Raw genomic sequence first — 114,605 nt, forward strand, 5'->3', positions numbered from 1 at the left:
AACGGGACTGGTTCACCATAGCGACCGCGGCAGTCAGTATCTGTCCATCAAATACACCGAGCGCCTTGCCGAGGCCGGGATAGAACCCTCTGTGGGCAGCGTCGGTGACAGCTACGACAATGCCTTGGCCGAGACGATCAACGGGCTGTTCAAGGCCGAGGTCATCCATCGCCGCGGTCCGTGGCGCAGCTTCGAGGCCGTCGAATACGCGACCCTGGAATGGGTGGACTGGTTCAACAATCGACGCCTGCTCGAGCCCATCGGAAATGTCCCGCCCGCTGAAGCAGAGGCCAACTTCTACGCCGCTCTGGAAACTGAACCCATAGCCGCGTAACTAATCGCAATCAGCCTCCGGCAAACCCGGCGCGGTTCAGACCGTAGACCGTAGCCCGACCTAAGACTAGTTCCCTGGCGCTTGCAGTAGTACTCATGCCCGGAACCCTCAGTTCTCGAACCTTGGCATCGTTCGAAATCTTGGGGCGTCCCCTCTTACCGTTTGTTGGCCCGAGTCTTGGCGATACCTACTGCCTGGCGCTTTCGGATAATGTTCCGCCCAAAGTAACCGCGGGCCCCCATCATCTGAAGCCGCAGGTTGGCAGAGGCATTATCGGAGATTCGGTAGAGGCCAGTACACATCTGCCTTCCAGTCGAAATGTAAGGGCCACAAAGAGTAACGCGATCGCCCGTGCCAGCGTACGCGATCATGTTCCGTACGCTGGCGTCGGCTGGGCATCGTTGTATCAGACGGCCACGACCTCCACTCGAAAGGCCGCGCTACCAGGAGTTGTAGGCCAGGTACTTGCCGGACATCTCGACCTTCACGCGGTCGCCTTTTTCGTGCGGCACGCGGGTCACCGACATGTCGAAGTCGATGGCCGACATGATGCCGGTGCCGAACTTCTCTTCGACCAGCGCCTTGAGCGTCGGACCGTAGACGCCGACGATTTCGTAGAAGCGATAGATGCAGGGATCGGTCGGGACGGATTGTTCCCAGACCTTCGTGGGCGGCTCGTTCAGCACGCTGGCGGCTTCTTGCGGCAGGCCCATGGCGCTGACCAGAGCCTCGGCCTTGTCCTTCGGGAAGGCGTTCATGCCCATGCAGGCCGAGTGGGTCCAGACCGGCGACATGCCGATCGCCTCGGCGATGCCCTCCCAGGTCATGCCAGCCTGTTTCTTGGCCGACAGGATCATCAGGGTGACGTCTTCCTTGGTCATCATGGTGGGAACCTCATAACTGTCTTTCACGTGTTGTCCTCCTTGTCGTTTTGGGGGTGCGGGATGGGGTGGCAAAGCTAGAGGCCGAGCTCCGTCAGGCCCGGATGTCCCTCGGGCCGCGGGCCGTGCGGCCAGTGGAACAGGCGGTCCTGCGCGTCGATCGGGACGTCGTTGATGGATGCATGGCGCACGGCCATGTGGCCGCTGTCGCTGAATTCCCAGTTCTCGTTGCCATGGGCGCGGAACCACTGGCCCGCCGTGTCGTGCCATTCGTAGCAGAAGCGCACGGCGATGCGGCTGGCGTCGTGGGCCCAGATTTCCTTGATCAGCCGATAGCCGTTCTCCTTCTGCCACTTGTCGGTCAGGAACGCCTCGACCTCGGCACGGCCGTTCAGGAACGTGTCGCGGTTGCGCCAGCGCGTGTCGGGCGTGTAGGCCAACGCCACCTTTTGCGGATCACGGGTGTTCCAGGCATCTTCGGCCATGCGCACCTTGCGGACGGCGTCTTCGAAGCTGAAGGGCGGCAGCGGCGGGCGTTCGGGGGAGTTCGGAGTCATGGCAATGCACCGTCAGTCGTTCACCGCCCGTAAGGGCGGGGCGGTTTCGGGATCGGCCTCCGCCGCGGCGGTCTTGTCGATGCGCACGGGGGTGGGCCGCTGTTCGGCCCCGTCGCCCTGTTGCCCCGCCAGCTCTTTCGAGCGCAGGCCGAGGAAATGCACCAGGTGGTTGCGGATCGCATAGTAGTTGGGATGTTCGACGATCTCGGTCCGGTTGCGGGGCCGCGGGATCGTGATCTCGACCGATTCCGACACCCGCGCGAACGGTCCGTTGGTCATCAGCAGGATGCGGTCGGCCAGCAGGATCGCCTCGTCTATGTCGTGGGTGATCATGAACACGGTCTGCTCCGTGCCGCCCCAGATCTTCAGCAGCTCGTCCTGGATGGTGCCGCGGGTCAGCGCGTCCAGCGCGCCGAACGGCTCGTCCAGCAGCAAGAGCTTGGGGTGGTTGGCGAAGGCCCGCGCGATGGACACGCGCTGGCGCATCCCGCCCGACAGCTGCGACGGCTTGCGGTGCACCACGTCACCTTCGAGCCCCACCATGGCCAGGTACTTGCGGGCGTGGGCCTCGACCTCGGATTTCGTCCAGCCCGGCTCGCGCGCCTTGACGCCGAAGGTGACGTTCTTCAGCGTCGACAGCCACGGCAGCAGCGAATAGTTCTGGAAGACCACGCCGCGGTCCAGCGACGGGCCCGAGATCTCGGCCCCGTCCATCGTCACCGCGCCCGACGTGGGCTCGGCCAGGCCCGCGAGGATGTTCATGATCGTCGACTTGCCGCAGCCCGAATGGCCCAGGATGCAGACGAATTCGCCCTGTTCGATGCCGAAGCTGGCGTTTTCGAAGACGGTCAGGGTGCCGCCCTGCCCGTCCGGAAATTGCTGGGTCAGCCGGTCGATGCTGAGAAACGGTTTTGACATGGAGCCTCTTTCTATTCCGCGTAGGCGACGGCGCGCTGCAGGAAGCCGAAGGCGGCATCCAGCAGCATCCCGACGACGCCGATCATGAGGATCGAGAAGATGACCGAGGTCAGGTCGAGGTTGTTCCACTCGTTCCAGACGTAGTAGCCGATGCCGGTGCCCCCGACGAGCATCTCGGCGGCCACGATCACCAGCCACGCGATGCCGATGGAGATCCGCATGCCCGTGACGATGGTCGGCGCGGCGGCGGGCAGGATCACCGTGAACGCGGTGCGCAAGCTTCCCAGCTCGTGGGTGCGCGCGACGTTGACCCAGTCCTTGCGGACCCCCGCGACACCGAAGGCCGTGTTCAGCAGCATCGGCCAGATCGAGCAGATGAAGATGACGAAGATCGCTGACGCTTCGCTGTCCTGGATGATGAACAGCGCCAGCGGCATCCATGCCAGCGGCGAGATCGGGCGCAGCACCTGGATGAACGGGTTGAACGCCTTGTAGGCGACCTGGCTCATCCCGATCAGGAAGCCCAGCGGGATCGCGACGACAGCGGCCAGGACGTATCCCGTCAGCACGCGGTAGATCGAATAGCCGATCTGGATGCCGATGCCCTTGTCGTTGGGACCGGCGTCATAGAACGGGTCGGACAGCTGTTCCCACGCCTTGGACAGGACCTGGCTGGGCGGCGGCACGCCCGCCTTGGGTTGCCCGCCGCCGGTCAGCCGTTCGTATTCGGTCAGTTCCCCGACGGCCTTCTGGGCGGGGATCACGGATTCCCAGATCAGAAGACCGACGACCAGCATCACCACCGACAGGATCGCCGCGCGCTGGTTTACGGAAAGATTGTCCAGCATGGATCAGCCCTTTCCGATGGCGAAGCTCGACACGTATTCCGCGGCCATTTCCGGATCGAAGGTCTTGCCCATGATGGTGTGGGATTTGTAGGTGACGTCCGGCGCAGTGTAGCCCAGGTCCTCCATCACCTTCTTGGCGTCGGCGGCCAGATAGACCTGCTCGGCCACGCCCTTGTAGTCCACGTCGCCTTCGATATAGCCCCAGCGCTTCATCTGGGTCAGGATCCACACCCCCATCGAGTGCCAGGGGAAGGGATCGAAGTCGATGCGGTCGGGCACCTGCTGCACCTCGCCCAGGCCGTCGGCATAGGTGCCGGTCAGCACCTGTTCGATCACCGTCACGGGCTGGTTCAGGTAGTTGGTCGGCGCGATGGCTTCCGAGATTTCCTTGCGGTTTTCGGCCTGCGAGGCGTATTGCGTCGCGTCGATGATCGACTTCAGCAGCGCGCCATAGGTGTTGGGCAGCTCGGTCGCGAAGGACAGGGGCGCCGCGAAGGCGCAGCAGGGATGCCCTTCCCAGATTTCCTTGGTCAGGACGTGGATGAAGCCGATGCCTTCGTAGACCGCGCGCTGGTTGAACGGGTCCGGCGACAGGTAGCCGTCCAGGTTTCCGGCGCGCAGGTTGGCGACCATTTCGGGCGGCGGCACGACGCGGATCTGGATGTCCACGTCCGGGTCCAGCCCGAATTCGGCCACGTAATAGCGCAGCAAAAAATTGTGCATCGAGTATTCGAACGGCACCCCGAAGGTGAAGCCCTTCCACTGCGCCGGGTCGCGCTTGTCCATGTGTTCGTTGGACAGCACGATGGCCTGGCCGTTGATGTTCTCGACCGCGGGCATGATGTAGGGCTCGGCCACCGAGCCTGCGCCCAGCGTCATCGCCAGCGGCATGGGCGTCAGCATGTGCGACGCGTCGTATTCACCCGCCAGCGACTTGTCGCGGGCCACGGCCCAACCGGCCGTCTTGATGACTTGCGCGTTCAGGCCGTAGCGCTCGTAGAAGCCCAGCGGCTGGGCCATGATGATCGGCGTGGCGCAGGTGATCGGCACGAAGCCGATGTTCAGATCGGTTTTTTCGGGGGGGCCGAGATTGTCCAGAATGGCGGCCTTGGCCTGATCCATGGGGAAGACGGACGCCAAAGCCGCGGCGACCGTGCCGCCGCCCAGCATCCCCATGAACGACCGCCGTCCGATATCGCTGTGACCGAACACGGACCGGACCACGGCGCTTTCGACCGCGCGTTGCAGCATGTCTTCCGACGACATCTGCAGCGGCTCGCGATGGCGGGCGTCGTGGCCGTGGCCGGACGCGCAGCCGTCGCAGCCGCAATCGGCGCCATGCCGCAGATCGGTCTTGTCCGAGAACGGATTTCCAAGGCTCTTCGTCGTCATCGTTTTCCCCTTTGTGCCAAGCGTTAACCAAATGCTGACAGCGGAAAGCACCGGGCGGAAGTGGATGCGCAATATTTGTGCAGCGCATAAATCCCATTTAATTCAAATATTTACTGAGCCCTCGCCGCGGTGGGTTTTACGAAAAGTCGTAACTTACGATATTTCGTTCCCGCGTGCTGCGTCGCGGCACTAGGCTCGTGCCCATGACGATCGATCTGCTCCACACCGATTCCCTTTTGCAGGCTTTCCCGGACGCGGCGCTCGTCCTGGACTTGAGCCGGGACCGCGTCGTTCGATGGAACCGGCACGCGGCGGACCTGCTGGCGGGCAGTCCAGATGCGCCTGCCCTGCCCTTTTCCAGCTACCTGGGAAGCGCGCTGCCGCAATTCGTCGTCTTCATCGACGAGGTCGATTATCGCGGCGAAGGCTGGAGCCGGGATGTCGCCCTGCGCTCCGAAGACGGCCGCACGCTGAGATGCGAGATCAGGGCAGCGCCCGTTGCGGGCAAACAGGGCTGGATCATCCTGACGCTCACCGACCTGAGCGCGCTGGAACGCCGGGCCGAACTGGCGGCCCTGGCCGAAACCTTTCGCGCCGGTCTGCTGGAATGGAAGCGCACCGAAAGCTTCTTCGCCGAGCTCGAGCGGCAGAACCAACTGATCCTGAACGCCGCCGGGGAAGGGATCTACGGCGTCAACGCCGAGGGCAAGACCACCTTCGTCAACCGCGCCGCGCAAGAGATGCTGGGCTGGACCACCGAGGATCTGCTGGGCAACGATATCCATTCAATCATCCACCATCACCATCTCAACGGTGAGGTCTATCCATCCCAGCAATGCCCGATCTACCGCTCGTTCCGGTTCGAGCAGGTCAACCGCATCGAGGACGAGGTGTTCTGGCGAAAGGACGGCAAACCGATCCGCGTCGAATACGTCTCGACCCCGATCTACGACCAGCGGGTGCTCGCGGGCGCCGTGGTGATCTTCCGCGATATCACCGAGCGCAAGGAAAACGAGCGCAAGCTGCGCGATGCCCTGGCCCAGGTGGCCGCCCTGCGCGACCGGCTGGAGGAAGAAAATGCCTACCTGCAGGAAGCCATCACGTCAGAGCGCGCGCATCACGCCATCATCGGAACCTCGCCCGCCATCAAGCAGATCCTCATGCGCATCGATTTAGTGGCGGGCACCGATGCGACGGTCCTCATATCGGGCGAGACGGGCACCGGGAAGTCGCTGGTCGCGACCGAGATCCACAAGACCAGCCCCCGGGCGCGCAGGCCGCTGATCCACTTCAAGTGCAGCTCGGTCGCGCGCGAAGAGGTCGAGGCCGAGCTGTTCGGCCAGGTGCGCGGTGCGCCCGGCGGCGCGTCCCGCGACAAGGCGGGCAAGCTGGAACTGGCCCATGGCGGCACGTTGTTCCTGGACGATGTCGAGGAACTGCCGCTCGAGATCCAGGGCAAGCTGCTGGCCAGCCTGCAGAACAAGACGGTCAAACGGCTGGGCGACACGCGCGAGAAGCCCGTGGATATCCGCGTCATCGCCTCGACGTCGTTGACGGATGCGCAGGCGCGGCGCGGGCATCGCATCCGGGACGATCTGTACCTGTTCCTGAACGTCTTCCCGATCACCTGCGTGCCCCTGCGCGAGCGGCCGGAAGATATCCCGCTTCTGGCCGATCACCTGTTGAAGATCGTCTGCCGCAGGCTGAACAGGCCGGTCCGGGTTCTGACCGAGCGGGTCGTGCTGCAGCTTCAAGCCTACGACTGGCCCGGCAACCTGCGCGAGCTGCACAACGTCATGGAACGGGCGGCGATCGTGTCGCGGGACACGAAACTGGTGATCGAGCTGGGCGAAACCGCGTCGAGCCTTCAGGCGCACACGGCCTTCCTGACCGAAGCGCAGATGCAGGAGCTGTCGCGCAGGAACCTGGTGGCAGTCCTGCGGGAAACGGGTGGCCGGGTCTCGGGTGACGCGGGTGCCGCCGCGCTGCTCGGCGTCAAGCCGACCACGCTCTATTCCCGCGTCAAGGCGTTCGGGATCTCGGACACCGACTGGACCTGAGCGGTCGTCGGCATGGGGCGGACCGGCAAGACGGTCCGCCCGTGGGCCTTAGCCGTATACCAGTCTTGGCAACCAGGTGATGATCTGCGGATAGAGCATGCACAAGGTCAGACCGACCACCTGCAGGAACAGGAACGGCAGGGCGGACTTGAAGATGTCGCTCATGGGGATCTCGGGCGGGGCCACGCCGCGCAGGTAGAACAGCGCGTAGCCGAAGGGCGGCGACAGGAAGCTCATCTGCATGTTCACGAGGTAGAGCACCCCGAACCACAGCACCAGGTCCTCGCTGCTGTCCAGCCCGAAGGCCTGCGCGCCCAGCGCCTTGATGATCGGCACGAAGATCGGCACGCACAGCAGCAGGATGCCCACCCAGTCCAGGAACATGCCCAGGATCACCAGCAGGATCTGCATCAGGATCAGGATGCCCCAGGGACCAAGTCCCGTGGCCGCCAACGAGTCCTGCACGAATTGCTGCCCGCCTTCCAGCACGTAGAGCCCCACGAAGATCGTCGCGCCGAACATGATCCAGATCACCATGGCCGACGCTTTCAGCGTGGTCGTGCAGGCTTCCCGGATTGTGGGCCAGTCCAGCTTGCGGTGGATGGCGGCCACGATGAAGGCACCGAAGGTGCCGATGCCCGCGGCTTCCACAGGCGTGGCGACACCCGAGAAGATGATGCCCAGGACCACCACGACCAGCGTGATCGGGGCCGCCATCTTGCCGATCAGCCGCACCTTTTCGGCGTTGGACACGCGCTCGGCCACCGGGATCGCGGGTCCGAGGTCGGGATTGATGGTGCAGCGGATCACCACGTACAGGATGTACATCCCCGACAGCAGCAGCCCGGGGATGACCGCGCCGATGAACAGCTCGCCCACCGACTGCTCGGCCACGACGGCGTAGATGATCGCCAGGATCGACGGCGGGATCAGGATGCCAAGGGTGCCCCCGGCCATGATCGAGCCCATGGCGATCTTGGGGTCGTAGTGGCGCTTCAGCATCGCCGGCAGCGCGATGATGCCCATGGTGACCACCGCCGCGCCGATCACGCCGACCATGGCCGCAAGGATCGTCGACGCGATGACCGTGGCCGCGGCCAGGCCGCCCTTCACGCCGCCCAGCACCTTGTAGATCACGTCGAACATGTCGTTGATGATGCCCGCCCGTTCCAGCATTGCCGCCATGAAGATGAACAGCGGGATGGCCGATAGCTGGTAGTTCGTCATCAGCGGGAAGATGCGGCTTGGCACGATGTTCAGCGCCTGCGCGTCGCCCAGCACGAACAGGAAGACGCAAGCCAGCCCGCCCGTGACGAAGGCCAGCGGCAGGCCCGCCATCAGCAGCACGAGCAGGCTGCCGAACATGATGGCGGTTAGAAGCTCGATTCCGATATCGATACCCATGGATCAGTTACCCCGTGCGATTTCACGGATGTCCTTGGACACCTTCGAAATTCCTTGCAAAACCAGCAGCAGACCGCCGATCACCATTACCCATTTCATCGGCCAGAGCGGCACTTCCCATTCGTTGAAGCTGATCTCGCCCCAGCGGATGTTGCCGTCCGTCCATTGCTCAAGCGTCATGCCCGCGAACATCTCGCGCAGGCTGATCTGGCCGCGCGCGAAATCCGACACGATCGAATTGCCCGACGGCACGGCGATGGCGTCCATGGCGAAGATCCACGACGTGACCAGCAGCGTGCCCGCGAAGATGAAGAAGAAGATCGACGTCAGCAGGTCCACCCACGCCTTCCGCTTCTTCGGCAGCGGCGCATAGAAGATGTCCACGCGCACGTGGCTTTCGGTCAGCATCGCGTAGGCGCCCGCGATCAGGTATTGCATCCCGAACATCAGGTACATCGCCTCGTGCGCCCAGTTCGTGGGCGAGCCGAAGACGTACCGCGCCAAGACCTCGTAGTAGTAGACGAAGACCGCGATCACCGCCCAGTAGGCGACGAACTCGCCGCAGAACAGCGACAGGCGGTCGATCCAGTTCTCGGCGTATTCGCGGTCGTGTTTCGGTCCCTCTTCGGCCTCGGCGGCCATCAGCGCCTTCTCGGCCTCGGTCGGCTCCTCGTAGGCGGGCAGGCTGTCGTTGGCGCGCCGGACCATCCCGGGGATCAGGATCAGATCGATCAGCAGCAGCGCCAGGATCAGGTAGAATGCGTATCCGGCCGCGTCGTCCCAGAAGGCCCGGTTGCGGGCGGCCTCGTCGCGGCGGGGGCCGAATTCCTCGAGCGCGGTGCGGGCTTCGGTCAGCCGCGCTTCGCCCTTCGATATGGTGTCCCGGGCGCGGGTCAGCCGACGCTCGGCGCTGCGCTGGGTGAACGACCCCTCTTCGGCCTCGTCGAAGGCGGCTTGCAGCTCGGCGAGATCGGCGCGCGCTTCCTCGACGCGGCCCTCTTCACGCTCCAGCGTCCGTTCGGCCACGCGCAACTGGTTCTGGAACCCCGACAACGTGGTGCGGGCGTCCTGCGTCTGGCCGTTGGCATACAGCACGAACAGGAAGATCGGCAGGTAAACTAGGCCCAGCATGCTTTTCAGATAGAAGCGGTGCAGCCCCAAGATGCCGCCCGTGACGGCAATCATGTAGGCCAGCGGGATGGAGTACCGCTTTTCGGACGGTTGCGCGCGGCGCGACAGCACCATCGCGACCAGGGGAAAGACAATCAGTCCCACCCAGTAGAACCAGTGGGGCAGCGTGAAGCTGAGACCGGGCATCGTTCGGCCCTCTTTATATTGGACGGTGTCGTTGAAAACCGCCCGGCGCACGCGGTGGCGCGCCGGGCGGATCGAAAGCGCGGATCAGGCGATCAGAGCTTCAGCTCGAGACCTTCGGTCAGGGCCGGGTCCACGTAACCCAGCGAGCCCGACTGCATGTAATCGAGCTGGATCTTGAACACCCGCGCCGCGTTCGGATCGCGGTTGGCGTAATCGAACCAGATCGGCACGGCCACTTCGGTCATCAGTTCCACGTCGTCCTGGGTCAGGCGCGTCACTTCGGTGCCGTCGGCTTCGAACTTGCCCCAGGCTTCCTGGTCGGCGGCCTGGATCGCGGCGTGGTGCATGTCGGAATAGCTGTGCGTTTCCATCTCGACGAATTGCTGCATCTCGGGCGACAGCGCGTCCCAGGCGGGCTTGCCCACCGTGATGTCCATGATGTCGACCGGCTGGTACAGCGACATGAAGCCCGGGGGTCCCATGACGATATAGTCGGTGACCTGGCTGAACCCGAGCGCGTAGTTGACCGCGGGGCCCACGTAATCGGCCACGTCGATGGTGCCCTTTTCCAGAGCCGGGAAGATTTCCGAGCCGGGCAGAACGGTCGTCTCGGCGCCGATCTGGGTGAAGACCTCGGCCACCATGCCGCCGGGCAGGCGCATCTTGCGGCCCGCGAAATCGTCGATGGACCGGATCGGCACCTTCGAGTGGATGATGTTGGGGCCGTGATGGACGGGGCCGACGAAATGCAGGCCCTGCTCGGCGTAAAGCTCGCGCGCGATGTCGATGCCGCCGAGGCCGTAGTAGAAGACGTCGAATTCGTGCGGATTGCGCAGACCCAGCGGGATCGAGGTCAGGAACGTGGCCGCGGGAATGATGCCCTGGGCATAGATCGTGAACGGGTTCACCGCTTCGAGCACGCCGTTCTTCACCGCGTCATACAGCTGAAAATCGCCCACGACATCGTTCGCGCCGAAGGGCTGGAACGTCAGCTCGCCACCGGTCTTTTCGGCGATGCTGCCACACCACTCCCTGAAGATCTGCAATCCCGCGCCGCCCGGCCAGCTGGTCTGGATCTTCCAGGTGGTTCCGTGGGCCGCGGCCGTCGCCACGTGCGGAGCGGCCAGTCCGGCGGCTCCGGCGGTTGCAATACCGCGCAATGCGGACCGGCGCGTAAGAATTCTTGTCATCATATCCTCCCTTTATTCGGCCGTTTCCGCTGGTCGTAGCGTCTGGCCCTTTGCGGACCCTAACGAAAGATCAGGGAAATGGTAGGCAATTATTCGCTCATCCGAAGGTTGCAGTGCCGGAGCATGATGTCGTTGCATCAGGCGCGATCGCGGCTGCGAAGCGAGGCCCAGCGCCCGGTAAAAACCTGCAAATCACGTCAAGCATCGCCCCAGCCGACCCGCACTCCTGCGGTCACCGATTCTGACAAAGCTCGTTCAGCCACCCCCCGGGTCCCTTGCTCGGAAGCGATCAGCCCGATACGCCGCGCGATCCGCGAAAAGCGTCGAGAGTGGGCATCGGGGCCAGCACGTGCCCAATCCGGCGGCGTGTGTGATCCGTCCACCCCGCCGCCGTCGGTTCTGGCTGGTCAACCGGATCGGCTTCGGATCATCGAACGCCATGGTCGAGCCGCTTTCCGTCGTCGTTGTCGAACCCGATCCGGATCGGGCGCGCCTGATCGTCGACGCGCTCAGGGATGCCACCGACTACAGGATCCACGTCGTGGCCGAGCGCGCATCGCTGGCGCGCCAGATCGTGCAGGTCAAGCCGGATCTCGTCCTGGTCGACGTGGCCGATCCGTCGCGCGACATCATCGAAGAGCTGACGCTGGCCAGCGGTCCGCTGGACCGCCCCGTCGCCCTGTTCGTGGACCGCAGCGATACCGGCCTCTCGACCGCGGCCATCGAGGCGGGCCTGTCGGCCTACGTGGTCGATGGCCTGACGCCGTCGCGGGTGAAGCCCGTGCTGGACGCAGCCATCGCGCGGTTTCGCCTGATGCAGCGGATGCGGGCCGAGCTGGCCGAAACCAAGCGCGCGCTGGAAGACCGCAAGGTGATCGACCGGGCCAAGGGCCTTTTGATGCGCGCCCGCGGCATCACCGAGGACGAGGCCTATGCCCTGCTGCGCAAGACGGCCATGGACCAGGGACGCCGCGTGGCCGATGTCGCCGCGGCCCTCGTCACCGCCGCCGGTCTGCTGGGATGAGAGCCACGCCGCTGGATATCGGGTTCGTGCCGCTTGTCGACGCGGCGCCGCTGATCGTCGCCCAGGAAATGGGCTTCGCGGCCGAGGAAGGCATCGCCCTGGCGCTGCACCGCGCGCCGTCCTGGGCGAGCGCCCGCGATGCGCTGAGCTTCGGGCAGGTCAGTGCGGCGCACATGCTGGCGCCGGTCCCGGTGGCGATCGCGCTGGGGCTCGGCGGGGGCGGCACCGCGATCGACGCGGTGTCGGTCCTGTCGGTGAACGGGACGACCGTGGGCGTCAGCACCGATCTGGCCCTGCGGCTGCGCGACGCGGGCCATCCGTTCGATTTCGCCGACGCGACCGCCGCCGGGGGCGCGTTGATCGCGGCGACCCGGGGGCCGCTGCGCATCGGCGTGCCGTTCCCGTTCTCGATGCACGCCGAGCTGGTCTTCTACTGGCTGTCGGCCCTGGGCCATCCCAGCCCGCAAAGCCTGATCGTGCGCACCGTGCCCCCGTCGCTGATGGCCGACGCGATCCGGGCGGGTGAAATCGACGCCTTCTGCGTGGGCGAGCCCTGGGGATCCAAGGTGGTCGAAAGCGGCATGGGCCAGCTGCTGCTGCCCGGAGCCGCGATCTGGGCCTTCGCGCCCGAAAAGGTCCTGGCCGTGCGCCGCGACTGGGCCGAGGACCAGCCGGACCTGTCGGGCCGCCTGATCCGCGCCGTCTGGCGCGCGGGGCGGTGGCTTGACGAGGAAGGCGGCCGGTCGCTGGCCGCGGATCTGCTGGCGCGCCCGCAATACCTGGACGTCGCCCCGGACCTGATCGAACGCGCCATGTCGGGCCAGTTGACGATCGCCACATCGGGGGACGCGCGCAATGTCCACCGCTTCATCGGCTTTCACGACGGCGCGGTCAGCCTGCCGTGGCGCAGCCAGGCCGCGTGGATCGGCGGGCAGATCGCGGCGCGCACCGGGCTGGACCGCGACCGCGCCATGCGCGACGCCGCAGGCGTGTTCCGCAGCGACCTGCACCGCGCGGCCCTTGCATCCACAGGGGGCGATCTGCCGGCCGCGTCGATGCGAATCGAGGGCGCGCTGGACCGGGATACCCAAGTGCCGTCCGAGCGCGGCGGCGCGTTGAAATTGTGCAGGAACGCCTTTTTCGACGGCAGCAGGTTTGACCCGGGATTCGCGTGACGCCCACATAACGGGCAGAGCGCCGGGCATTTGCTGCAATGCGGCGCAGATGGCCCGAACGCCCGATAAATCACTTCCCTTGAGACACCGACGGGCGCATTTCTTAACCGTCGGCAGGCAACGGGGCCCGCCATGACGCAAACACCCGAAAGACCGGGATGATGAGCAAAGCCGCTCGACCCTTCGCCAGCCAGGCGAGGTGCGTCAGCGGCTTTTTCGCGTTTTGGCCGGCCCCGAAGCCGGCCCGTAAGGGGACGATACAATGAAACAGATTCTGATCGGCCTGGCGGCCACCACCTTTCTTTCCAGCCCCGTCGCGGCGCAGATGCTGGACCTGGAAAAAGAGGAACTGACCCTCGGCTTCATCAAGCTGACCGACATGGCACCGCTCGCCGTCGCCTACGAGCAGGGATATTTCCTGGACGAAGGCCTGTTCGTCACGCTCGAGGCGCAAGCGAACTGGAAGGTCCTTCTGGACGGCGTCATCGACGGCACGCTCGATGGCGCGCACATGCTGGCGGGCCAGCCCCTGGCCGCCACCATCGGCTACGGGACCGAAGCGCATATCATCACCCCCTTCTCGATGGACCTGAACGGCAACGGGATCACCGTGTCGAACGAGGTGTGGGAGATGATGAAGCCGAACATCCCCGAGAACGCCGACGGGCTGCCCCAGCACCCGATCAGCGCCGAAGCGCTGGCACCGGTCGTCGAAAGCTTCAACGCCAAGGGCGAAGCCTTCAAGATGGGCATGGTCTTTCCCGTCTCGACCCACAATTACGAACTGCGCTACTGGCTGGCCGCGGGCGGTCTGAACCCCGGCTTCTACAGCGACGGCGACGCCACGGGCCAGATCGACGCCGACGTGCTGCTGTCGGTCACCCCGCCGCCGCAGATGCCCTCGACCCTCGAGGCGGGCACCATCCACGGATATTGCGTGGGCGAGCCGTGGAACCAGCAGGCGGTCTTCAAGGGGATCGGGGTTCCGGTCATCACCGATTACGAGATCTGGAAGAACAATCCCGAAAAGGTCTTCGGCATCACCGCCGAATTCGCGGAAGAGAACCCGAACACCACCTTGGCGCTGACCAAGGCCCTGATCCGCGCGGCCATCTGGCTCGACGAAAACGACAACGCCAACCGCGAAGAAGCGGTCGAGATCCTGGCCCGTCCCGAATACGTGGGCGCGGATCCGGAAGTCATCGCCAACTCGATGACCGGCACCTTCGAATACGAAAAGGGCGACGTGCGCGACGTGCCCGACTTCAACGTCTTCTTCCGCTATAACGCGACCTATCCGTATTACTCGGACGCGATCTGGTACCTGACCCAGATGCGCCGCTGGGGCCAGATCCCCGAGGCCAAGGACGACCAGTGGTATTTCGACACCGCCGAGCGCGTCTATCGCCCCGACATCTACCTGCAGGCCGCGCGGATGCTGGTGGACGAGGGCATGGCCCCCGAAGACGGGTTCCCGTGGGACACCGACGGCTTCAAAGAGCCGACGCCCGCCGAGGATATCATCGACGGGCTGGCCTATGATGGGCGCGACCCCACCGGGTATCTCGAAAGCCTGGAGATCGGTTTGAAGGACGGCCAGACGGTCAACGGCGCGGGCGTCGAAGGCTAGGCCGCGCGGGTGCGCCGCGCAGGCGCACCCTCCCCCGCAGCACGCGATTTCAGGCGCACAGCGTTCAACCAGATCACCGATAGACCGGAGCATTCCATGACCGCCGTCGATCCGAACACCATCGAAGCCAACCACCGCGAAGCGCGCCGCGCCGTGTGGTTCACCCGCATCAACAAGGCCGACGCCTGGTTGAACGTGCTGGGCCTGTCCTTCGTTACGCCGCTTCTGCGCGCCGTCGCGGGCGACAACCCCCGAGCGCAGATCACCGAGATCTGGCGCCTTCTGGGTGTCCCGCTTCTGTCCATCGCCGCGTTCCTGACGCTCTGGGCTGTCTTGGCCCCGCAGGTGCAGACATCGCTGGGCGCGGTGCCCGGCCCCGCACAGGTCTGGTCGGAAGCACGCGGCCTGCATGCCGACGCAGTGCGCACCGGGGAAAGCCGCGCGCGGTTCCAGGAACAGGTCGCCACACTGAACGAGCGGCGCATCGCCAACGGACAGGAGCCCACGGAGCGCGCCTATACCGGTGCGCCGTCCTTCTATCAGCAGATCCGCACGTCGATCGGCACTGTCTTTTTCGGCTTCCTCGTCGCCACGGCGGTCGCCGTCCCGTTGGGCATCGCGGCGGGCCTGTCGCCCACCGCCAATGCCGCGTTGAACCCGATCATCCAGATCTTCAAGCCGGTCAGCCCGCTGGCCTGGCTGCCCATCGTCACCATGATCGTGTCGGCGGTTTACGCCACCAATGACGGCCTGTTTGCCAAGTCCTTCTTGGTGTCGGCCATCACGGTCACGCTGTGCTCGCTCTGGCCCACGCTCATCAACACGGCCCTTGGGGTCGCGTCCATCGACAAGGACCTGGTGAACGTGTCCAAGGTGCTGAAAATGAACACCTATACCAAGATCACCAAGCTGGTCCTGCCCTCGGCCCTGCCGCTGATCTTCACCGGGTTGCGCCTGTCGCTCGGCGTCGGCTGGATGGTCCTGATCGCCGCCGAAATGCTGGCGCAGAACCCTGGCCTCGGCAAGTTCGTCTGGGACGAGTTCCAGAACGGCAGCTCGTCCTCGCTGGCGCGCATCATGGTCGCGGTGTTCACCATCGGCATCATCGGCTTCCTGCTCGATCGGCTGATGTTCGCGATCCAGGCCGCCTTCACCTTCACGAACCAGCGGTGAGCGGCATGGGAATCCTGACATTCGAAGGCGTGTCGAAAAGCTATGGCGACACGCCCGTCCTGAAGGACATCGACCTGGACGTGGCCGAAGGCGAGTTCCTGGTCCTGCTTGGCTTTTCGGGCACCGGCAAGACGACCCTGATCAACCTGATGGCGGGGCTGGAAAGCCCCACCAGCGGCAAGATCGCCTTTCGCGGCAAGCCCGTCACCGGCCCCGGCCCCGAGCGTGGGGTCATCTTCCAAAGCTATTCGCTGATGCCGTGGCTGACCGTCTCGGGCAATGTCCGCCTGGCCGTCGACACCGTGTTTCCGAAGATGTCGGGCAAGGACAAGGACGCCAAGGTCGCCCATTACGTCAAGATGGTGGGCCTGTCGCACGCCGCGCAGCGCCGCCCGGCCGAGCTGTCGGGCGGCATGCGCCAGCGCGTCAACGTCGCCCGCGCGCTGGCCATGAACCCCGAATTGCTGCTGCTGGACGAGCCGCTGTCGGCGCTGGACGCGCTGACCCGCGCCAACCTGGCCGACGAGATCGAGGCGATCTGGACCCAGGAAAAGCAGACCTGCGTGCTCATCACCAACGACGTGGACGAGGCCATCGTGCTGGCCGACCGGATCATCGCCCTGCGGCCCGACGGCACGCTGGGTCGGGAATTCAAGGTCGCCATCCCCCGCCCACGCGAGCGCGGCGAGATGAACCACCACGACGGCTTCAAGCGCCTGCGCGCGGACGTGACCCGCTACCTGATGGATGCGGGGATCACGGCGGCCACGGCCGACACGCGCAGCCTGCCCAACGTCACGCCGATCCACGGTGTGCCGAAGGCGCAGAAGGACGCGTCTGAAGGCCTGATCGACGAGCGGTTCCTGGATTTCAGCCAGCTGCACAAGGTCTATCCGACCCCGAAGGGTCCGCTGACCGTGGTCGAGGATTTCGACCTCAAGGTGAACCGGGGCGAGTTCATTTCGCTCATCGGACATTCGGGCTGCGGCAAGTCCACGGTACTGACCATGGCGGCGGGCCTGAACGACATCTCCAAGGGTGCGATCAAGTTGGACGGTCGCCACGTCATGGGCGCGGATCCCGAACGCGCGGTCGTGTTCCAGTCGCCGTCGCTGTTTCCGTGGCTGACCGCCAAGGAAAACGTCGCCATCGGCGTCGACAAGGTCTATCCCGCGGCCAGCCGGGCCGAGCGGCAGGAAGTGGTCGAATACTACCTCGAGCGCGTGGGCCTGGGCAACGCGATGGACAAGTCCGCCAACGAGCTGTCGAACGGCATGAAGCAGCGCGTGGGCATCGCCCGCGCCTTCGCCCTCAGTCCCAAGCTGCTTCTGCTGGACGAGCCCTTCGGGATGCTGGATTCGCTCACCCGCTGGGAACTGCAGGAAGTGCTGATGGAGGTCTGGGACCGCACCAAGGTCACCGCCATCTGCGTCACCCACGACGTGGACGAGGCGATCCTGCTGGCCGACCGCGTGGTGATGATGACCAACGGCCCGCAGGCCACCATCGGCCGGATCGTCGACGTGGATCTGCCGCGCCCGCGCACCCGCAAGGCGCTGCTGGAACACCCCGACTACTACCTTTACCGCGAGCAGGTGCTCAATTTCCTCGAGGAATACGAGCACGGCGCGCGTCCGAAATCCCAGCCGGCCCGTCCGGCGGTCGCAGCGGAGTAGGCGCGATGGACACAGCGATGGACTTGGTCACCGAAAACCCGGCGAAGACATTCGTCGAGGTGACCGAAATCTGGATCCCCGAAGGCGACAGGCTGGTCCTGTCCGGCGGCGTCTACGGCCCGCATGACCGCTTCGCCGAAGCCTCGCGCGCCGAGACCTTCGCCCTGGGCGAAGGGTTGCCCGGCAAGGCCTGGGCCGAAGCGCGCCCAGTGGTCCTGAAGGCCTTCGACGGGTCGTATTTCAAACGGACCGAGGCCGCCAGGCAGGTCGGATTGACCAGCGCCGTGGCGATCCCGATCTTCGCGGGACGGACGCTGAAGGCGGTCGTGGTGGTTCTCTGCGCCGACGACGCCACCCGCACCGGCGCGATCGAGGTCTGGGCCGAGGCCGACGGCATCCTGACCCTCGCCGACGGCTATTACGGGGCGGCCACGCATTTCGAATGGGTCAGCCAGCATACCAGCTTCCCCAGGGGCCAGGGTCTGCCCGGCGGGGTCTGGTCCGCGCTGACGCCAATCCTGATGCGCGATCTGGGATCGGGCTACCGCTTCGTGCGGTCCGAATCCGCGGGACAGGCGGGGCTGACCACGGGCCTTGGCCTGCCGATCCCGGTGCCGGGCGGTGCCACCTTCGTGCTGACGCTGCTATCGGCCAAGGGCACGCCCATCGCGCGGCGGTTCGAGATCTGGGACGCCCGCGCCGCCAAGACCGGAACCCGCGATGCGGCGAAGCTGGTCGACGGCATCTGCGAACGCGACGGCCCGCTCTGGGACCCCGAAAACGCGGGGCGCGAGCGGGTGGCCACCGCGTGGGAAGGTCCCATCGGCCGGGTGCTGGCCACCGGCGTCCCGGTCGCGGAAACCGGCGCCGCGGCGCAGGGCTACGCGATGATGGTCGCGATGCCGATCCACCGGGGCGGGGAACTCGCCCATGTCGTTGCATGGTATTGCTGAGGAGCGCGTGATGGAAAGACTTGTCGTTATCGGCGCGGGCATGGCCTCGGGCCGCCTGCTGGAACATCTCGTCGAGGCCGATCCGAACGCCTATGCGGTCACCCTGTTCAACGCCGAGCCGCGCGGCAACTACAACCGCATCATGCTGTCGCCGGTTCTGTCGGGCGAAAAGAGCTACGCCGAGATCGTGACCCACGACGACGCCTGGTACGCCCGACACGGTGTCACCTGCCGGTTCGGCGAGCGGGTCGAGTCGATCGACCGGGACCGAAATGTCGTCGTCGGTGCCAAGGGCGAGGTGCCGTATGACCGGCTGGTGCTTGCCACCGGGTCGGACGCGTTCATCGTGCCCTGCCCCGGCCACGATCTGGACGGCGTGATCGCCTATCGCGATCTCGACGACACCAACCGGATGATCGACACCGCGCCGGGATCGCGCGCGGTCGTGATCGGCGGCGGTCTGCTGGGGCTGGAAGCCGCCGCGGGGCTCAGGATGCGCGGACTCGAGGTCACGGTCCTGCACCTAGCGGGTCACCTGATGGAGCGTCAGCTGGACCCCGCCGCAGGCTACCTGCTGCGGGCCGATCTGGAACGGCGCGGCATCACGGTGATGACGCAGGCCGCGACCAAGTGCATCCGCGGCGACGGCGCGGTCGAGGCGGTGGAGCTCGAAGACGGCACGATCCTGCCCGCCGACCTGGTCGTCATGGCCGTGGGCATCCGTCCCTCGGTCGCGCTGGCAAAGCAGTCCGGGTTGGCGGTGAACAAGGCGATCGAGGTGGACGCCCAGATGCGCACCTCGGACCCGTCGATCTTCGCCGTGGGCGAGTGCATCGAATTCGCGGGCCAGCTTTTCGGACTCGTCGCGCCGCTTTACGATCAGGCCAAGGTGCTGGCGGCGACCCTGCTCGGGCAGGATGCGGCGTTCACCCCCAAGCAGCTGTCGACCAAGCTGAAGGTCACGGGCTGCGATCTCTTCAGCGCGGGCGACTTCGCCGACGGGCCGGGACGCGAGGACATCGTCTATCGCGATCCCGCGCGCGGCATCTACAAGCGGCTGGTGGTCGAGGACGACACGCTTGTCGGCGCGGTGATGTATGGCGACACGGCCGACGGCAACTGGTTCTTCGGGCTCATCAAGGACGGCACCGACATCGCGGAGATGCGCGAGACGCTGATCTTCGGGCCCGCCTACCAGGGGGGCGCCACCGCGGACCCTTTGGCCGCCGTTGCAGCCTTGCCGGCTGACGCAGAGATCTGCGGCTGCAACGGCGTCTGCAAGGGCCAGATCGTCACCGCCATCGAAGGGGGTGCCACCGATCTGGGCGCCGTGCGCGCGACCACCAAGGCCAGCGCGTCCTGCGGGACCTGCACGGGGCTGGTGGAACAGGTGCTGGCCGCCACGCTGGGCGACGCGTTCCAGATGCCCACTGCGCAACCGGTCTGCGGCTGCACCGACCTCAGCCACGAGGACGTGCGCCGCCTCATCAAGGCGCGCGAGCTCAAATCCCAGCCCGCGGTCTGGCAAGAGCTGGGCTGGTCCACGCCCAACGGCTGCCATGTCTGCCGCCCGGCGGTGAATTTCTACCTGCTGGCCGACTGGCCGCTGGACTACCAGGACGACCCGCAAAGCCGATTTGTCAACGAGCGCAAGCACGCCAACATCCAGAAGGACGGCACGTTCTCGGTCGTGCCGCGCATGTGGGGCGGGATCACCACGGCGGCCGAGCTGCGCGCCATCGCCGACGCCGCCGACAAGTACGACGTGCCCACGGTCAAGGTCACGGGCGGTCAACGGATCGACCTTTTGGGCGTGAAGGGCGAGGATCTGCCCGCCATGTGGGCCGATCTGAACGCCGCCGGGCTGGTGTCGGGCCACGCCTATTCCAAGGGTCTGCGCACGGTGAAAACCTGCGTGGGCACCGATCACTGCCGCTTCGGCACGCAGGACAGCACCGGCCTGGGCATCCGGCTGGAAAAGCGGCTGTGGGGCTCGTGGACGCCGCACAAGGTGAAGCTGGCGGTGTCGGGCTGCCCGCGCAACTGCGCCGAGGCGACGTGCAAGGACGTGGGCATCGTCTGCGTCGACAGCGGCTACGAGATCGGGGTCGGCGGTGCCGCGGGAATGGACGTGAAAGAGGTCCAGCCGCTGGTGAAGGTCGCGACCGAGGACGCGGCGGTGGAATGGACCGTGGCTTTCGTCCAGCTTTACCGCGAACACGCCAAGTACCTGGACCGCCCCTACAAGTGGCTCGCCAAGGTCGGGCTCGACTGGGTGCAGCAGACCTTGGGCGACGCCGCCGAACGCACGGCCCTGGTCGAACGGTTCGACCTGAGCCAGACGATCTATCAGACCGATCCCTGGGCCGAGCTTGCCATGCGCGAGAAAGCCCGCGCCTTCGCCCCCATCGCAGACCTGACCCTGGAGGCCGCGGAATGAGCTGGATCGACATCGGCGCCCTGGACGATATCCCCGTGCGCGGCGCGCGCGTGGTCAAGGCCGAAGTCGGGTGCATCGCCCTGTTTCGCACCGACGAGGCCGAGGTTTACGCCACGACGAACACCTGCGCGCACAAGGGCGGGCCGCTCAGCGAAGGCATCGTCCACGGCCGCCGGGTGACGTGCCCGCTTCACAACTGGGTCTGGTCACTGGAAACCGGCGAAGCCCAGGGCGCGGACGAGGGGCGGATCGCCACCTATCCCGTCCGTATCGAGGCCGGGCGCATCCTGATCGACGGCGATGCCGTCGGCAAACGGTCCGCCGCGTGAGCACGGTGCGCTCCACCTGTCCCTATTGCGGGGTCGGATGCGGCGTTCTGCTGGCCCGGGACAGCGCAGGCGGTCTGACGGTGACAGGCGATCCGGACCACCCGGCAAACCGCGGGCGGCTGTGCTCCAAGGGCTCCGCCCTGGGCCAGACCGTGGGTCGGGAAGGCCGTCTTCTGGTCCCCCGCATGGGCGGTCGGGACACCGACTGGGACAGCGCCCTCGACCACGTGGCCGACCGGTTCGCGCGCACGGTCGAGCGGCACGGACCCGACAGCGTCGCCTTCTACGCGTCCGGCCAGATGCTGACCGAAGATTACTACGTCGCCAACAAGTTCATGAAGGGCTTCGTCGGCACCGCGAATATCGACACCAATTCAAGGCTTTGCATGGCCTCGACCGTGGCGGGCCACAAACGCGCCTTCGGCACCGATACCGTGCCCGGAACCTATGACGATCTCGACCAGGCCGACCTGGTGGTGCTGGTCGGCTCGAACCTGGCGTGGTGCCATCCGATCCTGCACCAGCGCGTGCTTGCCGCGAAAGCCGCGCGCGGCACGAAGATCGTGGTGATCGACCCGCGCCGCACCGCGACCTGCGACGGCGCGGACCTGCATCTTCCGCTGGCGCTCGGGTCGGACGTGGCGCTGTTCAACCGGCTTCTGGTGGCAATCCACCAGGGCGACGCGCTCGACCGCGGCTACATCGCCCACGTGGACGGCTTCGACGCGGCCCTCCTGGCGGCGCGTTCCGGCGGAACGGGCCCCACCGGCCTGGCCCCCGAGCTCATCACCGAATTCTGCCGTCTCTGGGTCAGGACCGAGCGGGTGGTCACCGTCTTCAGCCAGGGCGTCAACCAGTCCAGCGCGGGCACCGACAAGGTCAACGCCATCCTCAACTGCCACATCGCCACGGGCCGCATCGGCAAGCCCGGCATGGGACCCTTCAGCGTCACAGGCCAGCCCAACGCCATGGGCGGGCGCGAGGTCGGCGGGCTGGCCAACACGCTGGCCTGTCACCTGGATCTCGAAAACGCGGCCCACAGATCCGCCCTGCGCGAGTTCTGGGACGCGCCGCGCATCCCAGACGCGCCGGGCCTGAAGGCCGTCGATATGTTCCGCGCCGTCGCCAAGGGCCGGATCAAGGCGCTGTGGATCATGCATACCAATCCCGCCGTGACCCTGCCCGAGGCCGACGCGGTGCGCGACGCCATCGCGGCGTGCGACTTCACGGTCGTCTCGGACATCACCGCCGCCACCGACACCGCGCGGCTGGCCGATGTCCTGTTGCCCGCCAGCGCCTGGGCGGAAAAGGACGGCACCGTCACCAATTCGGACCGCACCATCTCGCGCCAGCGGGCGGTCCTGGCCGCGCCCGGCGACGCGCGGCCCGACTGGTGGCACATCGCCCAGGTGGCCCGGCGCATGGGGTTCGGGCGCGCGTTCGACTACGACACGCCCGCCGAGATCTTCCGCGAACACGCCGCCCTGTCGGGTATCGCCGGCAGCTTCGGACGCGACTTCGACATTTCCGCGCTGTCGGACCTGTCCGATACCGCTTACGCCGCGCTGCCGCCGACGCGCTGGCCCGTCGCCGCCCGGCGCGGCGGACGTTTCTTCGCGGACGGACTGTCCTTCCACGAAAACGGCCGGATGCGCATGGTGCCCGTCACCTGGCATGCGCCGGTCGCCGATACGGGACGGCGCTTTCCCTTGCGCCTGAACACCGGCCGGGTGCGCGACCATTGGCACACGATGACCCGCACCGGAACGTCGCCCCGCCTGTCGGCCCACATGGCCGAGCCTTTCGTCGAGATCCATCCCAAGGACGCCACCGCCTTCGGCATCGCGCCCGATACGCTGGTCGAACTGACCTCGCCGTCGGGCCGTTCGGTTCTACGCGCCACAATCACCGACGCCGGTCAGCCCGGCACGCTCTTTGCCCCGATCCACTGGACCGCCGAGACGGCCCCCACCGGGCGCATCGACGCGCTGGTCGCGGCGATGACCGACCCGGTTTCGGGCCAGCCCGAAAGCAAGGCATCGGTCTGCGCGGCCCGGCCCTTCGGCGCGGCGTGGTACGGGTTCGCGGTGTCGTCCCGTCCCGTCACCCCCGTCGCCGATTACTGGGCCCTGGCCCGCACCGATGCCGGGTGGCGGCTGGAACTGGCGGGCCGCGAGATCCCCGAAGACTGGGAATCGACCGCGCGTGCGCTGTTCGACCTGCCGCGGGCCGAGATCCAGATGCTGAGCGATCCGGGACGCGGCGTGGCGCGCCTAGCCTTCCGGGACGGCGCGCGACTGGTGGCGGCCCTGTTCGTGTCGCCGCAGCCCGTGGCGGTGATGCGCGACTACCTGTCGGAACTGCCCCAGGAAGACGTTCTGACGGGCCGCGCACCCGCCGACCGGCCCGATCCGGGCCCGATCCTGTGTTCGTGCTTCGGTGTCGGCGTGAACACGATCCTGTCGGCGATCGAGTCCGATGGCCTGATGAGCGTCGACGCGGTCGGTGCGGCCCTGTCCGCGGGCACGAATTGCGGCTCGTGCCGGTCCGAGATCGCGGCGCTGCTGGTCGGCGCGCGCGTGGCCGAGGCCGCGGAATGAGCCTTGCGCCCTACGTCCAGATCCTGGCGCGCGGACAGGGTCGCGCCCGCGGTTTCACCCGGGACGAGGCCGCCGCGGCGATGACGGCCATGCTGGCGGCGGACGCGGCCCCCGAAGCGGTAGGCGCGATCCTGATGCTTCTGCGCATGAAGGGCGAGACGGCCGACGAAATCGCCGGGTTCGCCGCCGCCGCCCGCAATGCCCTGCCAGACTGGACCGGACCCCGCCCCGCGCTGGATTGGCCCAGCTACGCCGCCGGGCGCACGCGCGGGCTGCCATGGTTCCTGCTGTCGGCGCGACTGGTGGCCGATGCGGGCGTGCCGGTGCTTTTGCACGGCTGGAATGCGCATCAGGGGCACGGGGCGGACCTGCGCGCCGCGCTGCCCGTGATCGGACTTCGTGCCGCGGACAGCATTCGTACCGCGGGCGCGGCGCTGGGATCCGACGGGATCGCCTATCTGCCGCTCGAGATCCTGTCGCCCCCGCTTCGGGCGCTGCTCGGTCTGCGCGACACGCTGGGGCTGCGGTCCTGCATCAACACCGTGTGCCGGATGCTGAACCCCGGCACGGCGCCCGCCGCCGTGCAGGGCGTCTTTCACCCGCCCTACCGCGAATTGCAGGCCGATGCCGGTCGGCTGCTGGGGCTGGACCGGTTGACCGTGCTGAAGGGCGGTGGCGGCGAGTTCGAGCATCATCCGGCCAAGAATATCGAGACGTTCGGCCTGCGCGACGGGCACCGCTGGAGCGGGCTGACGGGCCTGAGCATCGGCGGGCACCGGCGCCTGTCCGAAGGCCCCCGCGACCCCGCGCTGCTGGGCCAGGTCTGGCGCGGCGAGCGGCACGATCCGTTCGCCGAAGCCGTCGTCCTGTCGACCGCCGCGCTGGCGCTCGACACCGCGGGTCTGCCCGACGCCGACCTGCTTGCGCGCGATCTGTGGACCGCGCGCGCCCGCACCATCGCCGCCTGAAGGAGACGCCCGATGAAAAGCTTTCCGATGTTCATCCGCACGACCGGACGCCGCGTCCTGATCGTCGGCGGCGGCGAGCAGGCGGCGCAGAAGGCCCGCCTGATCCTGAAGACCGACGCGCACCTGGTCCTCGTCTCGCCCGAACTGGACGCCGAGCTGTCCACCCTGGTCGCCTCGGGTCGGGCCGAACAAATTGCCGGTCCGCTCACGTCGGCGCTTTTCGAAGGCGCCGCCATGACCTTCGTCGCCACCGGCTGTCCGGGCCTCGATGCGGCGGTGCACGCGCTGGTCACGGCGGCGCGGTGCCCGGTCAACGTGGTCGACCAACCCGATTTGTGCGACCTGACCACGCCGTCCATCGTCGACCGCGACCCCGTGGTCGTCGCCATCGGAACGGAAGGCACGGCCCCCGTCCTGGGCCGCCAGATCAAGACCGAGATCGAACAGATGCTGATCCCCAACCTCGGTGGCCTGGCCGCGCTGGCGGGCCGCCTGCGCAGCGCCGTCGCCGCGCGGGTCCCGCGCGAAGGGCGCCGCGAATTCTGGCGGTGGGTCTTCGCCGATGCGCCCCGCGACAGCTGGACCCGCGGGGCCGAGCGTGACGCCGCGCGCCTTATCAAGGATGCGGTGGCGGCTGGCGGCGCGCCCGCGACGACGACGATTGGCTCGATCGCCTATGTGGGTGCCGGGCCGGGCGCGCGCGATCTTCTGACCCTGCGCGCCGTGCAGCGCCTGCAGGAAGCGGACGTGGTTTTCTACGACCGCCTGGTGGAGCCCGAGGTGCTGGAACTCGCCCGCCGCGACGCCGATCGGGTTTTCGTCGGCAAGGTCGTCGGGGCGCATGCCTGGCCGCAAGAGCGCATCGACGCCGCCGTCGTGGCCGAGGCCCGCAAGGGCCGCCGCGTCGTGCGCCTGAAATCGGGCGATCCGGGCATCTTCGGGCGCCTGGACGAGGAACTTCGCGCCGCCGCCGTCGCTGGTATCGCCACGGAAATCGTGCCCGGCGTGACCGCGGCCTGCGCCGCTGCCGCGCGTCTCGACCGGCCGCTCACCAAACGCGGCGAGACCGACACGGTCGTCCTGGCGACGGCCAGGTCGCAAAAGGACGGATCGATCCCCGACCTGGAACGCCACGTCCAGCCGGGCACCACGCTGGCCATCTACATGGGCGCCTCGGCCGTGGGCGAAATCTCGGAACGCCTGCTGTCGGCCAATGTGCCGCCGGACACGCCCGTGGACATCGTGGCCGATGCCTCGAAAAGCGGCGAGGTCAGGGTCACGACAACCGTATCGGGCATGGCCCGGACGATGTCGGCATCGGGCATCGGCGGTTGCGCGGTGATCTTCGTCACGCTGCCCCGATCACTCCGCGGGCGCATGGGCCACCCGGAAACCCGCGTTCCCGGTCGAGCTGTCGGGCGTGTTGCGGGTTCGTGAGTGGACCTGGTAGCGGTCGCAATAGCTGTCGTGGCACAGGTATGAGCCGCCGCGCTGGATCCGGGCGTCGCCCGACGCGGGACCGGTCGGGTCGCGCGCCAGCCCGGGGGTCGGCGGTGCCGCGCGGTACCAATCCCACACCCATTCCCAGACATTGCCGCAGGTATTCCACAGCCCGTAGCCGTTGGGCGCGAAGGCCCGCACGGGCGCGGTGCCGATGAACCCGTCCGCGGCGGTATTCTCGACCGGGAAGCGGCCCTGCCAGACATTCATCGCGTGTCTTCCGTCCGGCTCGCGCGCATTGCCCCAGGGGAACTTCGCGTGGCGCAGCCCGCCGCGCGCCGCGAATTCCCACTCGGCCTCGGTGGCAAGGCGCAGGCCCGCCCAGGTGCAATAGGCCAGCGCGTCGAACCAGCTGACATGGACGACCGGATGATCGCCGCGCGCGGCGACATCGCTTCCCGGCCCTTCGGGCGCGGACCAGCACGCACCGTCGACGCGCCGCCACCACGGCAAACCGGGCGGATGATCGGTCCAGCGATCGGCATCGGGCAGCAGCATGTGGAAGACCGACGACCAGCCCTCGACCTCGGCCACGGTCGCGTAGCCCGTCGCCGCGGCGAAGCGCGCCCAGTCGGCGTTGGTCACGGCTACCGGCGCGATGGCAAAGGGCGACAGGCGCACCTTGCGCCGGGGTGCATCGAAATCGCCGGGAAAACGGGACCTGCGCGCGCCCATGTCGAAGAACCCGCCCGGCAAGGGGACCAGCGCCGCCCGCAACGCCGCCCGCGTCGCCGCGTCGGCCACGGGCACGGCCAGCGCCGCGTCCATCCAACGCGCATCCGCGGCACTGTCCCGGGTGGCGCCGCAGCAATTGGGGTGCATGGCAGGGTCTCCGAACGTGGCGGATGTTTTCCTAGCATCGCAGATCGCCTGCGTCACCGGGGACGGGCGCGTTTCGGACTGGTCAGCGCGCGCGACTTCTTTCACACTCGGGCGCAAGACGCCGCATCCCCTGCTCAGGCCGGGCCCCGATGGCAGTCACACCAGCGAGGCAACCCCATGAGCACCCAGAAGAAAAATGTCCTGCTGGTCAGCCTGGACGACGCGGTGTCGTGGCGGCACTACCGCACAATGTTCGGGGCCGAATTGCAGGTTCCGAACCTGGACCGCATCTGCGCCGAGGCTACGGTCTTCGACGCGGCCTATTGCCAGGCGCCCATCTGCGGGCCGTCGCGGGCCAGCTTCATGTCGGCAAAAGCGCCGCCGCAATTGGGCATCTACGACAACACCGCCGATGTCTTCGACGTGCTTCCCGCCACCGAGATGTGGTCGGTCCGGCTGAGGGATGCGGGCTATTACTGCTCGTCCGGCGGCAAGCTGCATCACCGCTACAAGCCGCTGCGCAGGCGGTTCCACAAGGATATCTACGACGACAACCAAAAGCGTTTCACCGACGACATGCACATGCCGCCGGGGCTTGAGAAAAAGAAGTTTGGCGGTCATCGCGGCGGCTGGGGCACGACCGATCCGAAGGATGACGACACCTATTACGATCATCAGGTGGCGGAGTCGGCGATCGAGTTCCTTCAGACCTACGACGGCGACGCGCCCTTCTACCGCGAGGTGGGGTTCTACAGCCCCCATGGGCCGCAATACACGCCCGCGCGCTTCAAGGAGATGTATGACGTCAACGCGTTCAAGCCGCCCGAATGCTGGAAGGACGGCTTCCCCGACGAGCCCTTCATCCGCGACCGCGTCCCGCCCAACGACCGGCTGGAGGCGGGCAAGCTCACCTGGTGGCGGCAATCGGTGCGCAACTATTTCTCGGCCCTGAGCCACGGGGATCATCACCTGGGCCGGGTGTGGGACGCGCTCATGGCCTCGCCCCACGCCGAAAACACGCTCGTGGTCCTGGTCGCCGATCACGGCTTTCACCTGGGCGACCGCAACCGCTTTTCCAAGTTCACCCTGTTCGAGCAGGTCGCGGGCGTCCCATTCGTGATCTGGGATCCCGCGCGCAGGCAGGCGCAAACGGTGGACGATCCGGTGTCGCTGCTGGATCTCGGCCCGACAGTACTGGACCATGTGGGGCTGGATCCGCGCGACGATTGGGTGGGACGTTCGCTGGTGCCGCTGCTCGACGGCGCGCGCGATCCCGACCGGGTGGTGCCCACGTTCTCGAACGATGGGGTCAGCATCCGCAAGGGGCGCTATCGCTTCATCCGGTACGAGAACGGCGAGACGCAGCTTTTCGACGTGGTGGACGATTTCTGGCAGCAGCGCGACCTGGGCCCGGATCACCCCGAACACGGCGCGCTGCTGAAGGCATTGGTGGAAAGCGCCCGCGCGCACGGTCTGGACATCGCCGCCTGAGCGCGGCCTTCGGGCGGGCCAATGCCGGGATCGACACGACCTTCGGCTTCCCGACCCTGATCGCCCACGGCGCCAACACCCGCGACCTTGCCGCTGGCACCCTCGTCGGATCGGGCACTATGTCGAAACGGGGGGCGGACGGCGAACCGGGTCGACACCGCGTCCCCCCGTCTGCCGCCAAGCGACCGGCTCAGGATCTGGATGGAAGACGCCCGCGCCCGCTCCATCTTCCAGGAAGCGACAACGCCATGAGGATTAGATATGCCACCGCGGGCGACACGGATCAGGCGTCGGCGAAGCTTATCTGCGTCTTGATCGCGCGGCTGCGGTCGCCCGCCGCTTGGAACGCCGGGATCGCGTCGTCCAGCGGGAAGGTCCGGGTGATGTAGGGGCGCACGTCGATCAGCCCCTTGCGCATCAGGCTGACGCCGGTGAAGAACTCGCCGTGAAAGCGGAAACTGCCCTTCAGCACCAGCTCCTTGGCGGTCATCGCCTGCACCGGCAACGTCATGTCGCCGCCGAGGCCCAGCTGAACGATGGTCGCCCCGGGCCGCATCGCCGGGACCGCCGCCGACAGGGCCGCGGCGGCGCCGGAGCATTCGAACAGGACATCGAACTTTCCTTTATCCGCCTCGAAGTCGGAAAGACTGCCTTCAGTGGCTGCCACGGTCAGATCGGCGCCCGCCTTGCGCGCCATCTCCAGCGGGAAGTCGCTCAGATCGGTGGCGACCACCAGGTCCGCCCCGGCCCGTCGCGCCGCCAGGATGCACAGGATCCCGATGGGACCGCAGCCGGTCACCAGCACCGACTTGCCCAACAACGGACCGGCCTGCCGGGCGGCGTGCAGCGTGACCCCCAGCGGCTCGGCCATCGCCGCTTCGCCCGCGCTCAGACCATCGGCGGGGGCGCATTGCCACGCCTCGGCGACAAGGACTTCGCGGAATGCGCCTTGAATGTGGGGAAAAGGCATGGCCGAGCCGTAGAATCGCATGTTCAGGCAGTGATTGAACATCGCGTTGTTGCAAAACTGACATTGCCCGCAGGGCCGCGAGGGCGAGACGGCGACAAGCTGCCCTTCACGCAGCCCCGTGACCCCGTCGCCCAGCGCACTGACATGGCCCGACACCTCGTGGCCCAGGATCATCGGCTCTTTCAGCCGCACCGTGCCGAAGCCGCCGTGGTTGTAGTAATGCAGGTCCGAGCCGCAGATGCCGCCCCGCGCCAACCGGATCTGAACCTGCCCGGGGCCCGGAGCGTCCTCGGCGCGATCCTCGATCCGCAGATCCTTCGCGTCGTGGATGACGATGGATTTCATGGGCGGACCTCCGGTTGCGACTGCGCCCAGCAGATACCGCGCCGGGACCGGTGTCCAGATGCGCGGTTGACTTCGGACGCGCGGCCAAGAACGCTCGGCCAGCCAAATGAGGGGAGCGCGCCATGTCCATCCAGCTGTTCGATCTGACCGGCAAACGCGCGCTGATCACCGGCTCGTCCCAGGGGATCGGCCACGCGCTGGCACACGGGCTGGCCGCCGCCGGGGCCGAGATCGTGGTCAACGGGCGCGATGCCGACAAGCTGGCGAAAGCCGCCGATACGTTGCGCAAAGCGGGCGCCACAATATACGAACTGGCCTTCGACGTGACCGACCACGATGCGGTGCGCGCGGCGATCGACGGGTTCGAGGACGCCACCGGCCCCATCGACATCCTGGTCAACAATGCCGGGATGCAGCAGCGCGCGCCGCTGGAAGACTTCCCCGCCGACGGGTTCGAGCGGCTGCTGCAGACCAACATCGCCAGCGTCTTCCACGTGGGCCAGGCCTGCGCGCGCCACATGATCGGGCGCGGGGCGGGCAAGATCGTGAACATCTGCTCGGTCCAGACGGCGCTGGCCCGGCCCGGCATCGCACCCTACACCGCCACAAAGGGCGCGGTGGCGAACCTGACCAAGGGAATGGCGACGGATTGGGCGAAGCACGGGTTGCAATGCAACGGGCTGGCGCCGGGCTATTTCGAGACGCCGCTGAACCAGGCGTTGGTGGACGATCCGGACTTCACCGCGTGGCTGGAAAAGCGCACGCCCGCGGGCCGCTGGGGCAAGGTGGACGAGCTGGTCGGCGCGGCGATCTTCCTGTCGTCCGAGGCGTCGAGCTTCGTCAATGGCACGACGCTGTTCGTGGATGGCGGGATCACGGCGTCGCTCTGAGCCGCCGGGACGCGCCGCGGGTCCGCATCTGCCGATAGGCGAAGGCCAGCAGGAAAAGCGCGCTCAGGACAAGCACGATGGTCGGCGCGGGCGCGCTGTCCAGAAAGAAGCTCAAATACGTGCCGGTCAGCATCGACGCCATGCAGACCGCGACCGCCACCCACAGCATGGTCGAAAAGCGCCGCACCAGCAGGAACGCGATGGCGCCCGGCGCGATCAGCAGGCCGATGGCCAGGATCAGGCCCGCCGCCGACAGCGTGGCCACGATGGTCAGCGAAAGGGCCGCCAGCAGCCCGTAATGCAGCCACCGCGTCGGCAGCCCGCTGGCCTGCGCCTGCGCCGGATCGAAACTGTGCAGCAGGAAGTCGCGCCATTTCAGCCCCAGCAGCAACGCGACCCCCGCCGAGATCAGCCCGGCGGTCCAAAGCTCGTGCGGCTCGACGCCCAGCATGTTGCCGAACAGGATGTGATCGAGATGGGCGTCCGTCTCGATCGACACGTAAAGCACGATCCCAAGTCCGAACATGCCCGAGAACACGACCCCCATGATCGTATCCTGCTTCACCCGGCTGTTGCCCGCCAGGTAGCCGGTGGCGGTGGCGCACAGCATCCCGGCGGCGAAGGCGCCGATAATCAGCGGGATGCCCAGGATATAGGCCAGCACGATGCCCGGCAGCACCGCGTGGCTGACCGCGTCGCCCATCAGCGCCCAGCCCTTCATCACCAGGAAACACGACAGCAGCGCCGTGGGCACCGACACCAGCATCGAGATCAGGAAGGCGTTCTGCATGAAGGCGAACTGGAACGGCAGCGTGAGCGTGTCCATCAGCGCGGCTCCAACGCGCGGCGGGCCTTGCGCTTGGCGGCCAGCAGGCCGTGCTTCGGCGCGAAGACGAAGGCCGCCAGGAAGATCAGCGTCTGCAGCATCACGATCACGCCGCCCGTGGCCCCGTTCAGGAAATAGCTGAGATACGCGCCGGTGAAGCTGGTCGTGGCGCCGATGGCCACCGACACGGCGATGAGCCGCGGGAACCGGTCGCAGAGCAGGTAGGCCGTAGCCCCCGGCGTCACGACCATGGCGATGACCAGGAACGCGCCCACCGTCTGCATCGCGGCGACAACCGACGCCGACAGCAGCACGAAAAACACCGCCTTCAGCAGGCCGGGGCGCAGGCCGATGGTGCGGGCGTGGTTTTCGTCGAAGAACGTCACCATCAGGTCGCGCCACTTGGCCAGCAGGATCGCCAGCGACACCACCCCGATCAGCACCAGTTGCAGCGTGTCCTCGGGGGTGATGGCCAGGATATTGCCCATGGTGATGGTCTGGATCGACACCGCCATGGGGTTCACCGACACCATGAACAGGCCCAGCCCGAAGAACGACGTGAAGATCAGGCCGATGATGACATCCACCTTCAGCCCCGAGCGTTCCGACAGGAACAGCATCGCGCCCGCCGCCAGCGCGCCCGCGATGAAGGCCCCCAGCGCGAAGGGCAAGCCCAGGATGTAGGCCCCCGCGACGCCCGGCACGACCGAATGGGACAGGGCGTCGCCGATCAGGCTCCAGCCCTTCAGCATGAGGTAGGCAGACAGGAACGCGCAGACCCCGCCCACCAGCGCCGACACCCACATGGCGTTGGTCATGTAGCCGTAGCTGAAGGGTTCCAGCAGGATCATTCGCGCTCGGTCACGGTGCGGGTGCGGTTGCCGTAGCGCACGAGGGGGCGTTCGTCGTCGGTGTAGATGCTGATCTGGCGGTCGTCGTCGTCGTGGTCGGCATGCAAGTCCGCGCCGCCGAGGGTGAAATGGCGCAGCACGCCGCCGAAGGCCTTTTCCAGGTTCTCGCGGGTGAAGGTCGTCTCGGTCGGCCCATGGGCCAGAACTGTGCCCTTGACCAGCACGGTGCGGTCGCAGAACTCGGGCACGGATCCAAGGTTATGGGTCGAGACCAGCATCACGCGGCCCTCGTCCCGCAACTCGCGCAGCAGCGCGACGATCTGGTCTTCCGTCTTCACGTCGACACCGGTGAAGGGCTCGTCCAGCAAAATCACCTGCCCGTCCTGGGCCAGCGCGCGGGCCAGGAAGACGCGCTTGCGCTGGCCGCCCGACAACTCGCCGATCTGGCGGTGGCGGAACTGGGTCATGCTGACGCGGTCCAGCGCGCGGTCGACCGCCGCGCGGTCTGCGGCACCGGCACGGCGCAGGAACCCCATGTGGCCGTAGCGGCCCATCATCACCACGTCCTCGACCAGGACCGGGAAGCTCCAATCGACCTCTTCGGATTGCGGCACGTAAGACACCAGGTTGGCGGCCAATGCCTCTTTCACCGATCGGCCCAGGATGCGGATGCCGCCCCGCGCCAGCGGCACGAAGCCCATGATCGCCTTGAACAGCGTGGATTTGCCCGCGCCGTTCACGCCCACCAGGCCGGTGATCGTGCCGCGCGGGATGTCGAAGCTGGCATCCCACAGCGCGGTGTGGCCGTTGCGGTAGGTCACCGTCACGTCGTTGGCGGCCAAGCCGATGGTGTCGCCGGTATCCTTCATCCTGCCGCTTCCGTCAGCCCGTCCGCGACGGTCTGCGACGTGACGCGCAAGAGGTCGAGATAGGTGGGCACCGGTCCGTCCGCTTCGCTGAGCGAGTCCACGTAAAGCTCGCCCCCGTAACGCGCGCCGGTCTCGCGGGCGACCTGCTGGGCAGGCGCGGTGTTGACGGTGCTTTCGCAGAACACCACCGGGATGTCGTTGTCGCGCACCCCGTCGATGACGCTGCGCACCTGCTGCGGTGTGCCCACCTGGTCGGCGTTCATGGGCCAGAGATACAGCTCCTTCAGCCCGAAATCGCGGGCCAGGTAGCTGAACGCGCCTTCGCAGGTGACCAGCCAGCGCCGGTCTTCGGGGATGGCGGCGATGGCATCGCGAAAGGGTTCGATCGTCGCGCGCAGCTCTTGCTTGTAGGCGGTGGCATTGGCCTCGTAGACCGGCCTGTTGCCGGGATCGTGCTCCGACAGGGCGGCGGCGATGTTGTCGATATAGATCAGCGCGTTATCGAGGCCCATCCAGGCGTGCGGGTTGGCCTTGCCCTGGTAGCTGCCGGAGGTGATCGAGATCGGCTCGATCCCGTCGCTGAGAGTCACCGACGGCACGTCGCTTAGGTTGGACAGGAACTGCTCGAACCACAATTCCAGGTTCAGGCCGTTCCACAGGATCAGGTCGGCATCGTAAGCGCGCACGATGTCCTGGGGTGTGGGCTCGTAACCGTGGATCTCGGCGCCGGGCTTGGTGATCGACACGACCTCGGCCGCATCGCCCGCGACATTGGCTGCCATGTCGGCCAGCACGGTGAAGGTGGTGACGACCTTCAGCTTGTCCTGGGCCAGGGCGGCGCCGGGCAGAAGAAGAAGGGCAAGAAGCAGCGATCGGAAAGTCATGGGGGCACACCTGGGGCGCGGAACGCGCTCCCTTCTAGATGCAAGTCATTCGCAAAAAGTCAAGGTGCGGGCGCATCAGGCAGGCGTGATGGCCACCCTTTCGCGTGTCGCCGCCGCCCGCTGAATCGCCTCGATCACCTGCAAGGTCCGCAGCCCCTCGCGGCCCGACACCAACGGCGCCGCGCGGCCCGCGATCACGTCGGCAAAATGGGCGATCTGGTTGACCAGCGGATCGGACGCGCCCCGGATCAGAGACGTGGCGCGGATCGGCGTCCACCAGTCTGGCGCGCCCTCGTGGGTCCAGAGCCGCAAATCGGGGATCGACAGCGCGCCTTCGGTGCCCGCGATCTGGTAGCAGCTTTCCTGCGTGACCGGATAGACGGGGTATTCGGCCGATGTGAGCTCCCAGCTCCAGGGCGACACCGCGCCGTCGCTGACCGAGATCGTGCCGATGGCGCCGGACGCGAATTCCAGCAGCGCGGCCGCCACGTCCTCGTTCTGCGCGCCGCGGATGGACGGGGTGGCGGAGGCGGTGACGCAAGCGATCTCGCCGCAGAGGTGGCGCAGCAGGTCGATGTCATGGGCCAGGTTGACCGAGATCGGGCCCGCGCCTTTCTGCGTCCGCCAGGGGGCTTCGGCGAAATAAGCATCGGGCTTGTAGAACCAGCAGGTCGCCTGCACCGCGCGGATCCGGCCCAGCTTGCCTTGCGCAATGACATCGCGGGCGGCGTGGATCAGCGGGTTGTGCCGCCGGTGGTGGCCGGTCAGGATCGGCACGCCCGCCGCCTCGGCCCGGGCCACCAGCGGCGCGGTTTCGGCCACCGACACGCCGATCGGCTTCTCGATCAGCACGGGCACGCCCCGCTCGATGCACAGCGCGGCCTGTTCGACATGCAGGGTCGTGGGACTGGCGATGATGACGCCGTCGGGCGCCTCGGCGTCCAGCAGCGCGTCCAGCGCCGGGTACCACGCGCGGCCCATGGCGCCGGCGTCGACCCGGGCGCGATCGGACGGATCAGCGACGCCCGCCAGCGTCACACCCGGCATGGCGGCGATGCGGTCGGCGTGGCGGCGGCCCACAAGGCCCAGCCCGGCCACGGCGATGCGGCAATGTGACGGCATGGCTCCCCCCCCTTTCCGCAAGCACATGCCAGATTTCACCCGCCCGCGCGACCCCGCTTGAGCGACCGCGCGCTTCCGCCTAGGCATGGGAAAACGCGAAGGAACCCCCATGGCCGACCGCCAGATCACCCACGCCTCGGAAGAGGATATCCGCAACGAGACCCTGATGATCTGGGTGAACGGGCGCGTGGTGCCGAAGGCCGAGGCGACCGTCAGCGTCTATGACAGCGGCTTCATGCTGGGCGACGGCGTGTGGGAGGGCTTGCGCCTTTACGACGGCCGCTGGTCCTTCCTGGACGAGCACATGGACCGCCTGTTCGAAGCCGCCAAGGCCATCGACCTGGATATCGGGCTGGACCGCGCGGGCGTCGTCGCGGCGCTGGAGCAGACGCGCGCGGCCAACGACATGACCACCGACGCCCACGCGCGGCTGATGGTGACGCGCGGGGTCAAGACGCGGCCGTTCCAGCACCCGGCACTCAGTCGGCAGGGACCGACGATTGTCATCATCATGGAGCACTCGACGCCGAAGATCGCGCGCCCCGTCCGGCTGGCCACGGTGCCGCATCTGCGCGGGCTGCCGATGACGCAGGACCCGAAGCTCAATTCCCATTCCAAGCTGAACTGCATCCTCGCCTGCATCGCCGCCGAGAAGGCGGGCGCGGACGAGGCGCTGATGCTGGACATCCACGGCTTCGTGAACACCACCAATGCCTGCAACTTCTTCATCGTGCGCAAGGGCGCGGTTTGGACCTCGACCGGCGACTACTGCATGAACGGGATCACCCGGCAAAAGGTGATCGACCTCTGCCGCGCGAACGATATCCCGGTCTTCGAGCGCAATTTCAGCCTAGTCGACACCTACGGCGCGGACGAGGCGTTCCTGACCGGCACCTTCGGCGCGCAGACCCCGGTCAGCGAGATCGACGGCCGGCAGATCGGCGACGGGCGGATGGGGCCGGTGACCCAGCGGCTGCGCGCGCTCTACAAGGCCTTGGTCACGCCATGAGGATCATCGGCTGGTCCGGGCCGCGCAACCTGTCGACGGCGATGATGTATGCCTTCGGCGCGCGGCCCGATTGCCGCGTCAGCGACGAGCCGTTCTACGCCGCCTTCCTTGCCGCCACCGGCGACGACCACCCGATGCGCGACGCAGTGCTGGCGTCCCAGCCCACCGATCCGGCGGCCGTCGCGCGCGCCTGCGCGGCCGATAGCGACCGGCCGCTCTGGTACCAAAAGCACATGTGCCACCACATGCTGCCCGGTTTCCCGCTGGACTGGGCGGCGGGCGCGCGGCACCTGTTCCTGATCCGCCATCCGGCGCGCGTCATCGCCAGCTACGCGGCCAAGCGCGCGCTGCCTTGTCTCGATGACCTGGGCTACGGGCGGCAGGCCGAGCTTCACGCGCGCTTCGGCGGGCCGGTGCTGGACAGCGTCACGATCCGGGCCGACCCGCGCGCCGCGCTGACGGCGGCCTGCGAGGCGTTGGGGATCGGCTTCGATCCGGCGATGCTGCGCTGGCCACCGGGCGGACGCGCGGAAGACGGCGTCTGGGCCGCCCATTGGTACGACGCAGTCCATGCCAGCACCGGTTTTGCCGCGCCCGAGGGCGACTTGCCGATGCTCGACGGACCCCACGCCGATCTCGCCGCGCGGGCGATGCCGTTCTACGACGCGATGCTGGCCCGGGCGCTACCCGTCGGCTGAAACCCGCGCGAGGGGCTTCAAAGCGGCGTAGAGCGCGCGGTAGCGATCGAGCCTTGCGCGAAGCCGCGGGTCGGGCGTCGGCGCGGGCTCGAACCAATCCGCCACGTCGGGCTGCTGGGCCAGGTCCGACAGCGACAGCGCGCCCGCCCCGACCCCGGCCAGCCGCGCCGCACCCATGGCGGGACCGGCGGCGGCGTCGAGCGCGCGGCCCAGCGTCACGCCCGTGGCGTCGGCGATGGTCTGCAGCAGCATGTCGCTGCGCGCGCCGCCGCCCAGCGCCAGCAGGTGCGGCACGTCGTCGAGCCCGGCGCCGAAGCTGGCAGCGCCGTCGGCGAAGCTGAACGCCACCGCCTCGACCACCGCGCGGGCCAGCTCGCCCTGCGTGGTCGCGTCGTCCATGCCGTAGAAGGCCGCGCGGATATGCGGGTCGCCATGGGGGCTGCGCTCGCCGGTCAGGTAGGGCAGGAAGGTGGGGATCCGGTCCAGGTCGGCCCGCGCGGCAAGCTCCAGCATCGCGCCGACCTGAAGGCCCATCTTGGCGGCCATCCACGCCAGCGGCCGCGCGCCGTTCAGCATGGCCGCCATCTGGAACCACCGCGCGGGCAGCGCGTGGGCGAAGGCGTGCAGGAAGGCGTCGGGATTGGGGCGGTAGCGGTCGGTGGCCACGAAGATCTGGCCCGACGTGCCCATCGAGATCGCGCCACGGCCCGGCTCGGTCACGCCCACCGCCACCGCGCCCACCGCCGTGTCGCCGCCGCCCATGACCACGGGGCAGCCCTTCGGCAGGCCCGTCGCATCGGCGCAGGATGCGGTGACGTGGCCGATCACCTCGGTCGCCTCGTGCAAGGGCGGCAGCCAGGCGGGATCGACCTGCACGGCCGCGGCGATCTCGGTCGACCATGCGCGCGCGGCCTGGTCCAGCAGCAGCGTTCCTGCCGCGTCGGACATGTCGGTGCCGATCTCGCCCGTCAGTTGCAGGGCGATGAAGTCCTTGGCCAGCAGCACATGCGCGATCCGCGCGTGGTCTTCGGGCGCGTGGGCGGCCAGCCAAGCCAGCTTCGGCGCCGTCAATCCCGGCAGCGGCGGCACACCCGCGATCTGGCCGATATCGGGAACCGCGCGCGCCAGCGCCACGCTTTCGGCGGTGGCGCGGTTGTCGTTCCACAACATCGCCGGGCGGATCGGCTCGCGGTCGCTGTCCAGCACCAGCGCGGCGTGCATCTGTCCCGACAGCCCGATGCCGCGCACATCGCCCAGCGGCGTCTGCAGCTTGCCCAGCGCCGCGCGCACGCCGTCCCACCACTGGTCGGCGCGTTGCTCGGACCAGCCGGGCCGCGGCGACAAGACCGTCAGCTCCGCGCTTGCCGTTTCGATCAGCACTCCGTCGCGCACAAGCGCGGCCTTCACCGCCGATGTGCCAATATCCAGTCCCAGCAGCACCTGCACCCGTCCCCCGTTTTGGTCGCGGCTTTCGGCTTATGTAGCGGATCGGTGCGGCACCCCCAAGTCGATCCTGCACCGGCAATGGCCGCGATGCCCAATCGGCAGGCCGTGCGCAGATCCCGTCCCGCCACAAGCACATTTGGCCCAACTGTGAGTTGCACTCGACCCCGTTCGGTGCTTGCCTGAGCCGAGCGGCGCTCCGAAGCGCGCCCGGACATATCCCGACAGCCCCCGGAGGTTCCCCCATGAAATTCCGTCTTAAGATGGCCGTCTCGGCCCTCGCCCTTGGCCTCGCCACGACCGCTTTCGCCGCCGACGTGCCCGACGGCACGACCCTGGCCGAGGATCAAAGCTACACGTTCTGGTTGCTCGACGCGATCAAGTCCATAGACCCGCAGATCAACACCGACGTGGAAGGCAGCGACATCCTGCGCAACCTCTTCGAAGGCCTCTACAACGAAGACGGCGACGGCCAGCTCGTGCCCGGCGTGGCGCTGGACCATAGCGTCAGCGAAGACGGCAAGACCTACACCTTCACCCTGCGCGACGACGCGCAATGGTCGAACGGCGAGCCGGTGACGGCGGGCGACTTCGTCTATGCCTGGCGGCGGCTGGCCGACCCGGCGACCGCGTCGGAATACGCGTGGTACATGGAGCTGATGCAGGTCGAGAACGCGGCCGCCATCATCGCGGGCGACATGGATCCGTCCGAGCTGGGCGTGCGCGCGGTCGACGATCACACGCTGGAAGTCACGATCACCACGCCGCTGCCCTATTTCCCGCAGATGCTGGTCCACGGCTCGACCTTCCCGGTGCTGCAATCGGTGATCGAAGAGCACGACGACGACTGGACCGACGCGGGCAACCTGGTGGGCAACGGCGCCTATACCCTGACCGAGCACCAGCTGGGCGAGCGCGTCGTGATGGAAAAGAACGACACCTATTGGGACAGCGACGCCACGGTGATGGACACGCTGACGGCGCTGACCATCAACGACGGAAACCAGGCCCTGACGCGCTATCTCGCGGGCGAGCTCGACCGCGTCGACATTCCCGCGGGCCAGTATCCGCGCCTGAAGGAAGAATACCCCAACCAGGCGGTATCGACCCCCTACAACTGCTCGTACATCTACATGCTGAACGTGGGCGACAAGGGGCCCGAGGCGCTGAAAGACGCGAACGTGCGCCGCGCGCTGGCCTATGCCATCGACCGCGACATCGTGGTGGACCGGATCCTGCAGGGCGGCCAGAGACCCAGCTACAACTGGACCCACTGGGCCGTCGCGGGGTTCGAGCGGCCCGAACTGGACTGGGCCGACGACATGGACCAGGCCGCGCGGCTGGAAAAGGCGAAGGAGCTGATGGCCGAAGCGGGCTACGGGCCGGACAACCCGCTGGCGCTGACGCTGCAATACAACACTTCGGACGACCACAAGAAGATCGCCATCGCCGCGTCGCAGATGCTGAAGGCGATCGGCGTGGATGTGACGTTGGATAACTACGAATGGAAGGTCCACACCGACCGGATGCAGAACCAGGATTTCGACATGGCGCGCTATGCCTGGTGCGGCGACTACAACGAGGCGTCGACCTACCTGGACCTCTTCACCAGTTATTCCGGCCACAACAACGGCGAATTCTTTAGCGATGCGTACGACCAGGTGATGCGCGACAGCAAGACGGCGGACGACCCCCTGCCGCTGTATCAGGAAGCCGAGCGCATCCTGGCCGACCAGATGCCGATTATCCCGATCTATCACTACGCCAACGTGGACATGATCGCCGAGGACATCCGCGGCCTGCCCCAGAACAACGTGAACAACACGTGGTATGGCAAGAACCTCTACCGGGTGGCCGAATAGGTGCGGCCGGTCCTGCGGGGAACGGTCCGCCGTTCCCCGTGCCCGGCCCCGGCTGAACCGCCCCGACCGGCACGCCGCCCATGATCGCCTACACGCTGAAACGCATCGCCATCGCGATCCCCACGCTGCTGGTGCTGATCGTGATCTCGTTCCTGCTGATGCACGCGGCCCCGGGCGGCCCGTTCACGTCCGAGCGCGAATTGCCGCCGCAGGTGCTGGCCAACCTCAACGCAAAGTACGGGCTGGACGACCCGCTGTGGAAGCAGATCGGCACCTATGTCTGGAACATCGTCACCGGTTTCGATTTCGGCCCCAGCTTCGTCTACAAGGACCGCACCGTGAACGAGATCATCGGCGCGGGCTTTCCCATCACCCTGACCTACGGGCTGCTCAGTTTCGTGGTGGCCGTGACCGTCGGCGTGTCGCTGGGCGTCGCCGCCGCGGTGCGCCACAACTCGGCGCTGGATTACGCGGCCGTGGGCCTCAGCATCGGCGCACAGGTGCTGCCGAATTTCGTCATGGCGCCGATCCTGGTGCTGGTCTTCACGCTGTGGCTGGGCTGGCTGCCCGGCGGCGGCTGGCAAGGCCCCGAGACCTGGATCATGCCGGTCATAGCCCTTTCCACGTCCTTCATGGCCTCGATCGCGCGGATCACCCGCTCGTCCATGCTCGAGGTGCTGGGCAGCAACCACATCCGCGCCGCGCGCGCCAAGGGCCTGCCCGAGCACCGCGTCATCCTGCGCCACGCTCTGAAGCCCGCCATGCTGCCGGTGATCTCGTATCTGGGGCCCGCCTTCGTGGGCATGATCACCGGGTCGGTCGTGATCGACATCTATTTCTCGACGGGCGGCATCGGGAAGGCGTTCGTCGACAGCGCCCTGAACCGCGACTACGCGGTGATGATGGGTGTCACGATCCTGATGGGCGCGCTGACGATCACCTTCAACCTAGTGGTGGACATCCTGTATGGATGGATCGACCCCAAGATCCGCTACTGACATGGTCGCAACCGCCGAGCAGACCGCCGAACAGGCCGCGCCCGCCGCAGGCCGGTCGCTCTGGGCCGACGCGCGCCGCCGCTTCTTTCGCAACCGCGCCGCGCTGCTGGGATTCGTGATCCTGGTCTTCGTGACCGCCTTCGCGCTGTTCGGCGGCGCGCTGGCCCAGTGGTCGGGCGAGGAACTCGACTACGCCGTCATGGGACAGGTGGCCGAGCTGGGCGGCCCGTCCCTGGCCACGGGACACTATTTCGGCACCGACGACCTGGGCCGCGACCTCTACGCGCGCACCGTGCAGGGCACCCAGATCAGCCTGGCCGTGGGCGTCATCGGCGCGCTGATCGCCTGCGTCGTCGGCACGCTCTACGGCGCCACGGCGGGCTACTTCGGCGGCCGCACCGACAGCGTGATGATGCGGCTGGTCGATATCTTCATGGCGGTGCCGTATATGTTCATCCTGATCCTGTTGCTGGTCATGTATGGCCGCTCGATCACCATCCTGTTCATCGGCGTCGGCCTGATCTCGTGGATGGAAATGGCGCGCATCGTGCGCGGACAGACCCTGAGCCTGAAGGGCCGCGAATTCGTCGAGGCCGCCCGCGCCACCGGCGTCAGCGCGCCGGTCATCATCGCCCGCCACATCGTGCCCAACCTGCTGGGCGTCATCGCGGTCTATGCCACGCTGCTGGTGCCGCTGATGATCCTGACCGAATCTTTCATCTCGTTCCTGGGCCTCGGCGTGCAGGAGCCGATGACCTCGCTCGGCGCGCTGATCTCGGAAGGGGCGGGCACCATCGCCTACGGCACCACCTGGCAGCTGGGATTCCCGCTGCTGTTCTTCTGCCTGACGCTCTTCGGCTTCTTCTTCGTGGGCGACGGGCTGCGCGACGCGCTCGACCCGAAGGACCGCTGATGGCGCTCTTGGACATTGACGACCTGTCGGTCACTTTCTATACCGATGACGGGCCCGTCCACGCGGTTTCCGACCTGGACCTGTCCATCGACAAGGGCGAGACGCTGGGCATCGTGGGCGAAAGCGGTTCGGGCAAGTCGCAGACCGCCTTCGCGATCATGGGGCTTCTGGCCGGAAACGGGCGCACCCGCGGCGCGGTGCGATTCGACGGGCAGGACATCCTGGGCGCGGCGCCCAAGGTCATCAACCGGCTGCGCGCGCGGCGCATCGCCATGATCTTCCAGGACCCGATGACGTCGCTGAACCCCTACATGCGGATCTCGGACCAGATGGCCGAGGTGCTGACCCTGCACGAAGGACTGAGCAAGCGCGACGCCGTTGCCCGCTCGGTCGAGATGCTGGATGCCGTGCGAATCCCGTCGGCGCGCGAGCGGATCAGCCTCTACCCGCACGAATTCTCGGGCGGGATGCGGCAGCGCGTGATGATCGCCATGGCGCTCCTTTGCAAGCCGGACCTTCTGATCGCCGACGAGCCGACGACCGCGCTGGATGTCACCGTGCAGGCGCAGATCATGGACCTTCTGGGCGATCTGCAGCGCGACCTCGGCATGGCCACGATCCTGATCACCCACGACCTGGGCGTGGTCGCCGGGTTCTGCGACCGGGTCGTCGTCATGTATGGCGGCCGGGTGATGGAGCAGGGACCGGTCGACCCGCTTTTCGCACGGCCCGCCCACCCCTATACCCGCGGCTTGCTGGGCGCGGTGCCGCGGGTGGACGATGCCGACGCACGGATGGTGGCGATCCCCGGCAACCCGCCCGACATGGCAGCACCGCCCGAAGGCTGCCCGTTCCGCCCACGCTGCGGGTTCGCGGGCGACGATTGCCGCACCATGCCGCCGCTGGTCGCCTTCGGGGAAAACCGGGCCCGCGCCTGCCAGCGCGCCGTCGAACGGGTCACGGCATGACCGCGCCGCTGCTGTCCGTGCGCGACCTGCGCGTGACCTTTCCGATCAGCCGGGCGGGCGACATGCCGTGGACGCCCCCGCGCCTGCTGCACGCGGTGAACGGGGTCAGCTTCGACCTGCCGCACGGCGAGACCCTGGGCATCGTGGGCGAATCGGGCTGCGGCAAGTCCAGCCTGGCGCGCGGGTTGATCCGCATGGTGCCGTCGTCGGGCAAGGTTCTGTGGAACGGCGATACCGACCTGCTGGGCCTGTCCCCGCGCGCCATGCTGAAGGTGCGCGCGCAGATCCAGATGGTGTTCCAGGACCCGCTGGCATCGCTGAACCCGCGCATGACGCTGGGCCAGATCATCGGCGAGCCGTTGCGCACCCACCGCCCCGATTTTTCGGCGAAAAATCGTCGCCAGGCCGTGGCCGCGATGATGGAACGGGTGGGCCTGCTGCCCCAGATGATCAACCGCTACCCGCACGAATTCTCGGGCGGCCAGTGCCAGCGCATCGGCATCGCCCGCGCGCTGGTCATCAAGCCCCGGCTGCTGATCTGCGACGAGCCAGTCTCGGCGCTGGACGTTTCGATCCAGGCACAGGTGATCGACCTGCTGAAGGACCTCCAGCGCGAGATGGGGCTGACGATGATCTTCATCGCCCATGATCTCAGCGTGGTGAAGACGATCTCGGACCGGGTGATGGTGCTCTACCTGGGCCGGATGATGGAAATGGCGCCGAAACACGCGCTTTATGCCGACCCGCAGCACCCCTACACCCAGGCGCTGCTGTCGGCGGTGCCGATCCCCGACCCGGTGGCCGAGCGCGCCAAGCGTGTGATCCCGGTCGAGGGCGATCTGCCCTCGCCCCTGGCGCCGCCCTCGGGCTGCGTGTTCCGCACCCGCTGCCCGCGCGCCGCGCCCGCCTGCGCCAAGGAAATCCCGCAAGCGGGCGACGAGGCCCATCGCGTCGCCTGCCTGTTCCCCGGCCCGGTGCGCGCGGCCGAGCGGGCCTGAGCGATGGCGCTGAACTCCGAACAGATCGACGCCTTCCTGGCCACGGTGCGGCTCCAGGGCGTGGGCAAGGCGGCGCTGGCGCTGAACCTGACCCAGCCCGCCGTGACCGCGCGGATCAAGAAGCTCGAGCAATCGCTGGGCAAGGATCTGTTCGACCGCTCGGCGTCGGGGATGCGGCTGACCAAGGACGGCGAGGTGTTCCTGACCTACGCCGAGCGGTTCGAGCAGCTCGAAGGCCTGATCCGCCGCAATGTCATCGACGAGAACGAGCTCGAGGGCGCGCTGCGCATCGGCGCGTCCGAGACCGTGGCCCAATGCTGGCTGCCGGAATTCGTCCTGCGGCTGCACACGCGGTTCCCGAAGCTGCAGATCGAGATCAACGTCGACATCTCGGTGGCGCTGCGCGACGCGCTCGTGGACCGCGAGATCGACCTGGCCTTCCTGTTGGGGCCGGTGTCGGAATACGCCGTGGACAACGTCGCGCTGCCAGGGGTGTCGCTGGGCTGGTATCGGGCCTGCGACCTGGCGCCCCGGGGCGACGGCGACGCGGGCTTCCTGCACTACCCGATCATGACCTACCTGCGCCGCACCAAGCCCTACCGCGAGATTCGCGCGGCAATGCTGGACCGGGTCGGCCCCGGCGTGCGGCTGTTCCCGTCCTCGTCGCTGTCGGCGTGTTTTCGCATGGTCGAGGCCGGGATCGGCGTCGCCGCCCTGCCCCGCGCGCTGGCCGCGCCATACCTGCAGCGCGGCACGATCTGCGAGTTCGACCCCGATTGCCCGCTTCCGGCACTGGAATTCACCGCCTCGTTCGGGGGCGAGCCGCGCCGCCACCTGTCGGAAATCGCGGCGCAGATCGCGCTCGAAGTCGCGACCGAGCACGCGGCCATAAATGATTCTGATGACACGCGCTAAAATCAATCAATTTGCATAACGACCGGTTGCCCGGCATGGTCGGTCGCAACAGTCAGGAGGCAATCATGGGATCCGATCACAGCCGACTGCGCACAGCGTCACCCGCCGATCTGCGGGCCGAGATCCGCGCCGGGCGCTACGCCAAGCACACCGCGGGCCTGGGGGCCGGGGTGCTGCAGGCCAACCTGGCCATCCTGCCCGAATCCGCCGCGCTGGATTTCATGCGCTACTGCCAGCGCAACCCCAAGCCCTGCCCGCTGGTGGGCGTCGGCGACACCGGCGATCCGATCCTGCACACGCTGGGCCGCGACATCGACATCCGCACCGACGTGCCCGCCTACAACATCTACCGCGACGGCAAGCTGGCCGAGAGCGTGACCGACATCACCGACCTCTGGCAGGACGATTTCGTGGCCTTCGCGCTGGGCTGTTCCTTCACCTTCGAAGCCGCGCTGGCCGAGGCGGGCATCCCCATGTGGCACATCGACAATGACACGACCGTGCCCATGTTCCGCTCGGGCATCGACACCGTTCCGGCCGGGCCCTTCGGCGGCAAGATGGTCGTGTCCATGCGCGCGATCCCCGAGGACCGGATGGACGACGTCTATCGCATCTGCACGCGCTTTCCCTATGCACACGGCGCGCCCGTTCACGCGGGCGACCCGGCCGAGATCGGCATCCGCGACGTGGGCCAGCCGCAATGGGGCGACCCCGCGCCGGTGCCGCCGGGCCACGTGGCCACCTTCTGGGCCTGCGGGGTCACGCCCCAGGTCGCGCTGGAAAACGCGGGCCTGCCCATCTGCATCACCCACAAGCCCGGCCACATGCTGGTCACCGACGTCCCCGAAGACGCCGAGAACCCGGTGCTGTCCGCCGCCTGACTCAACGAAAAACCAATCAACCAACCAACAAGGGAGACGATCCATGAGAACCCTCATCACCACCCTCGCCGCCACCACGGCGCTGACCGGCGCGCCCGCGCTGGCCGAATCGCTGAACGTCGTGGGAAGCTGGTCCAGCCTGCCGCTGCACCAGCAATACGAACAGCCCTTCTGGACCGAAACGCTGCCCGCCGCCGCGGACGATCTCGAGGTCGCGCTGACCACCCACGACCAGATGGGGCTGGGCACCGGCGACGTCTACACGCTGCTGGGACAGGGCGTCTATGACGTGGGCATGACCGTGGCCGACTACGCCGTGGCCGACGCGCCCGAACTGGAAGGTCTGGACGTGCCGCTGATCGCCACCGACGCGGCCACCGCCAAGCAGATGGTCGACGCCGCGCGACCCATGGTGACCGACATCTATCACGACCGCTTCAACAGCCACGTGCTGGCCATCGCGCCCTACCCGCCGCAGGTCGTCTTCTGCAACCACGACATCTCCAGCCTGGCCGACCTGGAAGGTCTGAAAGTGCGCGCCTCGGGCCGGATGACCGCGAAGTTCCTGGAAGCGCTGGGTGCCGAGGGCATCAACGTGGCGTTCTCGGAAGTGCCGGGCGCGCTGCAGAAGGGCGTCGTGGATTGCGCCGTGACGGGGGCCGGCTCGGGCTATTCGGCGGGTTGGTGGGAAGTGTCCACGCACCTGATGACGCTGCCGCTGGGCGGCTGGGATCCGGTCGTGACCGCCATGAACCTGGACAAGTGGAACAGCCTGTCGCCCGAGCTGCAGGAGACGATCCAGACCCAGATCACCACCGAGTTCGAAGACCCCGCCTGGGCCACGGCGCAGGACGCGCTGGCCAATGACGTGGCCTGCCTGACCGGCAACGGCGACTGCCCCGCGGGCGATCCGGCGTCCATGACGCTGGTCGAAGCCACCCCCGAGGATACCGAGCGCGCCAAGGAGATCCTGGTCAATGAAGTGCTGCCCGAATGGGGCGAGCGTGCGGGCGCCGAGTGGGTCCAGCGCTGGAACGACAGCGTGGGCGAAGTGGTCGGCGTGACCATCCCGGCCAGCTAAGACGCGACACGCATCACCCCCTAGACCCGGAGGCCCCATGCCCCAGACTGTCCTGACTTTCCTGCGGCGCCTGAACCTCTGGGTCGCAAGCCTCGTGGGGGTGGTGCTGCTTGCCTGCGCCGTTTTCATCCTGGCCGACATCATCCTGCGGCAGCTCGGCTCGTCCTTCGGCGGCACCGACGAGATCAGCGGCTACGTCATGGCCATCGTCACCAGCTGGGGCATGGCCTTCACCATGCTCGAGCTGGGCCACGTCCGCATCGACATTCTGCGCAGCCAGCTGGCGTCGCGCGGGCGGGTCATCATGGACCTGTTTTCCCAAGCGGTGCTGGCGCTGACCATCAGCGTCATCGCCTTCCAGTGCTGGCCCGTGGTGGCCAACTCGATCCAGAACAGCTCGACCGCGAACACGCCGCTGGAAACGCCGCTGACGCTGGTGCAGATGCCGTGGTTCCTGGGCTGGACGTGGTTCGCGCTGAATGCGTGGATCACGCTGGCGGCCGCCGCCGTCCTGACGCTGCGCGGCGATTACGACTCGACCGAATCCGCCATCGGTGCGTTTGCCGAGCAGGAGACCATGAAATGATCTGGTATGTATCCGTCGGCCTTCTGGGTCTGCTGACCCTGTCCATCCCCGTGGGCGTCGTGCTGTTCCTGCTGGGCTTCGGCATCGACCAGTTCTTCACCCCGTTCCCGCTGCTGCGGGGGCTTGGCAACCTGGTGTGGTCGTCGTCGAACTCGGCCACGCTGATCGCCATCCCGTTCTTCGTGCTGCTGGGCGAGATCCTGGTGCGCTCGGGCGTCGCCACGCGCACCTACGCGGCGCTGGACCGCTGGATTTCGTGGCTGCCGGGCGGGCTGATCCACGCCAACATCGCCACCGCGACGATGTTCTCGGCCACGTCGGGATCGTCCGTCGCCACCTCGGCCACGGTCGCCACCGTCGCCATGCCCCAGGCCGAGCGGCTGGGCTACGACCCGAAGCTCTTCTCGGGCGCCATCGCGGCCGGCGGCACGCTGGGCATCATGATCCCGCCCTCGATCAACCTGATCGTCTATGGCTTCCTGACGCAGACCTCGATCCCGCGGCTGTTCCTGGCGGGGCTGATCCCCGGCCTCGCGCTGGCAGGCCTGTTCGTGCTGGTCACCGCGTTGATCTGCATGGTGCGCCCCGAGCTGGGCGGCGAGCGGCGGGTGTTTCCACTGAGCAAGATGCTGTCGGCGCTGAAGGACCTGGTGCCGATCATCATCCTCTTCACCATCATCATCGGCACGATCTACAAGGGCTGGGCCACCCCGACCGAGGCCGCGGCCGTCGGCGTCGCGGGCGCCTTCGCCATCGCGCTGGCCTTCGGCGGCGTGTCGCTCGAGATGATGCGCGAAAGCCTGATGGGCACGATCAAGATCACGTCGATGATCATGCTGGTCGTGATCGGCGCATCGTTCCTGAACTTCACGCTGGCCTCGGCCGGCCTGGGCCAAGCCCTGCGCGGTTTCCTGGAAGGCATGGGGCTGTCGCCTTTGGGCACCATTCTGATCGTCGTGCTGATCTACATCGTGCTGGGCTTCTTCATCGAAACCCTGTCGCTGATGGTCGTCACCATCCCGATCATCGTGCCGCTGGTGGTGGCGCAAGGCTACGATCCGATCTGGTTCGGCATCCTGATGATCGTGCTGGTGGAAATGGCGCTGATCACGCCGCCCGTGGGGCTGAACCTCTACGTGGTGCAGGGCGCGCGAAAATCGGGGTCCATGACCGACGTGATGCTGGGGGTGATCCCCTACACGCTGGTGATGCTGGCCATGGCCGCGGCACTCATCGCCTTCCCGCAGATCGCGCTGTTCCTGCCCAGCATCCTCTAGGGGACGCGGCCTGAGTCCGGGCTGACGGGCGCGCTTGTTCTGGATCAAGGGCACGCGCGCCCGTCGACGCTAGCCTCCAGGCCGAACGACGTTTCGGAGGACCCCTCATGTTGCCTGCAATCGCCCCTTTCCAGGCTCCCGCCACGCCCAGAACCGCAGAAGACGCCATCCCGAACCGCGGGCCGGTGGTCGATTTCGTCCGCCAAGCGGTCGAGGCGGCGGGCCGATGAATTACGATGCCATCCTCACCGAAGCCCTGGACCAGCTGCGCGACGAGGGCGATTATCGCACCTTCGCCGAGCTCGAACGCCATCGCGGCGCCTTTCCGCGCGCGACCCGGCATAGCGGTGGCGTGACCGGCGACGTGACCGTCTGGTGCTCGAACGACTACCTGGGGATGGGCCAGCACCCGGACGTGCTGGCAGCGATGCACGCCGCGCTGGACACGAGCGGCGCGGGCGCGGGCGGGACCCGCAACATCTCGGGCAACACCCATCAGCACGCGCTTCTGGAAGCCGAGTTGGCGGATCTGCACGGCAAGGAGGCGGCGCTACTTTTCACATCGGGCTACGTGTCGAACTGGGCCACGCTGGGGACGCTGGCCGCCAGGCTCCCGGGCTGCGTCGTGCTGTCGGACGCCAAGAACCACGCATCGATGATCGAAGGCATCCGCCAGTCGCGTGCCCAAAAGCGCATCTGGTCGCATAACGACATGGCCGACCTCGAGGCGCAACTCGCCTCGCTTCCGAAGGACGCGCCCAAGATCGTGGCGTTCGAGAGCGTCTATTCCATGGATGGCGATATCGCTCCCATCGCCGATATCTGCGAGCTTGCCCAGCGCCACGGCGCGCTGACCTACCTGGACGAGGTGCACGCGGTCGGACTTTACGGCCCGCACGGCGGTGGCATCGCCGAGGCGCAGGGCCTCATGCACCGGATCGACGTGATCGAGGGTACGCTGGGCAAGGCCTACGGCGTGATGGGCGGCTATATCGCCGCCTCGACCGCGCTGGTCGATTTCGTGCGCAGCTTCGCCAGTGGCTTCATCTTCACCACGGCCCTGCCCCCCGCGGTCGCGGCGGGCGCGCTGGCGGCGGTGCGGCACCTGAAACGTTCGAGCGTCGAGCGGGATTTGCAGAAAACCCGCGTCGCCCAGTTGCGCGCGCGGCTGGACGACATGGGACTGCCGCACCTGGTGAACGAAAGCCACATCGTGCCGGTGATGGTGGGCGATGCGATGAAATGCCGTTTCATATCGAACTTGCTGCTGGACGAGTTCGGCATCTACATCCAGCCGATCAATTATCCGACCGTCCCGAAGGGCACCGAGCGGCTGCGCATCACGCCGTCGCCGGTCCATTCCGAAGCGGACCTGGATCGCCTGGTCGGCGCCCTGGGATCGCTCTGGTCGCGCTGCCAGCTGGCCCGCCGCCCGATGGCGGCGCAATAGGGTCAGGCCACCGGCCGTCGCGTTCAACGCCGACGGCACCCGGCGCACCGCGTTAAGGCTCCCATAGCAAGGATTCGGTCAGGGCCAGCTGACACCCGGCCAGGGTCGCAAACCTCCGACCTGCCGGACCAAATTCAGCCCGCGTCGCCGAACCTGTCGCGCAGCACGTTCTTCTGCACCTTGCCCATCGTGTTGCGCGGCAGCGCGTCGATCGTGCGGTAGCCGCTCGGGTGCTTGTAGCGGGCCAGTTTCTCGCCGACGGCCGCCGCGATGGCATCGGTGTCCGGCGCGGCCCCGTTCTCGGGCACCAGCACCGCGATCGGCGTCTCGCCGAAATCGTCATGGGGCACGCCGATCACGGCGGATTCCAGGACACCGGGCTGGGCATCCAGCACCACCTCGATTTCCTTGGGGTAGATGTTGTAGCCGCCCGAGATAATCAGGTCCTTGTCGCGGCCCACGATGCTGACATAGCCGTCTTTGTCGATCTGGCCCAGATCGCCGGTGATGAAGAAGCCGTCGTCCCGCAGCTCGGCGGCGGTCTTTTCCGGCATCTGCCAGTAGCCTTGAAAGACATTGGGCCCACGCACCTCGATCAGGCCAACCTCGCCCTGTGGCAGCGTGTCGCCGGTGTCGGGATCGGTGATCTTCAGCTCGACGCCGGGCAACGGGAAGCCTACGGTGCCCGCGCGCCGCTCGCCGTCATAGGGGTTCGACGTGTTCATGTTCGTCTCGGTCATCCCGTAGCGTTCCAGGATGCGGTGGCCGGTGCGCTCTTCGAACCGGCGATGGGTCTCGGCCAGCAACGGGGCCGAGCCCGAGGTGAAGAGCCGCATGTTCGACACCAGGTCGCGGTCGAAACGGTCGTCGTCCAGCAGCCGCGTATAGAAGGTCGGCACGCCCATCAGCGACGTGGCGCGGGGCAGCTCGGCGATGATTGTGTCCTGATCGAACTTCGGCAGGAAGATCATCGACCCGCCCGCCAGAAGCGTCACGTTCGACGCGACGAACAGGCCGTGGGTGTGGAAGATCGGCAGCGCGTGCAGCAACACGTCGTCTTCGGTGAAGCGCCACAGATCCTTCAGCGCCTGCGCGTTCGACAGCAGGTTCGCGTGGCTCAGCATCGCCCCTTTCGAGCGGCCCGTGGTCCCCGAGGTGTAAAGGAACGCGGCCAGGTCGTCGGGCCCGCGCTGGACCGTGTCGTAACGGTCCGGTTTGCTCGCGGCGGCGTCGGCCAGCGTGCCGGTCCCGTCCGCGCCCAGCGTGTGCAGTGTGGCCGACTGCGCCTTGGCCAGCGGGCCCAGGTCGTCCGCGCGGCCGGGATCGCAGACGAGCATCTTTGCGCCGCTGTTTTCCACGAAATACTGCAGCTCGTCGGTGGTGTAGGCGGTGTTGAGGGGCAGGAAGATCACCCCCGCCTGCACCGCGGCGGCGTAAAGCGCCAGCGCCTGTGGCGATTTCTCGACCTGCACGGCGACCCGCTCGCCCGGGTCCAGCCCCGCATCCGTCAGGACATGGGCGAAGCGCGCGGCCATGGCGGCGAAATCGGCGTGGCTGAGCGCGCCACCCTCCGGCAGGTGCAAAAACGTGTCCGAGCGGTCCGCATGGGGCGCGAAAAGAGCGTCGTGAAGCGTGTTGGACATATGGTCTTTCCCTAAGCCAGTGTCTTTTCGGCGGCGGCGGCAAGGCTGCGGACGTCGGCAGACATCGCGATCTCGCCCTGCGCGGCGTAGCGTTCGTGGTTCTGCGAGATCTTCACCGGATCGTAGAGGTAGTTCACCATCACCCCCGCGGATCGCGCCCGCCCCTTGGGCGACGTGTCGGCATTGGCGTGGATCCGGTGCACCGACGCGCCATTGCCCAGGTGGAACCGCGCGACCGGGTCCAGCGCCCGACCGCTGGAATGGCGCGCTTGCGTCAGGTAGCGCGCGGCCAGCGCGCGCAGATGCGCCTCGTCCGCGGCGTCGGGGTCGATGCCTTCGGAGGACAGCCAATCCCGCAGACCCGGGATCGGCGACAGCGTGACGAAGGTCTTCAGGCCCGGCCATTCGATGGAAAGGTCCGTGACCACCTGCTTGATCAGCGAATTGCCGAACGAAATCCCGGCCAGCCCCGCCTGGCAGTTCGAGATCGAGTAGAACACCGCCGTGTCGGCCTTGGACGGCGGCAGGATCGACCGCTGTTCGGCCAGCAGACCCTGGACCGAGCCGGGGATGCCGCGCGACAGGGCGACCTCGACGAAGATCAGCGGCTCGTCGGGCATGGCGGGGTGAAACAGCGCGAAACAGCGGCGATCCGGCGGCTCGACCCTGCGGCGCAGGTCTTCCCAGCTGTCGATGGCATGGACCGCCTCGTAGGCGATGATCTTTTCCAGAAGGCTTGCGGGCGTGGCCCAATTGATCGGGCGCAGCACCAGGAAGCCCCGGTTGAACCAGCTGGCGAACAGGTGGCGCAGGTCCAGATCCAGCGCCATCAGCGCCTCGTCGCCGCGGCCGAGACGCAGCAGATCGGCGCGCAGGCCCACAAGGATCGCCGTGGCATTGGGCACCTGGTTGAGACGGCGGATCAGTTCCTGGCGGGGCGGCTCGGCGGCGCGCATCACGGCGCGGTAGCTGGCCTTGGTCTGGCCCGTCTCGTAGGCGTCCAGCGCGTCGCGCACCTCTGCCGGATCCAGCGTCATCTGGTGGGCGAGGTGCCGGAAGAACTCCAGCTTCGCCCCATCGTCGAGCGTGGCGTAGCGCGCCAGTATGGACTGCGCCAGCGCCAGCCCCGACACCTCGCCCCGTGCGCTGATCAATTCCGCGCAAAGCTGTGGCAGCGGCCGCGTATCGGTCCGGTCGCCGCCCCGCGCGGCGAAACGCCGCTCGAACACCGTCGACAGCAGGTCGGCCAGCAGCGTCACAGCTCGGCCCCCATGATCATGTCGGGCAACCAGGTGGCGATGCCGGGGAACAGGCACAAAAGGATGATCGCCACGACCATGCAGCCCACGTAGGGCAGCGATCCCACCAGGATGGTCTTCAGCTTGATGTCGGGCGCGATGCCGTTGATGACATAGAGGTTCAGGCCCACGGGGGGCGAGATCAGGCCGATCTCCATGTTGATGGTCAGCACCACGGCGAACCAGATCGGGTCGAACCCGGCGGTCGTGATGATCGGCAGCAGGATCGGCGCGGCCATCAGGATCACCGCGACGGGCGGCAGGAAGAAGCCCGCGATCAGCAGGAACAGGTTGATCATCCCCATCAGCACCCAGCGGTTCACGTCCATCCCGCCGATCCATTCGGCGATGGATTGGGTGATGAACAGCGACGACAGCATGTAGCTGAAGACGCCCGCCGCCCCGATGATGAACAGGATCATCACGCTCTCGCGCGTGCTGTCGCGCAGGACCGCCCAGATGGCGACCGGGCTCCACATGCTGTAGATCACCATGGCGATGACCAGGCAGAGCAGCGCGCCCACGGCGGCCGTTTCCGACGGCGTGGCGATGCCGCCATACATGGCGTAAAGCACGCCGAGGATGATCGCCAGGAACGGCAGGACCCGCGGCAGGATCTCGAACCGCTGGGCCCAGCTGTAGGACGTGGGTATCAGCGCGCTGCCATCGCTGGAGCGGGCCGTGGAATAGATCGACCACGCCATGAACAGCGCCACCAGCAGCAGCCCCGGCAGCACGCCCGCAAGAAACAGCCGCCCGATCGAGGTCTCGGTGGCGATGCCATAGACGATCATGGTGACCGAGGGCGGGATCAGGATCCCCAGCGTGCCGCCCGCGGCGATGCTGCCCGCGGCGACGCTGTCAGGATAGCCGCGCTTGCGCATCTCGGGGATGCCCATCTTGCCGATGGCGGCACAGGTGGCGGGGGACGATCCCGACATGGCCGAGAACAGCGCGCAGGCGCCGAGGTTCGAAATCACCAGGCCGCCCGGCACGCGGGTCAGCCACCGCTCGAGCGCCTCGTAAAGGTCGGCGCCCGCGCGGGTCGACGCGATGGCGGCGCCCATGATGATGAACATGGGGATCGACAGCAGCGCGAAATTGTCGAGCTTGCCGAAGAACACCTCGGGCATCAGGTTCAGCGACGATGCACCGTCGAACACGATCAGAAAGCCGGCCGACACCACCAGCAGCCCGGCGGCGACGGAAATGCCGGAAAAGAGGACAAGGATAGTTGAGAAGGCGACGATGGCGCCAAGGGACAGGGGATCCATTATTCAGCCGCCTCCGTCACGCTGTCGGCCAGGGTCGCCCCGGGCTCGAGTCCGAAGGGCTCCTCCACGCGGAACACTACCGCGATCAGGTCCGCCACCAGTTGCAGAAGATACAGGCCAAAGCCCAGCGGCAGCGCCAGGTAGGGCACCCACAGCTTCGGGTTCCACGGCGTGTTCGACGTCTCGCCCCAATCCCAGGCCTCGTGCCAGAAGTGGTAGCCGTGCCAGAACATCAGCGCGACGACGGCGATGGTGACCAGCAGCACCACCAATGCCAGTCCCTTGCGCATGAATTCGGGCAGCAGCAGCGGCAGCAGGTCCACGTTCACGTGGCCGCGCAGGTATTGCACGTAAGGCAGGCCCAGCATGGTGGCCGCGACCATCATGTAGGTGACACCTTCGGTCTGCCACACGGTCGAGCCGTTCAGCACGAAGCGGATGAAGATCATCTGGCAGGTCACCCCGATCGAGATGACGATCAGCAGCGCGGCGGCGATGCCCGACAGCTTGCTGATGAACCCGATGGCCAGAAGCACCGGGTTGCCGCCATGCGGCGCGGGGGTGTGGGCGGGGGATGAGCCGGACATGAAGCCTCCGATGACCTTGACATGGAGTGGCCGGGGGCGCACCGCCCCCGGCCATCAAGCGATCATTCGACCGACAGCGCCAGGTCGAGCAGGCGCTGACCGTCGGGCGAGCCTTCCAGGAACGCCTTGTAGGCGGTTTCCTGGGCGATCTCGCGCCACGCGTTGAACTGCTCTTCGGTCATTTCGGCGATTTCCACGCCGTTATCGGCGAAGACCTGGCGGGCCTCACCGTCCTCGGCCTTGGCCTGTTCCAGGTAGAACGCCTCGGCCTTGGCGGCGGCGTCCATCAGGGCGGTCTGCTGTTCTTCGGTCAGGCCGTCGAAGACCGACTTGTTCATCAGCATGGGCTGATACATGAACCACAGCGCGTAGTCACCGGCGGGCGTGAAGCAGGCCACCTGCTCGTAGATGCGGTAGGACACGAAGGACGATGACGACGTGTTCGCCGCATCCAGCACGCCGGTCTGCATGGCGTTGTAGATCTCGGCCGACGACATGGACGCGATGGATGCGCCCGCACCCGCCAGCATCTGCTCGAACGACTTGCCCGCGGCGCGCATCTGCTTGCCCTGCACGTCCTCGGGGGCGACGATGCACGCGTCCTTGCCCGCGAAGCCGCCCGCCAGGTAGCCGTGCACCAGCACCATGATGTCGTCTTCGGCCATGATCGCTTCGATCTCGTCCATGAAGGGCGACTCGTTCAGGCGCGCGGCGTGGTCGTGGTTCTTCACGAGGCCGGGCATCAGGGTCAGGTTATAGGCGTTGCGCAGGCCGCCCGCGTAGGACAGCGGCAGGATGATGGCGTCCACCTGGCCGCGCGCCAGGGGCTTGTACTGCTCGCGCGCCTTGAACAGCGACTGGCTGGGGAAGATCTGCAAAGTCAGGTCGACATCGGCGGCGGCCACTTCGTCGGCAACCATCTGGGCGACCTTGTGGCGAACATCGCCTTCGGACCACTGGTGCGACACGCGCAGCTCGGCCGCGTCGGCGCCGAAAGTTGAGGCCGCAAGGACGGCGGCCGTGACGGTTGCGATGAATTTCATTCTTTTCTCTCCCTATGACTGACCTCTTCGCAGCGCTTTGCCCGGAACTTTCGGGGGACTTGTCGCTTGGGTCACCGATCTTGTATACAAGAACCTATGTCTTGTCGGCAAGAAGTCGACAAACTTGTTTTTCCCAGCCTGTGCGAGTGGCTCCCGGACCATGGAAGTAAAGCTTTCCGACACCATCGCCGAGACGCTGGAAGGGCTGATCCTGGATGGCACATTCGCGGATGGCGAGCGGCTGGACGAGGTCCAGCTGGCCCAGCGATTCGCGGTATCGCGCACACCCCTGCGCGAAGCGTTCCAGCGGCTGGCACAGTCGGGGCTGGTCCAGCAGATCCCCCGTCGCGGCGTCTTCGTGCGCCAGCCCGGACCGATCGAGCTGGTCGAGATGTTCGAGGTCATGGCCGAGTTGGAAGCCGCCTGCGCCCGTCTGGCCGCGACCCGGATCACCGAAGACGCGCTGGACGAGCTTGCCGCCGCCAACGAGCGCTGCCGCCGCGCCATGGAAAACCGCGATTCGGACGGCTATTACCGCGAGAATGAACGCTTCCACGCGATCCTGTACCGCCAATCGGGAAATCGGTTCCTGGAAAAGGAATGTCGCCGTTTGCAGCGCCGACTGACGCCGTTTCGTCGGCTGCAACTGCGCCTGCGCGGCAGGCTTGCCCAGTCCATGGCCGAGCATGAAGCCATCGTGAAATCGTTGCGCGCGGGCGATCCGCGGCAGGCCGCCGACATGGTCCGCGCCCATGTCGCGGTGCAGGGCGAGAAGTTTCACAACCTGCGCCACGGCCTGGCACCGTCCCATTGACGGCCGCCCGCGCAATCGTCGCCCCCGCCTTGCGCGACGGCCGCTCAGATGCCCGACAAGTGTCTCACGCAGGACAGCACGCGGTCCGATCCGTCGCCGGTCCTCAGCGAGGTGAAGATCACCGGCCGCTCGCCCCGCATCCTGGCGGCGTCGCGCTCCATGACCTCGAGCGATGCGCCCACATGCGGCGCAAGGTCGGTCTTGTTCACCACCAAAATGTCGGACCGGGTGATGGCGGGCCCGCCTTTGCGCGGGATCTCTTCGCCCGCGGCCACGTCGATGACATAGATCGTCAGATCCGCCAATTCGGGGCTGAACGTCGCCGATAGGTTGTCCCCGCCGGATTCGATCAGGACGATCTCGACCTCGGGATGCCGCGCCCGCATCTCGGCCACCGCGGCCAGGTTGATCGACGCGTCTTCGCGGATGGCGGTATGGGGACAGCCGCCGGTTTCGACCCCGATGATCCGGTCGCCCGGCAGGATCTGCATCCGCATCAGGGCTTCGGCGTCTTCCTGGGTGTAGATGTCGTTGGTGATGACCCCGATCGAGTAGGCGTCCTTCATCAGCTCTGCCAGGCGCGCGGTCAGCGTCGTCTTGCCCGCGCCGACCGGACCGCCGATCCCGATCCGCAGGGGGCCATTCAGTGTCGTCATGATTGAAAAAGCCTCGGTTGCTGGGTTTCGTGGCGCATGGCGGCGATGTCGGACAGGAACGCGTTGCCGACAAGATCGTCCAGCGTCGCGCCGCGCGTCTCATTCGCGACGCTCATGCAGGTGTCCTGCAGGTTCAAGACCACCCGCTGACCGGCGGTTTGCCCCAGCGGGCTGAGACGCAGCGCCGCCGAGACCAGGTTCGTCACCATGGCCTGCAGATAAAGCCCGACGGTCGCTTCAACGTCCAGACCGACGCGCCGCGCCGCGTGGCCCAGCGCTATGGGCAGAAGAAGGTCCGGAAGCGCAAGATCCCAGACCGCGTTGGCCGTGCGCACGAAGGCAGCGCCCTGGCGGTCGGCCTCGCGCACCCGCTCGCAGGCTGTCGCGAAGGCGCGGGCCTGCGCGTCGAGCTCACGCGGATCCGGCGCCGCGAAGGCCAGCCGCAGGAAGATGGCGTCGCTGCGCCCCGTGCCATCGGTCAGGCAATCGCGCAACCACTCTTCCAGCCCTTGCGCGTCGGCGATCCAGCCGTCGTGAATGGCCGCCTCGAGCCCGTGCGAAAAGGCGAATGCACCGGTCGGAAAGGCGGGCGACATCCATTGCGTCAGCGTCAGCAGCTTCGCGTCAATGGCCATCGGCATGGGCCGTGTGTCCGTGCGCGTGCGCATGGGTGCGCCCGTGGCCATAGGCGCCGCCTTCGGGGGTGAACGGCTCGCGGACCGGAACCGTCGTCGCCCCGAGATGGGCCAACATATGCGCGATGACCGGATCGTTCTGGATCAGCACCCGGCTCGGCTCGATCTGGCAGGGCGTGTGGCGGTTCCCGATATGCCAGGCCAGGCGCGGCAGGTCCGGCCCCGTGACGGCCAGCAGGTCCTCGGGGGCGGCGACGATCCGGACAAGCCGCCCGTCGCCCAGTTCCAGTGCATCGCCGTGGCCAAGCGACACGGTCCGCTCGAAATCGGCGACGAAGGACAGTCCATCCTCGGCGCTGAGCTTGCGTCGGCGGAAGAACCGGTCCTCGTAGCGCAGCACGCAGTCAGCGGCCCGGCCCGTCCAGGTGCCTGCCGTGTGAAGGGTCTGAGCCAGTGGCAGATCGGTCATGGGGCGTCAGAACAGGAAATAGCGCTGCGCCATGGGCAGCTCGGTTGCGGGCTGGCAGGTCAGAAGCTCGCCGTCGGCGCGCACCTCGTAGGTTTCGGGGTTCACCTCGACCTTCGGCGTGGCGTCGTTCAGCACCAGGTCCTTCTTGCCGATGCCGCGCGTGTTGGCCACCGGCAGGGTCGTCTTGGCCAGCCCCAGCCGCTCGCCGATCCCGTCGGCCTGGGCGGCCCCGGACACGAAGGTCACGGCACTGGCTTCCAGCGCGCGCCCGAAGGCGCCGAACATCGGCCGGGTATAGACCGGCTGCGGCGTCGGGATCGACGCGTTCGGATCGCCCATCTGTGCGCAGACGATGCTGCCGCCCATCAGCACCATTTCGGGCTTCACGCCGAAGAAGGCGGGGTTCCACAGCACCAGGTCGGCGCGCTTGCCTTCCTCGATGCTGCCGATATGCGCCGAAATCCCGTGAGCGATGGCGGGGTTGATCGTGTATTTCGCGATATAGCGGCGGACGCGGAAATTGTCGTTGTCGCCGGTCTCTTCGGGCAGGCGGCCGCGCTGCTTCTTCATCTTGTCGGCGGTCTGCCAGGTGCGGATGATGACCTCGCCCACGCGGCCCATGGCCTGACTGTCGGACGCGATGATCGAGAACGCGCCCATGTCGTGCAGGATGTCTTCGGCGGCGATGGTTTCGCGCCGGATGCGACTTTCGGCAAAGGCAACGTCCTCGGGGATCGACTTGTCCAGGTGATGGCAGACCATCAGCATGTCCAGGTGCTCGTCCACGGTGTTGACCGTGAAGGGCCGCGTCGGGTTGGTCGACGACGGCAGCACATGCGCCTCGCCGCAGATCTTGATGATATCCGGCGCGTGCCCGCCGCCCGCGCCTTCGGTGTGGAAGGCGTGGATCGTGCGGCCTTTGATGGCAGCGATGGTGTTCTCGACGAAGCCGGACTCGTTCAGCGTGTCGGTGTGGATCATCACCTGCACGTCCCACGCGTCGGCCACCGACAAGCAGCAGTCGATGGCGCCCGGCGTCGTGCCCCAATCCTCGTGCAGCTTCAGCGCGCAGGCCCCCGCCCTGATCTGTTCCTCGAGGGCAGCGGGCAGCGACGCGTTGCCCTTGCCCGCGAAGGCCAGGTTCATGGGGAAGGCGTCGGCGGATTGCAGCATGCGCCCGATATGCCAGGGCCCCGGCGTGCAGGTGGTGGCCAGCGTGCCATGGGCGGGGCCGGTGCCGCCGCCCAGCATGGTGGTCAGGCCGGAATGCAGCGCGTCCTCGATCTGCTGGGGGCAGATGAAGTGGATGTGGCTGTCGAAGCCGCCCGCCGTGACGATCTTGCCCTCGCCCGCGATGGCCTCGGTCCCGGGGCCCACGATGATGTTCACGCCCGGCTGCGTGTCGGGGTTGCCGGCCTTGCCGATCTTCGCGATCCGCCCGTCCCGAAGGCCGATATCGGCCTTGTAGATGCCCGTCGCGTCCACGATCAGCGCGTTGGTGATGACGGTATCGACCGCACCTTCCGCGCGGGTCGCCTGGCTTTGGCCCATCCCGTCGCGGATCACCTTGCCGCCGCCGAACTTGACCTCTTCGCCGTAAAGCAGCGCGTTGCCGCCGCGGCCTTGGGACGTCGCCGCGCCTGCCGCCTCGGCGGTCAGGTCGCGCTCGACCTCGATGATCAGGTCGGTATCGGCCAGCCGCACCCGGTCACCCGTGGTGGGGCCGAACATCGCGGCGTAATCCGCGCGGGAGATCCTTGCCGGCATGGGTCAGCCCTTCTTGAAACCGCGTTTCGTCAGGCGCCGCGCATTGGCGCGCGTGGCGCGGCGGATGGGGCGGATTGCCGCCGCGGCGACCGCGTCGGGGGCCGCACCCTGGAGCATCTTGACGCTCGCGTCGCCCACCGCCTTGGTCATGGCATGCGCCTTCTCCGAGACCATGCGCCGGTTTTCGGTCTTGGTGACCGACCAGATCCCCGCCATTCCCATCAGCCGCATGGCGATCACGCCCTGCGCCTCGGCCATGACCATGGCGACCTGCAGGCCATTCGCCCAGTAATCCATGATCGTCGGAACGCGCGCCATCTCAGAGCTCTCCCATGATCTGCTGGTTGAACCCGAAGATCCGGCGCGCGCCGCCGATGGGGATCAACGCGACCTCGCGCCTTTGGCCCGGCTCGAAGCGCACCGCGGTGCCTGCCGCGATGTCCAGCCGCATGCCGCGCGCGGCGTCCCTGTCGAAGTCGAGCGCCGCGTTCGCCTCGCCGAAATGGTAGTGCGAGCCGACCTGCACGGGTCGGTCGCCGGTATTGGCGACCATAAGCGTGATCGCCGTCTTGTCGCTGTTCAGCTCGATCGTGCCCTGGGCCACGAAATATTCGCCGGGGATCATCGCGGAACTCCTATCTGATCGGGTTGTGAACGGTGACAAGCTTGGTGCCGTCCGGAAACGTGGCCTCGACTTGGACCTCTTGCACCATTTCCGGGATGCCCTCCATGCATTGATGGCGGCCGATGACCTCGGCGCCCGCTTCCATCATGTCGGCGACCGAGCGTCCGTCCCGCGCCCCTTCGACCACCGTGTCCGTGATCAGCGCAATGGCTTCGGGATAGTTCAGCTTCACGCCGCGGGCCAAGCGCTTGCGCGCGACCTCGGCGGCCATGGCGACCAGCAGCTTGTCTTTCTCGCGTGGCGTAAGTTGCATGACGTCAAAGGCTCCAGGATTTGGGCAAGTGTGTCGCGGTCAGGACTTCAAGAACCGGGACCAGTGCGCGGCGCAGAAGAAACGAGTCCTCGGCAAGCAGCCGGATGCTCAGAACGTCGTCCGCCACCAGGCTGGCACCGCCCGTCTCGGGCAGAAGCGCGCGGATTCGGGGCAGACAGGCTTCGGCGTGGGGGCCACAGCACAGCACGGTGGCCAGCGCGCCCAGTCCGGCCCCGAGCGCGGGGCGGGCCAGTCGCTCGGCGATGTTGCCGCCGAGATCCACGCGATCCCAGTAAATCGGCGCGTCGTTCCGGCGGATGGCGATCGTGTCGCGCACCCGTCCCTGGGTAACGGTTTCGCCCATGGCGCGGCGCCCGAAGACCATGGATTCGACCAGCACCAAGGTCGCGCCCGGATCCAGATCGACGTCGAGCTGGCGATCGATGGACGCGCCGTCGAACACGATCAGCTCTTGCGGCAACCAATGCAGCACCGCGCCATCGGCCACGGACAGGTGCGTGCGGATGCGGGCGACCCCGGACTGGCTGCGATAGGCCCGCTCGGCCGCCTGCGTCGTCACCACCAGGTGGCTGCCCGGCCCCGCTTGCGCGCTCAACTCGAAGCGATCCCCGCCGGTCAATCCGCCCGCGGTGTTCAGCACGATGGCCTCCACGGCATCGGCGCGTCGGGGGAAGGCGACCTTCGTGGATCCGGACGTCCTGAACCGGTCGATGGCCGAACGCTCGCCCACGCGCTTGGTCGACAGCTTCAGCGCGCCCAGCGATCGCGGAGCGGCCGTCGCCTTGCTCGATGCCAAGAATGCGTGGGTCATACGCAGCGTCGCCCCCAAAGTCCGACCCGCCCGTTTCAGCATGGCCGTGTCGAGGTAGCTATCGCGCATGGCTGGCGATCAGCGTGATTGCGCGCATCTGCCCAAATGGGATGCAGTCAATACCGCATATGCGCATAAAAAGTGCAAACCGACGGGATTCCATGGTATTTCCTGCCGTTACGGGAAAGACTCGCGAACAGCGGGACGCCCATTAACCTCGCCTTAGCACCGGATCCGCCAAGATCGTGGTCGTCATGCCCCATCCGTAATTGATAAATTTATGAGCGGTCTGAAACCTCTTCTTCTCGTGCTGTGTTTCCTGTCAGGCCCGGCCATTGCCGGGGACCGCCCCCTGATGGCGGCCTTCGCCACCTGCGCGGGACGTCTTTCGGCCGAGCTCGAACACGCCTGGCTCATGCGCGATGCGGGATCGGCGCGGATCGAAGATCGGCGCAGGCATTTCCTGTCGCTTCTGGACGCCACCGTTCCCGCCGGGCGGCAACGCGATGCGCTGGACCTGCGGATCCGGGCCAAGGCCGCCCACGCCGCGCTGCTGGCGCAGGCCAGCTTCGCCACCCGGGCCGACCACGCGCAATGGGCCCAGCGCCGCGCCAGGCTCGAAATCACGTCCTGCGCCGGATACCTTCTCGAAAGTTAGACACGCACCGGCAAGTGACCGCCCAGCGCCCAAATTTCAGGCGAATGGAAGGTGCCGCGCATAATTTTTCACTGTTCGCAGGCGGCGGGCCGCACTTCCGTGCCCCCTGCCTCGCGCTTTCAGCCGTTCTAATGGAACCACTGTTGCGGGATCTGAGCATCTCGAAGAACGCGCGGTGGTGCTGGCCTTGCAATCCCGAACACCACCGCGCTCCGCAATCATATTGCGTGGGGGCGCATATGAAGGACCGATCCTTCGAACGCAATATTCCCCGCGCGGTGCCGAAAGGATTACTGCGATGCCGAAGACACTTCTGAGTTCCGCCGCCATTCTGGCCGCGTCCGTGCTGCCCGCGATGGCGCAAGACTGCCCGATCAAGGTCGGCGTGCTTCACTCACTTTCCGGAACGATGGCGATCTCGGAGACGACCCTGAAGGACACGATGGAGATGCTGATCGAACAGCAGAACGCCGATGGCGGTCTGCTGGGCTGTGACCTGGAAGCAGTCGTGGTCGATCCGGCCTCGGACTGGCCGCTTTTCGCGGAAAAGGCGCGCGAGCTTCTGACCGTGCACGAAGTCGACGTGATCTTCGGCAACTGGACCAGCGTGTCGCGCAAATCCGTCCTGCCGGTGCTCGAAGAGCTGAACGGCCTTCTGTTCTATCCCGTCCAGTACGAGGGCGAGGAATCGTCGAAGAACGTCTTCTACACCGGCGCCGCGCCCAACCAGCAGGCGATCCCGGCCACCGACTATTTCCTGGAAGAGCTCGGCGTCGAGAAATTCGCCCTGCTCGGAACCGACTACGTCTATCCCCGCACCACCAACAACATCCTGGAAAGCTACCTTCAGCAAAAGGGCATCGACGACAGCGACATCTTCGTCAACTACACGCCGTTCGGCCATTCGGACTGGTCGAAGATCGTGTCCGACGTGGTGGCCCTGGGCGCGGACGGCAAGAAGGTCGGCGTGATCTCGACCATCAACGGCGACGCGAATGTGGGCTTCTACAAGGAGCTCGCCGCCGCCGGGATCTCGGCCGATGACATCCCTGTCGTCGCCTTCTCGGTCGGCGAGGAAGAGCTGTCGGGTCTGGACACGTCGAACCTGGTCGGCCACCTGGCGGCGTGGAACTACTTCCAGTCCGCCGACACCGACGCCAACGCGGAATGGGTCGCGGCGTGGAAAGAGCGCATGGGCGAGGACCGCGTGACCAACGACCCGATGGAGGCCCATTACATCGGCTTCAACATGTGGGTGAACGCGGTCGAGCAGGCAGGCACCACCGACGTGGATGCGGTGCGCGAGGCGATGTACGGGCAGGAATTCCCGAACCTGACCGGCGGCACGGCCGTGATGCTGCCCAACCACCACCTGTCGAAGCCGGTCCTAATCGGCGAGATCCAGGAAGACGGCCAGTTCGACATCATCAGCCAGACCGAGGAAGTGCCGGGCGACGCCTGGACCGACTACCTGCCCGAATCGGCCGTGCTGACGTCCGACTGGGCCGCGCTCGACTGCGGGATGTACAACACCGAAACCGAGTCCTGCGTGCAGATCAAGTCGAACTACTGAGCGATCTGTCCCGGGGGCCACGGCGCCCCCGGGATCCTTGGTTGGGGGCCGGAATGACACGTCATCTTTGGAAGATACTCGCCCTGGCCGTCACGCTGGTGGCGGCGCCCGCGACCGCGCAGGACGCCGACGCCCCGATCCAGCGGGTCTTGCAAGAGCATGGCCAGATCATCGCCGACTCCTCGCGCCTGACGATCGGGCCCGCCATCGACGCGCTGGCCACGTCCGGCCTGCCAGCGGCGCAGACCGTCCTTGAGAAATGGCGCGCGAAAGAGATGTGGCGGGACGAGGCGAGCGGTCTGTTCGTCTGGGCCGAGGAAATCGACCGCGACACGATCCGCGCCTTCGACTTCGCCGATGGCGCGGAAATCGGCACGCGCCCCGATGACGATTACACGCAGCTGAAACCCAATAGCGGCATCCGCGCCATGATCGGGGCCGCGCTGGTCCGGTTCCAGCTGTCGGACCCGTCGCCCGCCATCCGCGCCCGCGCGCTGAACGCGATCGAGCGGGACGCCGAGGCCTCGCACCTGGTGGCGCTGCGCGAGGCCGCGGCGACCGAGGACAACCCGCGCCTGGCCGACCGCATTGCGCGGCTCGAGCGCCTGCTGACCATCCGCTTCGCCGAAGACGACGCCGAGCGCATCGCCGCCATCGACAGCTTCCACGGGGACCTGGCCGTCGACGTGCGCGCGGCGCTCAACCCGCTGGCCGCGACGGTCATCGACGTCGCCACGGTGATGCCCGAAGGCGAGGCCATCGTCGGCCGCCTGCGCCCCGGCAGCGACCGCCTGCCCGAGGCCGACGCCTACGCGATCCTGGTCGACAAGGGCCTGGCCAAGCCGCGCATCTCGCGCGACGCGCAGCGCGCCGCCCTGGTGTCGCATATCGACGGTGGCGCGGTCGCCGGGATCGAGGTCGCGACGCTGGACACCGAAGCCGCGCGCGAAATGGCCTATGCGGCACTGGCCGAGACCGGCGCGGTCGAACCCGTCGCCACCTCAGCCGAGATCACTGCCGCGCTGGACGGCTTCACCTTCTACGAACGCTACACCGCCGCGTCGCCCGCCGTCGCCATCGCAGCCGCGGCGGTCCTGACCAGCATCGAGAACACCGTCGCTTTGAACCAGGCGGCGGACCTGGCCCTCGACGCGCTGTCTTTGGCGTCGATCTATTTCCTGGCGGCCATCGGGCTGGCGATCACCTTCGGCGTCATGGGCGTCATCAACATGGCCCATGGCGAATTCATCATGATGGGCGCCTATACGGGCTACGTGGTCCAGCAGATCGTCCCCGACTACACATTGTCGATCCTGGTCGCGCTGCCGCTGGCCTTCGCGATCACCTTCGCGGCGGGCGTCGCGATGGAGCGGCTGGTGATCCGCTGGCTCTATCACCGCCCGCTGGAAACGCTGCTGGCGACCTTCGGCATCTCGATCGCGCTGCAACAGATCGCCAAGAACATCTTCGGCACCCAGGCGCGGCCCCTGACCTCGCCCGACTGGCTGGACGGATCGCTGGCGATCAACGACATCGTGTCGATCAGCTACATCCGCATCGCGATCTTCATCCTCGCGCTGGTGTTCCTGGCGCTGTTCTTGTTCGTGATGAACCGCACGCGGCTGGGACTGGAAGTGCGCGCCGTCACCCAGAACCCGCGCATGGCGGCGTCCATGGGGATCAACCCGGACCGCATCAACATGCTGACCTTCGGCTTCGGCTCGGGCATCGCCGGGATCGCGGGCGTGGCCATCGGGCTTTACGCCAAGGTCACCAGCGAGATGGGCGCCGACTACATCGTGCAAAGCTTCATGACCGTGGTCGTGGGCGGCGTCGGCAGCATCTGGGGCACGCTGCTGGGCGCCACGATGGTGGGCACCCTGCAAAAGGGGATCGAGTGGCTGAACCCGTCCAACACGCTGGCCGCCCAGACCTACATGATCCTGTTCATCATCCTGTTCATCCAGTTCCGGCCGCGCGGCATCGTCGCGCTGCGCGGGCGCGCGGCGGAGGCATAGCATGGCCGACCTGACCGCAGGATCCCTGCGCTCCCGCCCGCTGGTGCTGCGCTATCCCGCGACGCTGGTGTTCCTGGCCTGCCTTGCGCTCTTCACGCTGGGTGTCACCATCCTGTCCGAAGGCTTCGGCATCGGCGTCATCTCCACGAGCTTCGTCAAGACGCTGGGCAAGACGCTGTGCCTGTGCCTGGTCGCGCTGGCGATGGATCTGGTCTGGGGGTATTGCGGGATCCTGTCGCTGGGGCACATGGCGTTCTTCGGGCTGGGCGGCTACGCCATCGGCATGTGGCTGATGTACGAGCGGACGCGACTGATCGTCGTCGACAGCCTGGCCGCGGCCCCCCTGCCCCCCACGCCGCAAGAGATCTCGGACGGGATCGCGTCGCAGATCTTCGGCGTCGTCGGCGCGTCCGAATTCCCGCCCATCTGGGCCTTCGCGCACTCCCTGCCCCTGCAACTGGCCGCCGTCGTGCTCGCGCCGGGACTGCTGGCGCTGGTCTTCGGCTGGCTGGCGTTCCGCAGCCGTGTGACGGGCGTTTACCTGTCGATCCTGACGCAGGCGATGACGCTGGCGCTGGCGCTCTACCTCTTCCAGAACGACAGCGGTCTGCGGGGCAACAACGGTCTGTCGGGCCTGCAGAACCTGCCGGGGCTCGAGCGCGTGGGCCAGGCCACCGTGTCGCTGTGGTTCTTCTGGGGCTCGGCGCTGGCGCTCGGGCTGGGCTACGTGCTGGCGACCTGGGTCGTGTCCGGCAAGTTCGGCTCGGTGCTGCGCGGCATCCGCGACGACGAGGCGCGCGTGCGCTTCCTGGGCTACCCGGTCGAGGCGTTCAAACTGTTCATCTTCACCCTGTCGGCGGTCATCGCCGGGATCGCGGGCGCGCTTTATTACCCGCAGGCCGGCATCATCAACCCGGCCGAGCTTGCGCCCATCGCGTCGATCTACCTGGCTGTCTGGGTCGCCATCGGCGGGCGTGGCCGCCTTTACGGCGCGGTGATCGGGGCGGCCTTCGTGTCGCTTTTGTCCACCTGGTTCACCGGCGGGCAGGCGCCCGATCTCTGGATCGGGTCCTACCGGGTGCAGTGGGTCAACTGGTGGACGGTGCTTCTGGGCCTGTCCTTCGTCGCCGTCACGCTGTTCGCGCCCAAGGGGATCGGCGGGCTGATCGACCTGCTGGCCGAACGGCGCAGACCCGACCGGCACGGCAAGGACCTGGGCCCTGGCGAAGGCGCGCTGCGCGAAGAAGAGGCGGACCGATGAGCGCGCTTCTGGAAGTCTCGGGCGTGTCGGTCAGTTTCGACGGCTTCAAGGCGCTCAACAACCTGTCCTTCAGCATCGGCAAATCGGAACTGCGCGCCGTCATCGGCCCGAACGGTGCGGGCAAGACGACCTTCATGGATGTCGTCACCGGCAAGACCCGGCCGGACGAGGGCCGCATCCTGTGGGGCGAGCCGCCGGTGTCGCTTCTGGGCAAATCCGAAAGCGCCATCGCCGTCGCGGGCGTCGGGCGCAAGTTCCAAAGACCGACCGTGTTCGAGGATCAGTCGGTCCAGGACAACCTGATGATGGCGCTCAGCAAGCCGCGCACGCCCTTCTCGGTGCTGACCTTCAAGCCCGCATCCGTCGATTACGCGCGGATCAAGGAACTGGCCGAGGTGATCGGTCTGAGCGCGGAGCTCGGGCGCAAATCCGGCGAGCTGTCGCACGGCCAGAAGCAATGGCTCGAGATCGGGATGCTGCTGGCGCAAGAGCCGAAGCTGCTGCTGGTGGACGAGCCCGCCGCCGGGATGACCACCGCCGAGCGCGAGAAGACGACCCGCATCCTGCGCGATGCGGCACGGGACCGGGCGGTGGTTGTGGTCGAGCATGACATGGATTTCGTGCGCAAGCTCGACTGCAAGGTGACCGTGCTGCACGAAGGCTCGGTCCTGGCCGAAGGGTCGCTGGACCATGTGACCGGGAACAAGGACGTGATCGAGGTGTATCTTGGCCGATGATTTCCTGAGCGTCCGGGGGCTCACGCTGCACTACGGCGGCAGCCAGATCCTGAACGGCATCGACCTGTCGGCGGTACGCGGCGAGGTGACCTGCATCACGGGCACCAACGGGGTCGGCAAGACATCGCTGTTGAAGGCTCTGTCGGGCACCCATCCCCGGTCGGACGGCGATTATGTGCTGGACGGCCAGCCGATCGGGCGACTGAAAGCCTTCGACCTGGCCAGGCGCGGCGTGGCCTACGTGCCCCAGGGCCGCGAGATTTTCCCGTTCCTGACCGTGCGCGAAAACCTGGAAACCGGCTTCGCCTGCCTGCCGAAATCCAAACGCCAGGTGAACGACGAGATCTTCGAGCTTTTTCCCATCCTCAAGACATTCCTGAACCGACGCGGCGGCGACCTGTCGGGCGGCCAGCAACAACAGCTTGCCATCGCCCGCGCGCTGGTCTCGGACCCGAAGGTGCTGCTACTCGACGAGCCGACCGAGGGCATCCAGCCCAACGTCATTCAGCAGATCGCACAGACCATTCGCATCCTGAAAGCGCGCGGAACCATCGCGATCATCCTTGTCGAGCAGTTCCTGAGCTTTGCCCATGACCTGGGCGATACGTTCATCGTCATGGAGCGCGGCAAGGTGAAGCTCAGGGGGCGCAAGAGCAGCCTGTCGATCGAGGACCTCGTCGCCAGCACGGCCCTTTGACCAGGGCCCGTTCTTTGCCAGATTCCAGGTGGGACCGGGGCCCTGAAAGCCACCGCGCGCGCCCTGTTTTCAAGGGGCCGCCTTTGCATTTCGCCCGAAGCGATTGCAGCCTGTAAAGGACATGGACTTCACCATCATTTCGCCGCATTTCACGGTGAAAGGGTGCTGTCCAGACCCCACCGATTCGGCGCGTTGTCCAACCGGTTCCAACTCTTCATAAAAGGCTCGTGCCATGCGTTTTGGCAAACTTCTTCTCGGCTCCACCATCGTCGTCGTGTCCCTGTGGGTCATCATCGGTGAGCAGATTTCAGGCGTCAGCTCGGACGCCGTGGTCAACGCGCGGCTCAGCACGGTGCGCGCCACGCAGGCCGGCACGCTCGATATGCCGTTCCGCGCCTTCGGCTCGCATATCGGAGCCGAGGAACAGATCGGCACGCTGAGCGCGACCCTGCCGCAGATGACCCGCGCCGACGACCTGCGGATGGAACGCGCCTTCGCCGCCGCCGATCTTCAGCGCCTGGTCACCATTCGCAATGCGCAGAAGATTTCGTCGGCGATGCCGTTCGCCGTGGCCAGCAACGACCCCAGCACTGGTCTGGAACTCGACGAAGATCCGGCCAGCGTCGCGGACGCCGACATGACCCGCGCCGAGCAGCGCCTTGCCGCCCTCGACCAGCGGATCGCGACGGAAACGGCCCGCCTGGGCGCGCAGACCAGCCAGCCCCTGAACGCCCCCGTCGAAGGTGTGCTGTGGGAAGTTCTCGCCGATCACGGCGAACACGTCGAGCGCGGGCAGGACATCGCCAAGCTGATGATGTGCGGCTCCGCGCTGGTCACGCTGTCGGTGCCCGACAACATCTACGCCCGCCTGTCGGTCGGGCAATCGGCACGCTTCCGGCTGAACGGTTCGAAGACGGTGCTCGACGGCACGATCACCCGCATGGCGGGGTCCGGAGCCGAGACGATCTACCGCAACCTGGTCGTCGCGCCGTCTGAAAAGCATCTCGAGCGCTTCGATGTCGCCTTGCTCGTGCCGGGCCTTCGGAACGATCCCGCCCTGCGCTGTTCTGCGGGGCAAACCGGTCGCGTGTTCTTCGATAGCCGTCCGCTTGACTGGGTGCGGAGCTTCCTGAACTGACATGCTCGACATCGTCTATCTGAGCGCGATCGAAAGCAGCCTGGCGCGCGTCGCCCTGGTGCTTGGCATCGCGCTGGCCCTGCCCTTCATCTTCGACAAGAGCAAAACCACCCACCGAACGGCCGTCTTCGCGGTCGCGGCCCTTCTGGCGGGCCGCTACCTGTGGTGGCGGGCGACCGTAACCATCGCGCCGCTGGGCCTGACCTGGGATTTCTTGGCCAGCTGGTCGCTGCTGGCCATCGAGACGGCGGCCATCGCAAGCTCGCTCAGTTCCTTCGCCATCCTGTCGCGGATCAAGCAGCGCAGCAGCGAGGCCACGGCCAAGCTCGACTGGTGGGCGCCCTACGCCCCCCCACGGGTCGCCGTCCTGATCGCCACCTACAACGAAACGCTGGACGTGCTCGAGCGCACGATCATCGGGGCCAAGGCGCTGAACCATCCGGCCAAGCAGATCCTGGTGCTGGATGACGGGCGCCGCGACTGGCTGCGGGACTATTGCGCGGCCCAGGGCGTGCGGTACCTGGTCCGCCCCGACAACAAGGGGTCGAAGGCCGGGAACATCAACCACGCCATCGCCACGCTGTCGCGTGATGCGCAGCCGCCGGATTTCGTCGCGGTCCTGGACGCGGATTTCGTGCCCCATCGCGGCTTCCTGAGCCGGTCTCTGGCGCTGTTCAAATCCCGGTCCGTGGGCCTAGTCCAGACACCGCAGCACTTCTTCAATGCCGACCCGATCCAGCATAACCTGGGTCTCAACCGGTCCTATCCCGACGAGCAGCGGCTGTTCTTCGACCACCTGCAGCCCGCCCGCGATGCCTGGGGCATCGCGTTTTGCTGCGGCACGTCGTCCGTGGTCCGCTGGACGGCGTTGCGGGCCGTCGGTGGCTTTCCCGAGGACAGCGTGACCGAGGATTTCATGATGACTCTGGTCCTGCGCGATGGCGGCTGGGACACGGTCTATCTGAACGAGCCGCTGACCGAAGGCCTCGCGCCCGAAGGGCTGAAGGAATACGTCACGCAACGCGCCCGCTGGTGCCTGGGCATGATGCAGATCGCCCGCAGCCGCGTTGGCCCCTTCGCCCGCAACAACCTGCGCCTGCGCGACCGTTGGAGCATCATCGACGCCGTGCTCTACTGGACCACGACATTCCCGTTCCGCCTGGCGACGCTGATCTATCCCCTGCTCTACTGGTATTTCAACATCACGGTCGTGAACGCCACGGTGGCCGACGTCATCAGCTTCTTCGGCGTTTATTACCTGTGGATCCTGCTGGCGATGGGTCTGGTGGCGCGGGGCCTCGTCGTGCCCGTGCTGAACGATGTCAGCCAGATCCTGGGTGCCCTTCCGATCACGCGAGCGGCCTTTACCGGGCTTCTGAAGCCGCACGGCCATCCCTTCCAGGTCACGGCCAAGGGCGGACAGCGCGACCGCATCGTGGTACAGTGGCGGCTTCTTCTGCCCTATCTAGTGCTCTTCGCGCTGACGCTGGGCGGGCTTCTGATCGGCATCTTCGCCGACCGGTTCGCCTTCAACGATGCGGGACAGGGCAAGCAGGTCGTGCTGTTCTGGACGCTCTACAACATGGTCGTGCTCGCGACCACGATCCTGGCCTTCGTCGAGCTGCCGCGCTCGGAAGTTCACGTGGCGGACCGGCCCGAACCCGCCCGGCTGACCACGCCCGAAGGCGTGTTCGACGTCATGGTCGAGGGGCTGACGCTGGACACCCTGCGCGTGTCGCAGCTTTCCCTGCCACAGGGCACGGTCGGCACGGTCGCGCTGGACGGCGTGGGCGATGTGCGCGCCACGGTCATCGGGCGCAATCGACGCGGGAACCGGCTGCGCCTGCAGACGACCGAAGCCCAGAAGGAAGCGCTGATCCTGAAGTTCTATACCGATGGCGGCTCGCCCGGAATCGCGGCAGCGAAGTTCCTGCCCGTCGCCCGGGATGCAGCCCTGCGCCTGATGCGCTAGCGCCTGGTACGGGGCGGTGACGCGGCGGCCCTGATGTGTCGGTCAATCCGTCCGCATTGTCAGCCATTCATCGGGACAGGCCGGAACGAGCCGCCTTCCGGCGATCTAGCCAAGTGACGGCCGCCATCGTCGGGACGCTTCGAAAGCGCCCAAGTACAATAAGGCGCGCAGGGCCTGGGCGAGTTCGGCCAGCCCATAGGGCTTGCGCAGCACTTTTTGTCCGGTCTTCGGGGATCCGTCGTTTTCCCTGCCCTTGGCGTATCCCGTGGACAGCAGGATCTTGATATCCGGCCTGAGCCATGCGCCGCCTTGGCGACCTCGAATCCGGACATGCCGCCGGGCATGACCACGTCCGACAGGACCAGATCGATATCGGCGCGCTGTGTCAGGACCGAAATGGCCCCGGGACCGGACGACGCCGTGACGGTGTTGTCGCCCAATTCTGTCAGCCCCGCGGTCGCCCGGCGCGGGACCTTCAGGTCATCCTCGACGACCAGGATGGTCTCACTGCCAGGCTCGGAACCCGAGCCGTCCGCCGCACCCTGACGAGTCCCCGGACATTCCACGGCGGCAGGCAGGAAAATCTCGACCGTCCTGTTTCATCGCGTCGCGCGCGTTGATCGCCAGGTTCAGGATCGCGCTTTTGATCTGCCCGGCATCCGTGATCGTGGGGACCAGGTCGTCCGCCAGATCGACCTGTATGCCAAGCGTGCGGCTGAGAAGCGGAAGGATCGCCTTCAACAGCGTATTCCGATCCACGTATTCTGGGGCAAGGGCCTGGCTTTTCGAGAAGTACGGCAATTGCCCGACAGGTTCCATCTTCTGGGGGCGCTGCAATTCGGCCTGGCGTATCCGATCCACCGTAAGATCGTGCAGGATGCCCAGGAAGTGGCGCGCGCCGTCCCGGTGACAGGCATCCATGTCGCGTCCGACGCCAATGATCTTTTCCCACCCGTCCTCGGTCAGTCGCGCGGTTTCGCGGCAGATTTCACCGTCCCGGCGCGCCTTGCGGATGACGCTGCTCAGGGGCGCGCGCAGGCCATGCCTGGCCATCGCAGCCAGATCCTGGCTCGTCCTTCCCGACGCCAGCCTCAGGCATCTTGGCGATCGGCGTGACGTGATCCGCGGCCCCCGTCGCGATCGCGCTCCGTGGCATGCCGTCAGCGTGGGCCCCGTCGGGCGCCTGGACCAAGACGATGCCGCCACTTTCCTTGATCTCGCGGATGACCAGGGATCAGTCGCTGCCGGTGCCCCGATCCCCACGACGGGCACGCGGGCATCTGCCCGGGATGCCGCCAGGTCTCCGGTCCCATTGCCTTGGTCCGCCTCGGACCCGTCCTGTCCGGGGTGTTTTTTGGTTTTGCGTGCCATCTCGCCTCAGTGTTTCGCCCTGGTGCTGTCGATCCTGCCCGAACATTGGGGGGCATCCCGTCTGGCATCGGCACTCGGCTTCAGCAGGCCCAACCGGAAGACCTACCGGTGTCGGAATTGTGAACACGACTCCGGCAAGGATTGAGCGGCATCAAGTCGCGCAGTGCCGGGTCTGGTAAGAATCGGGTGTGATTTGAGCACATCGATTTGAGCACATTGGATTGTCCTTCCGCGGCTCCCCGGTCCGACTTGGGGAGCCGCAATTTCTTGGAGCTCGTGCAACCGCGTCTCGGTATCTCGGTCCGTCTGCGTGCAGAACCCCGCCGAGTAATCCGGTCTGGACTTGAGCGCATCGTCGCTTGGAAGCCTTGCCTTCGTGATCCGGATCCGTAGGGACGCCCACGCCGACACCGGGCCCGCAAACAGCCCCAACAGCCAAAGCCCACGAACGCCCATCCCCTGGAAATCGCAAGGATATCAATGCCCACGGAAGGAAATGCCGCGAATTTCACGCTAAGCGCCGCACTGCCAGCATGGTTCGATCCATCTTTCGCCCAACGAGTGTCGTCTGACTGACGCATTATCCTGCTGAAAGGGTCAGTCCGTTGGCCACCTACACGGTTACGACATCGAACTGGAACAGCCCGGCCTTTTGGTCGGGCATTTCCGAGTCGACCGACGGGCACGAGCTGGATTTCGGGCAGCTTCCGACGGGCTATTCCGTCGACCTGAATCTCGACACCGGCGAGCTCAGACTGTCGGACGGCACGACGACCTTCACCGTGGGCGACGCAACGGCGACCGGCAGCTACGACGCGACGCTCGGCGGCAGCACCGAATTTTCCTTCTTCGATCTGATTTCCACCAGCCAGGGGCAGGATACGCTGTCCGGCTCTGCGGATAACGAGGAATTCTACGGCGGCGACGGCTCGGACGTGATATTCGGTCAAGCCGGCAACGACACGATCTTCGCCGGTGCGGGCAACGACACGCTGCTGGGCGGTGCCGGCGCCGACTCCCTAGGCGGCGAGGCCGGGAACGACTCGCTGATCGGCGGCGCCGGGGCCGATACCCTGTCGGGCGGCAGCGGCATCGACACCGCAAGTTACGAAGGCTCGGCCGCCGGGGTCTCGGTCGATCTCAGCACGAACACCGCGTCGGGCGGCGATGCGGCGGGCGACGCGTTCAGCAGCATCGAGAACCTTACGGGCTCATCCTTCGACGACTCGCTGTCGGGCGATTCCGGCAACAACCGCATCGAAGGCGGCGACGGCAGCGACACCCTGCGCGGCCGGGACGGCAACGACACCCTGATCGGCGGCGACGGCGTGCGCGACTACCTCCAGGGGGACGGCGGCGACGACCTGATGGACGGCGGCGCTGGCCAGGACGCCTTTGTCATCTACCAAGATGACGGGAACGACACGATCGACGGCGGCGGCGGATCCGAGGACGCTTCGGGCGATTACCTGGAATTGTGGTCGAACAACTCGGATGGCGTTTCCGTCACCCTCGGCGCCACCGACGGCAGCGGCAGCTATACATATCTGGGCGCGGGCACCGGATCGGGAACCTTCGCCAACCTCGAACAGGTCTATACGAACGACAACGGCGATTTCATCGACGCGACGGCGACCACCGCTGGCGAGATCTACGTGAATGCCCGGGGCGGCAACGACACCATGCTGGGCGGCGCCGGGGTCGAGATCTTCCAGGCGGGAGCAGGCAACGACAGCGTCGACGGGGGCGGCGGCGATGACGAGCTTTACGGATCTGCGGGCTTGGACACGATCAGTGGCGGGACGGGAAACGACTTCATCGATGGCGGCGCCGACGACGACACGCTGACCGGCAACGCCGGGCAGGACACGCTGATCGGTGGCGGGGGCGCGGACAGCCTCGATGGCGGCACCGGGGACGACTCGCTCGATGGCGGCACCGGGGATGACACGCTCCAGGGCGGGGTCGGCGGCGACTGGATCTTCGGCGGTGATGGACGCGACCTGCTCGCGGGCGGCGACGGCAACGACACCATGGACGGCGGCAATCGCTCGGACACGATCTATGGCGGCGCCGGTGACGACCTGATCGTGGATACCGGCGGTGCGTCATTCAGCGACGACACGATCTATGGCGAGGCGGGCAACGACACCCTTGCGGGCGGCAGGCGCGAGGATCTGCTGGATGGCGGTGACGACGCGGACACCTTCCTGATCGCGGACGGCTTTGGCGCGGACACGATCATCGGGGGCGCAGGCGGCGTCGACACCGACACTGTCGATCTTTCGGCGCTGACCGTGTCGATCACGGTGACCTATACCGGCGACGAGGCGGGCACGTTCACCGACAGCACCGACACCGGCACCTTCAGCGAGATTGAGCGCTTCGTCCTGACGGGCCAGGCGGACAGCTTCGACGGCGACGCCGACAACCTAATCGGGATCGATATCGACGGCGGCGACGGGGACGATTCGATCCTGGGCGGCGGGCAAAACGACACCATTTTCGGCGGGGCCGGCAATGACACCCTGATGGGCAACTGGGACGTCGATCTCATCTATGGCGGTGACGGAAACGACGAGATCTGGGGCGATGGCCTCGCCCGGTCGGGCGCGAGGGACACACTTTATGGCGGTGCGGGCGACGATACGATCTACGCGTCGCAGCGGGCGGGCGTGGTCGACTTCTCCCAGCTCTACGGCGAGGCGGGCGACGACGCGTTGATCGGCAGCGACGGGGCCGACACGCTGGATGGCGGCGCGGGCAGCGATGTGCTGGCGGGCCGCGAGGGGGGCGATCGCCTGACCGGGGGCGACGACGCGGATACCTTCCTGATCCTGGACGGCTTCGGCGCGGACACCATCCTTGGCGGCGAAGGCGTCACCACCGGGCTCGACCGCGACCGGATCGATTTCAGCGGAATGGCCGCTTCGGGTGTCGCGCTGATCTATTCGGCCAACGAAGCAGGCTCGGTCACCGACGCCACCGACACGCTTAGCTTTACCGGTATCGAGGCGGTCACGCTCACCCAGCAGGCCGACAGCGTCGACGCCACGGCCACCACGGTCGGTGTCGAGATCGACGGTCTGGGGGGCAACGACACGCTTCTCGGCGGCGACGGCGGCGACACGCTGCGGGGCGGCGACGGCAACGACAGCATCGAAGGCGGCGCGGGCGACGACCTGCTGACCACGGGCCAGGGCCAGGACACGCTGATCGGCGGCGACGGCAACGACACGCTGATGAACTCGGCGGGCGACGACAGCCTTGTGGGAGGGGCGGGCGACGACAGCCTGGTGGCGAGCGCGGGCAACGACACGCTGGAAGGCGGCGCGGGCTTCGACACGCTCTACGGCGGCACCGGCGATGACAGCCTGGATGGCGGGGCGGACGGCGACTTGCTGCTGGGCGACATGGCGGGCGTGGCGTTCAACGCCACCGGGACCGACGGCGTGGGGCTCGCGTCGAACATCACCGATTTCCCCACGACGCAGCTCAGCTACGAGATCACGTTCAGCTCGACCACGTCCGGGCCGGGCGATATCGCGCTGGCCTCCTACGCGGTGGGGCCTGGGAACCTGGCCAACGAGTTCACGCTCGAATCGGCTAGCGGACAATTCAAGATCAGCATCCGAGACATCGATCTTAATACAGGTGTATCGACGGCCCCCTATTTCGACGGGACCCCTCAGACCATCGGCGTCACCTGGGACAGCGCCACCGGCGATATCCGCCTGTACGCGGGCGGTACCCAGATCTACTCGGGGACACATGCCACGGGCGAGACACTGACCCAAGGTGGCACCTTCGCCGTCGGGCAGGAGCAGGACTCGGTCGGAGGCGGCTTCGACGTGCCTCAGGCGTTTGTCGGCACCATTTACGGTGTCCGGCTTTACGACGATATCCGCACGCCTGCCGAGATCCTTGACAGCGCCGAAGGCCCGATCGCCGACACCTCTGACCCGAACCTGATCGCCAACTGGGTCGCCGATCCGGGCAGCGCCACCTTCACCGACATGACCGGCAGTCACGCGATGGTCATGTCGGGCGATGTGACGAGCGACTGGAGCGACGGCGCCGATACGCTGCTGGGCGGCGACGGGAACGACACGATCTGGGGCGGCGGGGGCGACGACTCCCTCGATGGCGGCGAGGGCGCCGACCTGCTCTTTTCCGGCACGGGCGACGACACCCTGCGGGGCGGGCTCGGCGACGACAGCATGGAGGGCGGCGACGACGCCGACACCTTCATCATCGAGGACGGCTTCGGCACCGACACCATCTTCGGTGGCGAAGGTGCCAGCGCGACCACCGATTTCGACACGGTCGACCTGTCGGCGCTGAGCGTGGCGGTGACGGTGACCTATACCGGTGACGCGGCCGGGACGATCACCGACGGCACCAACACCATCGCCTTCAGCGGGATCGAGCGCCTGATCCTGACGGCGCAGAACGACAGCGTCGACGCCTCGGCCGACAATGTGGGCATCGACATCATCGCGGGCGACGGCGACGACACGATCATCGGGTCGGATCGGGCCGACCTGATCGACACCGGTGCGGGCGACGACATAGTCTATACCGGCGCCGAAAACGACACGGTCGAGACCGGCGAAGGCTCGGACACCATCTATCTCAACGACAGAGATGGCGCCTCGAGCAACGTCCTGACCGACAGCGGCACGGCCGGCACCGACCGGATCGTGCTGAACAGCGGGGCGGGCACCTACCGGATCCAGGGCACATTCTCGGACGCGCAGGGCTTCGAGATCATCGACGGCAGCGGCGTCAGCGGCGATATCCTGGGCACCCAGGACGCCTTTGCCGATTTCGACTTCACCAATGTCACCCTGCTGGGCGTGGACCAGATCGTAGGCACCGCCAATGCCGACACGATCCTGGGCTCGGCCTCGGACGATACGATCGACGGCCTCGACGGCGCCGACAGCATCGACGGCGGGCTCGGCAACGACAGCCTGTCCGGTGGTCTCGGCGACGACACGGTGGCGGGTGGCAGCGGGGCCGATCTGGTCGACGGCAGCGGCGGGTCGGACAGCGTCCTGGGCGGCGACGGCGCCGACACGCTCTACGGTGGCATGGGCGGCGGGAACGACACGCTGTTCGGCGATGCAGGTGACGACGACCTGGTCCTCGGCTCCGGGGATTCCGCGACGGGCGGCGACGGCGACGACGAGTTCTTCCTTTACGACGCCGAAGGCACGGGCGGTGCGGCGACGGTCATCGGGGGCGAGACCGGCGAGGATCTGACGGATGCCGCCAACGGCGGGGAAGGCGATATCCTGCGGCTCGACTACGACGGTGTCGCCATCGTCGCGGATGCCTACACGATCATCGGATCGGGGGATGGCGCGGGCACCGCCACCGGAAGCGACACCGATGTCACCTTCTTCGAAATCGAGCGCATCGTCACGGGAAGTGGCGCCGATTCCATCGACATGTCGTCCGACACCGAGGGCATCTTCATCGACGCTGGCGACGGCAACGACACGGTCGTGACCGGATCCGGCGCCGATTCGGTGGACGGCGGCGCTGGCGCGGACAGCATCGACGGCGGCGACGGCAACGACACGATCGCGGGCGGCGATGGCGACGACTATATCGAAGGCGGCGCGGGCGACGACTTCCTGACGACGGGCCTGGGCCGGGACACCCTGATCGGCGGTGACGGCAACGACACGCTGATGAACGCGGCAGGCGACGACAGCCTGGTGGGAGGCGCGGGCGACGACAGCATCATCGCCACCGACGGCAACGACACGCTGGAAGGGGGCGACGGCAACGACACGCTCGACGGCGGGGCGGACAATGACAGCCTTGTGGGGGGGCTCGGCAATGACAGCCTGACCGGCGGCAGCGGCGACGATATCTTCGTCTATGCGGCTGGCGACGGCAACGACACGATCACCGATTTCAACACCGGCAACACCGGCACTCTGTCGGACGGCGACAGCACCAACAATGACTTCATCGACCTCTCGGCCTTCTACGACGACATCTGGGAACTGCACGCCGACCAGGCCGATGACGGCATCCTGAACCAGTCCAACGACGGCGTGGACGGGGTCGATTACTCCGACAACACCTCGATGGGCGGCGGCAGCCTGACCTTCACCGGGGCCTCGGCCGACGGTTCGTCCTTCACCAGCGAGAATACCGGCGTCGCCTGTTTCGCCACCGGCACGCGCATCGCCACGCCGTGCGGCCCGGTGCCGATCGAGACGCTGAAGCCCGGCGACCTGGTCACGACGCTGGACCACGGCCCGCAGCCGCTGCTCTGGATCGGCTTCCGGCACGTGGGCGAGGAAGAGCTGCGCCGCAACGAAAAGCTGCGCCCGGTCCTGATCCGGGAAGGCGCGCTTGGAAATGACCGGCCGCTCCTGGTGTCGCGCCAGCACGCGATGTTGATGGGCCCCGACCACCTGGTGCGCGCGGTGCACCTGGCGCGCGGCACCCGCGGCGTGCGCATCGCCCATGGCAAACGCGAAGTGACCTACGTGCACCTCCTGTTCGAGCGGCACCAGATCGTCTTCGCCGAAGGCATCCCGAGCGAAAGCTTCTATCCCGGCCCGCACGCCCTGGGCGCCCTCGCCCCCGCCGCGCGCCGCGAGCTGCTGGACCTTCTGCCGCACCTCATCTCGGGCGACACCGAAACCCGCTACCCCGCCTCCGCGCGCCCCTACGCCAAATCCTCACCAGGCCCCTACGCCGACCTTGATAGGGCCGCGTAGGACAATGGAGGGTGGGTCCGGTTCGATCGAACGTAGCGGCCGCCCCGATCTCAGCAGGCGAAGCGGTGATTAGCTCCAGGGCCCCGCCCGTCCGCCAGTCCGGGTGTTGGGAACGCGGCTGGGCGACAAGCCCCGGTCCGCAGCGCCCGAGACGTTGCCAGAACCACCCGCCATCGCCCGCAAAGCCGCAACGCGGTTCTCGGTCGCGGGATGGGTCGCGAACAGGCTGTCGTGCTTGTGGGCGTGCAGGGGGTTGATGATGAACATATGCGCCGTCGCCGGATTGCGCTCGGCCGCATAATTGTCGATCCGTGCGGCGCCCGCGGCGATCTTCTCCAAGGCCGCGGCGAGCCAAAGCGGCTGCCCGCAGATCTCGGCCCCGGCCTTGTCGGCGGCATATTCCCGGGTCCGGCTGATCGCCATCTGCACGAGCGCGGCGGCCAGGGGCGCCAGGATCATCATCATCAGCGTCCCGACCAGGCCCAGCCTTTCGCGCGATCCGCCGAAGAACAGCGCGAAGTTGGCAAGCATCGAAATCGCACCCGCGAAAGTCGCGGTCACGGTCATGATTGCGGTGTCGTGGTTCCGGATATGCGCCAGCTCGTGGGCGATCACACCGGCCAATTCTTCGCGCGTCAGGCTGCGCACCAGGCCCGCGGTCACGGCCACGGCGGCGTTTTCCGGGTTGCGTCCCGTCGCGAACGCGTTCGGCTGCGGGGTGTCGATCAGATAAACCTTCGGCTCCGGCAATCCCGCGTTCCGGGCAAGCTCGACCGTCAACGCGTGCAGTCCCATCCGGTCGTCCGCTTCCACCGGACGGGCATTGTGCATCCGCAGGACCATCCGGTCGGAGTTCCACCAGGTGAAGGCGTTCATTGCGGCCGCGACGACCAGCGCGATCACCGCACCGCCCGATCCGCCCAGCAAGTAGCCCACGCCCATGAAAAGCGCGGTCATCGCCGCCATCAATAGTGCTGTCTTGGCGTAGCCCATGGTTGCCCCCGGAAAGTGTCCTGAAGTGGTCAAGCACATATGGACGGCCAGTCCCGCGATGCAAGATTTCGCGCCGGGTGATCCAACTGGCCGCACCGCGTCACGGAAGAGAGGTTTCAGGACGAACGGGCGGCCCCGGAAGTCGGCCCTTCCCTACCGCCGAGATACAGAATCCTTGCGATAAAGGATATATCATATATCGTTCCCCTCGAGGGGACGAGATTGATGAGCACCGTCGTTGCAGGTCCAGAAACGCGCGCCAGACGGAAACTGTCCGAGATCGCGCGCGACATGATCCGCGAGAAGATCGTCTACGACGAGTTCCCGTTCGGCCGTGTTCTGCGCGAATCCGAACTGGCGGCAATGCTCGACATGAGCAAAAGCCCGATCCGCGAGGCTTTGGCCGAGCTTGCCCATGAAGGGCTGGTCGTGATGTCGCCCAACCGTTCGGCGCGGGTGATCCAGTTGACGGCGCAGGACATGGCGGAACTCGCCCATCTGCGGGAAATGCTCGAGATCGACGGGCTGCGCCTGGCCATGGCCGGTGACCCCGCCGCGCTTGCCGCCGCGCTGGATGCCCAGGTCCAGGCGGGGGCCGCCGCGATGGAAGCAGGCGATACCGAGGCGTTCAGCCGGTCCGACAACGCCTTCCACCTCGAGATCTTCCGCCTGTGCGGCAACCGATATCTAGATCAGACCTTCCGGCAATTCGCCCCGCGGATCCAGGCCATGCGCAGTCGCCTGGCGCGCGAGCGCGATCGGATCCGCGCCTCGCACGCCACGCATACGGCCATCGTTGCGGCCGTGCGATCGGGCGACGCGGATCGGGCAATGGGATTGCTGCGCGACCACGTGCGCGAGAACGCCCATGCGTATTCCGAGTTCTGCCGCAAGGACAGCCGCCCCGATCGCGTCCCCCGCGTTCCGTTGGACGAAATGGAGCGGTTCGCCCGCGCCGCCCTGACCAAGATCGGCGCGGATGCCGAGACCACGGACGCGGTCCTGCGGGCGCTGGGGCATGCGTCGCTACTGGGCGTCGATACCCATGGATACCGGCTGCTGCCGCATTACCTGCGCGGCCTCGAGTTTGGTCGACTGAACCCGACCCCGACGCTCCGTTTCCCCAAGGCCAGCGGCGCGGCCGCGGTGTTGGACGCCGACGACGCCCACGGTGCCCGCGCAGCCTATGCCGCCGTCGACCGCGCCGTGGACCTGGCGCGCGGCTGCGGTGTGGGTGCGGTGGCGATCCGGGCCTCGTCGCATTTCGGCGCCGCGGGGGCCTATGCCGCCGCCATCGCCAATGCGGGCATGGCGGGACTTGCCGTGTGCAACTCGGACGCCTTCGTGCGGCTGCATGGCGGGGCCGAGCGATTCCACGGCACCAACCCCATCGCCTTTGCCGCGCCCGCCGACGATCCCGCGCGCCCGTGGCTTCTGGACATGGCCACCAGCGCGATCCCCTACAACAAGGTGTTGCTGTCGCGGTCGCTGAACGACGCCTTGCCCGAAGGGACGGCTTCCGACCAGAATGGCGTCGACACCACCGTGGCGGGCATGGCCGAGATGCTGGCGCCGCTGGGCGGGGCCTTCGGCTACAAGGGCGCGGGGCTGGCCGGAATATCGGAGATCCTCTCGGCCGCGCTTTCGGACGCGCCGCTCAGCCGCGAAATCGCCCCGATGATGTCCGATGACATGACCACGCCCCGCGGACTTGGTGCCTTCGTCCTGGCGATCGACCCCGAAGCGTTCATGGGCCGCGACGTGTTCCGCGCGGTCGTGACGCGCTACCGCACCGCGATCCGAAATTCAGACGCTGCGCCCGGACAGGCCGTCATGGCCGCGGGTGACCGCGAATGGGCCGAAGCGGACCGCCGCCGCAACGACGGCATCACGCTTGACCCCACAACCGTCGAGGCGCTGGCCGCATTTGCCGACGCCCACGACATCACTCCGCTCAAGACAGCTCCGGCCTTGGCCTGAGCGGACAAGAAAGGCCATTCAAAGGGAGAGTTTTGATCATGACCAAGACAAAGACCACATTGAAGATTGCACTGGCGGCCACGACCGCCGTCGGGCTCGCGGGCCCGGTCGCCGCACAGGATGCCGACCGGATCCTGAAATGGGCCCATGTCTACGAGTCGAGTGAGCCCTACCACACCTGCGCCGTCGAGGCGGGCACACAGCTGGCCGCAGCCACAGACGGCGCGCTCGGGATCGAGGTGTTTCCGGCGTCGTCGCTGGGCAAGGAGGTCGACATCAACGAAGGGCTCGGGCTTGGCACAGTCGACATCATCTGGACCGGGCAGCTTTTCGCGGGCCGCGCCTACGGGCCCATTGCCATCGGCGGCGCGCCCTACATGTTCCGCGACTATGACCACTGGGAAGCCTACCGCGACAGCGACCTGTTCCAGGAACTGCGCCAGGGCTACGACGACGCCACCGGCAACCACGCCGTCACGCTGGCCTATTACGGTGCGCGTCACACCACGTCGAACAAGCCCATCGCCACCCCCGCCGACATGGAGGGCATGAAACTGCGCGTGCCGAATGCGCCGCTCTACATGATGTTCCCGCGCGCGGTCGGCGCCAATCCCACCCCGATCGCCTTCGCCGAGGTCTACCTGGCGCTCCAGCAGGGCACCGCGGACGGGCAGGAAAACCCGCTGCCCACGATCCAGGCCAAGAAGTTCTACGAGGTCCAGTCCGACATCAACCTGACCGGCCACCTGATCGACTCGCTTCTGGGCATCGTGGGCGGCCCGACCTGGGGCAGCCTCTCGGCCGAGCACCAGGAAGCGCTGAGCACGGTCATCCAGGACACCGCCGAATGCGTGACCGGGCAGATCCGCGAATCCGAGGCCGAGCTGGCCGACTGGTTCCGCGAGCAGGGCAACAACGTGAACGAGGTCGACATCACCCCGTTCCGCGAAGCCGTTATGGACATGCATAACGGCGACATGGCCACCTGGGACCAGGAAACCTACGACCGTCTGCAAGCCATCGGCGCCGACAGCTGATCGCGCTTGATCGACGACGGGGCGCGCGCGACACTTCGCGCGCGCCCCCTGCCGCGCACGGTTAGACTGCCCCGAAAACAAAGGACGCCGCCCATGACCGACCCGCACGAATCCGACACACCGAAACAAGTCGCTTTCGAGGAAGACGAGATCAATCTCGACGATATTTCCTGGATCGATTACGGCGTTCTCACGATCTTCTGGGTGCTGGCCTTCGTCGTCTTCCTGCAGTTCTTCACCCGCTACGTGCTGAACAACTCGCTGGGCTGGACCGAGGAAATCGCCCGCTTCCTGCTGATCGCCGTGACCTTCACCGGCGCGATGATGGCGGCGCGCAAGAATACCCACATCGCGGTCGAATTCTTCTACCGCTGGATTCCCCGCCCCCTGCGCCGGGCGGCGCAATGCGCCATCGACGTCATCACCACGCTGGCCTTCGCGGGAATGGTCGGGTTGTGCATCCAGCTTGCCGGCCGCACCAACCAGCTGATGGTGTCGATCGAGATGCCGAAATCGGTGGTCTATTATTACGTGGCGGTCTGCTTCGCGGGGATGACGCTCTATTCCGCCTGGAACACCTGGCGGCACCTGCGCGACGGCACCAGCCGCCTGATCGACCCGGACGCCCATGTCGACCTGTCGCCGGGAGCGGATTGAGCCATGACCATCGGTATCATGTTCGTCATCCTTTTCGGCCTGCTGCTCTTCGGCCTGCCGGTGGCCGTGGCGCTGGCGGGGTCGTCGGCGCTGTTCATCCTATCGGGCAACGTGCCGCCCATGGTGGTGGCGCACCGGGTCATCAACGGGGTCGACAGCTTCCCGCTGCTGGCCGTGCCGTTCTTCATCCTGGCGGGCAACCTGATGAACACCGCGGGCATCACCGAAAGGATCTTCAATTTCGCCCTGGCGCTCGTGGGCTGGATGCGCGGCGGGCTCGGCCACGTCAACGTGGGCGCGTCGGTGATCTTCGCGGGCATGTCCGGCGCCGCCGTGGCTGATGCGGGCGGGCTGGGCGCGATCGAGATCAAGGCCATGCGCGATGCGGGCTACGATGCGGGCTTCTCGGTGGGTATCACCGCCGCGTCCTCGACCATCGGTCCGATCATCCCGCCGTCGCTGCCCATGGTGATCTACGGCGTCGTCTCGGGCGCCTCCATCGGGCAGCTTTTCGCGGCGGGCTTCATCCCCGGCCTCGTGATGGCGCTGAGCCTGATGCTGATGATCTTCTATTTCGCGGGCCGCTACGGCTTCAAGCGCGACCAGCCCTTCGCCTGGGGCGTTCTCTTCATCACCTTCAAGCGCGCCTTCCTGTCGCTGCTGACGCCTGTCATCATCGTGGGCGGCATCCTGTCGGGTGCCTTCACGCCCACCGAGGCCGCCGTCGCCGCCTGCGCCTACGCCATGTTCCTGGGCCTCATCGTCTATCGCACGCTGACGCTGAAGCGGTTCCTGCGTGTGAGCTTCGACACGATCGAGACCACGGCCGTCGTGCTGTTCGTCGTGGCGGGCGCGGCGATCTTCGCGTGGATCCTCACCTCGAACCGGGTGCCCGAGGCGGCGGCGTCGCTGCTGCTGGGCATCTCGGATCGCCCGTGGGTCATCCTGCTGATGATCAACCTGGTGCTGCTGGTGGTGGGCTGCTTCATGGAAACCGTCGCGGCCATCACCATCCTGACGCCGGTCCTGCTGCCCGTCGCGGTCAGCCTGGGCGTCGATCCGGTGCATTTCGGGGTCATCATGGTGCTGAATCTGATGCTTGGCCTGCTGACTCCACCCGTCGGCATGGTGCTCTACGTGCTCAGCCGCGTCTCGGGCGTGCCCTTCGAGCGCTGCGTGGTCGCCACGGCACCCTTCCTGATACCGCTGGTGGCCTGCCTGCTGCTGATGACCTTCGTGCCGGCCATCGCCATGTGGCTGCCCACCCTGATCTACCGCTAGGGCCGTGGCGGGCTCAGGTCAGCATCTGCGTGTCGCCGCAGACCGAGATTGCCTGGCCCGACACGGCGCGGCCCAGGGGGCTGGCGAGGTAAAGCGCCTGGTTCGCGATGTCCTCGGCGGTCACGTAGGCACCGGTCGAGGTATAGCGCAGCGCCTCGGCCTCGACCTCGGCCAGGCTGCGACCATGCCGCTCGGCCTTCTGTCGAAGGACGCGGGTCTGGCGCTCGCCCGACACGATGCCCGGCAGGATCGCGTTTGCGCGCACCCCGTCCGGCCCCATCTCGATGGCCAGCGACTTGGTGAAACCGATCACGCCCCACTTGGCGGCGGCGTAGGGCGTGCGCAGACCGAAGCCCAGCCGCCCGGCCAGCGACGAGATGTTGATGACGCTACCATTGTCGCTTTGGCGCAGGGCGGCGGCGGCGTGGCGGGTGGCGCGGAACTGCCCGGTCAGGCAGATCTCGAGGCAGGCGCACCAGTCGGCATCGTCGATCTCGTCCACCGGCGCGGTGGGACCCGAGATGCCAGCGTTGTTGACCAGCGTGTCGAGCCCGCCCATGGCCGCGATCGCGCCGGTCACGAAGCCTTCGATCTGGGCCGCGTCGCCCATGTCGGCGCGGCTGCCGGTGATCCCCGCGGGCAGCGCGTCGAGCGCGCCCTGGTCGATGTCGCAGACATGCACGATGGCACCCGCCTCGGCGAAGCCGCGCGCGATGGCCAGCCCGATCCCCGCCGCGCCGCCCGTCACGATCACCCGCGCGCCCGTCAAACCCCACTCCATCGCCACACCTCCGCTTTGCTGCCTCCAGCCTAGCCGACCTGCCGCGCCCACCGAAAGAGGATCCGCCATGCCGTCCCCCCGCAAAGTCATCCTGACCTGCGCCGTCACCGGCGCGATCCACACGCCGTCGATGTCGGATGCGCTGCCCGTCACGGCCCAACAGATCGCCGATGCGGCGCTGGGCGCGGCCGAGGCGGGGGCGGCCATCGTCCACCTGCACGCCCGCGACCCCGAAGACGGCCGCCCCGACCAGACACCCGAGGCCTTCGCGCCGTTCCTGCAGGTCATCAAGCAGCGCAGCGACGTGGTCGTGAACATTACCACCGGCGGCGCGCCCACCATGAGCATCGAGGACCGGCTGCGCCCCGCCGCCACCCACGCGCCCGAGCTCGCGTCGCTGAACATGGGGTCGATGAATTTCGGCCTCTTCCCGATGCTGGACCGCTTTGCCGACCTGAAGCACCAGTGGGAACGCGACTATCTCGGCAACAAGGACATCCTCTTCAACAACACCTTCGGCCAGATCGAGACGATCATCACAACCTTGTCCCGGCACGGCACCCGGTTCGAGTTCGAATGCTACGACACCGCGCATCTCTATAACCTCAAGTATTTCCTGGATGCCGGGCTGGTGAAGCCGCCGCTGTTCATCCAGACGGTGTTCGGCCTGATGGGCGGGATCGGCGCGCATCCCGACGACGTGGCCCACATGAAGCGCACCGCCGACCGGCTGTTCGGCGACGATTGGCGCTGGTCGGTGCTGGGCGCGGGCCGCAACCAGATCAACATCGCCGCCATGGCCGCGGCGCAAGGCGGCCACGTCCGCGTGGGGCTCGAGGATTCGCTTTGGATCGGACCGGGCGTCCCGGCCACGTCGAACGCCCAGCAGGTCGCCAAGGCCCGCACGCTCATCGAGACGCTGGGTCTGGAGCTTGCCACCCCCGACGTGGCCCGCGCCATGCTGGACCTGAAGGGCGCCGACCGAGTGGGATTTTGAGCCGGGGACGCGCCCTACCGGCCCCGCACGATCTGCTCCATCAGAAGCGGACCGCCAAAGCCGCCGGACTTGGTGGCGATTTGCAGCATGCCCCACGGAACGCGAACCGTGCTGATCGGCAGGCCGGGCGCGAGCTCGGCCACGACGTCCAGCACGCCGATATCCAGGCGATCGAGGATTGCCTGCGCCGTCTCGCCGCCCGTCGCCAGCAGCGCCGCGGGTCGTGCGGCGCGCAGGTGGCTCACGACCGCCTCGGCGAAATCCCGGGCGGCGTCGGCGGGCGCGCGCCCCGCGCCACTGTCGGTCATCTGCAGGATACCGACCGGTTCGCGCTCGATGATGCCGGCAACGCGCCCATCGGGAAGGGCGGTCACCGGCGCCAGGTCGTGCAGAACGTCCACCTGCCGCAGCGTGATCGGATCGCGAGAGCCCACGGCGATCACCAGCGGACGGCTCAGCCCTCCGCCGCCCGCCGTCACTCGGCCATAGAGCCGCCGCGCCAGCGCAAAACCCAGGCCCCTAGCACCGACCCACAGCACGCGCCCTTCCACCCTGACCGCGTCATCCAGATGCGCATCCGTCGTCGCATCGGGGATCGTCACGGGCCGGTCGAACAGCGGCGCCAGCGCGATGGGGGCGTCGATCCCGTCGCCCGACACCGCGCCGTCCACCTGCACGCGACCCATCTGTGGCACGGCGGGCAGCACGACGATGCGCTCGGGCGCCATCGCATCCGCCAACGCGGCACATTCCACGCCCACGTGACCCTTCAGACGCGAATCGACCTTCTTCATCACGACGGGCACTTTATCCACGTCGATCTGGCCCAGGCACGCGTCCATCCGCGTCCGCGCGGTCGCGGCATCTCCCTCGCGGCTGGCGAGGTTGACCGACAGCACCTCCGGCGCCCGCTCCAACGCTTCGGCGAGAAAGCTGACGCCGCGCGCAACCAGTACGCGGCGACCGCCACCCGCGAAGGCAACGGCGCTGTCTAGCGCCCCCGTCAGATCGTCGGCTATGATGAGAACCTGCAACATACCCTCGGCACCCAGATCCCGGGAACGCTAGGCGCGACGCCGCGCCACTGCAACGCCCCCTGCCCCACGACGACCCAAAGGAGCACCGCCATGACTGCCCCGATCCTGCTGACCATGGGCGATCCCGCCGGGGTCGGGCCCGAAATCACCGTGAAAGCCCTCGCCCAGCGCGACGCGGCCTTCCGCCGCCGGGTGACCGTCATCGGCGACCGCGCGGTGCTGGCGCGCGCGGCCAAGATCACCGGCGTGGACGTGCCCCTGGTGGATCCCGACGACGAAGCTGACGGGATCCGCGTGACCCACGTGGCGACGGACGCTCTGCCGGACGGCTTCGGCGTGCAGGACCCGGCCTGCGGCGAGGCGAGCTTTCGCTACATCTCGGCCGCGGTGGACCACGCGCTGGCCGATCCGCGCCGCTGCATCGTCACGGCGCCCATCAACAAGGCTTCGCTGAACGCCGCGGGGCACCATTACGACGGGCATACGGGAATGCTGGCGCACCTGACGGGCTCGAAATCGTCCTGGATGCTGCTGGCGTCGGAAAAGCTGAACGTGCTGCACGTCTCGACCCATGTCTCCCTGCGCGAAGCGATCGACCGCGCCACGACCGAACGCGTGCACGAGACCATCCGCATCGGCCACGCGCACCTGACGAAGATGGGCAATCCCGCGCCGCGCATCGCGGTCGCGGGGATCAACCCCCATTGCGGCGAGGGCGGTCTGTTCGGCAGCGAGGATGACGAGGCCATCGCCCCCGCCGTCGCCGCCGCCAGGTCCGACGGCATCGCGGTCGAGGGTCCGGTGCCCGCCGACACGGTCTTTCACCGCGCCTATCGCGGCGCCTTCGACCTGGTGATCGCGCAGTATCACGACCAGGGCCACATCCCGATCAAGCTGGTGGCTTTCGACACCGCGGTGAACGTGTCGCTGGGCCTGCCCATCCACCGCTGCTCGGTGGATCACGGCACCGCCTTCGACATCGCAGGCACGGGCAAGGCGGACCACGGCAACATGCAGTCGGCGCTGGACTACGCGGAACGGATCATCGCGTCCGGACGCTGAGCACTTTGCGCGTCCGCAGTCGTCCCGGCAGTCAGCTTGCGCATTGGGGCATCCATCGCTGGCTTGGCATCGATGATCCGGCCGCGCTGTTCGGCAGTCATGCTGATCTCGTTCAGACGACCTCGCTACTACGCTTTCCGGTCTTTGTTCGTGGGAGGGATTATCGCGGCAGTCCAGACATGCGCCGACCTCCGCTCTTGCTGCGTTATCTGATGGAGCATTTTGTTCAGGAGGTTACGCAACTGACAGATGCAACCTTCTTCGGACTTGGTCCCAGAGTGCAAGCTGACGCTGCAGATTGCCGCACATCGGCTCCCCGCTGAACGCAGCTGTCAGCTTGGAAAGGCGCAACACCTCCCCAGAGGACAACCCCGCCCGCAGTGCGCGCCTTCGGACTCACGTACTCGAAAGGGGCATAGTGAACGGCTAGGCCAAGGGCTGTCGGTCCGTGATGCGGCGCGGCAGGTCGGCACCCCGCAGCAGAGCTGATCCCGGTGGCGCAGGCAGTCTGGCGGCATGAGCTGCGATCAGCTGAAGCGACGCCCGACCGTCTGGCCCTGGGCTTATCCGCCGGGTGCGGCGGGCCTGAGACCGAGAATGGCGTTCACGACGGCAAGCTTTTCCAAGCAAGTGACGGTGTCGCCGCTGGCGAGCGCCGTTTCGGCATCGAGCCGCGCCCACATCAGACCGGTGGCGAGTTCTTCCTTCATCAAGGGAAGATCCTCCATCGCGGCAAGGCTGCGGTCGAGGCCCGCGCGGCACCGCGCGGCGGGATCTTCCGGCGCGGCGATCGCGCCGAGGCTCGCGGCCACCAGGATCACGGGGCCGAGCGTGCGGATGCTCACCATGGCGTCACGTCCTCAGCGCGCGGGCGGTGTCCATGAACCGGCGCGCGCGATCTCCATCGACGGGATTCCACCAGACGCCGTCCTCTTTCAGGGACGAGCCGATGATGACGCCGCGAGCACGGGACAGGATGCGCTCGGCGTTCTCGACGGTGACGCCCGAGCCCACGATCACCGGCAGTCCGGTCGCGCCGACGATGGTTTCGAGTTCTTCGTTGGTGGCCGCGTCGCCGGTGCGTTGGCCGGTGGCAATCACCACTTCGGCGTCGAAGAATTCCAGGTCGCGCGTCAGTTCCTCGATGGACCTGTCCGCGGTGATGGCGTGGGCGCCGTGCTTGACGTGGCTGTCGGCGAACACCGCGACACCCTCGGCCGCAATGGTCTTGCGATAGCGCAAGGCGCGCGCCGCGTCGCCGTCCAACAGCCCTTCATTCGCCACGTAGGCATTGGCCCACTGGTTCACCCGGATGAACTGTGCGCCGCTGGCCGCCGCGACCGCGAAGGCAGGCAGCGGTGCGTTGGCAAGGATGTTTATGCCGGTGGGAAGACCGGTCGCCTCGATCACCCGGCGTGTGGCCGCCGTCATGAAGGCCGTCGTCTCGGGCCCAAGATCGTCGGGCCGCAGGAAGGGAATATCCCCGTGATTCTCGACGATCAGACCGTCGATCCCGGCCGCCGCGTATGTCTCGGCATCGAAAAGCGCCGCATCGAGGATCTGGTCGAAAGACCGCCCGTCATGGCGCGGGCTGCCGGGGAAGGCCGGGCAGTGCACCACGCCGATCACGGCGCGCTCAGTCTTGAAAATATTCAATATTGCATCGGTATCGGTCGACTTCGATGAAATGTTCACTCGTTTCACTCTCCGCTGCCTATCCGTTGTGCCCTTTTCAAACGCACGCACACCGAAAAAAGGAATGATTTGATTTATCTCCCACATAACGTCACTAATTGAAAATGTTCAATTGCAATAGGGAGTTTGTCAAGATGATCAGCTACGCGAAGACTGCCGCGGGCGCGCTCGTGTCCGGCCTTGTTCTGATGGGTGGTCCCCAGGCGGCCACGGCGCAAGACAACGATTACACCATCTGCTTCGTGACCTTTTCGTTGCAGATCGAGTATTTCCAGCAATCCGTCGAGGGCGGCGAGCGCGCGGCCGAGGATCTGGGTGTCGAGTTGATCGTCTTCGACCCGCAGGCCGACGCCACGCGCCAGGTGACCCTGGTCGAGGATTGCATCGCCCGCCAGGTTGACGCGATCGTCGTGGATCCGATCGAAAGCAATTCGCTGATGGGGCCGATCGAGCAGGCGGCCGAGGCGGGCATTCCCATGGTCACGCTCGACACGCCCATCGACCACCCGAACGTGCTCAGCCTGATCGGCGTCGAGCAATACGCCACAAGCCGTGAATTCGGCCGCTACGTGGCGGGGATCATCGCGGCGAAGATGGACGGTGCGGCCAAGGTCGGCCTGATGATCGCGTCCTCCGAGGTGCAGATCGCCCGGCGCGACGGCTTCGTCGATGCCATCCAGGCCGTGCTGCCCGATGTCGAGATCGTGGCCGAAGGCGACGGCCGCAACATCCTTGAACGTGCCACGTCAGAGGCCGAGAATATGTTGACCGCGAACCCCGAGATCAACGTGATCTACGCGACCGGGGACCCGCAATTGCAGGGCGCGCTGGCCGCAGGCCTCAGCCAGAACCGCGATATCGCCTTCTTCGGCTGGGATGACGTGCCGGACTATTTCATCCCGCCGCTGCAAGAGGGCCGTTTGCAGGGGTTCCTGATGCAGTCGCCCGATTTCAACGGCGAACAGGGCGTGCGTCTGCTGGTCGATCACCTGAACGGCGAAGATATCCCGGCTCGGGTGTCCTATATTCCGACCATAGTGACGCCGTTCAACCTGGAGCAGGTGAACCAGTGATCCTGGACGGGCCGCGCCCCGGCGCGGCCCTCCCCCACGAACCGGAGGCATCCTTTCCGTGAGCGATACGACATCCACCGGCAGCGGGGCCGCCACGCCCACCCGGCGCCAGCTGATCGTCGGGCTGGTCCGTTACGGCATGTTCATCGCGCTGGCGTTGTGGCTGGTGGCGATGAGCCTGGCATCCGAATACTTCCTGACCCCGACCAACATCCTGAACGTCATGCGCCAGGCCGCGCCCGTCATCATCATCGGAGTCGGGATGACCTTCGTGATGGCGACGGCGGGGATCGATTTGTCGGTGGGCTCGACCGTGGCGCTGGTCTCGGTGCTGACCGCGGGCTGGCTGGCGCTGGGCCTGCCCGCCTGGGTGGTGCTGCCGCTTGTGCTGGCCGTGGGGGCCGCCGTGGGGATGGCCAACGGCTTCATCATCACCTTGGGCGTTCCGGCCTTCGTGGTGACGTTGGCGGGCCTGACCTCGATCCGCGGGTTCGCCTTCGTCTATTCCGACGGCTACGCCACGCCGATCACCGATCCGGTGATGATCTGGATCGGTCGCGGCGACATTCTGGGCGTCAACACCCCCTTCGCCATCTCCATCGCGGTGGCCGTGCTGGGCTGGTTCCTCTTGAACCGCACGCGGTTCGGCCTGCACGCCCTGGCCACGGGCGGCCGCGAGGAAGCGGCGCGCGTCATGGGGCTGGCCATCAATCGGATCAAGATCCTGGTCTATGCAATGACCGGCGCGCTGGCCGCGCTGGCGGGAATCGTCGTGTCGGCACGGCTGTCGAACGGCTCGCCCAATTCGGGTGTGATGCTCGAACTCGAGGTCATCGCCGCCACGGTCCTGGGCGGCACCAGCCTGTTCGGCGGCCGGGCGACGATCGCGGGCACGGTCGTGGGCGCGCTGCTGATCTATTTCGTGCGCAACGGTCTGAACCTGCTGGGGGTCAATCCCTACTGGGTGCAGGTGGTCACCGGGATCATTCTGGTGGTCGCGGTGCTGATGAACACCGTTCTGAACCAGAAGGTCGAAAGCTGGGCTCGCGCCGCCGGGGAGGACGAGTCATGAGCGCCAACCTGATCGAAATGCGCAACATCTCGAAATCCTTCGGCGCGGTCACGGCGCTCAGCGATGTGACGTTGACCCTGCCGCACGGTTCGGTCCTGGGCCTGGTCGGCGACAACGCCGCGGGCAAGTCCACGCTGATGAAGGTGCTGGCGGGCGCGATCACCCCCGACCGCGGCAAGATCCTGATCGACGGCGCGCCCGGGCGTTACAGCCACCCCATCGGGGCGCGCGACGCGGGGATCGAAATGATCTATCAGGATTTCGCGCTGGTGCCCGATCTGACCGTCGCGCAGAACATCTTCCTGGGGCGCGAGATCATGCGCAGCGTGGCGGGCGTCCCGATCCTCGACCGGAAGACCATGAGCGCCCGCGCGCGCGAGCTTTTCGCGGGGCTCGGGCTGCGGGTGCCGTCGGTGACGCTGCCGGTCGTGGCGCTGTCGGGCGGCCAGCAGCAGGCCGTCGCCATCGCGCGGGCGACGGCCTTCAACGCACGGCTGGTCATCATGGACGAACCCACGGCCAACCTGGGCGCGCCCGCCATCGAGAAGGTGCGCGAGACCATCACCCGCCTGAAAGAGAACGGCGTCGCCGTCATCATCATCAGCCACCGGCTCGAGGACATCTTCGCCATCGGTGACGCCATGATGGTGATGAAGCAGGGCCGGGTCGTGGGCACCCGCGCCGTGGACGACACCGAAAATGCCGAGATCGTCGAGATGATCGTCACCGGCCGGGATCCGCGGGAACGGACCGCGGTTCCGGCATGAGGCCCAAACCCGGCCTGGCCGATGTCGCGCGGACAGCGGGCGTGTCCATGGGCACCGCGTCGAACGTGCTGAACAATCCGGACCGGGTGCGCCCGGCAACCCGCGCCAAAGTCTATCGCGCCATGCGCGACCTGGGATACGGGCACAAAGGCGTGGTCTTTCCCGCCGATCCGCCCGTCGGCGCCGCCCCCGTCCCCGAATGGGGCGGGGACAGGCCGTTCCTGATGACGCTGGGCTATATCTCGGTCGATTTCCTGGCCCGGATCGACGTGATGCCCCATCGCAACGACCGCGTGACGGGCGAAAGGATCTCGAAGCATCTGGGCGGCCCGGCCGCCAACGTGGCCGTCGCCGCGGCTGGACTCGGGGGCCCGTTTGCCCTGGATGTGGAGCTTGCGACCGCCATAGGCCGCGACCCCGACAGCCTGTGGGCGCTGGAACAGCTGGCGCAGCGCGGCGTGCGGGCCCGCGCCATCCGTCATCCCGAACGCCATCGCCTGTCGCGCTGCATCGTCCTTCTGGAATCCGATGGAAGCCGCACCAAGGTGAACGAACCGCTGACGCTCAGCGGCCCCGAGCTTCTGCCGCGGCTGCCTTCCAGCCCCGTCCGCCGCCGATCGCATCTGCACGCGGATGGCTATCAGGCGGGTGTCATCCTGCCGCTGGCCGACCGGCTGCACGAGCTCGGCTTCACGCTCAGCGTCCATGACACCGGGCTGGATCCAAGCCACTTCTGCGGCGACGGCTTCGCGGATCTGGTGCGCCGCATGGATCTGGCGTTCCTGAACCGCAGGTCCGCCGGTTGGATCCTGGGCCAGTCGCTGGCGACCAGCCATCTGATCGCGGCGTTCGCCAGGCATCTGACCGAGATCGCGGACCGCAACGACGTGGTGCTGACGCTTGGGCCGGATGGCGCGGTGGTGTTTCCACGCGACGCCACCGAGCCTCTGCGCGTCATGGCCCCGTCCACCGACGTGGTCGATGGAACAGGCGCGGGCGACAGCTTCATCGGCTGCTACTTGGCGCAGCGCCTGCACCAGGTCGATCCCGCGATGGCGGCCGAACGGGCCTGCCGGGCCGCCAGCCTGAATATGACCGCCGAGGGCGCGCAAGGCCGCATCGCCAGCGCCGCCGACCTCGGAGTGACCGAGCTTCTTGCCGAAACCGGGGCGCCGTGACCGTCTGGGTCGTGGGCAACGTGACCGAGGACCACACCTTCGCTGTGGATCGACTGCCGCGCGCCGGTGAAACCCGCTTGGCGCGCAGCCACCGGACCGAGTTGGGCGGCAAGGGTCTGAATCAGGCGCTGATCCTCGCGCGCGCCGACATCGCGACGCGGCTGGTCGCCCCGATCGGTCGCGATGCGCCGGGCCGGGCGGCCCGCGCCATGGTCGCGGCCGAAATCCCCGGCGCCACGCTGATCGAAACCGATGCCCCCACCGACCGCTCCATCATCACGGTTGCCGAGGGCGGCGAGAATTCCATCCTTTCGACAGCCGCGGCCGCACGTTCGATGACCCCTGCGGCGGCGGTGGCCGCGCTTGCGGATCTCTCGCCGGGCGACACGGTGCTGTTGCAGGGCAATCTGACGCGCCCCACGACCCGGTCCGTGCTTGAGTTGGCGCGCGCGCGCCGTGCCGCGACCGTTGCGAATCCGTCGCCCATCGAATGGGATTGGACTCCTCTCTGGCCGTTGCTGGATCTGGTCTTCGTGAACGCGCCCGAGCTTGCGCACCTCTCCGGCGCCCGCGACACCACGGGCGGATGCCGCGCGCTGCTCGATCTTGGACTTCGTGAGCTGGTCGTGACGCTTGGCGCGGACGGCGCACTCGCGGCGTCAAGGGAAGGAACCGTCTCGGTGTCGGCAATCGCAGTCGAGCCTGTCGATACCGCCGGTGCCGGGGATACATTCTGCGGGGCCTACCTCGCGGCGACATTGCGCGGACGGTCACCGGAGGCGGCGCTGGGCATCGCCGCCAGTGCCGCGGCTCTGACCGTGGGGCGCCCCGGCACGCACGGCGCCTTTCCCGATCGGACCGAACTGTCGGCTTGCTTCGGAGATCAGGTGGCATCCTCGTGACCAATTACGACCGCCGTCGACTATCGGCTCGGGCCAACCTTGTTCCGCAAGTTCTGGCAGGGATTCTTATTGTGGATAACGTGTTGGCCAAGGTGCGGAGCAGACCGGTTCTTCTGTGCTGCAAGATCACGATCTGGTCGGCGCACCTCGGGCGCGAAGGCGAGTGATCCATCGATTTCACAGTCGAATTAGTGCGTCGGCGCTCTATCAAGACGGTTCCGCTCGCAGACCGCCTGGAGCGACTTCTGAGACGTAATTCATAGCCATCCTTTCTTGGGATAGCTGATAGGTAAAGCAAGCGCCCCGTGACGCGCCCAGCGGCTTTGACGCGACTCCGGCCAAGTATCACGAATTCCCTCGGGCCGCCGCTGTTCATCAGATCGATCCTCATATCGCGAACCCATCGAAGCGACGATGGAGTGAACGCTATATCCCCAGCCCGACCGCAATGCTGATCTCGGATGCCTTTGACGCCAGCCAAAAGACCCAGCGAGAGAGCGCGTAGGAAGTGGGCTTCCCGAGAGCGAACGTCATCTCGATGCTGCGCTTAGGCGAGATGCGTCTCCCCATCGAAAGGTGCCCTGCCCTCGCCAGGTCGCCCGGGATCGACGAGCGGCATCTGATCAAGACGGCCATGACGGAAACCGCGCACCTCGTTGGCCAGATCAATGGTCTTGCTGAGCAAGGCCCTGCGCGTGCTCAAAAGAGCCCGGTTAGAATGGGCCTCACGGCTCTTCAATTGAACGGGACCGAACCAATCCGTCCGCAGGATGTGGGCGATACCGCGCGTATCGTTGAGATCCGTCTTGTTCCGCATCGCATACAGGGCAGCACTCACCTGGCGCGCCTCCATGCAGGCGACGTCAAATCCTTCCGCGGTCAGACCGTAGAACAGATTCCGGCTCAGGGTGCCGGACTCGAAGCAGATGCGTTCGACCCAGACGGAAAGCGCGGCCAGATACGCCGATATCTCCTCGATCTCACAAGGCAGTTCCCGCTCACACGGAACCTTGCCTTTACCGTCAACGACACAAACCGCGCACGAATGCAGCGATACATCCAATCCCGCAAGATACTCCGTTCGAAATCTCACATGTTCACAGTTATCCTGTGCTCTTATCGGGAGTTCGGCCTCCGATCAGGGTCAGCCCAATTACGCATGCTATGGGCCGTCACCCATCAGGACGCCAGGCCTTACGACGCCACCCCATCGACGTCTTACGCAAGCAGGGAAAGCAAAGTCGCGGGCTTTCCAATGTGAGCCGATTAGTCTTCTCTCCGGAGACGTTTGGCCACCTCCTTAAACCCTCGCGCCTCGGCGTGCTGGAGCGGTGTGACACCATCGCGATCGGCCAGCGAGCGATCGGCCCCGGCCGACAGGAGGGCGTCGAGCACCGCCTGATGGTCCGGACCACCATCGCCCAGCACCACCGCCTCCATGACGGCCGTCCAGTGCAGGTTGTTGATGTGGTCGAGCGGTGCGCCCGCATCGATCAGGCGCCGCACCACCTCGGCATGGCCGAGATGGGCCGCGGCGATCAGCGCGGTGCGACGGTAGGGGCTGGTGACAAGAGCCGGATCGTTGCCTAGCGCGATGGCGAGCGACATCAGTTCGGGATCATCTGCCACAGCGGCAATGGTGACGGCATCGTAGGCCTGATGTTCAAATGTATTCATATCGGCCCCTGCCTTGGCGAGGGCGCGCAGCGCGTCATCTTCGGAGGCAAAGGCGGCGACGTGCACCGGCGTCCGGCCACGGGAGTCGCGCGCATTGACGTCGGCGCCGTCCGCTGCGAGTTGAGCGATCCGTGCGACGTCACCTTCATGCGCGGCCCGGAAGAGACCGTCATAGGCCGCGACTTCGCTTGGCGAAGGGGCGGTTTGCGCCCCAACAGGACCCGCAAGTCCGATGAAAAGGGCAATAAGGGGAAGACGGCGCATGTATCTACCTTTCTCGCAATGTTCGTAAGGAAGGGTCCGCGCCCGACGCGCGAACCCCATAGGCCCTATTCGGCGCCGATCGCATCGAGACCGACACGGGCGCAATCCGCGTCGATCTCGCCCGACGGTGCGCCGCCGACGCCGATGCCGCCCACCAGCGCGTCACCGATCCGGATCGGCAGGCCGCCCGCCTGGATCACAAGGCGCGCATCCATGTCGCCAAGGCCATTGTTCTGCGTGTTGTCGGAGGTGAATTCGGCCAGCCTGGCGGTGTCGCGACCAAGACTGGCCGAGGTGAAGGCCTTGCCCGTCGCGCTCGACGCGGTGTGCGGGCCCGAATTGTCGGCCTTCAGAAGCACCTTGGTATTGCCGTCGCGGGCAACGATCGCAACGCTGACGTCGTGACCTTCCGCAGCACAGGCTGCGAGGGCCGCGTTCGCGGCATCACCTGCCATGACGAGCGGCAAATAGGGGCTGGTCGGCAGGTCCTGGGCCACGACGGCCACGGGCGCGGTCAGGGCGGCGAGAAGAGCGGTCGTTCTGAGCATGTCGGTTCTCCTTTGCTGGTAACAGAAAGACACCTACGCCACCGCGGGACCTTGCCCCATTCGTAGAGCGGACCGACGCCTCCGTAGAACTACGGAGCGCTCTCGGCCTCGATCCAGAGACGCGTCATCTCAACGGGCGAGGTCGTTCCGAGCTTGGTCCCGATGGCCGCGCGATGGCTTTCCACCGTCCGAGGCGAGACGTCGAGTGCTCCGGCAATATCGCGGGTCGCAAAGCCGCGCGCCACAAGCGACAGGACTTCGCGCTCGCGCGGGGTCAGCCCGGCCAGAAGTTCAATCGTTTCGCAGTGCTCGGCGTCGGTCTGGGCGGCTCTATTGAGCGCTGCCTGCCCTTTCTGGATCGCGTCGATGAGGTCCTGTTCGTCGATCGGTTTCGACAGGAAGTCGATGGCGCTGTTGCGGAACGCCTTGCGGCAGGCCTCGATGTCGCCGTGGCCCGAGATCACAACCGTCGGCCAGGCCACGCCGCCGACGGCCAGGCGTTCCTGCAGCTTCAACCCGGAGATCGCGGGCATCCGGATATCGAGGATCAGACAGCCCGGATCAAGCTTCGGCAGAGCCGACAAGAAATTCTCGGGGCCGGGAAAGACCCTGACGTCGAGCCCCACCGTCGAGAGCAACAGCGAGAGCGCGTCGCAAACCGCCGCATCGTCGTCGACGAGATAGACCGGCGCTGTCATTCCGCGGCCTCCTTCGCCGCGCGAACCAGCGGCAGGCTGATCCTGAACCGTGCGCCCTCGTGGCTCTCGACCAGCGTCAGATCGTCACCCGCCCGCTCGACCAAGCGATGGCTGAGCGCGAGGCCAAGGCCCGTTCCGCCTTCCCGTGTCGTCACGAACGGGGTGAACAGCCGGTCCCGCACGTCCGGCCGGATGCCGGGCCCGGTGTCGCTGACGTCGATCACTGCCATCTCTCCCTCTAGAGACGCATCAACGGCAACCTTGCGCGCCCCCGCGCTCTCGGCAACCGCATCGAAAGCGTTTTGCATCAGGTTGAAGAGCACCTGCTCCAACTCCACGAGATCGCCCTCAACCAACACCGGCGTCGGTGGCATGGTCAGGTCCAGACGGGCGCCAAGCTCCGCGGCCTGTCCCGCGAGCAGGGTTTCGGCCACGCGGATGCATTCCCTTAAGGTCGATCATTTCCGCATTCCGCTCCCGCGGCCGGGTCCACGTCCGCAGACGCTCCAGTATGGCGGAGGCGCGCCGCGTCTGTCTGACCACGTCGTCGAGAATTCCCGTGACGCGGTCCGTGTCGCCCCGTGCGCCAGGTGCCTAGCCGCCTGGGCCTGCGCAAGGATCGCCGTCAAAGGCTGGGTCAATTCGTGCGCCATCCCGCTTGCCATCTCGCCAAGCGCATTCACTCGGGAGGCATGGCTGAGACGGGTCTCGAGGCCACTCAACTCGGCGCTCGCTTCGGCCGCGCGCACCTTGGCGCGTTGTCGTCCGATCGTGCGCAGAGCGACGCCGCCGAGTACGATCAGGGCGAGGACGAGGGCCACCCGGCCCGGCGGCAAGATATCCGATACCGTCACGCGGATCGCGATCTTTAGCTCGAGCGGCTGGGTGCCGCTCGAAAGCGCGCGGGTAAACTGCGGCGCGCGCGCATCGCCGGCCACACCGACAAGCGGCGTGCCGTCGGGAAGCGCCAGCCGCCGCGTCGCCTCGGCACGCATCCAAAAGGCGGGATCGCCATCAAGCAGGGCCACGGCGTCGATAACAAGCGCGAGCCCGTGGCGGGCCGTCTCGGAATTCGGACTCCGTTTCACGACCAGATAGGCCGGGCTGTCAGAGGGATACCGCACCAGGACCGGAGCGCCCGTCGAGCGTTCGGCTGTCGCGCGAATGAGATCCCGGAGTTCAGCCTCGTGGATCCCGATCTCCAGCACCCCACCCGCCCCGTCGAGCGGCACGAGTGAGATGCCGATGATCCGGGGGAGGACCGCATTATCGCGCTCGCAACCTCTTGAAAGAGGTCCTGACGCTGCTCCGCACCGGCCACCGCGATCGCCGACAGGGCCGTCAGGTGCGCATCATGCTGATCGACGCGATGCGATGCGATGGCGTGAAGGCGCTCGCTTTCCGTCGTCAACTCACTCAGCCGTGCGCTGCGTTCGAAACCTGCAATTGCCGCCCGCCGGACAGCCGCACAGCAGAAACCAAGCGAACACCTGGACCAGGGAGCGGCGCACAAGATTTCTGACTGATCGCATTCTCTCTGCCACGTATCCGGTTCCGGTGCGAGCGATGCTGTCGGCGCATCGCGAAGTCGGGGCGAGCATAGCCTCTTGGCGCGGTCTTGAAATCCGTAGGACTACAGAGGCCAGTCGGAGTGGCTACGACAAACCTGTGGGTCGCGCAGGAACGTCATCTCGCCGACGGCGTCACCGAACACCTCTCTGTGCACGGCGTGGAAGTCCTGAAGCTCGGCCCCGACGGGGGTATGCGAGACGCGGCAGATGGATACGAGCATTGTCATGTTGTGTCCTTTCAAACAGCGGGTGCCCTGGCCTTGTGCCGGGCATGTCGAAGGGTGACATGAACGGGTTTGCACGAGTATACCCGCATTATCGTCTTTATGATTCCATGAGATCGAACAATGATTGATCAGCTCAGAACCATGGCGATCTTTCAGGCGGTGGCCGAGCTTGGATCGTTCCGGCAGGCCGCCAAGACGCTGAATCTGTCGCCCTCGGTGATCAGCCATCACGTCTCGAAGCTCGAGGAACAATTGGGCACGCCGCTCCTCTACCGCTCCACGCGCCGCATGTCGCTGACCGATGCGGGTGCCGAGCTTCTGGCGGCCAGTCAACGGATGACCGCCGCCGCCCTGGATGGGCTGTCAGCCGTGCAGCGGCGCGCGAAGCAGCCCACGGGAACACTGACGATCGCGGCGGCGACCCCATTCGCGCAAAGCCCCTATGTCGAGGCATTCACCCGCTTTGCGCAGACGTTCCCCGACGTGCATCTGAAGGTCCAACTGGATGACACCACAGTTCCACTGGAGGGGTCGACCGTCGATGTTGCCATTCGCGGCCGCACACACGACCTGGACGACAGCAGCTACAAGGCGCGCAAACTGGGCATGGTTCAGTTCTGTGTCTTCGCAGCCCCGTCCTACGTGCACGGTCGGCCAAGACCCCAGTCGATGGAGGATCTCGCCGACTGGGATTGGATTCAAAGCCCGCCCATCTCCTGGTCTGCCTTCGCGACCTTGGCTGACGGGACTGTCCCCAGTCGGTCTCCGAGGATCGTCGCGACCTGCAACAATTTCGCGATGGCCCGCAAGTTCGTCGAAGATGGTCTGGGGTTCATGATCGAAACCTACCCGCTCGTTGCCGACGACTTTCGCGCGGGGCGCCTGGTCCAATTGGTGCCGCGCGTAAAACTCCGTCCGATCGACGTTTACGCGATCTACCCGGCGAACAGCCCGAAAGATGGGCTCGCGCATCTGTTCGTCGATTTCATGATGGGACAACCCTGGGCCGCAGAGCACAGTTTCGGCGTCCGGTGATCGCTCCGTTGCAGCATGAGCGAGGACGGCGAACGGCGGCTCATGGTCGGGAAGCGGCAGTCCTTGGGGACGCGAAGGGTCGATCCAGCTGGGGCGCCGCAAGTCGGTTTCGAGCCCTGAACGACTGATGCCGCGGAACGGGCGAATGTCGGGTTCGGTGGATCGGCGCTGCAGTATTGGCAAGGTGTTTCGTATGATCCTGCGCTCGCCCGTGTAGGTGCGCCGCGCGCCGAAAAGGACGCTATTGCAACCGTTGGATCTTTCCGTTCAATCGCCGCACGCGGGTGCGGGCTATCGATGGACTCTCGCTGAGGATGGAAAGACCAATGGCTCGCTTTCGGGACGTGTCGCGAGCATTTCCAGGAGGCTTTCGTCGTTCGGCGCGCCCTCGACCTCGTCTGTCCAGACCCTGAAAAGCCGCAGATCGTAGGGGCCGAAAGACGTGATCATGGCAACGTCGGACGCATCCGCGCCCCGCACCATCGGCAACCGACCGATCCGCCTGGTATTGTAGCGGGCGTCGAAAACGAACCAACGTCCGCCCAGATAGACCTCGAACCAAGCGCAGAAATCTCCGGGACCGGAATCCGGGACGCCGATATCGCCCAGATACCCGCTGGCATAGCGGCTGGGGATGTTCATCGCCCGGCATAGGGATATTGCAAGATGGGCGAAGTCGCGGCAAACGCCGGTCTTTTCGCGGTTAACCTCCGATGCGGTCTTGCTGGAGCGGGCGAACTTGTAACCGAAGCTGATCTCGGAATGCACGAAATCGCAGATCGCCTGGACACGCGGCCAGCCCGGCGGCGTGGAGCCGAACGTCGCCCAGGCCATATCGGACAGGTTGTCGCTGTCGCAATAGCGGCTGGCCATCAGATGCGTCAGATGCGCGTCGGCAACGGCGTCGATCGCGTGCTGCTCGGCATCCGGCACCAGAGGGTCCGGCGCGCCATCGACTTCGGCCACGCAATCGGACCAGAGCCGAAGTGATCCCTTCGGCGCCACGAGCCGGGTGATACGATTGCCATATCCGTCAAGGAATTCGCGGGTCGGGATCATCGGCTCGGTGCGCACCCGGTCCTCGCCCACCAGCCGGGCGTCCAGTGTGCTGTGGGCCGAAAGCGCCAGTATCATCGGCACATCGGCGCCGCTTTCGATCTCGATCTCGAAGCCGAAACGTATGAACACGACATTCTATCCTGTTGGGTTTGGAACCGACGCTGCCCGATCGGGCTTCTCATCATGCCGGTACACCACCCAAAGCTCCGGCAGGCAGGAATTGTTCCCCCCATGCCCGACCTCCTGCGTATCGTCCACCGAACCGAGTATCGCTACGACCGCGTGGTCCAGTTCGGTCCGCACCGCCTGATGCTCCGCCCGCGGGATGCCCATGACCTGTGGGTCGAGGACGCCTCGCTTTCAATCTATCCTCCGGCGCAGCTTCGCTGGAAGTTCGATCCGTTCGGAAATTCGGTCGCAAGCGCCAGCTTCACCGATCCGGCGGACCGTCTGAGCGTGACAAGCACTTTGCTGCTGCGCCGCTATTCGACCGAGAACCGCCGTGGCGGTCTGGGATCTTCGACGGCGCCTTTTCCATTCGAATACAGCGCCGACGAGAAGGTCGATCTTCGGCCGTTCCGGCGCATGCACGACCCCGAGGACGAGACCATAATCTCCGGCTGGATCGACCGGGTCTTTCCCGGACGTCCCGCCACCGCGCTGGCATTTCTCAGCGATCTCGCCACAGCGATTCACGGCGCCATCAGCTATTCTCGGCGCGATGAGATGGGAACCCAGACCGCGGCCGAGACGATCCGCACGGGCCGCGGGACGTGTCGCGACTTCGCCTTTCTCTTCATGGAAACGGCGCGAAGCTTCGGTTTCGCCGCGCGGTTCGTCACTGGATACCTTCACGATGCCAGGGCCGAAAGCAGGGGCATGGTCGGGGGCGGCGCCACCCATGCCTGGGCCGATGTCTACGTTCCCGACGAAGGCTGGATCGAGTTCGACCCGACCAACCGGATCGTGGGCGGCGCTCCGCTGATCAGGGTCGCCACGACGCGAACCCCACGCCAGGCCTCGCCCATATCCGGCAGCTTCGTCGGCAGGGGCGCCGCGCTCCGCGGGCTCGATGTCGTCGTCGACGTGACCAGTGAGCATGTCCGCGACTAAGACCGCTTCTGGCGCCCGTGTCGTGGCAACGCCGATCACACCCTTTCGTGGCGGAACGCACAGCGCCCGGTTCCCGGCGACGGCGTCGAGGCGGTCAGGCGCAAACAGGGCGACCCCCTTCTCTCCAACTCGCGGGTTACCCAGCAGAACAATCCGTGATGGAAGCAAATCATGATCGACAGCCCGATCGCCACCCTGGTTGCCGAGGCTATCGACATCATCGGCAAGACCCAGAAGGAAATCGCCGAGGACGCGGGCTTTCCCCGGCCCAACGTCATCTCGATGCTGCGCTCGGGCGAGATGCGCCCCCCCCATTGAGCGCGCGCCCGCGCTGGCATACGCTCTTGGTATCGACGAGAAGCACATGATCGCGACCGCCACCGCGGAATACATGCCAGAGACCTGGACAAAAGCCGCTCGCGCCTCTCTGCCCGTGCCCGAACTCCAGACCGGCATCGAGTGCCCAGCGCCCGTTTTCCAGCAGTATTAGGCGCTCTGCACGTCATAGCGCTCAACCTACTCGGAAATACTGACGCAGTTGCTAGCTCGACTCTTGGCTGCGCAAAGACTTTCCGTGCAATCGTCGCCGACGCCGCTGGGCAGGCAAGAAGCTTGTTTATTGCGGCTTGGTGGGATGCGCTTACTGCCCTTGCGGACCTTTGCCAATTAGCCATCGCTGCGGCGCAGCGTCCTTGTCACGAACACTTGTTCAACCGGCAGCACGCGCACCCAGCCCGGTGTCCGCAGCGCGGAACCTTCCCGCCGTTCACATTCTTCGCGCGGGTGGCCGGTATCTGCCGTTCGCTGTCGTGGCGCGCTTCCTACACGTCAGCTCCTCGCTCCTCGCGGCAGACGCGACTGGCACTCGGGCCAGGCAGAAACGCGACAGTTAAAATCATCCCTTCGCTCGCTTGACGCGCCTTAAGGGCCTAGAGCATTTGATGCTTCCTACGGCGCGTCGTTCCAGGTTTCCACCAAAATGCGCCAAGTGCCGTCATCTTCCTTACGGTAGATCAGGACATAGTTACCGGAACCGGTGCCCATGGCATCCCCCTTGGGAAAATCGATGGTATTATCGCCCACGACATATCCAAGATTGCCGTCATGCCCGATCTCCGTGGCATCAAGCTGGATATTCTCAAGGCCTGCATCGAAATCACCTTGCAAGGCCGCTTCAATGGCGTCACGACCTACCGTCCGGCTTCCATCCGGAGGTAAACGCATTGCGTCTTCGGTATAGAGATCGGCCAACCCGGCGGCGTCACCCGCGTTGAAGAGTTCTTGCCATTTATCTTCTGCTTCGCGCAGTTGGTCTTCTACCGACTGTGCGGTCACCGCGTTCCCAGCCGTTACAAGAGCGGCGGCTGCCAGCAGCATTACTATAGTATTTCTCATCGAACCTCCTATCCATTTGATTTTATTATCTTATTGGATTTCCCCCGACTGCAATATCGTCAGAGGCGGCGCTTGAAAAATATCTTCGATGTCCACGGTATCGCTGTTCTGCATTTCGATCAACGCTCTTGAAATTAAGCTGTTCTCAGGCGCGTGTTTCCAATCTGTGCGCGATTTCCAACCGTATAGAACGGCTGGCGCGGTCGTGGCGGTTTTCAGCGCAGCTGTCGCACATCTAGCGTGGGCCGCTGCAAGCCACCCCTACGGAGCCGTAGCGCAGAGCTTGGATCGCGCGCTTGACAGGCGCCGGAAGATCGCACGAAACCTCCTGACCCGCCTGTGCGGCGCGCAGCGCAGCCACCTCGCCCGGTAGCCCGTCGATCGCAGCCGCGTCTGCCGTCACGATCGCGAGACATGCATCAAGACCCGCCGCGTCCGGGTCTTCCTGGCCCAGACGCGAAGCGAGCCGCTCCAGTTCGGTCCAGAGCGCCGCAGTGCCATCGCCGCCCGACTCCCGCTGGAAGCGCAGACGCGACTTCTCGCTTCGGCACAGATAGCGCTCATCGGTCTCGGCAAGGTTGGCTGCAACATCGGGCGGCAGCTCGGCGGGCCACCAGTCTCTCAGACAGTGCATGCAGCCTGGCCCGTCGAGGAAACGCGCCAGTGCTTCGGGGTCCGAGAGCCCTTTCTCTGACAGAATCCGCGCCGTCGGCGACAGCGTATCCGGCTTGCCTCGAAACTCGATCGGGAGAGACGTCGTCAAGCGATATCCGTCCTCGATAGGCACAAGCCATGTGGACGGGCCGGAAGCCCAGACATGGTTGTCCGCAAGGTCGTGAGGAACCTCTGTTCCGTGCAGCAAGACGATGGCATTGCGCTCCTGGAAGATGCGATTGCCGTGACAAGATCCAATACAGGATGGTACCCGCACCCCGCCGCCCACCTGCAGACCTAGCTTAGCATTTCCCCAAAGCTCGTTTGCCTTCATTTCGGCAACATTTGAGCTTTCGATACTAATGCCTACCTCAGCGTTCCCGTGGAAGCGGTTGCCGCGCAGCTTGGCCTCCGAGGGCGCGTCGGGGCTGTCGAGGACGCGCAGGAGCAAGATACCCGAGCGCTGGTTCTCCCAGCATTCGTTATCCGCGATCTCCGAGGCGTGGGCGGAGATAAGGACGAGACCGGCCCCGGCGTTCCCGTGGCAGCGGTTGCCGCGCCGCTTGGCCTCCGAGGGCGCGTCGGGGCTGTCGTGGCCGCGCGCGAGCACGATACCCGAGCGCTGGTTGTCCCAGCATTCGTTCTCCGCGATCTCCGAGGCGTGGGAGGAGATAAGGACGAGACCGGCCCCGGCGTTACCGTGGCAGCGGTTGCCGCGCAGCTTGGCCTCCGAGGGCGCGTCGGGGCTGTCGTGGCCGCGCTCGAGCACGATACCCGAGTTCTGGTTGTCCCAGCCTTCGTTCTCCGCGATCTCCGAGGCGTGGGAGGAGATAAGGACGAGACCGGCCCCGGCGTTACCGTGGCAGCGGTTGCCGCGCAGCTTGGCCTCCGAGGGCGCGTCGGGGCTGTCAAGATCGCGCCGGAGCATGATACCCGAGCGCTGGTTCTCCCAGCATTCGTTTTCCGCGATCTTCGATGCGTGAGAGGAGGCAAGACCGATACCGGCCTGGGCGTTGCCGTGGCAGCGATTGCCCCCGATCAGGTCTGCTCGGGAGTGCAGCAAGTATAGCCCCGTTCCCTGCCCACCTTCGGTCACGCTGTTCGATATGCGCGTGCCCTCACCTCTGCGCAAGCAGATGCCGTGCGCCGACTGTGCGCCAGAAATGGAGACATTCGTAATCCGCCCGTGGGCGACATCGTCGAACCAGAGGACGCCCCACTCAACCATTGCTGTCTCGCCTGCGGCAAAGGGCGGGTCGTCCGGCTCACGGCGAAGCAGCACGCCGTTTGCGACGACCTCTACGGCCACGCCCTCGACCGCCACGTTGGCCACCCCTCGCGCTTCGATCGCGGGCCCTGAACCGCCGTGGACAAGGCGTGCGTCAGTTCCCGCTAACGTCACTCCAGTCCGGAGCCTGAGCGTTTCGCTTCCCGTATAGACGCCCGGTGTCAATCGAACCGTGTCGCCGGGCGCCGCACGCTCCAACGCCGCAGCGATACTTGACCTTCCCCCGCGGTTACGTGCGCTTGTGGTTCACGAGGAGACCTTCCCGACGCAGCATCGCGTGCAGGCGCAGATAGCCATAGCGACGGTTCTCCGACGCCAGCTCCTTCATGCGTTTAATTGCGGCCTCGTCGTCTTTCGGCAGTGGTCGGTATTGCTGCACCGCTGTCGATGAGGCTATAAGTGTGCTGTAGTCCGGCACTTCGTTTCTTTTGTTGCCGTTCATCAAAGAACTGGTAACCACACGTTAAAATGCGAACACGGTCGCGCAGGTCCTCGAAATTGCCATCGGACAGGTACTGCAAAAACGACTTCACAATTCGTGTCTTGTTTTTCTTCACTTTTGATGCAGCAATATCTAGTTCCACAACTCTAAAACATGGTTTCTTTTTGTTGGTTTGATAGATGGTAAACCTGAACCCGAGGTAGTCGAAGCTGTGTTCTGCGGAAGGGTTGTTTGCCTTAGCCCCTCCAAACACAAAGACCTTTGACTTCGTGAAGTTGAGCCGAAGGCCATTTGGCAGCGCCCTCTCGATCTGCTTTTTCAGTGCCCTTGCACTATCAAGCTCTGGCAAAATCAAAATAATATCATCGACGTAGCGGGCGAAATAATGGGCTTGCAAGGTTTCTCGCATATTGCGGTCAAAATCTTGCATGTAGAATTCGCTCAGTTCTGCGCTAATTGCCAAGCCAGGAGGAAGACCCGAAACGGAATTACTTTTGCATTGGTGAATAAACGAGCCAAGAACAGCACGTGTGCTAGGAGCAGTAACCAATCTTCTTTTGAGTTGGCCAATTAGGACATCTTGATCGATAGATGGGTAAAAATTCTTTATGTCCATCTTTGCAATAGTAAACGGGATGCCTTCTTCGCAGAACAACTTTAATCGACGGACGATTTCCATTCGGCTGCTTTGCTTGGCTCCTGTGATTCTTCTAATGTTTTGCGCCGCTTTCCTAAGTACCAAATCGGACGCTAGATTATTGACTTGATATATTCTCCGACCAGCCAAATCATTCGGCGTCAACGGTAGAGAAGGAAAGCCATTTCTTGCTGTGTGGGCTGCACTAGCGATAACAGCAGCTTTGTATGGGTCGCCCATAAGCGCTGGTTGTTTTAAGAAATCGTTTTTCGTCAGGTGCCGAGCAAGCGATGCAGTGCTAAAAGTGGGATCATGCATACGTGGAACCTACGAGTATCAATTTCTTGAATTCGCCTTAGAATAGAACGAACACCACAGACACACCAGCGTTCAGCTAGGTGCATAATTGATATGCAGTTCATATCATCGCATTTGACACCCATACGGCACCCAAGCGGGATATGGCAGTCACAGCCATCGCTGAAACAACAGAAATTATCCAAATAAATCAAATAGCTAAATGGTGCCCGGGGGCGGCATAGCATTCCAGTCTCAGCAGGCCCCATGTAATGCCATATCTGTCTGTAAAACATGGATTTTCCTGATCCAATGCTCTCAGGGAAACTTGCGCCGTCGCAACAAATCCTATACGTCTTGGGGGATAATCTGGGGGATATGTCCTTGGGGAACCTAACAGCTCTCTTCATCAAATCCGCGCCGCCGGGCAAGCACGAGGATGGCGATGGCCTGCGACTGATCAAGCGCGAGGATGGCGGCGGTCAATGGGTCTTCCGCTACACGCTTTACGGACGCAGACGGGAGATGGGTCTCGGCGGCCTGAAGGCCCTCTCCCTGAAGGACGCCCGGGACGTCGCCTCGGGGTACCGGACCTTGGTCGCCAAAGGTAAAGACCCCATCGAACATCGGCGCAGACAACGCCAGGACGCCATGCGCAGTCGGCATCTCCTCAAGGATGTCGCGCTGGACGCTTTCGAGAGCCGCAAGGCCGATCTCAAGGGGGACGGGACTGCGGGGCGATGGTATAGCCCGTTGGAGCATCATGTGCTTCCGAAACTCGGGCAAATGCCCGTCGCTGAGATTACCCAAAGCGATGTCCGGGACGCCCTTATGCCGATCTGGCATTTGAAGGCTGCAACAGCGACGAAGGCCGCCAATCGCCTCAGGATCGTCCTGGACCATGCAGCCGCCTTGGGACTCGATGTCGACCTGCAGGCGGTTGCCAAGGCGAAGCAGCTCTTGGGGCGGCAACGGCACCAGGTGACGTCGATCCCGAGCATGCCATGGGTGGATGTGCCCGCGTTCTACGCCTCGCTCGAGGACCCGACGATCACGCATCTGGCGCTGCGACTGCTTATACTCACAGGGCTTCGCTCGCGGCCCGTGCGCTTCGCCCGGCTGGACGAGATCGAAGGGGATATCTGGACCGTACCCGCGAACAACATGAAGGCGCGGGTTGGCGCTGCGGAAGATTTCCGTGTCCCCCTGAGCAAGGAGGCGCAACGGGTCATCAATCTCGCCCGCCCTTACGAGCGCGATGGCTATCTGTTTCCATCAGTCCGCAAGGGAGTCATCAGTGACGCAACCATGGCGCGGCTGATGGAGCGCCGAGGGCTTGAGGCCCGTCCGCATGGCTTCAGGTCCAGTCTGCGGACATGGCTTGCCGAAGAGACAGACGCCCCGCATGAGGTGGCAGAAATGGTCTTGGCGCACCTGTCCGACAGCAAGGTCGTCCGGACCTATCGCCAGACCGACTTCCTGGATCAGCGACGGCCTTTGATGGACCGCTGGGCAAAGTACTGTACGGGGTAATGCCACCGAAGTCGGCGCGAGCCGCTGACCTCTAAAGCACTACTAGCTCGAAGGCACTTCTCCTTCCCGGTCCGAATCAAACCCCCTCTTCCCCTTTTCGGCCCAGACCTCACGCGCATGATCTGAGGTACTCCCCGATCATTGGACAGGATCTGGCGTAAATTAAGCTACTCGTTGCACCTGCTGATCGGGTTGGTTGATATCATTTCTCTGCCAATAGACCAGCGCCGGTGGCTTGCCGCCCAAGGCCGAATGCGGGCGCTGGTGGTTGTAGAAGGTCATCCACTTCTGGATGGCCACCTTCGTCTCCGATCCTGTCTCCCAGGCATGCAGGTAGACGCACTCGTATTTCAGGGTGCGCCACAGCCTCTCGATGAAGATGTTGTCGAGGAACCGGCCTTTCCCATCCATCGAGATCCGCACGCCAGACCGACGTAGCCGATCCGTCCAGGCGAAGGACGTGAACTGGGATCCTTGATCTGTATTCATGATCTCAGGCGGCCCGAACTTGTGGATGGCCTCGTTCAGCGCGTCGACGCAGAAGTCGGCCTCCAGCGTGTTCGAGATCCGCCAAGACAGAACCTTGCGGGTGTGCCAGTCCATGATCGCCACGAGGTAGAGGAACCCGCGCCGCATGGGCAGGTAGGTGATATCCGAGCACCAGACCTGGTTCGGGCGATCCACCTGCAGACCTCTCAGCAGGTAGGGATAGGTCTTGTGCCCCTTCGCGGGCCTGCTGGTATTGGGCTTCTGGTAAATCGGCATCAGCCCCATGAGGCGCATTAGCCGCCGTATCCGCTTCTCGTTCACCAGGTGTCCGTCGTTACGCAGATGCCAGGTCATTTGCCGGACACCGAAGAACGGCGTCTCCAGGAACTGCTCGTCGATACGCCGCATCAGGCCGAGGTTCTGTTCGGTCTCGCCCTTGGGTGTGTAGTAGAAAGACGAGCGCGCGATCGACAACAGCCTGCACTGCTGCCCGATCGACAGATCTGGGTGGCCCGGCTCGATCATCCCGCGCCTCACTTTCCGCCCCAGGGCTTCAGCTTTCGTTCCAAAAAAGAGTTGGCCACCGCCAGCTCCCCGATCTTGGCGTGGAGCTCCTTCACCTGCTCCTCGTCAATCTCAGGCTTCTTACGGCCCCCACGTTCGAACACCTCGGACGCGCCTTCAAGCAGCGCTCGCTTCCATTGATGGATCATCGTCGGATGCACCCCGAAACGGCTGGCCAGTTCGGCGGCCGTCTCTTCACCCTTCAGGGCTTCCAGCGCGACCTTCGCCTTGAACTCAGGCGCGTGCTGCTTCCGTTTCGACATCTCTGATCTCCTTTTCGTCGAAGATCAGCAGACTGCAAATCGTAGCTTATGTCAGTGTCCGAATTTCGGGGGGTAGCTCAATCGCCCTGGTCGCTTTGCAGTTTGTCGGCCATCCAGAGCAGAGCGCCGTAAATCAGGGCGCGGTCGTCACCGGTCAACTCGACGACGCGTGACTTGACGACAAGGCCTCCGATTTCGATCAGATGCCTTGTGCGCTTGCGGCGCTCGACCTGCCAGTTGCGCATGTCATGCCGCGCCTTTGTCGCCTGATGTCGGTTGCGCGCCGCCAGATTGCGCCGGAGTGCTTTCCGCGTTGCGGTCAGTTGCTTTCGCAGATCGCCGCGACCGGCGTGGAAAGAACGCGGCCCCGCGTTTTGCCCAGGCCTCCCTCTTGCCGGTGTCGGTAGTCTCCGCCAGCACGATCAGCGCACCGGCCAGTTCGTCAGCACTGAACGCATCGGCACCGGTGGCGATGACGAGCTCGCCGAGTTGTTGCACCTTGCGGGCCTTCAGCTCATTCGTCTTCGCTTCCAGTTCTTTCAACTCCGCATCGTAATCCCGTGGTTTGCGCATTCCTGCCTCCATATCGTGTTGATGCAGAGAGGATAGCGGGGCATGTTTCAGAAGGCAGCAGAGTCGCCAGGACGGCTGGGGACGCACCGGTCCATCCCGAGATTTTATTGAGGGAGGGCGCGCTTATACGTCGTTCCGACGTGGGCGTTCTTGTGTAGATGATTGCGCCATCATGGCAATCTATCATCTCCACGTGAAGGTCATCGGGCGCGCAGCTGGTTCCAGCGCGGTGGCGTCCGCTGCCTACCGCGCAGCATCGCGGTTGCGCGACGAGCGGCTGGACCGTCCCCATGACTTCACGGCCAAGCGCGGTGTCGTGCATTCCGAGGTGCTGCTGCCGGAAACCGCGCCCGAGGTCTGGTCTGACCGCGAACAGCTCTGGAACGCCGTCGAGGCGGTCGAGGTCAGGCGCGATGCGCAGCTGGCCAGGGAGGTAGAGTTCGCCATTCCGCGCGAGATGAGTGAGGCTCAGGGGATCGCGCTGGCCCGCAACTTCGTGCAGTCGGAGTTCGTGGATCGCGGTATGATCGCCGATCTCAATGTGCATTGGGACAGGGGTGCGGATGGCCTGCCCAAACCCCATGCCCATGTCATGCTGACGATGCGGTCCGTCGATGAAGATGGGTTTGGCAAAAAGGTGCGCGACTGGAACAGCACCGGGATGGTCGAGCGTTGGAGGGAACGCTGGGCGACGCTGGCCAACGAGCGCCTGGCTGAACTCGACATCGACGCACGCATCGACCACAGGAGCTTGGAAGACCAGGGCATCGCGCTGGAGCCGCAAAGCCAGATCGGCGCGCCCGCGCAGCGTATCGCGGGCGAAGGGAGCCCTGCCGACCGGGCCGAACTGCACCGCGAGATCGCACGCGACAACGGAGCGAGGATCATCGCGGAACCTTCGCTTGCACTGGACGCGATTACCCATCAGCAATCGACCTTCACGGACCGCGACATGGCACGCTTCGCCCATCGGCACAGCGACGGGATCGATCAGTTCAACGCGGTGAACAACGCAATCCGAAGCGCGCCCGATCTGGTTGGGCTTGGCCAGGATGGGTGCGGCGAGGACCGTTTCACCACCCGCGCGATGATCGAGGCCGAACAGCGTTTGCATCGCG

The 114,605-nt window shown here is 66.2% G+C and carries 105 protein-coding genes and 1 pseudogene (1 of these 106 running past the window's edge); 55 read left to right on the forward strand and 51 right to left on the reverse strand.

Going from position 1 to position 114,605, the window contains the following annotated elements; genetic code table 11:
* Positions 1-334 (forward strand): integrase core domain-containing protein (locus ILP92_RS13300; RefSeq protein ID WP_198916905.1); only part of this gene is annotated, 334 nt, incomplete at its 5' end.
* 440 nt (positions 335-774) lie between these two features.
* Here the strand turns inward: ILP92_RS13300 and cynS are convergent.
* Genes cynS through ILP92_RS13325 form a run of 5 tightly spaced genes read right to left on the reverse strand, consistent with a single transcriptional unit; the run spans position 775 to position 4,930 of the window.
* Positions 775-1,245, reverse strand: a complete 471-nt coding sequence (gene cynS, locus ILP92_RS13305; protein ID WP_368667887.1) for a cyanase — start codon at positions 1,243-1,245, stop codon at positions 775-777.
* A gap of 47 nt (positions 1,246-1,292) precedes the next feature.
* The gene (locus tag ILP92_RS13310; protein WP_198916906.1) at positions 1,293-1,772 is read right to left on the reverse strand and encodes a nuclear transport factor 2 family protein; all 480 of its coding nucleotides are present in this window, start codon (positions 1,770-1,772) and stop codon (positions 1,293-1,295) included.
* A gap of 12 nt (positions 1,773-1,784) precedes the next feature.
* The gene (locus ILP92_RS13315; protein ID WP_198916907.1) at positions 1,785-2,690 is read right to left on the reverse strand and encodes an ABC transporter ATP-binding protein; all 906 of its coding nucleotides are present in this window, start codon (positions 2,688-2,690) and stop codon (positions 1,785-1,787) included.
* Positions 2,691-2,701: 11 nt separating this feature from the next.
* Positions 2,702-3,538 carry a nitrate ABC transporter permease gene (ntrB, locus tag ILP92_RS13320; protein WP_235971407.1) on the reverse strand — a complete coding sequence of 279 codons (837 nt, stop codon included), beginning with the start codon at positions 3,536-3,538 and terminating at the stop codon, positions 2,702-2,704.
* A 3-nt stretch (positions 3,539-3,541) separates the two neighbouring features.
* Entirely contained in the window at positions 3,542-4,930 is a 1,389-nt protein-coding gene (locus ILP92_RS13325; protein ID WP_198916908.1) for a CmpA/NrtA family ABC transporter substrate-binding protein, read from the reverse strand.
* A 203-nt stretch (positions 4,931-5,133) separates the two neighbouring features.
* Between ILP92_RS13325 and ILP92_RS13330 the strand changes: the two genes are divergently transcribed.
* Entirely contained in the window at positions 5,134-6,990 is a 1,857-nt protein-coding gene (locus tag ILP92_RS13330) for a sigma 54-interacting transcriptional regulator (RefSeq protein WP_198916909.1), read from the forward strand.
* Positions 6,991-7,038: 48 nt separating this feature from the next.
* Here ILP92_RS13330 and ILP92_RS13335 read toward each other — a convergent pair whose 3' ends face one another.
* From ILP92_RS13335 to dctP (ILP92_RS13345), 3 genes are all read right to left on the reverse strand, one after another.
* Positions 7,039-8,394 carry a TRAP transporter large permease gene (locus ILP92_RS13335; RefSeq protein ID WP_198916910.1) on the reverse strand — a complete coding sequence of 452 codons (1,356 nt, stop codon included), beginning with the start codon at positions 8,392-8,394 and terminating at the stop codon, positions 7,039-7,041.
* Between the two features lie 3 nt (positions 8,395-8,397).
* Positions 8,398-9,711 carry a TRAP transporter small permease subunit gene (locus tag ILP92_RS13340; RefSeq protein ID WP_198916911.1) on the reverse strand — a complete coding sequence of 438 codons (1,314 nt, stop codon included), beginning with the start codon at positions 9,709-9,711 and terminating at the stop codon, positions 8,398-8,400.
* A gap of 92 nt (positions 9,712-9,803) precedes the next feature.
* The gene (gene dctP, locus ILP92_RS13345; protein ID WP_198916912.1) at positions 9,804-10,901 is read right to left on the reverse strand and encodes a TRAP transporter substrate-binding protein DctP; all 1,098 of its coding nucleotides are present in this window, start codon (positions 10,899-10,901) and stop codon (positions 9,804-9,806) included.
* Positions 10,902-11,340: 439 nt separating this feature from the next.
* Between dctP (ILP92_RS13345) and ILP92_RS13350 the strand changes: the two genes are divergently transcribed.
* The 11 genes from ILP92_RS13350 to cysG all read left to right on the forward strand — a co-directional run bounded on the left by ILP92_RS13350 (position 11,341) and on the right by cysG (position 26,306).
* Positions 11,341-11,925, forward strand: a complete 585-nt coding sequence (locus ILP92_RS13350; RefSeq protein WP_198917035.1) for an ANTAR domain-containing response regulator — start codon at positions 11,341-11,343, stop codon at positions 11,923-11,925.
* Positions 11,922-13,100: a CmpA/NrtA family ABC transporter substrate-binding protein gene (locus tag ILP92_RS13355; protein ID WP_198916913.1), complete on the forward strand. Its 1,179-nt coding sequence runs from the start codon at positions 11,922-11,924 to the stop codon at positions 13,098-13,100. The genes ILP92_RS13350 and ILP92_RS13355 overlap by 4 nt, the downstream gene beginning before the upstream one ends.
* A 262-nt stretch (positions 13,101-13,362) precedes the next feature.
* A complete protein-coding gene (locus ILP92_RS13360) occupies positions 13,363-14,730 on the forward strand; it encodes a CmpA/NrtA family ABC transporter substrate-binding protein (protein ID WP_198916914.1) in 1,368 nt (455 codons plus the stop codon).
* 96 nt (positions 14,731-14,826) lie between these two features.
* Positions 14,827-15,903, forward strand: a complete 1,077-nt coding sequence (locus tag ILP92_RS13365) for an ABC transporter permease (protein WP_198916915.1) — start codon at positions 14,827-14,829, stop codon at positions 15,901-15,903.
* Between the two features lie 5 nt (positions 15,904-15,908).
* Positions 15,909-17,579: an ABC transporter ATP-binding protein gene (locus ILP92_RS13370; protein ID WP_198916916.1), complete on the forward strand. Its 1,671-nt coding sequence runs from the start codon at positions 15,909-15,911 to the stop codon at positions 17,577-17,579.
* A gap of 17 nt (positions 17,580-17,596) precedes the next feature.
* On the forward strand, positions 17,597-18,532 hold the full coding sequence (locus tag ILP92_RS13375) for a GAF domain-containing protein (RefSeq protein WP_198916917.1): 936 nt from the start codon (positions 17,597-17,599) through the stop codon (positions 18,530-18,532).
* Positions 18,533-18,542: 10 nt separating this feature from the next.
* Positions 18,543-20,972 (forward strand): nitrite reductase large subunit NirB, encoded by a 2,430-nt coding sequence (gene nirB / locus ILP92_RS13380; RefSeq protein ID WP_198916918.1) that lies wholly within the window; start codon positions 18,543-18,545, stop codon positions 20,970-20,972.
* Entirely contained in the window at positions 20,969-21,301 is a 333-nt protein-coding gene (nirD, locus tag ILP92_RS13385) for a nitrite reductase small subunit NirD (protein ID WP_198916919.1), read from the forward strand. The genes nirB and nirD overlap by 4 nt, the downstream gene beginning before the upstream one ends.
* A complete protein-coding gene (locus ILP92_RS13390) occupies positions 21,298-23,901 on the forward strand; it encodes a molybdopterin-dependent oxidoreductase (RefSeq protein WP_198916920.1) in 2,604 nt (867 codons plus the stop codon). The genes nirD and ILP92_RS13390 overlap by 4 nt, the downstream gene beginning before the upstream one ends.
* Positions 23,898-24,869, forward strand: a complete 972-nt coding sequence (locus ILP92_RS13395) for a glycosyl transferase family protein (RefSeq protein WP_198916921.1) — start codon at positions 23,898-23,900, stop codon at positions 24,867-24,869. The genes ILP92_RS13390 and ILP92_RS13395 overlap by 4 nt, the downstream gene beginning before the upstream one ends.
* Before the next feature lie 12 nt (positions 24,870-24,881).
* Positions 24,882-26,306, forward strand: coding sequence for a siroheme synthase CysG (gene cysG / locus ILP92_RS13400; protein WP_198916922.1), 1,425 nt, complete (start codon positions 24,882-24,884; stop codon positions 26,304-26,306).
* On the opposite strand, the gene ILP92_RS13405 is transcribed toward cysG, so the two are convergent.
* Positions 26,232-27,191: a formylglycine-generating enzyme family protein gene (locus ILP92_RS13405; RefSeq protein ID WP_198916923.1), complete on the reverse strand. Its 960-nt coding sequence runs from the start codon at positions 27,189-27,191 to the stop codon at positions 26,232-26,234. The two genes, cysG and ILP92_RS13405, sit on opposite strands and share 75 nt — an antisense overlap.
* 177 nt (positions 27,192-27,368) lie before the next feature.
* On the opposite strand from ILP92_RS13405, the gene ILP92_RS13410 reads away from it, so the two are divergent.
* The gene (locus ILP92_RS13410; protein WP_198916924.1) at positions 27,369-28,682 is read left to right on the forward strand and encodes a sulfatase-like hydrolase/transferase; all 1,314 of its coding nucleotides are present in this window, start codon (positions 27,369-27,371) and stop codon (positions 28,680-28,682) included.
* 283 nt (positions 28,683-28,965) lie between these two features.
* On the opposite strand, the gene ILP92_RS13415 is transcribed toward ILP92_RS13410, so the two are convergent.
* Complete coding sequence (locus tag ILP92_RS13415) at positions 28,966-29,997, reverse strand: L-idonate 5-dehydrogenase (RefSeq protein ID WP_198916925.1); 1,032 nt, start codon at positions 29,995-29,997, stop codon at positions 28,966-28,968.
* A gap of 122 nt (positions 29,998-30,119) precedes the next feature.
* Here ILP92_RS13415 and ILP92_RS13420 point away from each other — a divergent pair, with 122 nt between their 5' ends.
* Entirely contained in the window at positions 30,120-30,887 is a 768-nt protein-coding gene (locus ILP92_RS13420; RefSeq protein ID WP_198916926.1) for an SDR family oxidoreductase, read from the forward strand.
* On the opposite strand, the gene ILP92_RS13425 is transcribed toward ILP92_RS13420, so the two are convergent.
* The 5 genes from ILP92_RS13425 to ILP92_RS13445 form a co-directional block, all read right to left on the reverse strand.
* Positions 30,871-31,716 carry a metal ABC transporter permease gene (locus ILP92_RS13425; RefSeq protein ID WP_304623299.1) on the reverse strand — a complete coding sequence of 282 codons (846 nt, stop codon included), beginning with the start codon at positions 31,714-31,716 and terminating at the stop codon, positions 30,871-30,873. The two genes, ILP92_RS13420 and ILP92_RS13425, sit on opposite strands and share 17 nt — an antisense overlap.
* Positions 31,713-32,564, reverse strand: a complete 852-nt coding sequence (locus tag ILP92_RS13430; RefSeq protein ID WP_198916928.1) for a metal ABC transporter permease — start codon at positions 32,562-32,564, stop codon at positions 31,713-31,715. The genes ILP92_RS13425 and ILP92_RS13430 overlap by 4 nt, the downstream gene beginning before the upstream one ends.
* Positions 32,561-33,433: a manganese/iron ABC transporter ATP-binding protein gene (locus ILP92_RS13435; protein WP_198916929.1), complete on the reverse strand. Its 873-nt coding sequence runs from the start codon at positions 33,431-33,433 to the stop codon at positions 32,561-32,563. The genes ILP92_RS13430 and ILP92_RS13435 overlap by 4 nt, the downstream gene beginning before the upstream one ends.
* On the reverse strand, positions 33,430-34,317 hold the full coding sequence (locus ILP92_RS13440; protein ID WP_198916930.1) for a metal ABC transporter substrate-binding protein: 888 nt from the start codon (positions 34,315-34,317) through the stop codon (positions 33,430-33,432). Before ILP92_RS13440 ends, ILP92_RS13435 begins: the two co-directional genes overlap by 4 nt.
* Before the next feature lie 75 nt (positions 34,318-34,392).
* On the reverse strand, positions 34,393-35,439 hold the full coding sequence (locus ILP92_RS13445; RefSeq protein WP_198916931.1) for a Gfo/Idh/MocA family protein: 1,047 nt from the start codon (positions 35,437-35,439) through the stop codon (positions 34,393-34,395).
* 109 nt (positions 35,440-35,548) lie between these two features.
* Here ILP92_RS13445 and ILP92_RS13450 point away from each other — a divergent pair, with 109 nt between their 5' ends.
* A complete protein-coding gene (locus ILP92_RS13450) occupies positions 35,549-36,448 on the forward strand; it encodes a D-amino acid aminotransferase (RefSeq protein ID WP_198916932.1) in 900 nt (299 codons plus the stop codon).
* Entirely contained in the window at positions 36,445-37,146 is a 702-nt protein-coding gene (locus ILP92_RS13455; protein ID WP_198916933.1) for a sulfotransferase-like domain-containing protein, read from the forward strand. The genes ILP92_RS13450 and ILP92_RS13455 overlap by 4 nt, the downstream gene beginning before the upstream one ends.
* Here ILP92_RS13455 and xylB read toward each other — a convergent pair.
* Positions 37,132-38,586 carry a xylulokinase gene (xylB, locus tag ILP92_RS13460; RefSeq protein WP_198916934.1) on the reverse strand — a complete coding sequence of 485 codons (1,455 nt, stop codon included), beginning with the start codon at positions 38,584-38,586 and terminating at the stop codon, positions 37,132-37,134. The genes ILP92_RS13455 and xylB overlap by 15 nt on opposite strands.
* 248 nt (positions 38,587-38,834) lie before the next feature.
* Between xylB and ILP92_RS13465 the strand changes: the two genes are divergently transcribed.
* From ILP92_RS13465 to hemA, 11 genes are all read left to right on the forward strand, one after another.
* Complete coding sequence (locus ILP92_RS13465) at positions 38,835-40,451, forward strand: peptide ABC transporter substrate-binding protein (RefSeq protein WP_198916935.1); 1,617 nt, start codon at positions 38,835-38,837, stop codon at positions 40,449-40,451.
* An 80-nt stretch (positions 40,452-40,531) separates the two neighbouring features.
* Complete coding sequence (gene oppB, locus ILP92_RS13470) at positions 40,532-41,449, forward strand: oligopeptide ABC transporter permease OppB (protein WP_198916936.1); 918 nt, start codon at positions 40,532-40,534, stop codon at positions 41,447-41,449.
* 1 nt (position 41,450) lies between these two features.
* On the forward strand, positions 41,451-42,362 hold the full coding sequence (locus tag ILP92_RS13475) for an ABC transporter permease subunit (RefSeq protein WP_198916937.1): 912 nt from the start codon (positions 41,451-41,453) through the stop codon (positions 42,360-42,362).
* Positions 42,362-43,330, forward strand: a complete 969-nt coding sequence (locus ILP92_RS13480) for an oligopeptide/dipeptide ABC transporter ATP-binding protein (RefSeq protein WP_198916938.1) — start codon at positions 42,362-42,364, stop codon at positions 43,328-43,330. The genes ILP92_RS13475 and ILP92_RS13480 overlap by 1 nt, the downstream gene beginning before the upstream one ends.
* Positions 43,327-44,328 carry an ABC transporter ATP-binding protein gene (locus tag ILP92_RS13485; RefSeq protein WP_198916939.1) on the forward strand — a complete coding sequence of 334 codons (1,002 nt, stop codon included), beginning with the start codon at positions 43,327-43,329 and terminating at the stop codon, positions 44,326-44,328. The genes ILP92_RS13480 and ILP92_RS13485 overlap by 4 nt, the downstream gene beginning before the upstream one ends.
* 3 nt (positions 44,329-44,331) lie before the next feature.
* Positions 44,332-45,243 (forward strand): LysR family transcriptional regulator, encoded by a 912-nt coding sequence (locus tag ILP92_RS13490; protein ID WP_198916940.1) that lies wholly within the window; start codon positions 44,332-44,334, stop codon positions 45,241-45,243.
* 65 nt (positions 45,244-45,308) lie between these two features.
* Positions 45,309-46,124, forward strand: a complete 816-nt coding sequence (locus tag ILP92_RS13495) for a putative hydro-lyase (RefSeq protein ID WP_198916941.1) — start codon at positions 45,309-45,311, stop codon at positions 46,122-46,124.
* A 43-nt stretch (positions 46,125-46,167) separates the two neighbouring features.
* On the forward strand, positions 46,168-47,205 hold the full coding sequence (locus ILP92_RS13500; RefSeq protein WP_198916942.1) for a TRAP transporter substrate-binding protein: 1,038 nt from the start codon (positions 46,168-46,170) through the stop codon (positions 47,203-47,205).
* Between the two features lie 37 nt (positions 47,206-47,242).
* The gene (locus ILP92_RS13505; RefSeq protein ID WP_198916943.1) at positions 47,243-47,791 is read left to right on the forward strand and encodes a TRAP transporter small permease subunit; all 549 of its coding nucleotides are present in this window, start codon (positions 47,243-47,245) and stop codon (positions 47,789-47,791) included.
* The gene (locus ILP92_RS13510) at positions 47,788-49,068 is read left to right on the forward strand and encodes a TRAP transporter large permease (RefSeq protein WP_198916944.1); all 1,281 of its coding nucleotides are present in this window, start codon (positions 47,788-47,790) and stop codon (positions 49,066-49,068) included. Before ILP92_RS13505 ends, ILP92_RS13510 begins: the two co-directional genes overlap by 4 nt.
* Positions 49,069-49,294: 226 nt before the next feature.
* A complete protein-coding gene (gene hemA / locus ILP92_RS13515; protein WP_198916945.1) occupies positions 49,295-50,518 on the forward strand; it encodes a 5-aminolevulinate synthase in 1,224 nt (407 codons plus the stop codon).
* Between the two features lie 134 nt (positions 50,519-50,652).
* Here hemA and ILP92_RS13520 read toward each other — a convergent pair whose 3' ends face one another.
* The 5 genes from ILP92_RS13520 to dctP (ILP92_RS13540) all read right to left on the reverse strand — a co-directional run bounded on the left by ILP92_RS13520 (position 50,653) and on the right by dctP (ILP92_RS13540) (position 56,363).
* Positions 50,653-52,161: a malonate--CoA ligase gene (locus tag ILP92_RS13520; RefSeq protein ID WP_198916946.1), complete on the reverse strand. Its 1,509-nt coding sequence runs from the start codon at positions 52,159-52,161 to the stop codon at positions 50,653-50,655.
* 11 nt (positions 52,162-52,172) lie between these two features.
* Positions 52,173-53,420: a malonyl-CoA decarboxylase gene (locus tag ILP92_RS13525; RefSeq protein WP_198916947.1), complete on the reverse strand. Its 1,248-nt coding sequence runs from the start codon at positions 53,418-53,420 to the stop codon at positions 52,173-52,175.
* Positions 53,417-54,733: a TRAP transporter large permease gene (locus tag ILP92_RS13530; RefSeq protein ID WP_198916948.1), complete on the reverse strand. Its 1,317-nt coding sequence runs from the start codon at positions 54,731-54,733 to the stop codon at positions 53,417-53,419. The genes ILP92_RS13525 and ILP92_RS13530 overlap by 4 nt, the downstream gene beginning before the upstream one ends.
* Complete coding sequence (locus ILP92_RS13535) at positions 54,733-55,320, reverse strand: TRAP transporter small permease subunit (protein WP_198916949.1); 588 nt, start codon at positions 55,318-55,320, stop codon at positions 54,733-54,735. The genes ILP92_RS13530 and ILP92_RS13535 overlap by 1 nt, the downstream gene beginning before the upstream one ends.
* Positions 55,321-55,382: 62 nt before the next feature.
* A complete protein-coding gene (gene dctP, locus ILP92_RS13540; protein WP_198916950.1) occupies positions 55,383-56,363 on the reverse strand; it encodes a TRAP transporter substrate-binding protein DctP in 981 nt (326 codons plus the stop codon).
* Positions 56,364-56,523: 160 nt separating this feature from the next.
* Here dctP (ILP92_RS13540) and ILP92_RS13545 point away from each other — a divergent pair, with 160 nt between their 5' ends.
* The gene (locus ILP92_RS13545; protein WP_198916951.1) at positions 56,524-57,177 is read left to right on the forward strand and encodes a GntR family transcriptional regulator; all 654 of its coding nucleotides are present in this window, start codon (positions 56,524-56,526) and stop codon (positions 57,175-57,177) included.
* Positions 57,178-57,221: 44 nt separating this feature from the next.
* Here ILP92_RS13545 and ureG read toward each other — a convergent pair whose 3' ends face one another.
* Genes ureG through ILP92_RS13585 form a run of 8 tightly spaced genes read right to left on the reverse strand, consistent with a single transcriptional unit; the run spans position 57,222 to position 62,543 of the window.
* The gene (gene ureG / locus ILP92_RS13550; protein WP_198916952.1) at positions 57,222-57,833 is read right to left on the reverse strand and encodes an urease accessory protein UreG; all 612 of its coding nucleotides are present in this window, start codon (positions 57,831-57,833) and stop codon (positions 57,222-57,224) included.
* Positions 57,830-58,474, reverse strand: a complete 645-nt coding sequence (locus ILP92_RS13555) for an urease accessory protein UreF (RefSeq protein ID WP_368667889.1) — start codon at positions 58,472-58,474, stop codon at positions 57,830-57,832. Before ILP92_RS13555 ends, ureG begins: the two co-directional genes overlap by 4 nt.
* Entirely contained in the window at positions 58,458-58,937 is a 480-nt protein-coding gene (locus ILP92_RS13560; protein ID WP_198916953.1) for an urease accessory protein UreE, read from the reverse strand. The genes ILP92_RS13555 and ILP92_RS13560 overlap by 17 nt, the downstream gene beginning before the upstream one ends.
* Before the next feature lie 6 nt (positions 58,938-58,943).
* A complete protein-coding gene (gene ureC, locus ILP92_RS13565) occupies positions 58,944-60,704 on the reverse strand; it encodes an urease subunit alpha (protein ID WP_198916954.1) in 1,761 nt (586 codons plus the stop codon).
* A gap of 3 nt (positions 60,705-60,707) precedes the next feature.
* The gene (locus ILP92_RS13570; protein WP_198916955.1) at positions 60,708-61,022 is read right to left on the reverse strand and encodes an antifreeze protein; all 315 of its coding nucleotides are present in this window, start codon (positions 61,020-61,022) and stop codon (positions 60,708-60,710) included.
* A 1-nt stretch (position 61,023) separates the two neighbouring features.
* Positions 61,024-61,329, reverse strand: coding sequence for an urease subunit beta (locus tag ILP92_RS13575; protein WP_198916956.1), 306 nt, complete (start codon positions 61,327-61,329; stop codon positions 61,024-61,026).
* A 10-nt stretch (positions 61,330-61,339) separates the two neighbouring features.
* The gene (locus tag ILP92_RS13580) at positions 61,340-61,642 is read right to left on the reverse strand and encodes an urease subunit gamma (protein ID WP_198916957.1); all 303 of its coding nucleotides are present in this window, start codon (positions 61,640-61,642) and stop codon (positions 61,340-61,342) included.
* Positions 61,643-61,646: 4 nt separating this feature from the next.
* Positions 61,647-62,543, reverse strand: coding sequence for an urease accessory protein UreD (locus ILP92_RS13585; protein WP_235971411.1), 897 nt, complete (start codon positions 62,541-62,543; stop codon positions 61,647-61,649).
* Between the two features lie 211 nt (positions 62,544-62,754).
* Between ILP92_RS13585 and ILP92_RS13590 the strand changes: the two genes are divergently transcribed.
* The 8 genes from ILP92_RS13590 to ILP92_RS13625 all read left to right on the forward strand — a co-directional run bounded on the left by ILP92_RS13590 (position 62,755) and on the right by ILP92_RS13625 (position 72,528).
* Positions 62,755-63,132, forward strand: a complete 378-nt coding sequence (locus ILP92_RS13590) for a type 1 glutamine amidotransferase family protein (RefSeq protein WP_198916958.1) — start codon at positions 62,755-62,757, stop codon at positions 63,130-63,132.
* 298 nt (positions 63,133-63,430) lie between these two features.
* A complete protein-coding gene (gene urtA, locus ILP92_RS13595; RefSeq protein ID WP_198916959.1) occupies positions 63,431-64,705 on the forward strand; it encodes an urea ABC transporter substrate-binding protein in 1,275 nt (424 codons plus the stop codon).
* 53 nt (positions 64,706-64,758) lie between these two features.
* Complete coding sequence (gene urtB / locus ILP92_RS13600; RefSeq protein WP_198916960.1) at positions 64,759-66,723, forward strand: urea ABC transporter permease subunit UrtB; 1,965 nt, start codon at positions 64,759-64,761, stop codon at positions 66,721-66,723.
* Position 66,724: 1 nt separating this feature from the next.
* Complete coding sequence (gene urtC, locus ILP92_RS13605) at positions 66,725-67,984, forward strand: urea ABC transporter permease subunit UrtC (RefSeq protein WP_198916961.1); 1,260 nt, start codon at positions 66,725-66,727, stop codon at positions 67,982-67,984.
* Positions 67,981-68,721, forward strand: a complete 741-nt coding sequence (gene urtD / locus ILP92_RS13610) for an urea ABC transporter ATP-binding protein UrtD (protein WP_198916962.1) — start codon at positions 67,981-67,983, stop codon at positions 68,719-68,721. Before urtC ends, urtD begins: the two co-directional genes overlap by 4 nt.
* The gene (gene urtE, locus ILP92_RS13615) at positions 68,711-69,418 is read left to right on the forward strand and encodes an urea ABC transporter ATP-binding subunit UrtE (protein ID WP_198916963.1); all 708 of its coding nucleotides are present in this window, start codon (positions 68,711-68,713) and stop codon (positions 69,416-69,418) included. Before urtD ends, urtE begins: the two co-directional genes overlap by 11 nt.
* 232 nt (positions 69,419-69,650) lie before the next feature.
* Complete coding sequence (locus ILP92_RS13620; protein ID WP_198916964.1) at positions 69,651-70,556, forward strand: HlyD family secretion protein; 906 nt, start codon at positions 69,651-69,653, stop codon at positions 70,554-70,556.
* Between the two features lies 1 nt (position 70,557).
* Positions 70,558-72,528: a glycosyltransferase gene (locus tag ILP92_RS13625; protein ID WP_198916965.1), complete on the forward strand. Its 1,971-nt coding sequence runs from the start codon at positions 70,558-70,560 to the stop codon at positions 72,526-72,528.
* Positions 72,529-72,587: 59 nt separating this feature from the next.
* Here ILP92_RS13625 and ILP92_RS18880 read toward each other — a convergent pair whose 3' ends face one another.
* Genes ILP92_RS18880 through ILP92_RS18885 form a run of 3 tightly spaced genes read right to left on the reverse strand, consistent with a single transcriptional unit; the run spans position 72,588 to position 73,759 of the window.
* The gene (locus ILP92_RS18880; protein ID WP_198916966.1) at positions 72,588-73,094 is read right to left on the reverse strand and encodes a response regulator; all 507 of its coding nucleotides are present in this window, start codon (positions 73,092-73,094) and stop codon (positions 72,588-72,590) included.
* Positions 73,033-73,581, reverse strand: coding sequence for a nitrogen regulation protein NR(II) (locus tag ILP92_RS13635; RefSeq protein WP_198916967.1), 549 nt, complete (start codon positions 73,579-73,581; stop codon positions 73,033-73,035). The genes ILP92_RS18880 and ILP92_RS13635 overlap by 62 nt, the downstream gene beginning before the upstream one ends.
* Positions 73,517-73,759 carry a chemotaxis protein CheB gene (locus ILP92_RS18885; RefSeq protein WP_368667893.1) on the reverse strand — a complete coding sequence of 81 codons (243 nt, stop codon included), beginning with the start codon at positions 73,757-73,759 and terminating at the stop codon, positions 73,517-73,519. Before ILP92_RS18885 ends, ILP92_RS13635 begins: the two co-directional genes overlap by 65 nt.
* Positions 73,760-74,504: 745 nt before the next feature.
* Between ILP92_RS18885 and ILP92_RS13645 the strand changes: the two genes are divergently transcribed.
* Positions 74,505-80,648, forward strand: coding sequence for a Hint domain-containing protein (locus ILP92_RS13645; RefSeq protein ID WP_198916969.1), 6,144 nt, complete (start codon positions 74,505-74,507; stop codon positions 80,646-80,648).
* A gap of 69 nt (positions 80,649-80,717) precedes the next feature.
* Here the strand turns inward: ILP92_RS13645 and htpX are convergent, their stop codons facing one another.
* Positions 80,718-81,641 (reverse strand): zinc metalloprotease HtpX, encoded by a 924-nt coding sequence (gene htpX / locus ILP92_RS13650; RefSeq protein ID WP_198916970.1) that lies wholly within the window; start codon positions 81,639-81,641, stop codon positions 80,718-80,720.
* Between the two features lie 225 nt (positions 81,642-81,866).
* On the opposite strand from htpX, the gene ILP92_RS13655 reads away from it, so the two are divergent.
* From ILP92_RS13655 to ILP92_RS13670, 4 genes are all read left to right on the forward strand, one after another.
* Positions 81,867-83,621 (forward strand): Ldh family oxidoreductase, encoded by a 1,755-nt coding sequence (locus tag ILP92_RS13655; protein WP_198916971.1) that lies wholly within the window; start codon positions 81,867-81,869, stop codon positions 83,619-83,621.
* 38 nt (positions 83,622-83,659) lie between these two features.
* On the forward strand, positions 83,660-84,658 hold the full coding sequence (locus tag ILP92_RS13660; protein WP_198916972.1) for a sialic acid TRAP transporter substrate-binding protein SiaP: 999 nt from the start codon (positions 83,660-83,662) through the stop codon (positions 84,656-84,658).
* A gap of 93 nt (positions 84,659-84,751) precedes the next feature.
* Complete coding sequence (locus ILP92_RS13665; RefSeq protein ID WP_198916973.1) at positions 84,752-85,315, forward strand: TRAP transporter small permease; 564 nt, start codon at positions 84,752-84,754, stop codon at positions 85,313-85,315.
* Positions 85,316-85,318: 3 nt separating this feature from the next.
* Positions 85,319-86,596 (forward strand): TRAP transporter large permease, encoded by a 1,278-nt coding sequence (locus ILP92_RS13670; protein WP_198916974.1) that lies wholly within the window; start codon positions 85,319-85,321, stop codon positions 86,594-86,596.
* A gap of 13 nt (positions 86,597-86,609) precedes the next feature.
* On the opposite strand, the gene ILP92_RS13675 is transcribed toward ILP92_RS13670, so the two are convergent.
* Entirely contained in the window at positions 86,610-87,377 is a 768-nt protein-coding gene (locus tag ILP92_RS13675) for an SDR family oxidoreductase (protein WP_198916975.1), read from the reverse strand.
* A 67-nt stretch (positions 87,378-87,444) separates the two neighbouring features.
* Here ILP92_RS13675 and kce point away from each other — a divergent pair, with 67 nt between their 5' ends.
* A complete protein-coding gene (gene kce, locus ILP92_RS13680) occupies positions 87,445-88,374 on the forward strand; it encodes a 3,5-dioxohexanoate:acetyl-CoA acetone transferase (RefSeq protein ID WP_198916976.1) in 930 nt (309 codons plus the stop codon).
* A 14-nt stretch (positions 88,375-88,388) separates the two neighbouring features.
* Here kce and ILP92_RS13685 read toward each other — a convergent pair whose 3' ends face one another.
* Complete coding sequence (locus tag ILP92_RS13685) at positions 88,389-89,411, reverse strand: four-carbon acid sugar kinase family protein (protein WP_198916977.1); 1,023 nt, start codon at positions 89,409-89,411, stop codon at positions 88,389-88,391.
* 90 nt (positions 89,412-89,501) lie between these two features.
* On the opposite strand from ILP92_RS13685, the gene pdxA reads away from it, so the two are divergent.
* A complete protein-coding gene (pdxA, locus tag ILP92_RS13690) occupies positions 89,502-90,473 on the forward strand; it encodes a 4-hydroxythreonine-4-phosphate dehydrogenase PdxA (protein ID WP_214650054.1) in 972 nt (323 codons plus the stop codon).
* 563 nt (positions 90,474-91,036) lie between these two features.
* On the opposite strand, the gene ILP92_RS13695 is transcribed toward pdxA, so the two are convergent.
* Together ILP92_RS13695 and ILP92_RS13700 are read right to left on the reverse strand one after the other, a co-directional pair.
* On the reverse strand, positions 91,037-91,321 hold the full coding sequence (locus ILP92_RS13695) for a hypothetical protein (protein ID WP_198916978.1): 285 nt from the start codon (positions 91,319-91,321) through the stop codon (positions 91,037-91,039).
* 4 nt (positions 91,322-91,325) lie between these two features.
* Positions 91,326-92,129 (reverse strand): BtpA/SgcQ family protein, encoded by an 804-nt coding sequence (locus tag ILP92_RS13700; protein WP_235971412.1) that lies wholly within the window; start codon positions 92,127-92,129, stop codon positions 91,326-91,328.
* Positions 92,130-92,302: 173 nt separating this feature from the next.
* On the opposite strand from ILP92_RS13700, the gene ILP92_RS13705 reads away from it, so the two are divergent.
* From ILP92_RS13705 to ILP92_RS13730, 6 genes are read left to right on the forward strand one after another with little or no spacing between them, the layout of a single operon-like run.
* Positions 92,303-93,241, forward strand: coding sequence for an ABC transporter substrate-binding protein (locus ILP92_RS13705; protein ID WP_198916980.1), 939 nt, complete (start codon positions 92,303-92,305; stop codon positions 93,239-93,241).
* Positions 93,242-93,299: 58 nt separating this feature from the next.
* Positions 93,300-94,313 carry an ABC transporter permease gene (locus ILP92_RS13710; RefSeq protein ID WP_198916981.1) on the forward strand — a complete coding sequence of 338 codons (1,014 nt, stop codon included), beginning with the start codon at positions 93,300-93,302 and terminating at the stop codon, positions 94,311-94,313.
* Positions 94,310-95,080 carry an ATP-binding cassette domain-containing protein gene (locus ILP92_RS13715; RefSeq protein WP_198916982.1) on the forward strand — a complete coding sequence of 257 codons (771 nt, stop codon included), beginning with the start codon at positions 94,310-94,312 and terminating at the stop codon, positions 95,078-95,080. The genes ILP92_RS13710 and ILP92_RS13715 overlap by 4 nt, the downstream gene beginning before the upstream one ends.
* Positions 95,077-96,258: a PfkB family carbohydrate kinase gene (locus ILP92_RS13720; RefSeq protein ID WP_198916983.1), complete on the forward strand. Its 1,182-nt coding sequence runs from the start codon at positions 95,077-95,079 to the stop codon at positions 96,256-96,258. Before ILP92_RS13715 ends, ILP92_RS13720 begins: the two co-directional genes overlap by 4 nt.
* 11 nt (positions 96,259-96,269) lie before the next feature.
* Entirely contained in the window at positions 96,270-97,160 is an 891-nt protein-coding gene (locus ILP92_RS13725; protein WP_198916984.1) for a PfkB family carbohydrate kinase, read from the forward strand.
* Positions 97,157-97,327 (forward strand): hypothetical protein, encoded by a 171-nt coding sequence (locus ILP92_RS13730; protein WP_198916985.1) that lies wholly within the window; start codon positions 97,157-97,159, stop codon positions 97,325-97,327. The genes ILP92_RS13725 and ILP92_RS13730 overlap by 4 nt, the downstream gene beginning before the upstream one ends.
* A 380-nt stretch (positions 97,328-97,707) precedes the next feature.
* On the opposite strand, the gene ILP92_RS13735 is transcribed toward ILP92_RS13730, so the two are convergent.
* From ILP92_RS13735 to ILP92_RS13760, 6 genes are all read right to left on the reverse strand, one after another.
* Positions 97,708-98,223: an IS110 family transposase gene (locus tag ILP92_RS13735; RefSeq protein WP_198916986.1), complete on the reverse strand. Its 516-nt coding sequence runs from the start codon at positions 98,221-98,223 to the stop codon at positions 97,708-97,710.
* 203 nt (positions 98,224-98,426) lie between these two features.
* Positions 98,427-99,101 carry an ankyrin repeat domain-containing protein gene (locus ILP92_RS13740; protein WP_198916987.1) on the reverse strand — a complete coding sequence of 225 codons (675 nt, stop codon included), beginning with the start codon at positions 99,099-99,101 and terminating at the stop codon, positions 98,427-98,429.
* Positions 99,102-99,166: 65 nt separating this feature from the next.
* A complete protein-coding gene (locus ILP92_RS13745) occupies positions 99,167-99,649 on the reverse strand; it encodes a GlcG/HbpS family heme-binding protein (RefSeq protein WP_198916988.1) in 483 nt (160 codons plus the stop codon).
* Positions 99,650-99,738: 89 nt separating this feature from the next.
* Positions 99,739-100,347, reverse strand: a complete 609-nt coding sequence (locus ILP92_RS13750) for a response regulator transcription factor (RefSeq protein ID WP_198916989.1) — start codon at positions 100,345-100,347, stop codon at positions 99,739-99,741.
* Positions 100,344-100,781, reverse strand: coding sequence for a sensor histidine kinase (locus ILP92_RS13755; protein ID WP_198916990.1), 438 nt, complete (start codon positions 100,779-100,781; stop codon positions 100,344-100,346). The genes ILP92_RS13750 and ILP92_RS13755 overlap by 4 nt, the downstream gene beginning before the upstream one ends.
* A 24-nt stretch (positions 100,782-100,805) precedes the next feature.
* Positions 100,806-101,555 (reverse strand): sensor histidine kinase, encoded by a 750-nt coding sequence (locus ILP92_RS13760; protein ID WP_198916991.1) that lies wholly within the window; start codon positions 101,553-101,555, stop codon positions 100,806-100,808.
* A 710-nt stretch (positions 101,556-102,265) separates the two neighbouring features.
* On the opposite strand from ILP92_RS13760, the gene ILP92_RS13765 reads away from it, so the two are divergent.
* Positions 102,266-103,180 (forward strand): LysR family transcriptional regulator, encoded by a 915-nt coding sequence (locus tag ILP92_RS13765; RefSeq protein WP_198916992.1) that lies wholly within the window; start codon positions 102,266-102,268, stop codon positions 103,178-103,180.
* Positions 103,181-103,471: 291 nt separating this feature from the next.
* Here ILP92_RS13765 and ILP92_RS13770 read toward each other — a convergent pair whose 3' ends face one another.
* Complete coding sequence (locus tag ILP92_RS13770) at positions 103,472-104,368, reverse strand: transglutaminase-like domain-containing protein (protein WP_368667891.1); 897 nt, start codon at positions 104,366-104,368, stop codon at positions 103,472-103,474.
* Positions 104,369-104,470: 102 nt separating this feature from the next.
* Between ILP92_RS13770 and ILP92_RS13775 the strand changes: the two genes are divergently transcribed.
* Both ILP92_RS13775 and ILP92_RS13780 read left to right on the forward strand, forming a co-directional pair.
* Positions 104,471-105,352, forward strand: coding sequence for a transglutaminase family protein (locus ILP92_RS13775; protein WP_198916993.1), 882 nt, complete (start codon positions 104,471-104,473; stop codon positions 105,350-105,352).
* A gap of 171 nt (positions 105,353-105,523) precedes the next feature.
* Positions 105,524-105,670, forward strand: a complete 147-nt coding sequence (locus ILP92_RS13780) for a hypothetical protein (protein ID WP_198916994.1) — start codon at positions 105,524-105,526, stop codon at positions 105,668-105,670.
* 630 nt (positions 105,671-106,300) lie between these two features.
* Here ILP92_RS13780 and ILP92_RS13785 read toward each other — a convergent pair.
* The 4 genes and pseudogenes from ILP92_RS13785 to drt3a all read right to left on the reverse strand — a co-directional run bounded on the left by ILP92_RS13785 (position 106,301) and on the right by drt3a (position 110,086).
* Entirely contained in the window at positions 106,301-106,729 is a 429-nt protein-coding gene (locus ILP92_RS13785) for a YybH family protein (protein WP_198916995.1), read from the reverse strand.
* Positions 106,730-106,982: 253 nt separating this feature from the next.
* Complete coding sequence (locus ILP92_RS13790; protein WP_198916996.1) at positions 106,983-108,734, reverse strand: right-handed parallel beta-helix repeat-containing protein; 1,752 nt, start codon at positions 108,732-108,734, stop codon at positions 106,983-106,985.
* Positions 108,735-108,924: 190 nt separating this feature from the next.
* A pseudogene (locus ILP92_RS13795) lies at positions 108,925-109,023 on the reverse strand (IS3 family transposase); the annotation flags it as partial.
* A complete protein-coding gene (drt3a, locus tag ILP92_RS13800; RefSeq protein ID WP_198916998.1) occupies positions 109,022-110,086 on the reverse strand; it encodes an antiviral reverse transcriptase Drt3a in 1,065 nt (354 codons plus the stop codon). The gene drt3a and the pseudogene ILP92_RS13795, both read right to left, overlap by 2 nt.
* Positions 110,087-110,443: 357 nt before the next feature.
* Between drt3a and ILP92_RS13805 the strand changes: the two genes are divergently transcribed.
* Positions 110,444-111,598: a tyrosine-type recombinase/integrase gene (locus ILP92_RS13805; protein WP_198917040.1), complete on the forward strand. Its 1,155-nt coding sequence runs from the start codon at positions 110,444-110,446 to the stop codon at positions 111,596-111,598.
* 162 nt (positions 111,599-111,760) lie between these two features.
* Here ILP92_RS13805 and ILP92_RS13810 read toward each other — a convergent pair.
* The 3 genes from ILP92_RS13810 to ILP92_RS13820 form a co-directional block, all read right to left on the reverse strand.
* Positions 111,761-112,914 (reverse strand): IS3 family transposase gene (locus ILP92_RS13810; protein ID WP_235971414.1). Its coding sequence is split into 2 segments (ribosomal slippage): positions 111,761-112,662 and positions 112,662-112,914, totalling 1,155 coding nucleotides; the frame shifts between segments, so codons are not numbered across the junction.
* Between the two features lie 77 nt (positions 112,915-112,991).
* Positions 112,992-113,159, reverse strand: coding sequence for a conjugal transfer protein TraD (locus ILP92_RS13815; RefSeq protein WP_198916999.1), 168 nt, complete (start codon positions 113,157-113,159; stop codon positions 112,992-112,994).
* A gap of 1 nt (position 113,160) precedes the next feature.
* A complete protein-coding gene (locus tag ILP92_RS13820; RefSeq protein ID WP_235971417.1) occupies positions 113,161-113,487 on the reverse strand; it encodes a conjugal transfer protein TraD in 327 nt (108 codons plus the stop codon).
* Positions 113,488-113,659: 172 nt separating this feature from the next.
* Here ILP92_RS13820 and traA point away from each other — a divergent pair, with 172 nt between their 5' ends.
* Positions 113,660-114,605, forward strand: partial view of a Ti-type conjugative transfer relaxase TraA gene (gene traA, locus ILP92_RS13825; RefSeq protein WP_198917001.1) — the 5' end (the start) only. It continues 2,036 nt past the right edge of the window; the window shows 946 of its 2,982 coding nt (coding positions 1-946); it begins with the start codon at positions 113,660-113,662; its stop codon lies beyond the right edge, outside the window.

This window comes from Palleronia pontilimi (assembly GCF_016412875.1).
GTDB classification, from domain to species: Bacteria; Pseudomonadota; Alphaproteobacteria; order Rhodobacterales; family Rhodobacteraceae; genus Palleronia; species Palleronia pontilimi.

What these genes read in the sequence shown, in the direction of transcription:
- hemA (WP_198916945.1), top strand. Translation starts at nt 49,295, where the DNA reads ATGAATTACGATGCCATCCTCACCGAAGCCCTGGACCAGCTGCGCGAC.
- ILP92_RS13570 (WP_198916955.1), bottom strand. Translation starts at nt 61,022, where the DNA reads ATGGCGCGCGTTCCGACGATCATGGATTACTGGGCGAATGGCCTGCAG.
- dctP (WP_198916950.1), bottom strand. Translation starts at nt 56,363, where the DNA reads ATGAAATTCATCGCAACCGTCACGGCCGCCGTCCTTGCGGCCTCAACT.
- htpX (WP_198916970.1), bottom strand. Translation starts at nt 81,641, where the DNA reads ATGGGCTACGCCAAGACAGCACTATTGATGGCGGCGATGACCGCGCTT.
- ILP92_RS13365 (WP_198916915.1), top strand. Translation starts at nt 14,827, where the DNA reads ATGACCGCCGTCGATCCGAACACCATCGAAGCCAACCACCGCGAAGCG.
- ILP92_RS13350 (WP_198917035.1), top strand. Translation starts at nt 11,341, where the DNA reads ATGGTCGAGCCGCTTTCCGTCGTCGTTGTCGAACCCGATCCGGATCGG.
- ureC (WP_198916954.1), bottom strand. Translation starts at nt 60,704, where the DNA reads ATGCCGGCAAGGATCTCCCGCGCGGATTACGCCGCGATGTTCGGCCCC.
- ntrB (WP_235971407.1), bottom strand. Translation starts at nt 3,538, where the DNA reads ATGCTGGACAATCTTTCCGTAAACCAGCGCGCGGCGATCCTGTCGGTG.
- ILP92_RS13660 (WP_198916972.1), top strand. Translation starts at nt 83,660, where the DNA reads ATGACCAAGACAAAGACCACATTGAAGATTGCACTGGCGGCCACGACC.
- ILP92_RS13655 (WP_198916971.1), top strand. Translation starts at nt 81,867, where the DNA reads ATGAGCACCGTCGTTGCAGGTCCAGAAACGCGCGCCAGACGGAAACTG.
- ILP92_RS13530 (WP_198916948.1), bottom strand. Translation starts at nt 54,733, where the DNA reads ATGGATCCCCTGTCCCTTGGCGCCATCGTCGCCTTCTCAACTATCCTT.
- ILP92_RS13430 (WP_198916928.1), bottom strand. Translation starts at nt 32,564, where the DNA reads ATGATCCTGCTGGAACCCTTCAGCTACGGCTACATGACCAACGCCATG.
- pdxA (WP_214650054.1), top strand. Translation starts at nt 89,502, where the DNA reads ATGACTGCCCCGATCCTGCTGACCATGGGCGATCCCGCCGGGGTCGGG.
- ILP92_RS13715 (WP_198916982.1), top strand. Translation starts at nt 94,310, where the DNA reads ATGAGCGCCAACCTGATCGAAATGCGCAACATCTCGAAATCCTTCGGC.
- ILP92_RS13440 (WP_198916930.1), bottom strand. Translation starts at nt 34,317, where the DNA reads ATGACTTTCCGATCGCTGCTTCTTGCCCTTCTTCTTCTGCCCGGCGCC.
- ILP92_RS13340 (WP_198916911.1), bottom strand. Translation starts at nt 9,711, where the DNA reads ATGCCCGGTCTCAGCTTCACGCTGCCCCACTGGTTCTACTGGGTGGGA.
- ILP92_RS13590 (WP_198916958.1), top strand. Translation starts at nt 62,755, where the DNA reads ATGAGCGGTCTGAAACCTCTTCTTCTCGTGCTGTGTTTCCTGTCAGGC.
- ILP92_RS13555 (WP_368667889.1), bottom strand. Translation starts at nt 58,474, where the DNA reads ATGCCGATGGCCATTGACGCGAAGCTGCTGACGCTGACGCAATGGATG.
- ILP92_RS13465 (WP_198916935.1), top strand. Translation starts at nt 38,835, where the DNA reads ATGAAATTCCGTCTTAAGATGGCCGTCTCGGCCCTCGCCCTTGGCCTC.
- ILP92_RS13480 (WP_198916938.1), top strand. Translation starts at nt 42,362, where the DNA reads ATGGCGCTCTTGGACATTGACGACCTGTCGGTCACTTTCTATACCGAT.
- ILP92_RS13560 (WP_198916953.1), bottom strand. Translation starts at nt 58,937, where the DNA reads ATGACCGATCTGCCACTGGCTCAGACCCTTCACACGGCAGGCACCTGG.
- ILP92_RS13310 (WP_198916906.1), bottom strand. Translation starts at nt 1,772, where the DNA reads ATGACTCCGAACTCCCCCGAACGCCCGCCGCTGCCGCCCTTCAGCTTC.
- ILP92_RS13395 (WP_198916921.1), top strand. Translation starts at nt 23,898, where the DNA reads ATGAGCCTTGCGCCCTACGTCCAGATCCTGGCGCGCGGACAGGGTCGC.
- ILP92_RS13330 (WP_198916909.1), top strand. Translation starts at nt 5,134, where the DNA reads ATGACGATCGATCTGCTCCACACCGATTCCCTTTTGCAGGCTTTCCCG.
- ILP92_RS13720 (WP_198916983.1), top strand. Translation starts at nt 95,077, where the DNA reads ATGAGGCCCAAACCCGGCCTGGCCGATGTCGCGCGGACAGCGGGCGTG.
- ILP92_RS13485 (WP_198916939.1), top strand. Translation starts at nt 43,327, where the DNA reads ATGACCGCGCCGCTGCTGTCCGTGCGCGACCTGCGCGTGACCTTTCCG.
- ILP92_RS13695 (WP_198916978.1), bottom strand. Translation starts at nt 91,321, where the DNA reads ATGGTGAGCATCCGCACGCTCGGCCCCGTGATCCTGGTGGCCGCGAGC.
- ILP92_RS13585 (WP_235971411.1), bottom strand. Translation starts at nt 62,543, where the DNA reads ATGCGCGATAGCTACCTCGACACGGCCATGCTGAAACGGGCGGGTCGG.
- ILP92_RS13360 (WP_198916914.1), top strand. Translation starts at nt 13,363, where the DNA reads ATGAAACAGATTCTGATCGGCCTGGCGGCCACCACCTTTCTTTCCAGC.
- drt3a (WP_198916998.1), bottom strand. Translation starts at nt 110,086, where the DNA reads ATGCATGATCCCACTTTTAGCACTGCATCGCTTGCTCGGCACCTGACG.
- ILP92_RS13370 (WP_198916916.1), top strand. Translation starts at nt 15,909, where the DNA reads ATGGGAATCCTGACATTCGAAGGCGTGTCGAAAAGCTATGGCGACACG.
- urtC (WP_198916961.1), top strand. Translation starts at nt 66,725, where the DNA reads ATGGCCGACCTGACCGCAGGATCCCTGCGCTCCCGCCCGCTGGTGCTG.
- ILP92_RS13410 (WP_198916924.1), top strand. Translation starts at nt 27,369, where the DNA reads ATGAGCACCCAGAAGAAAAATGTCCTGCTGGTCAGCCTGGACGACGCG.
- dctP (WP_198916912.1), bottom strand. Translation starts at nt 10,901, where the DNA reads ATGACAAGAATTCTTACGCGCCGGTCCGCATTGCGCGGTATTGCAACC.
- urtD (WP_198916962.1), top strand. Translation starts at nt 67,981, where the DNA reads ATGAGCGCGCTTCTGGAAGTCTCGGGCGTGTCGGTCAGTTTCGACGGC.
- ILP92_RS13785 (WP_198916995.1), bottom strand. Translation starts at nt 106,729, where the DNA reads ATGCTGCTGGCAGCCGCCGCTCTTGTAACGGCTGGGAACGCGGTGACC.
- ILP92_RS13355 (WP_198916913.1), top strand. Translation starts at nt 11,922, where the DNA reads ATGAGAGCCACGCCGCTGGATATCGGGTTCGTGCCGCTTGTCGACGCG.
- ILP92_RS13750 (WP_198916989.1), bottom strand. Translation starts at nt 100,347, where the DNA reads ATGACAGCGCCGGTCTATCTCGTCGACGACGATGCGGCGGTTTGCGAC.
- ILP92_RS13375 (WP_198916917.1), top strand. Translation starts at nt 17,597, where the DNA reads ATGGACTTGGTCACCGAAAACCCGGCGAAGACATTCGTCGAGGTGACC.
- ILP92_RS13535 (WP_198916949.1), bottom strand. Translation starts at nt 55,320, where the DNA reads ATGTCCGGCTCATCCCCCGCCCACACCCCCGCGCCGCATGGCGGCAAC.
- ILP92_RS13775 (WP_198916993.1), top strand. Translation starts at nt 104,471, where the DNA reads ATGCCCGACCTCCTGCGTATCGTCCACCGAACCGAGTATCGCTACGAC.
- ILP92_RS13685 (WP_198916977.1), bottom strand. Translation starts at nt 89,411, where the DNA reads ATGTTGCAGGTTCTCATCATAGCCGACGATCTGACGGGGGCGCTAGAC.
- ILP92_RS13490 (WP_198916940.1), top strand. Translation starts at nt 44,332, where the DNA reads ATGGCGCTGAACTCCGAACAGATCGACGCCTTCCTGGCCACGGTGCGG.
- ILP92_RS13315 (WP_198916907.1), bottom strand. Translation starts at nt 2,690, where the DNA reads ATGTCAAAACCGTTTCTCAGCATCGACCGGCTGACCCAGCAATTTCCG.
- ILP92_RS13335 (WP_198916910.1), bottom strand. Translation starts at nt 8,394, where the DNA reads ATGGGTATCGATATCGGAATCGAGCTTCTAACCGCCATCATGTTCGGC.
- ILP92_RS13405 (WP_198916923.1), bottom strand. Translation starts at nt 27,191, where the DNA reads ATGCACCCCAATTGCTGCGGCGCCACCCGGGACAGTGCCGCGGATGCG.
- ILP92_RS13450 (WP_198916932.1), top strand. Translation starts at nt 35,549, where the DNA reads ATGGCCGACCGCCAGATCACCCACGCCTCGGAAGAGGATATCCGCAAC.
- ILP92_RS13580 (WP_198916957.1), bottom strand. Translation starts at nt 61,642, where the DNA reads ATGCAACTTACGCCACGCGAGAAAGACAAGCTGCTGGTCGCCATGGCC.
- ILP92_RS13475 (WP_198916937.1), top strand. Translation starts at nt 41,451, where the DNA reads ATGGTCGCAACCGCCGAGCAGACCGCCGAACAGGCCGCGCCCGCCGCA.
- ILP92_RS13445 (WP_198916931.1), bottom strand. Translation starts at nt 35,439, where the DNA reads ATGCCGTCACATTGCCGCATCGCCGTGGCCGGGCTGGGCCTTGTGGGC.
- ILP92_RS13510 (WP_198916944.1), top strand. Translation starts at nt 47,788, where the DNA reads ATGATCTGGTATGTATCCGTCGGCCTTCTGGGTCTGCTGACCCTGTCC.
- ILP92_RS13745 (WP_198916988.1), bottom strand. Translation starts at nt 99,649, where the DNA reads ATGCTCAGAACGACCGCTCTTCTCGCCGCCCTGACCGCGCCCGTGGCC.
- ILP92_RS13545 (WP_198916951.1), top strand. Translation starts at nt 56,524, where the DNA reads ATGGAAGTAAAGCTTTCCGACACCATCGCCGAGACGCTGGAAGGGCTG.
- ILP92_RS13705 (WP_198916980.1), top strand. Translation starts at nt 92,303, where the DNA reads ATGATCAGCTACGCGAAGACTGCCGCGGGCGCGCTCGTGTCCGGCCTT.
- ILP92_RS13325 (WP_198916908.1), bottom strand. Translation starts at nt 4,930, where the DNA reads ATGACGACGAAGAGCCTTGGAAATCCGTTCTCGGACAAGACCGATCTG.
- ILP92_RS13740 (WP_198916987.1), bottom strand. Translation starts at nt 99,101, where the DNA reads ATGCGCCGTCTTCCCCTTATTGCCCTTTTCATCGGACTTGCGGGTCCT.
- ILP92_RS13500 (WP_198916942.1), top strand. Translation starts at nt 46,168, where the DNA reads ATGAGAACCCTCATCACCACCCTCGCCGCCACCACGGCGCTGACCGGC.
- oppB (WP_198916936.1), top strand. Translation starts at nt 40,532, where the DNA reads ATGATCGCCTACACGCTGAAACGCATCGCCATCGCGATCCCCACGCTG.
- ILP92_RS13620 (WP_198916964.1), top strand. Translation starts at nt 69,651, where the DNA reads ATGCGTTTTGGCAAACTTCTTCTCGGCTCCACCATCGTCGTCGTGTCC.
- ILP92_RS13505 (WP_198916943.1), top strand. Translation starts at nt 47,243, where the DNA reads ATGCCCCAGACTGTCCTGACTTTCCTGCGGCGCCTGAACCTCTGGGTC.
- ILP92_RS13635 (WP_198916967.1), bottom strand. Translation starts at nt 73,581, where the DNA reads ATGGCCAGGCATGGCCTGCGCGCGCCCCTGAGCAGCGTCATCCGCAAG.
- urtA (WP_198916959.1), top strand. Translation starts at nt 63,431, where the DNA reads ATGCCGAAGACACTTCTGAGTTCCGCCGCCATTCTGGCCGCGTCCGTG.
- ILP92_RS13625 (WP_198916965.1), top strand. Translation starts at nt 70,558, where the DNA reads ATGCTCGACATCGTCTATCTGAGCGCGATCGAAAGCAGCCTGGCGCGC.
- ILP92_RS13415 (WP_198916925.1), bottom strand. Translation starts at nt 29,997, where the DNA reads ATGAAATCCATCGTCATCCACGACGCGAAGGATCTGCGGATCGAGGAT.
- ILP92_RS13495 (WP_198916941.1), top strand. Translation starts at nt 45,309, where the DNA reads ATGGGATCCGATCACAGCCGACTGCGCACAGCGTCACCCGCCGATCTG.
- ILP92_RS13455 (WP_198916933.1), top strand. Translation starts at nt 36,445, where the DNA reads ATGAGGATCATCGGCTGGTCCGGGCCGCGCAACCTGTCGACGGCGATG.
- ILP92_RS13665 (WP_198916973.1), top strand. Translation starts at nt 84,752, where the DNA reads ATGACCGACCCGCACGAATCCGACACACCGAAACAAGTCGCTTTCGAG.
- cysG (WP_198916922.1), top strand. Translation starts at nt 24,882, where the DNA reads ATGAAAAGCTTTCCGATGTTCATCCGCACGACCGGACGCCGCGTCCTG.
- ILP92_RS13815 (WP_198916999.1), bottom strand. Translation starts at nt 113,159, where the DNA reads ATGCGCAACTGGCAGGTCGAGCGCCGCAAGCGCACAAGGCATCTGATC.
- ureG (WP_198916952.1), bottom strand. Translation starts at nt 57,833, where the DNA reads ATGACGACACTGAATGGCCCCCTGCGGATCGGGATCGGCGGTCCGGTC.
- nirD (WP_198916919.1), top strand. Translation starts at nt 20,969, where the DNA reads ATGAGCTGGATCGACATCGGCGCCCTGGACGATATCCCCGTGCGCGGC.
- nirB (WP_198916918.1), top strand. Translation starts at nt 18,543, where the DNA reads ATGGAAAGACTTGTCGTTATCGGCGCGGGCATGGCCTCGGGCCGCCTG.
- ILP92_RS13805 (WP_198917040.1), top strand. Translation starts at nt 110,444, where the DNA reads ATGTCCTTGGGGAACCTAACAGCTCTCTTCATCAAATCCGCGCCGCCG.
- ILP92_RS13520 (WP_198916946.1), bottom strand. Translation starts at nt 52,161, where the DNA reads ATGTCCAACACGCTTCACGACGCTCTTTTCGCGCCCCATGCGGACCGC.
- ILP92_RS13435 (WP_198916929.1), bottom strand. Translation starts at nt 33,433, where the DNA reads ATGAAGGATACCGGCGACACCATCGGCTTGGCCGCCAACGACGTGACG.
- ILP92_RS13820 (WP_235971417.1), bottom strand. Translation starts at nt 113,487, where the DNA reads ATGCGCAAACCACGGGATTACGATGCGGAGTTGAAAGAACTGGAAGCG.
- ILP92_RS13575 (WP_198916956.1), bottom strand. Translation starts at nt 61,329, where the DNA reads ATGATCCCCGGCGAATATTTCGTGGCCCAGGGCACGATCGAGCTGAAC.
- ILP92_RS13765 (WP_198916992.1), top strand. Translation starts at nt 102,266, where the DNA reads ATGATTGATCAGCTCAGAACCATGGCGATCTTTCAGGCGGTGGCCGAG.
- ILP92_RS13780 (WP_198916994.1), top strand. Translation starts at nt 105,524, where the DNA reads ATGATCGACAGCCCGATCGCCACCCTGGTTGCCGAGGCTATCGACATC.
- ILP92_RS13420 (WP_198916926.1), top strand. Translation starts at nt 30,120, where the DNA reads ATGTCCATCCAGCTGTTCGATCTGACCGGCAAACGCGCGCTGATCACC.
- ILP92_RS13670 (WP_198916974.1), top strand. Translation starts at nt 85,319, where the DNA reads ATGACCATCGGTATCATGTTCGTCATCCTTTTCGGCCTGCTGCTCTTC.
- kce (WP_198916976.1), top strand. Translation starts at nt 87,445, where the DNA reads ATGCCGTCCCCCCGCAAAGTCATCCTGACCTGCGCCGTCACCGGCGCG.
- urtB (WP_198916960.1), top strand. Translation starts at nt 64,759, where the DNA reads ATGACACGTCATCTTTGGAAGATACTCGCCCTGGCCGTCACGCTGGTG.
- ILP92_RS13675 (WP_198916975.1), bottom strand. Translation starts at nt 87,377, where the DNA reads ATGGAGTGGGGTTTGACGGGCGCGCGGGTGATCGTGACGGGCGGCGCG.